The organism is Erwinia tracheiphila, assembly GCF_021365465.1.
GTDB lineage: Bacteria > Pseudomonadota > Gammaproteobacteria > Enterobacterales > Enterobacteriaceae > Erwinia > Erwinia tracheiphila.
This window is the reverse complement of record NZ_CP089932.1, coordinates 3397303-3512645: the sequence shown is the minus strand read 5'-3', so window position 1 is coordinate 3512645 and position 115343 is coordinate 3397303. Positions and strand designations below refer to the sequence as shown.

Annotated in this window: 89 protein-coding genes, 7 tRNA genes and 30 pseudogenes (1 of these 126 running past the window's edge); 68 read left to right on the top strand and 58 right to left on the bottom strand. The window is 49.3% G+C overall.

Features of this window, described 5'->3' with window-relative positions:
* The 4 genes from eno to queE form a co-directional block, all read left to right on the top strand.
* Positions 1 to 4, top strand: the end of a protein-coding gene (gene eno / locus LU633_RS18355; protein ID WP_016190168.1) for a phosphopyruvate hydratase. The gene continues 1292 nt to the left of window position 1, outside the view; the window shows 4 of its 1296 coding nt (coding positions 1293-1296); its start codon lies off the left edge, out of view; its stop codon occupies positions 2 to 4.
* A 233-nt stretch (positions 5 to 237) separates the two neighbouring features.
* Entirely contained in the window at positions 238 to 1350 is a 1113-nt protein-coding gene (locus tag LU633_RS18350; RefSeq protein ID WP_232426813.1) for an acyltransferase family protein, read from the top strand.
* 50 nt (positions 1351 to 1400) lie between these two features.
* Positions 1401 to 2078: an SGNH hydrolase domain-containing protein gene (locus LU633_RS18345; RefSeq protein WP_232426812.1), complete on the top strand. Its 678-nt coding sequence runs from the start codon at positions 1401 to 1403 to the stop codon at positions 2076 to 2078.
* A gap of 115 nt (positions 2079 to 2193) precedes the next feature.
* Positions 2194 to 2865: a 7-carboxy-7-deazaguanine synthase QueE gene (queE, locus tag LU633_RS18340; protein WP_016190167.1), complete on the top strand. Its 672-nt coding sequence runs from the start codon at positions 2194 to 2196 to the stop codon at positions 2863 to 2865.
* A gap of 16 nt (positions 2866 to 2881) precedes the next feature.
* Here queE and queD read toward each other — a convergent pair whose 3' ends face one another.
* Positions 2882 to 3244, bottom strand: coding sequence for a 6-carboxytetrahydropterin synthase QueD (gene queD / locus LU633_RS18335; protein ID WP_016190166.1), 363 nt, complete (start codon positions 3242 to 3244; stop codon positions 2882 to 2884).
* Positions 3245 to 3549: 305 nt separating this feature from the next.
* On the opposite strand from queD, the gene cysJ reads away from it, so the two are divergent.
* Genes cysJ through LU633_RS18320 form a run of 3 tightly spaced genes read left to right on the top strand, consistent with a single transcriptional unit; the run spans position 3550 to position 7802 of the window.
* Positions 3550 to 5343: an NADPH-dependent assimilatory sulfite reductase flavoprotein subunit gene (gene cysJ, locus LU633_RS18330; RefSeq protein ID WP_016190165.1), complete on the top strand. Its 1794-nt coding sequence runs from the start codon at positions 3550 to 3552 to the stop codon at positions 5341 to 5343.
* Positions 5343 to 7058, top strand: a complete 1716-nt coding sequence (cysI, locus tag LU633_RS18325) for an assimilatory sulfite reductase (NADPH) hemoprotein subunit (RefSeq protein WP_016190164.1) — start codon at positions 5343 to 5345, stop codon at positions 7056 to 7058. Before cysJ ends, cysI begins: the two co-directional genes overlap by 1 nt.
* A 12-nt stretch (positions 7059 to 7070) precedes the next feature.
* Positions 7071 to 7802 (top strand): phosphoadenylyl-sulfate reductase, encoded by a 732-nt coding sequence (locus tag LU633_RS18320; RefSeq protein ID WP_016190163.1) that lies wholly within the window; start codon positions 7071 to 7073, stop codon positions 7800 to 7802.
* 435 nt (positions 7803 to 8237) lie between these two features.
* Here the strand turns inward: LU633_RS18320 and LU633_RS18315 are convergent, their stop codons facing one another.
* Positions 8238 to 8480, bottom strand: a complete 243-nt coding sequence (locus tag LU633_RS18315; protein ID WP_016190161.1) for a YciI family protein — start codon at positions 8478 to 8480, stop codon at positions 8238 to 8240.
* 325 nt (positions 8481 to 8805) lie between these two features.
* Between LU633_RS18315 and cysG the strand changes: the two genes are divergently transcribed.
* From cysG to rpoS, 13 genes are all read left to right on the top strand, one after another.
* A complete protein-coding gene (gene cysG / locus LU633_RS18310) occupies positions 8806 to 10221 on the top strand; it encodes a siroheme synthase CysG (RefSeq protein ID WP_016190160.1) in 1416 nt (471 codons plus the stop codon).
* Positions 10222 to 10230: 9 nt separating this feature from the next.
* Positions 10231 to 11139, top strand: coding sequence for a sulfate adenylyltransferase subunit CysD (gene cysD, locus LU633_RS18305; protein ID WP_016190159.1), 909 nt, complete (start codon positions 10231 to 10233; stop codon positions 11137 to 11139).
* A gap of 9 nt (positions 11140 to 11148) precedes the next feature.
* Positions 11149 to 12576 carry a sulfate adenylyltransferase subunit CysN gene (gene cysN, locus LU633_RS18300; RefSeq protein WP_016190158.1) on the top strand — a complete coding sequence of 476 codons (1428 nt, stop codon included), beginning with the start codon at positions 11149 to 11151 and terminating at the stop codon, positions 12574 to 12576.
* Positions 12576 to 13181, top strand: coding sequence for an adenylyl-sulfate kinase (gene cysC / locus LU633_RS18295; RefSeq protein WP_016190157.1), 606 nt, complete (start codon positions 12576 to 12578; stop codon positions 13179 to 13181). The genes cysN and cysC overlap by 1 nt, the downstream gene beginning before the upstream one ends.
* Positions 13182 to 13236: 55 nt before the next feature.
* Positions 13237 to 13557 carry a DUF3561 family protein gene (locus LU633_RS18290; protein ID WP_016190156.1) on the top strand — a complete coding sequence of 107 codons (321 nt, stop codon included), beginning with the start codon at positions 13237 to 13239 and terminating at the stop codon, positions 13555 to 13557.
* 188 nt (positions 13558 to 13745) lie between these two features.
* Positions 13746 to 14066 (top strand): cell division protein FtsB, encoded by a 321-nt coding sequence (gene ftsB / locus LU633_RS18285; RefSeq protein WP_016190155.1) that lies wholly within the window; start codon positions 13746 to 13748, stop codon positions 14064 to 14066.
* A 3-nt stretch (positions 14067 to 14069) separates the two neighbouring features.
* The gene (gene ispD, locus LU633_RS18280) at positions 14070 to 14786 is read left to right on the top strand and encodes a 2-C-methyl-D-erythritol 4-phosphate cytidylyltransferase (protein WP_016190154.1); all 717 of its coding nucleotides are present in this window, start codon (positions 14070 to 14072) and stop codon (positions 14784 to 14786) included.
* Positions 14786 to 15265, top strand: a complete 480-nt coding sequence (ispF, locus tag LU633_RS18275) for a 2-C-methyl-D-erythritol 2,4-cyclodiphosphate synthase (RefSeq protein WP_016190153.1) — start codon at positions 14786 to 14788, stop codon at positions 15263 to 15265. Before ispD ends, ispF begins: the two co-directional genes overlap by 1 nt.
* The gene (truD, locus tag LU633_RS18270) at positions 15265 to 16314 is read left to right on the top strand and encodes a tRNA pseudouridine(13) synthase TruD (RefSeq protein WP_016190152.1); all 1050 of its coding nucleotides are present in this window, start codon (positions 15265 to 15267) and stop codon (positions 16312 to 16314) included. The genes ispF and truD overlap by 1 nt, the downstream gene beginning before the upstream one ends.
* A 684-nt stretch (positions 16315 to 16998) precedes the next feature.
* A complete protein-coding gene (gene surE / locus LU633_RS18265; protein WP_016190151.1) occupies positions 16999 to 17760 on the top strand; it encodes a 5'/3'-nucleotidase SurE in 762 nt (253 codons plus the stop codon).
* Positions 17754 to 18380, top strand: a complete 627-nt coding sequence (locus LU633_RS18260) for a protein-L-isoaspartate(D-aspartate) O-methyltransferase (protein ID WP_016190150.1) — start codon at positions 17754 to 17756, stop codon at positions 18378 to 18380. The genes surE and LU633_RS18260 overlap by 7 nt, the downstream gene beginning before the upstream one ends.
* A 143-nt stretch (positions 18381 to 18523) precedes the next feature.
* A complete protein-coding gene (gene nlpD / locus LU633_RS18255) occupies positions 18524 to 19639 on the top strand; it encodes a murein hydrolase activator NlpD (protein ID WP_016190149.1) in 1116 nt (371 codons plus the stop codon).
* A 50-nt stretch (positions 19640 to 19689) separates the two neighbouring features.
* The gene (rpoS, locus tag LU633_RS18250; RefSeq protein ID WP_016190148.1) at positions 19690 to 20685 is read left to right on the top strand and encodes an RNA polymerase sigma factor RpoS; all 996 of its coding nucleotides are present in this window, start codon (positions 19690 to 19692) and stop codon (positions 20683 to 20685) included.
* 168 nt (positions 20686 to 20853) lie between these two features.
* On the opposite strand, the gene LU633_RS18245 is transcribed toward rpoS, so the two are convergent.
* The 3 genes from LU633_RS18245 to mutS form a co-directional block, all read right to left on the bottom strand.
* Complete coding sequence (locus LU633_RS18245; protein ID WP_046371879.1) at positions 20854 to 22068, bottom strand: IS91 family transposase; 1215 nt, start codon at positions 22066 to 22068, stop codon at positions 20854 to 20856.
* Positions 22069 to 22076: 8 nt separating this feature from the next.
* Positions 22077 to 22217, bottom strand: coding sequence for a hypothetical protein (locus tag LU633_RS18240; RefSeq protein ID WP_161796965.1), 141 nt, complete (start codon positions 22215 to 22217; stop codon positions 22077 to 22079).
* A gap of 1248 nt (positions 22218 to 23465) precedes the next feature.
* Positions 23466 to 26027 (bottom strand): DNA mismatch repair protein MutS, encoded by a 2562-nt coding sequence (gene mutS / locus LU633_RS18235; RefSeq protein WP_016190147.1) that lies wholly within the window; start codon positions 26025 to 26027, stop codon positions 23466 to 23468.
* Positions 26028 to 26260: 233 nt separating this feature from the next.
* Between mutS and LU633_RS18230 the strand changes: the two genes are divergently transcribed.
* The 3 genes from LU633_RS18230 (at position 26261) to LU633_RS18220 (ending at position 28634) form a co-directional block, all read left to right on the top strand.
* Positions 26261 to 27541 (top strand): tyrosine-type recombinase/integrase, encoded by a 1281-nt coding sequence (locus LU633_RS18230; RefSeq protein ID WP_016190146.1) that lies wholly within the window; start codon positions 26261 to 26263, stop codon positions 27539 to 27541.
* A gap of 298 nt (positions 27542 to 27839) precedes the next feature.
* Positions 27840 to 28214: a hypothetical protein gene (locus LU633_RS18225; protein ID WP_016190145.1), complete on the top strand. Its 375-nt coding sequence runs from the start codon at positions 27840 to 27842 to the stop codon at positions 28212 to 28214.
* Between the two features lie 9 nt (positions 28215 to 28223).
* A complete protein-coding gene (locus tag LU633_RS18220) occupies positions 28224 to 28634 on the top strand; it encodes a putative T6SS immunity periplasmic lipoprotein (RefSeq protein ID WP_040465314.1) in 411 nt (136 codons plus the stop codon).
* A gap of 123 nt (positions 28635 to 28757) precedes the next feature.
* Here LU633_RS18220 and LU633_RS18215 read toward each other — a convergent pair.
* Positions 28758 to 29066, bottom strand: a pseudogene (locus LU633_RS18215) (IS1 family transposase); the annotation flags it as partial.
* A 73-nt stretch (positions 29067 to 29139) separates the two neighbouring features.
* Between LU633_RS18215 and LU633_RS18210 the strand changes: the two are divergent.
* From LU633_RS18210 to LU633_RS18200, 3 genes and pseudogenes are all read left to right on the top strand, one after another.
* A protein-coding gene (locus LU633_RS18210; protein ID WP_152664158.1) for an IS3 family transposase occupies positions 29140 to 30260 on the top strand; the annotation gives its coding sequence in 2 pieces (ribosomal slippage) (positions 29140 to 29398 and positions 29398 to 30260; 1122 coding nt in all).
* Positions 30261 to 30354: 94 nt separating this feature from the next.
* A pseudogene (locus LU633_RS18205) lies at positions 30355 to 31342 on the top strand (aldo/keto reductase).
* A gap of 155 nt (positions 31343 to 31497) precedes the next feature.
* Positions 31498 to 31644, top strand: coding sequence for a hypothetical protein (locus tag LU633_RS18200; RefSeq protein ID WP_016190142.1), 147 nt, complete (start codon positions 31498 to 31500; stop codon positions 31642 to 31644).
* On the opposite strand, the gene LU633_RS18195 is transcribed toward LU633_RS18200, so the two are convergent.
* From LU633_RS18195 to LU633_RS18185, 3 genes are all read right to left on the bottom strand, one after another.
* On the bottom strand, positions 31613 to 31855 hold the full coding sequence (locus LU633_RS18195; RefSeq protein ID WP_232426811.1) for a hypothetical protein: 243 nt from the start codon (positions 31853 to 31855) through the stop codon (positions 31613 to 31615). The two genes, LU633_RS18200 and LU633_RS18195, sit on opposite strands and share 32 nt — an antisense overlap.
* Before the next feature lie 37 nt (positions 31856 to 31892).
* Entirely contained in the window at positions 31893 to 33125 is a 1233-nt protein-coding gene (locus tag LU633_RS18190; RefSeq protein ID WP_016190141.1) for an Nramp family divalent metal transporter, read from the bottom strand.
* Between the two features lie 296 nt (positions 33126 to 33421).
* Positions 33422 to 34744, bottom strand: a complete 1323-nt coding sequence (locus tag LU633_RS18185) for an IS4 family transposase (RefSeq protein WP_046371795.1) — start codon at positions 34742 to 34744, stop codon at positions 33422 to 33424.
* A gap of 164 nt (positions 34745 to 34908) precedes the next feature.
* On the opposite strand from LU633_RS18185, the gene LU633_RS18180 reads away from it, so the two are divergent.
* Entirely contained in the window at positions 34909 to 36093 is a 1185-nt protein-coding gene (locus LU633_RS18180; RefSeq protein WP_016190140.1) for a NupC/NupG family nucleoside CNT transporter, read from the top strand.
* A 133-nt stretch (positions 36094 to 36226) separates the two neighbouring features.
* On the opposite strand, the gene LU633_RS18175 is transcribed toward LU633_RS18180, so the two are convergent.
* A tRNA-Ala gene (locus LU633_RS18175) sits at positions 36227 to 36302 on the bottom strand.
* Positions 36303 to 36346: 44 nt separating this feature from the next.
* Positions 36347 to 36422 (bottom strand) — tRNA-Ala (locus LU633_RS18170).
* A 420-nt stretch (positions 36423 to 36842) separates the two neighbouring features.
* On the opposite strand from LU633_RS18170, the gene LU633_RS18165 reads away from it, so the two are divergent.
* The 3 genes and pseudogenes from LU633_RS18165 to LU633_RS18155 all read left to right on the top strand — a co-directional run bounded on the left by LU633_RS18165 (position 36843) and on the right by LU633_RS18155 (position 40066).
* The gene (locus tag LU633_RS18165; RefSeq protein ID WP_016190139.1) at positions 36843 to 37631 is read left to right on the top strand and encodes a formate/nitrite transporter family protein; all 789 of its coding nucleotides are present in this window, start codon (positions 36843 to 36845) and stop codon (positions 37629 to 37631) included.
* A 139-nt stretch (positions 37632 to 37770) separates the two neighbouring features.
* On the top strand, positions 37771 to 38130 hold the full coding sequence (locus LU633_RS18160) for a YfeC-like transcriptional regulator (RefSeq protein WP_016190138.1): 360 nt from the start codon (positions 37771 to 37773) through the stop codon (positions 38128 to 38130).
* A gap of 934 nt (positions 38131 to 39064) precedes the next feature.
* Positions 39065 to 40066: pseudogene (locus tag LU633_RS18155) on the top strand (IS110 family RNA-guided transposase).
* 290 nt (positions 40067 to 40356) lie between these two features.
* Here LU633_RS18155 and gltX read toward each other — a convergent pair.
* Positions 40357 to 41769, bottom strand: coding sequence for a glutamate--tRNA ligase (gene gltX / locus LU633_RS18150; RefSeq protein WP_016190137.1), 1413 nt, complete (start codon positions 41767 to 41769; stop codon positions 40357 to 40359).
* Between the two features lie 272 nt (positions 41770 to 42041).
* Between gltX and LU633_RS18145 the strand changes: the two genes are divergently transcribed.
* The 5 genes from LU633_RS18145 (at position 42042) to LU633_RS18120 (ending at position 43067) form a co-directional block, all read left to right on the top strand.
* Positions 42042 to 42117: transfer RNA gene (locus LU633_RS18145), tRNA-Val, on the top strand.
* A gap of 49 nt (positions 42118 to 42166) precedes the next feature.
* A tRNA-Val gene (locus tag LU633_RS18140) sits at positions 42167 to 42242 on the top strand.
* Between the two features lie 40 nt (positions 42243 to 42282).
* Positions 42283 to 42358, top strand: a tRNA-Val gene (locus tag LU633_RS18135).
* Positions 42359 to 42362: 4 nt separating this feature from the next.
* Positions 42363 to 42438 (top strand) — tRNA-Lys (locus LU633_RS18130).
* Positions 42439 to 42836: 398 nt separating this feature from the next.
* Complete coding sequence (locus tag LU633_RS18120; RefSeq protein WP_325175740.1) at positions 42837 to 43067, top strand: FlxA-like family protein; 231 nt, start codon at positions 42837 to 42839, stop codon at positions 43065 to 43067.
* A gap of 40 nt (positions 43068 to 43107) precedes the next feature.
* On the opposite strand, the pseudogene LU633_RS18115 reads toward LU633_RS18120, so the two are convergent.
* Positions 43108 to 43917 (bottom strand): annotated as a pseudogene (locus tag LU633_RS18115) (LysR family transcriptional regulator); the annotation flags it as partial.
* 75 nt (positions 43918 to 43992) lie between these two features.
* On the opposite strand from LU633_RS18115, the pseudogene LU633_RS18110 reads away from it, so the two are divergent.
* From LU633_RS18110 to LU633_RS18100, 3 pseudogenes are all read left to right on the top strand, one after another.
* Positions 43993 to 44703, top strand: a pseudogene (locus LU633_RS18110) (helix-turn-helix domain-containing protein); the annotation flags it as partial.
* A gap of 148 nt (positions 44704 to 44851) precedes the next feature.
* Positions 44852 to 45858, top strand: a pseudogene (locus LU633_RS18105) (IS110 family RNA-guided transposase).
* A gap of 273 nt (positions 45859 to 46131) precedes the next feature.
* A pseudogene (locus tag LU633_RS18100) lies at positions 46132 to 46440 on the top strand (IS481 family transposase); the annotation flags it as partial.
* A 69-nt stretch (positions 46441 to 46509) separates the two neighbouring features.
* Here LU633_RS18100 and LU633_RS18095 read toward each other — a convergent pair.
* The 6 genes from LU633_RS18095 to cysZ all read right to left on the bottom strand — a co-directional run bounded on the left by LU633_RS18095 (position 46510) and on the right by cysZ (position 52831).
* Positions 46510 to 47718, bottom strand: coding sequence for an IS256 family transposase (locus LU633_RS18095; RefSeq protein WP_046371917.1), 1209 nt, complete (start codon positions 47716 to 47718; stop codon positions 46510 to 46512).
* A gap of 110 nt (positions 47719 to 47828) precedes the next feature.
* On the bottom strand, positions 47829 to 48332 hold the full coding sequence (gene crr, locus LU633_RS18090; protein ID WP_016190134.1) for a PTS glucose transporter subunit IIA: 504 nt from the start codon (positions 48330 to 48332) through the stop codon (positions 47829 to 47831).
* Positions 48333 to 48375: 43 nt separating this feature from the next.
* Complete coding sequence (ptsI, locus tag LU633_RS18085) at positions 48376 to 50103, bottom strand: phosphoenolpyruvate-protein phosphotransferase PtsI (RefSeq protein WP_016190133.1); 1728 nt, start codon at positions 50101 to 50103, stop codon at positions 48376 to 48378.
* 217 nt (positions 50104 to 50320) lie between these two features.
* Positions 50321 to 50578: a phosphocarrier protein Hpr gene (gene ptsH, locus LU633_RS18080; RefSeq protein ID WP_016190132.1), complete on the bottom strand. Its 258-nt coding sequence runs from the start codon at positions 50576 to 50578 to the stop codon at positions 50321 to 50323.
* Between the two features lie 391 nt (positions 50579 to 50969).
* On the bottom strand, positions 50970 to 51941 hold the full coding sequence (cysK, locus tag LU633_RS18075) for a cysteine synthase A (protein ID WP_016190131.1): 972 nt from the start codon (positions 51939 to 51941) through the stop codon (positions 50970 to 50972).
* A 128-nt stretch (positions 51942 to 52069) separates the two neighbouring features.
* On the bottom strand, positions 52070 to 52831 hold the full coding sequence (cysZ, locus tag LU633_RS18070) for a sulfate transporter CysZ (protein ID WP_016190130.1): 762 nt from the start codon (positions 52829 to 52831) through the stop codon (positions 52070 to 52072).
* A gap of 216 nt (positions 52832 to 53047) precedes the next feature.
* Here cysZ and zipA point away from each other — a divergent pair, with 216 nt between their 5' ends.
* The 4 genes and pseudogenes from zipA to LU633_RS18050 all read left to right on the top strand — a co-directional run bounded on the left by zipA (position 53048) and on the right by LU633_RS18050 (position 57461).
* Positions 53048 to 53968, top strand: a complete 921-nt coding sequence (gene zipA / locus LU633_RS18065; protein ID WP_016190129.1) for a cell division protein ZipA — start codon at positions 53048 to 53050, stop codon at positions 53966 to 53968.
* A gap of 77 nt (positions 53969 to 54045) precedes the next feature.
* Entirely contained in the window at positions 54046 to 56064 is a 2019-nt protein-coding gene (gene ligA, locus LU633_RS18060; RefSeq protein WP_016190128.1) for an NAD-dependent DNA ligase LigA, read from the top strand.
* A gap of 1 nt (position 56065) precedes the next feature.
* Positions 56066 to 56286: pseudogene (locus tag LU633_RS18055) on the top strand (DUF3820 family protein).
* A gap of 136 nt (positions 56287 to 56422) precedes the next feature.
* Positions 56423 to 57461 (top strand): annotated as a pseudogene (locus LU633_RS18050) (IS481 family transposase).
* A gap of 132 nt (positions 57462 to 57593) precedes the next feature.
* On the opposite strand, the gene LU633_RS18045 reads toward LU633_RS18050, so the two are convergent.
* Entirely contained in the window at positions 57594 to 58589 is a 996-nt protein-coding gene (locus LU633_RS18045; RefSeq protein WP_016190124.1) for a bile acid:sodium symporter family protein, read from the bottom strand.
* Positions 58590 to 58784: 195 nt separating this feature from the next.
* On the opposite strand from LU633_RS18045, the pseudogene LU633_RS18040 reads away from it, so the two are divergent.
* A pseudogene (locus LU633_RS18040) lies at positions 58785 to 59835 on the top strand (IS256 family transposase); the annotation flags it as partial.
* A gap of 65 nt (positions 59836 to 59900) precedes the next feature.
* Here LU633_RS18040 and LU633_RS18035 read toward each other — a convergent pair.
* The 11 genes and pseudogenes from LU633_RS18035 to LU633_RS17990 all read right to left on the bottom strand — a co-directional run.
* A pseudogene (locus tag LU633_RS18035) lies at positions 59901 to 60313 on the bottom strand (IS481 family transposase); the annotation flags it as partial.
* A 170-nt stretch (positions 60314 to 60483) separates the two neighbouring features.
* A complete protein-coding gene (locus LU633_RS18030) occupies positions 60484 to 61173 on the bottom strand; it encodes a GntR family transcriptional regulator (RefSeq protein ID WP_040465312.1) in 690 nt (229 codons plus the stop codon).
* A gap of 61 nt (positions 61174 to 61234) precedes the next feature.
* A pseudogene (locus LU633_RS25985) lies at positions 61235 to 61534 on the bottom strand (ATP-binding protein); the annotation flags it as partial.
* Positions 61535 to 61728: 194 nt separating this feature from the next.
* The gene (gene cysM, locus LU633_RS18025; RefSeq protein ID WP_016190118.1) at positions 61729 to 62607 is read right to left on the bottom strand and encodes a cysteine synthase CysM; all 879 of its coding nucleotides are present in this window, start codon (positions 62605 to 62607) and stop codon (positions 61729 to 61731) included.
* 309 nt (positions 62608 to 62916) lie between these two features.
* The gene (cysA, locus tag LU633_RS18020) at positions 62917 to 64005 is read right to left on the bottom strand and encodes a sulfate/thiosulfate ABC transporter ATP-binding protein CysA (protein WP_016190117.1); all 1089 of its coding nucleotides are present in this window, start codon (positions 64003 to 64005) and stop codon (positions 62917 to 62919) included.
* Positions 63995 to 64868, bottom strand: a pseudogene (gene cysW, locus LU633_RS18015) (sulfate/thiosulfate ABC transporter permease CysW). Before cysW ends, cysA begins: the two are co-directional and overlap by 11 nt.
* Complete coding sequence (gene cysT / locus LU633_RS18010) at positions 64868 to 65701, bottom strand: sulfate/thiosulfate ABC transporter permease CysT (protein WP_016190115.1); 834 nt, start codon at positions 65699 to 65701, stop codon at positions 64868 to 64870. Before cysT ends, cysW begins: the two are co-directional and overlap by 1 nt.
* Positions 65701 to 66717, bottom strand: a complete 1017-nt coding sequence (gene cysP / locus LU633_RS18005; RefSeq protein ID WP_016190114.1) for a thiosulfate ABC transporter substrate-binding protein CysP — start codon at positions 66715 to 66717, stop codon at positions 65701 to 65703. Before cysP ends, cysT begins: the two co-directional genes overlap by 1 nt.
* Before the next feature lie 198 nt (positions 66718 to 66915).
* Positions 66916 to 67533, bottom strand: a complete 618-nt coding sequence (locus LU633_RS18000; protein ID WP_040465311.1) for an RpoE-regulated lipoprotein — start codon at positions 67531 to 67533, stop codon at positions 66916 to 66918.
* Between the two features lie 65 nt (positions 67534 to 67598).
* A pseudogene (locus LU633_RS17995) lies at positions 67599 to 68046 on the bottom strand (DUF2919 domain-containing protein).
* Positions 68047 to 68108: 62 nt separating this feature from the next.
* Complete coding sequence (locus tag LU633_RS17990; protein ID WP_016190111.1) at positions 68109 to 68534, bottom strand: GNAT family acetyltransferase; 426 nt, start codon at positions 68532 to 68534, stop codon at positions 68109 to 68111.
* Between the two features lie 254 nt (positions 68535 to 68788).
* On the opposite strand from LU633_RS17990, the pseudogene amiA reads away from it, so the two are divergent.
* The 4 genes and pseudogenes from amiA to tkt all read left to right on the top strand — a co-directional run bounded on the left by amiA (position 68789) and on the right by tkt (position 74019).
* Positions 68789 to 69587: pseudogene (gene amiA, locus LU633_RS17985) on the top strand (N-acetylmuramoyl-L-alanine amidase AmiA).
* Positions 69588 to 69636: 49 nt separating this feature from the next.
* On the top strand, positions 69637 to 70545 hold the full coding sequence (hemF, locus tag LU633_RS17980; protein ID WP_016190109.1) for an oxygen-dependent coproporphyrinogen oxidase: 909 nt from the start codon (positions 69637 to 69639) through the stop codon (positions 70543 to 70545).
* 462 nt (positions 70546 to 71007) lie between these two features.
* Entirely contained in the window at positions 71008 to 71958 is a 951-nt protein-coding gene (gene tal / locus LU633_RS17975; protein ID WP_016190108.1) for a transaldolase, read from the top strand.
* Between the two features lie 60 nt (positions 71959 to 72018).
* On the top strand, positions 72019 to 74019 hold the full coding sequence (tkt, locus tag LU633_RS17970; protein ID WP_016190107.1) for a transketolase: 2001 nt from the start codon (positions 72019 to 72021) through the stop codon (positions 74017 to 74019).
* 224 nt (positions 74020 to 74243) lie between these two features.
* Here the strand turns inward: tkt and LU633_RS17965 are convergent, their stop codons facing one another.
* Positions 74244 to 75356 carry a DUF1176 domain-containing protein gene (locus LU633_RS17965; protein WP_016190106.1) on the bottom strand — a complete coding sequence of 371 codons (1113 nt, stop codon included), beginning with the start codon at positions 75354 to 75356 and terminating at the stop codon, positions 74244 to 74246.
* Positions 75357 to 76448: 1092 nt separating this feature from the next.
* On the opposite strand from LU633_RS17965, the pseudogene LU633_RS17960 reads away from it, so the two are divergent.
* Together LU633_RS17960 and LU633_RS17955 are read left to right on the top strand one after the other, a co-directional pair.
* A pseudogene (locus LU633_RS17960) lies at positions 76449 to 77138 on the top strand (IS5 family transposase); the annotation flags it as partial.
* Positions 77139 to 77261: 123 nt separating this feature from the next.
* Positions 77262 to 77459: pseudogene (locus tag LU633_RS17955) on the top strand (integrase core domain-containing protein); the annotation flags it as partial.
* Positions 77460 to 77648: 189 nt separating this feature from the next.
* Here the strand turns inward: LU633_RS17955 and LU633_RS17945 are convergent.
* From LU633_RS17945 to LU633_RS17920, 6 genes are all read right to left on the bottom strand, one after another.
* Complete coding sequence (locus LU633_RS17945) at positions 77649 to 78899, bottom strand: mechanosensitive ion channel family protein (protein WP_016190101.1); 1251 nt, start codon at positions 78897 to 78899, stop codon at positions 77649 to 77651.
* Positions 78900 to 79018: 119 nt separating this feature from the next.
* A complete protein-coding gene (locus LU633_RS17940; protein ID WP_157275214.1) occupies positions 79019 to 79165 on the bottom strand; it encodes a hypothetical protein in 147 nt (48 codons plus the stop codon).
* Between the two features lie 89 nt (positions 79166 to 79254).
* Positions 79255 to 79464, bottom strand: coding sequence for a hypothetical protein (locus LU633_RS17935; protein ID WP_016190100.1), 210 nt, complete (start codon positions 79462 to 79464; stop codon positions 79255 to 79257).
* A gap of 108 nt (positions 79465 to 79572) precedes the next feature.
* The gene (locus tag LU633_RS17930) at positions 79573 to 79809 is read right to left on the bottom strand and encodes a hypothetical protein (protein ID WP_233481935.1); all 237 of its coding nucleotides are present in this window, start codon (positions 79807 to 79809) and stop codon (positions 79573 to 79575) included.
* Between the two features lie 130 nt (positions 79810 to 79939).
* The gene (locus LU633_RS17925; RefSeq protein ID WP_046371879.1) at positions 79940 to 81154 is read right to left on the bottom strand and encodes an IS91 family transposase; all 1215 of its coding nucleotides are present in this window, start codon (positions 81152 to 81154) and stop codon (positions 79940 to 79942) included.
* Between the two features lie 8 nt (positions 81155 to 81162).
* Positions 81163 to 81498 carry a hypothetical protein gene (locus tag LU633_RS17920; protein ID WP_052734695.1) on the bottom strand — a complete coding sequence of 112 codons (336 nt, stop codon included), beginning with the start codon at positions 81496 to 81498 and terminating at the stop codon, positions 81163 to 81165.
* 428 nt (positions 81499 to 81926) lie between these two features.
* Here LU633_RS17920 and LU633_RS17915 point away from each other — a divergent pair, with 428 nt between their 5' ends.
* The gene (locus LU633_RS17915) at positions 81927 to 82169 is read left to right on the top strand and encodes a putative hemolysin (RefSeq protein ID WP_016190098.1); all 243 of its coding nucleotides are present in this window, start codon (positions 81927 to 81929) and stop codon (positions 82167 to 82169) included.
* Positions 82170 to 82712: 543 nt separating this feature from the next.
* On the opposite strand, the pseudogene LU633_RS17910 reads toward LU633_RS17915, so the two are convergent.
* Positions 82713 to 83710 (bottom strand): annotated as a pseudogene (locus tag LU633_RS17910) (IS110 family RNA-guided transposase).
* Positions 83711 to 84094: 384 nt separating this feature from the next.
* On the opposite strand from LU633_RS17910, the pseudogene LU633_RS17905 reads away from it, so the two are divergent.
* A pseudogene (locus tag LU633_RS17905) lies at positions 84095 to 85019 on the top strand (IS630 family transposase); the annotation flags it as partial.
* 55 nt (positions 85020 to 85074) lie between these two features.
* Here the strand turns inward: LU633_RS17905 and LU633_RS17900 are convergent.
* A pseudogene (locus LU633_RS17900) lies at positions 85075 to 86113 on the bottom strand (helix-turn-helix domain-containing protein).
* Between the two features lie 194 nt (positions 86114 to 86307).
* Positions 86308 to 87267, bottom strand: a complete 960-nt coding sequence (locus LU633_RS17895; RefSeq protein WP_016190090.1) for a glycosyltransferase domain-containing protein — start codon at positions 87265 to 87267, stop codon at positions 86308 to 86310.
* 300 nt (positions 87268 to 87567) lie between these two features.
* Between LU633_RS17895 and LU633_RS17890 the strand changes: the two are divergent.
* The 3 genes and pseudogenes from LU633_RS17890 to LU633_RS17880 all read left to right on the top strand — a co-directional run bounded on the left by LU633_RS17890 (position 87568) and on the right by LU633_RS17880 (position 90974).
* A pseudogene (locus LU633_RS17890) lies at positions 87568 to 88589 on the top strand (helix-turn-helix domain-containing protein).
* Positions 88590 to 88770: 181 nt separating this feature from the next.
* A protein-coding gene (locus LU633_RS17885) for an IS1 family transposase (RefSeq protein ID WP_233479704.1) occupies positions 88771 to 89468 on the top strand; the annotation gives its coding sequence in 2 pieces (ribosomal slippage) (positions 88771 to 89032 and positions 89032 to 89468; 699 coding nt in all).
* Between the two features lie 297 nt (positions 89469 to 89765).
* Positions 89766 to 90974, top strand: a complete 1209-nt coding sequence (locus LU633_RS17880; protein ID WP_046371917.1) for an IS256 family transposase — start codon at positions 89766 to 89768, stop codon at positions 90972 to 90974.
* Positions 90975 to 90999: 25 nt separating this feature from the next.
* On the opposite strand, the gene LU633_RS17875 is transcribed toward LU633_RS17880, so the two are convergent.
* From LU633_RS17875 to LU633_RS17865, 3 genes are all read right to left on the bottom strand, one after another.
* Positions 91000 to 91515 carry a PD-(D/E)XK nuclease domain-containing protein gene (locus LU633_RS17875; RefSeq protein ID WP_046371967.1) on the bottom strand — a complete coding sequence of 172 codons (516 nt, stop codon included), beginning with the start codon at positions 91513 to 91515 and terminating at the stop codon, positions 91000 to 91002.
* A gap of 99 nt (positions 91516 to 91614) precedes the next feature.
* Complete coding sequence (locus LU633_RS17870; protein WP_016190087.1) at positions 91615 to 92073, bottom strand: hypothetical protein; 459 nt, start codon at positions 92071 to 92073, stop codon at positions 91615 to 91617.
* A gap of 48 nt (positions 92074 to 92121) precedes the next feature.
* Entirely contained in the window at positions 92122 to 92604 is a 483-nt protein-coding gene (locus LU633_RS17865; RefSeq protein WP_016190086.1) for an Hcp family type VI secretion system effector, read from the bottom strand.
* A 346-nt stretch (positions 92605 to 92950) separates the two neighbouring features.
* On the opposite strand from LU633_RS17865, the gene LU633_RS17860 reads away from it, so the two are divergent.
* The gene (locus tag LU633_RS17860) at positions 92951 to 93478 is read left to right on the top strand and encodes a DUF4225 domain-containing protein (protein ID WP_016190085.1); all 528 of its coding nucleotides are present in this window, start codon (positions 92951 to 92953) and stop codon (positions 93476 to 93478) included.
* A gap of 268 nt (positions 93479 to 93746) precedes the next feature.
* On the opposite strand, the gene LU633_RS17855 is transcribed toward LU633_RS17860, so the two are convergent.
* On the bottom strand, positions 93747 to 94955 hold the full coding sequence (locus LU633_RS17855; protein ID WP_046371917.1) for an IS256 family transposase: 1209 nt from the start codon (positions 94953 to 94955) through the stop codon (positions 93747 to 93749).
* 577 nt (positions 94956 to 95532) lie between these two features.
* Between LU633_RS17855 and LU633_RS17850 the strand changes: the two genes are divergently transcribed.
* Positions 95533 to 96653 (top strand): IS3 family transposase gene (locus LU633_RS17850; RefSeq protein ID WP_152664158.1). Its coding sequence is split into 2 segments (ribosomal slippage): positions 95533 to 95791 and positions 95791 to 96653, totalling 1122 coding nucleotides; the frame shifts between segments, so codons are not numbered across the junction.
* 30 nt (positions 96654 to 96683) lie between these two features.
* On the opposite strand, the pseudogene LU633_RS17845 reads toward LU633_RS17850, so the two are convergent.
* From LU633_RS17845 to LU633_RS17835, 3 genes and pseudogenes are all read right to left on the bottom strand, one after another.
* A pseudogene (locus tag LU633_RS17845) lies at positions 96684 to 96914 on the bottom strand (phage integrase central domain-containing protein); the annotation flags it as partial.
* Between the two features lie 59 nt (positions 96915 to 96973).
* A complete protein-coding gene (locus tag LU633_RS17840; RefSeq protein WP_046371966.1) occupies positions 96974 to 98014 on the bottom strand; it encodes an IS481 family transposase in 1041 nt (346 codons plus the stop codon).
* Between the two features lie 105 nt (positions 98015 to 98119).
* Positions 98120 to 98500: pseudogene (locus tag LU633_RS17835) on the bottom strand (tyrosine-type recombinase/integrase); the annotation flags it as partial.
* On the opposite strand from LU633_RS17835, the gene LU633_RS26295 reads away from it, so the two are divergent.
* Positions 98481 to 98576 carry a hypothetical protein gene (locus LU633_RS26295; protein ID WP_407646938.1) on the top strand — a complete coding sequence of 32 codons (96 nt, stop codon included), beginning with the start codon at positions 98481 to 98483 and terminating at the stop codon, positions 98574 to 98576. The pseudogene LU633_RS17835 and the gene LU633_RS26295 sit on opposite strands and share 20 nt — an antisense overlap.
* An 856-nt stretch (positions 98577 to 99432) precedes the next feature.
* Here the strand turns inward: LU633_RS26295 and LU633_RS17830 are convergent.
* The 6 genes and pseudogenes from LU633_RS17830 to LU633_RS17805 form a co-directional block, all read right to left on the bottom strand.
* Entirely contained in the window at positions 99433 to 99681 is a 249-nt protein-coding gene (locus LU633_RS17830; RefSeq protein ID WP_040465308.1) for a hypothetical protein, read from the bottom strand.
* A gap of 143 nt (positions 99682 to 99824) precedes the next feature.
* Positions 99825 to 100055: a hypothetical protein gene (locus LU633_RS26290; protein ID WP_407647044.1), complete on the bottom strand. Its 231-nt coding sequence runs from the start codon at positions 100053 to 100055 to the stop codon at positions 99825 to 99827.
* A gap of 725 nt (positions 100056 to 100780) precedes the next feature.
* Positions 100781 to 101484 (bottom strand): annotated as a pseudogene (locus LU633_RS17820) (IS6 family transposase).
* Positions 101485 to 101495: 11 nt separating this feature from the next.
* On the bottom strand, positions 101496 to 102071 hold the full coding sequence (locus LU633_RS17815) for a hypothetical protein (protein ID WP_046371963.1): 576 nt from the start codon (positions 102069 to 102071) through the stop codon (positions 101496 to 101498).
* Between the two features lie 179 nt (positions 102072 to 102250).
* Positions 102251 to 102718: a DUF943 family protein gene (locus LU633_RS17810; RefSeq protein ID WP_016190078.1), complete on the bottom strand. Its 468-nt coding sequence runs from the start codon at positions 102716 to 102718 to the stop codon at positions 102251 to 102253.
* Positions 102715 to 103554, bottom strand: a complete 840-nt coding sequence (locus LU633_RS17805) for a YPO3983 family protein (protein ID WP_016190077.1) — start codon at positions 103552 to 103554, stop codon at positions 102715 to 102717. Before LU633_RS17805 ends, LU633_RS17810 begins: the two co-directional genes overlap by 4 nt.
* A 553-nt stretch (positions 103555 to 104107) precedes the next feature.
* Here LU633_RS17805 and LU633_RS17800 point away from each other — a divergent pair.
* From LU633_RS17800 to tnpA, 3 genes and pseudogenes are all read left to right on the top strand, one after another.
* Positions 104108 to 104401 (top strand): antiterminator Q family protein, encoded by a 294-nt coding sequence (locus LU633_RS17800; RefSeq protein ID WP_016190076.1) that lies wholly within the window; start codon positions 104108 to 104110, stop codon positions 104399 to 104401.
* The gene (locus LU633_RS17795; protein ID WP_016190075.1) at positions 104394 to 104630 is read left to right on the top strand and encodes a hypothetical protein; all 237 of its coding nucleotides are present in this window, start codon (positions 104394 to 104396) and stop codon (positions 104628 to 104630) included. Before LU633_RS17800 ends, LU633_RS17795 begins: the two co-directional genes overlap by 8 nt.
* Before the next feature lie 121 nt (positions 104631 to 104751).
* A pseudogene (gene tnpA / locus LU633_RS17790) lies at positions 104752 to 105186 on the top strand (IS200/IS605 family transposase).
* 353 nt (positions 105187 to 105539) lie between these two features.
* On the opposite strand, the pseudogene LU633_RS17785 reads toward tnpA, so the two are convergent.
* Positions 105540 to 106838, bottom strand: a pseudogene (locus LU633_RS17785) (tyrosine-type recombinase/integrase).
* A 164-nt stretch (positions 106839 to 107002) separates the two neighbouring features.
* A tRNA-Arg gene (locus tag LU633_RS17780) sits at positions 107003 to 107077 on the bottom strand.
* A 195-nt stretch (positions 107078 to 107272) separates the two neighbouring features.
* Between LU633_RS17780 and LU633_RS17775 the strand changes: the two are divergent.
* The 5 genes and pseudogenes from LU633_RS17775 to LU633_RS17755 form a co-directional block, all read left to right on the top strand.
* Positions 107273 to 108422: pseudogene (locus tag LU633_RS17775) on the top strand (tyrosine-type recombinase/integrase); the annotation flags it as partial.
* A 151-nt stretch (positions 108423 to 108573) separates the two neighbouring features.
* A pseudogene (locus LU633_RS17770) lies at positions 108574 to 109282 on the top strand (IS256 family transposase); the annotation flags it as partial.
* A gap of 97 nt (positions 109283 to 109379) precedes the next feature.
* Positions 109380 to 110588 carry an IS256 family transposase gene (locus tag LU633_RS17765; RefSeq protein ID WP_016190071.1) on the top strand — a complete coding sequence of 403 codons (1209 nt, stop codon included), beginning with the start codon at positions 109380 to 109382 and terminating at the stop codon, positions 110586 to 110588.
* Positions 110589 to 110888: 300 nt separating this feature from the next.
* On the top strand, positions 110889 to 111110 hold the full coding sequence (locus LU633_RS17760) for a toxin-antitoxin system TumE family protein (RefSeq protein ID WP_071598865.1): 222 nt from the start codon (positions 110889 to 110891) through the stop codon (positions 111108 to 111110).
* A 4-nt stretch (positions 111111 to 111114) separates the two neighbouring features.
* A complete protein-coding gene (locus LU633_RS17755; protein WP_016190069.1) occupies positions 111115 to 111474 on the top strand; it encodes an HVO_A0114 family putative DNA-binding protein in 360 nt (119 codons plus the stop codon).
* 232 nt (positions 111475 to 111706) lie between these two features.
* On the opposite strand, the gene LU633_RS17750 is transcribed toward LU633_RS17755, so the two are convergent.
* Positions 111707 to 112162 carry an antiterminator Q family protein gene (locus LU633_RS17750; protein ID WP_016190068.1) on the bottom strand — a complete coding sequence of 152 codons (456 nt, stop codon included), beginning with the start codon at positions 112160 to 112162 and terminating at the stop codon, positions 111707 to 111709.
* Between the two features lie 76 nt (positions 112163 to 112238).
* Positions 112239 to 112466, bottom strand: a complete 228-nt coding sequence (locus tag LU633_RS17745) for a hypothetical protein (protein ID WP_016190067.1) — start codon at positions 112464 to 112466, stop codon at positions 112239 to 112241.
* A gap of 129 nt (positions 112467 to 112595) precedes the next feature.
* On the opposite strand from LU633_RS17745, the pseudogene LU633_RS17740 reads away from it, so the two are divergent.
* The 3 genes and pseudogenes from LU633_RS17740 to LU633_RS17730 all read left to right on the top strand — a co-directional run bounded on the left by LU633_RS17740 (position 112596) and on the right by LU633_RS17730 (position 115245).
* A pseudogene (locus LU633_RS17740) lies at positions 112596 to 113444 on the top strand (YPO3983 family protein).
* Complete coding sequence (locus LU633_RS17735; protein WP_016190066.1) at positions 113428 to 113898, top strand: DUF943 family protein; 471 nt, start codon at positions 113428 to 113430, stop codon at positions 113896 to 113898. Before LU633_RS17740 ends, LU633_RS17735 begins: the two are co-directional and overlap by 17 nt.
* A gap of 329 nt (positions 113899 to 114227) precedes the next feature.
* Positions 114228 to 115245 (top strand): annotated as a pseudogene (locus LU633_RS17730) (helix-turn-helix domain-containing protein).
* The last annotated feature ends 98 nt before the right edge of the window (positions 115246 to 115343 follow it).

Below are 115343 nucleotides of genomic sequence, written 5' to 3'. Positions count from 1 at the left end.
GTAAGACTTAACATTATTCTCACCCTTAGGGTGAGAATATTCTGAGAAGTTACGCCACTTTTTTTGTATTTTTTATTTTAAAACAATGATTTATTCTTGGTTTGGCGATTGCAGAAAGGTCTGTTTCATCTCGTGGTAGCAGAAATTCACATTAAATTTATGCGACTAAATGTAATCAGGACTGTTTTTAAATGAAATACAGGGCGGACGTAGATGGTTTAAGGGCGGTTGGCTGTAATGCCAGTCATAGCCTATCACATGGGGTTTTCAGGCATACCTGGCGGATTTACCGGTGTGGATATATTTTTCGTCATATCGGGGTATCTGATATGCGGCATTATTTACGCTGGTGCTGTTCGGAACACGTTTTCATACCTCGAATTCTATAAGCGGCGTTGCCTGCGGATCCTTCCACCGTTATTTGTGGTTTTGTTCGCCACGCTGGCCTTTGGTTACTACCACTTACTTCCCGTGCGGTTCAAGGATCTCAGTAATAGCGCTCTGGCCGCGCTGCTATTCTCCACCAATATATTTTTCTGGAAAACCACAGGTTACTTTGCCGGACCTGCCGAGCTGAAGCCGTTGTTGCATATCTGGTCGCTGGCGGTTGAAGAACAGTCCTATATTGTATTTCCGGTTATCCTGCTTTTTGTTGTGCGTTTTTTTCGCACGCGTGCAATGCAGGTGATGCTGCTGATTATCCTGATATCACTATTTTTCAGCATCTGGGCCGCTACCCGAAAACCAACCTTCACCTTTTATATGTTGCCCACGCGTGCATGGGAACTGTCGCTCGGTGGGCTGGTTGCCGTGGGCGGTCTTGAAGCGAAAATGGTCAGGGTTTCGCAGGGCGTAAAACATGTGATGAGTCTCAGCGGACTGGCGTTTATTGTGCTGGGCTTTCTGTGGCTGGACACCACAAAACCTTTCCCGGCCTGGAATGCAATCTGGCCCTGTCTGGGCAGTTTCCTGATTATCCTGGCCGGTCAACAGGCGGTAGTTTCACGCGTATTGGCGCTAAAGCCGGTAGTCTATACCGGTTTGATTTCATACTGCCTTTATTTATGGCACTGGCCGATAATTGTTTACAGCCGGATGTTTTTTAACTTTGCACCGGGCATCCGTGAAGGCGTGATTATTGGCCTGACGTTCAGTCTTGCCGTGGCGTCCCGTTATCTGATTGAGAGCCCATTCCGCTACCGGCTGGCAGTATTATTCCCTACCAGCATTTTTACTGCGTCGGTGGCTGGCTTGGTACTGATGGCGGCAGGTACGCTTTACAAAGGCCATGCGAGCAATAACGCCGGGAATTTTTCCGCAGAGGCACTGGCCCTGGCGAAATATTCGTAGTACAAAGACATGCCCGAATTTAGTTACAGTATCGCCCTGGACGATGTTTTGTGGATGGTAAGAGTCAGGAGGATAAGCCATTCGATCATGAGTACTGTTTAAAAACCTCGACCATCGCAAAAAATTACGTATTAATCGGCGACAGTCATGCTGCTCATATCTGGCGGGCACTGAGCCTCGCGGCCGGAAAAGGGGTCAATGTCATTCAGGCCACCTCGGCTGGCTGTAAGCCGCTTTATCATCAGATGTTTAGAAACCCCTGTACCGAACTGGTGGATAATCTGTATGAAAGCTGGATACCAGGTCACAAAATTGATGGGATAATTATTTCTGCCCGCTGGCTGCCGGAAGATGTCACGCCGCTGAAAGCGACTCTCAGGCACCTCAAAACTATCTCAGATAACATTATCTTGATGGGTCCGACTATTGAATATTCTGAAGCACTGCCAGAACTGTTGGCTTACCAGACGGACGGGCGAAAGGATTTAGTCGCCTCTTCTATCGATCGCAGTATCAAGACGACCGATCAAACCATGAAGCAGGCAATGCAGGATTTACGGATACCCTATATCTCCGTCTATTCAATTATTTGCCCCGGCGATGTTTGTCGCGGACTAGCATCAGATGGACATCCCATTTCCAATGACTATGGTCACCTGACGCTGAGTGGCGCCAAAGATGTTGTTGGACAGACGATAAAAGAGATGCGACAGAACAATTTTATGTAGAAAGCAGGCGGGCTGGTCGGCCCGCTAATTTGCGCTGCTGCCGTTAAAGCAGATTGGTTAATCTGTGTCGATCTGTCATACTCTGCGCCCTGTTTTCTTCCGGCGGTTAAAAACGATGCAGTACCCGATTAATGAGATGTTCCAGACATTGCAGGGCGAGGGCTTTTATACCGGCGTCCCGGCAATTTTTATCCGCCTGCAGGGGTGTCCGGTGGGCTGCAGCTGGTGTGATACCAAACACACTTGGGATAAACTGGCCAGTCGGGAAACCAGCATGGGCGATATTCTGATAAAAACCGTCGAGTCGGATGCATGGGGGGCGGCAGATGCGCAGACTCTGCATGCTATGATGGTGCAACAGGGTTGGGCGGCCCGGCATGTGGTCATCACCGGAGGTGAACCCTGCATTTACGACCTGACACCTCTGACAGAATATCTTGAGCAGCTCGGTTTCAGTTGCCAGATTGAAACCAGCGGTACCCATACTGTGCAGTGCAGCGCTGGAACCTGGGTTACGGTATCACCCAAAGTTAATATGCGCGGAGGCTATGACGTGCTCGTTCAGGCGTTGGTTCGTGCGGATGAAGTAAAGCATCCGGTCGCGCGTCAACGCGATGTGGAGGCGCTGGACAAGTTGCTGGCAAGGTTGCGGGATGAGAAAAGTCGCATTGTGGCGTTGCAGCCCATCAGCCAGAAAGATGAGGCAACCCGGCTTTGTATTGAAACCTGTATTGCGCGTAACTGGCGGCTATCAATGCAAACGCATAAATATCTTAATATTGCCTGACAACCCCATCAGAACGTTATCCGCCCCGATAAACGCAGCCAGCGGTGCAGGTTTCTTTAATCATCACCGCGCTTAACAGCGGCAGGCAGGGTTTCATCTGCTCCCAAATCCATTTTGCCAACACTTCACTGGTGGGATTAGACAGCCCCGGAATATCGTTCAAATAGTAGTGATCGAGGCGATCGTATATGGGCCTGAACGCTGCTTTCAGTTCGGCAAAGTCCATCACCCAGCCGGTATGCGCGTCCACCTCACCGGTAATCTCAATACGCACCATAAAGGAGTGTCCGTGAAGGCGACCGCATTTATGGCCGGCCGGAACATCAGGCAGGTGATGAGCCGCCTCAAAATGAAAATCTTTAAATAGGGTGGTAGCCATAGAACAATCTCGGTTATTTCCTGGAAAAGCCGGCGAAGTCTAACGGAAAAACACTTTTTTCGCACCCGTTTCGCATTCTTTTCGACTCAAAAGGCGATGAATGTGATACCATTACAGATAAGACACTAATAATCAGTGAGTTAGATAACCTGTTTTGCTATTAAGCGTTAGCGGAAAAACCGTTTAGTCGTTTTGGTTATTTATTATTACCAATCCTTATTTAAGGGTTATTATGCCAGTCGTTACCCTTACGCAATCTCACTGATTTTGTGGCCTCAGCGCTGCTCACTGGAACACGTTACACAATGACGACTCAGGTACCTCCAGGTTCACTGCTTCCGCTCAGTTCGGAACAACTCGCCCGCCTGCAGGTGGCGACTGGTGATTTTTCGACGACACAACTGGCATGGCTTTCAGGTTATTTCTGGGGCATGGTCAATCAGGTGCCCGCCAGTGCCCCTGCCCCGAGCGAGATTCCCGGCATCACCTTACTTTCGGCGTCGCAAACGGGGAATGCCCGCCGTCTGGCGGAACAGCTGCGTGATGATTTACTGGCGGTTAAACTTAATGTCAATCTGGTTAATTCGGGTGACTTTAAATTCAAGCAGATTGCTCAGGAAAAGCTGTTGGTGGTCGTGACCTCCACGCAGGGGGAAGGGGAGCCGCCGGAAGAGGCTGTCGCGCTGCATAAATTTCTGATGTCGAAAAAGGCACCAAAGCTGGATAACACCGCGTTTGCCGTGTTTGGTCTGGGGGACTCGTCATATGCGTTTTTCTGTCAGGCAGGAAAGGATTTCGACAACAGACTGGCTGAATTAGGCGGTGAACGTCTGCTGGCGCGCGCTGACGCCGATGTCGAATATGCTGCGGAGGCGGAGCGCTGGCGCAGTCAAATCGTTGAGATTCTGAAATCACGCGTGCCAACGGCGGCGTCAGTTCAGGCTGCGGCAAATGCAGCGGGTTCGGTCAATCATGTTTCCTCAAGCCCGTGGAATAAAGAGACGCCGCTGACGGCAAGCCTCTCGGTGAACCAGAAAATCACCGGACGTAACTCTGATAAAGACGTGCGCCATATTGAGATTGATCTGGGCGACTCCGGGCTACGCTATCAACCTGGTGATGCCCTGGGCGTGTGGTATGAGAATGATCCGGCACTGGTGAAGGAACTGTTGGCTCTGCTCGAACTCAAGGGCGATGAATCGGTAGCGCTGAACGGTGAGACGCTACCGCTGGCTGAGGCGCTGCAAAAACACCTCGAGCTGACGGTCAACACGCCACAGATTGTTGAACAGTACGGCCAGCTGTCACAGCATGAACCTCTGCTGTCACTGGCATCCGACAAGAGTCAGCTGCAGCATTACGCTCAGTCTGTGCCGATCATTGATATGGTGCGCCGGGCACCCATAGTGTTAAAGGCCGAACAGCTGCTTGCGATGCTGCGTCCACTGACGCCGCGACTCTACTCTATTGCTTCTTCGCAGGCTGAAAATGAAACCGAAGTGCATATTACCGTTGGTGCGGTGCGTTATGAAATCGATGGCCGCCCGCGCGCAGGCGGTGCGTCAAGTTTTCTCGCTGACCGTCTGGAAGAAGACGGCGAATTGCGTATTTTTATTGAGCATAACGATAATTTTCGTCTGCCCGCCGATCCACGCGCGCCAGTCATCATGATTGGTCCGGGTACGGGTATTGCGCCGTTTCGCGCTTTCCTGCAGCAGCGCGATAACGATGGCGCGGAAGGTAAAAACTGGCTGTTCTTTGGCAATCCGCACTTCACCGAAGATTTTCTCTACCAGGTGGAATGGCAGCGCTACGTTAAAGATGGCCTGCTGACGCATATCGATCTGGCATGGTCGCGCGACCAACAACATAAAGTTTATGTGCAGGATAAAATCCGTGCACGAGGCGCTGAAGTCTGGCGCTGGATTGAGCAGGGTGCACATATTTACGTCTGTGGCGACGCGAACCGCATGGCGAAAGATGTGGAACAGGCATTGCTGGAGGTGGTGGCTGAACACGGTGGGATGGACCTGGACACCGCCGATGAATTTTTAAGTGAGCTGCGCATTGAGCGCCGCTATCAGCGAGACGTTTACTAATGAACAATGAAAAACATCCGGGGCCGCTGGTGGTTGAAGGCAAACTGACCGATGCCGAGCGCCTGAAAAAACAGAGCAATTACCTGCGTGGTACCCTGACCGATGATTTGCAGGATGGTCTGACCGGGGGCTTTAGCGGTGACAATTTTCTGCTCATCCGTTTTCACGGTATGTATCAGCAGGATGACCGCGACATTCGTGCTGAACGTGCTGAACAGAAGCTGGAGCCGCGCCATGCGATGATGCTGCGTTGCCGCCTGCCAGGTGGCATCATCACACCAACCCAATGGCTGACCATTGATAAATTTGCTGAGGAAAACACCCTTTACGGCAGCATTCGCCTGACTAACCGTCAGACCTTTCAGTTTCACGGCATTCTTAAAGGCAACGTTAAACCCGCACATCAGATGCTGAACGAAGTTGGACTGGATGCACTGGCGACGGCAAATGACGTAAACCGTAACGTCCTGTGCACCTCAAATCCGCTGGAGTCTGAACTGCATCAGGAAGCTTACGAGTGGGCAAAGAAGATCTCTGAGCACCTGCTGCCGCAAACCCGCGCCTATGCTGAGATCTGGCTGGATCGTGAAAAAGTGGCCACCACTGATAACGAACCGATCCTCGGCGAAACCTATCTGCCACGTAAATTTAAAACGACCGTGGTGGTGCCCCCACACAATGATGTGGATCTGCACGCCAACGACCTGAATTTTATTGCTATTGCCGAAGAAGGCAAGCTGATCGGCTTTAATCTGCTGGTCGGTGGTGGTTTATCGATCGATCATGGTAATAAGGCGACCTATGCCCGTACCGCCAGCGAGTTTGGCTATCTGCCGCTGGACAAAACGCTGGCGGTGGCCGAAGCGGTAGTGACCACCCAGCGCGACTGGGGCAATCGTACCGACCGTAAAAATGCTAAAACAAAGTACACGCTGGAACGCGTGGGCGTTGAAACCTTTAAAGCAGAAGTGGAGCGCCGTGCGGGACTCACCTTTGAACCTGTTCGTCCTTACGAATTCACCACACGTGGCGATCATTTTGGCTGGGTCAAGGGGATTGATAATCAGTGGCATCTGACGCTGTTTATTGAAAATGGCCGCCTGCTCGACTATCCGGGGCGTCCGTTAAAAAGCGGCGTGGCGGAAATTGCCCGGGTGCATACCGGCGATTTCCGTCTGACGGCGAATCAGAATTTGATTGTGGCTGGCGTGAGTGCGGCTAATAAAGCACAAATTGAGCAGCTGGCACGCGATCATGGTCTGATGGAAGCGGTCAGTACGCAGCGTGAAAACTCAATGGCCTGCGTCTCTTTTCCCACCTGTCCACTGGCGATGGCGGAAGCCGAGCGTTTCCTGCCGGAATTTGTGACCAGGGTGGAAAGCATCATGAGCGCTCATGGCGTTGGCGATGAGCATATTGTGCTGCGCGTGACCGGATGTCCGAATGGGTGTGGCCGTGCGCTGCTGGCCGAAATTGGTCTGGTGGGCAAGGCACCGGGGCGCTATAACCTGCATCTTGGCGGCAACCGTATCGGCACCCGTATTCCGCGTATGTACCGCGAAAACATTAGCGAAGAGGAAATTTTGTCTACCCTTGATCAACTGGTGGGGCGCTGGTCAGCAGAACGCGAGGTCGGGGAAGGTTTTGGCGACTTCGCCGTGCGCGTGGGTATTGTCAAAGCGGTTGTCGATCCTGCCCGTGATTTCTGGCAATAACGGAGGCGTGATATGGCTGTACTCGATCTCTCTGAACTGAACGCGCTGCCCAAAGTTGAACGCGTAATGGCGCTGGCGGAAATAAACAACCATCTGGATACGCTATCGGCGACCGGGCGGGTTATCTGGGCGCTGGAAAATTTGCCCGGAGAAGCGGTGCTTTCTTCCAGCTTTGGGGTTCAGGCTGCGGTCAGTCTGCATCTGGTCAGCCGGGTAACGCCCGGTATTCCGGTGATCCTCACTGATACCGGCTACCTTTTCCCGGAAACTTATCAGTTTATTGACCGGCTGGCTGAACAGCTGAAGCTCAACCTGCGGGTATTTCGCGCCGAGCAGAGTGCAGCCTGGCAGGAGGCACGTTACGGGAAACTGTGGGAGCAGGGCGTGGAAGGGATCGAGCGCTATAACCAGATCAATAAAGTTGAACCCATGAACCGCGCGATGAAAACGCTGAACGCGCAGACTTGGTTTGCCGGTCTGCGCCGCGAGCAGTCCGACAGTCGGGCAAATCTTTCGGTGCTGGCTATCCAGCGCGAAGTGTTCAAGGTACTGCCGATTATCGACTGGGATAATAAGCAAGTTTACCAGTATCTTAAGGATAATGGTCTGGATTACCATCCGCTGTGGGACCAGGGGTATCTGTCGGTGGGAGATAAGCACACCACGCGCAAATGGGAACCCGGTATGGCGGAGGAGGAAACGCGCTTTTTTGGTTTAAAACGTGAATGCGGGCTACATGAGTAAAGGCCGTACTGCATAAAGTTGCCGATTTTGCTGCATACCGGCCGTTCTGGTATCGGTTGTAAGGGATCGCTTACTATTTGGCGGACTGCTATGATCACTGCACTCGTCGTGGCACAAAAAGCAGATGCTGAACCCTGCTTCTTTCCGGTTATGCCTTCTAAAAAATGACGTTAAACGTTTGCAAAGAGAGCGTTAGTCCAGTCACTTCAGGGAAATAAGTAAACGTATTTATTTCTGTCAATGCCCACTCGTTGCCCTCTGAAGATGTCAGCCCGCAAAAATGCGGGCTGACTATTATGCTGACAAGGGTATTTAGATTATCCGCTGCAACGTTATTTCCACGGATTTGATGCGAGCGTGCGGCCTGGTAAAACAGCAGCATTATACCGTATGCAGATGGCCTTCAACGCCCTATCAGTCCGGCAAATTCTTCGCTCACGCGGGTTTAGTCACTTCATAGCTTGCCACCGCCGTAAAAGCATTTTCAGTGAGGATGGCATCGAGCCGATCGCGGTCAATATCGCAGGTAATAATCACCCCGCCGGTATGCGGATCTTTCCGGCCTGCCGCGAGGAATATTCCGTTAGAAAAATAGTGGTCCAGCCAGTTGTGATGCGCATCCAGCAAGGCTTCAACTTCTGCCATGGGACGGGTATAGCTCAGGCTAACAATGTACATGTGGGTGGCTCCGAAACAGTGATGAGAGAAAATGACTGACGTATTAAAAGATGGTAACAGCAAACGACCGGCTTATCCGACACTCCCAACCGCTTTAAGCGAATGTCTGGACATATTTTTCTCCGGTCTGTAAAGCACAACGACGGCTGAAAAATTTCATTAAATCCATAATGGCTTGAATACCCTGCGTTAAGCACTTTTTTTTCTTAGCTTAGACAAATTGTTATTCCATTCGGTAACTACTCATTCCAATTAGTAATTTCATAAGCCTTCTGCCAGAGCCGTATAGTCTCGTGAACTTTTTGTTATAAAAGACAGGGCTGACGTGGATTATCTCCCGATTTTTGCCGACATCCGTGATAAACCGGTGCTGATTGTGGGCGGTGGCGAAGTAGCTGCGCGCAAAATTGAATTGTTGCGTCGTGCGGGCGCTAGAGCGCAAATCGTCGCGCGTGAGTTGGGTGCCGAGCTGACCGCACTGCACGATTGTGGGGCCGTTGAATGGCTGGCTAAAGAGTATCACAGCAGCCAGCTGGACCAGGTTTGGATGGTGATTGCTGCCACAGACAATAATGTGCTAAACAGCCGCGTTTATCACGATGCTGGTGAACGACGCCTGTTAGCCAACGTGGTGGACGATCAGCCTAAATGTTCTTTTATCTTCCCTTCTATTGTCGACCGGTCCCCGCTGGTGGTGGCGATCTCTTCCAGCGGTACGGCACCGGTGCTGGCACGTTTACTACGCGAAAAGCTGGAGGCACTGCTGCCCGGCAATCTTGGCCAGATGGCAGAAATCGCCGGGCAGTGGCGCGACAAGGTCAAGCAGCGCTTTAGCAAGATGCCCCAGCGTCGTCGCTTTTGGGAAAGCGCGTTTAATGGGCTGTTTGCCAGCCAGATTGCCTCTGGCAATCTGGCTGGCGCAAAACAGACGCTGGATCGACAGCTGGATAATCCCGATGCCACTGAGGGCGAGATCATTCTGGTGGGGGCTGGCCCCGGTAATGCCGGATTATTGACGCTGCGTGGCCTGCAGGTTATGCAGCTGGCAGACGTAGTGCTTTACGATCATCTGGTTAGCGATGAGGTACTGGATTTGGTTCGTCGCGACGCCGATCGCATTTGCGTGGGTAAACGCGCCAATACCCACAGTGTGCCACAGGAAGAAACCAATCGATTGCTGGTGGATCTGGCGAAGAAAGGCAAACGGGTAGTGCGCCTGAAAGGGGGCGACCCCTTTATCTTCGGGCGTGGCGGTGAAGAGCTACAGGTCGCTGTTGAGGCAGGTATCCCCTTTCAGGTGGTGCCTGGCGTAACGGCGGCGGCGGGCGTGACGGCGTATGCGGGTATCCCCTTAACCCACCGCGATCATGCACAAAGCGTGCTGTTTATCACCGGACATTGTCGCGCGGATGGTGAAGAAGTGGACTGGCCATCACTGGCGAGAGCGCGACAAACGCTGGCTATTTATATGGGCACGGTGAAAGCCGCAGAAATCTCTGCCAGGCTGATTGCACATGGCCGTGATGCCCAAACGCCGGTCGCTGTTATCGGACGGGGAACGCTCCAGGACCAGCAGGTGCTGACCGGTATCCTTGCCGACCTTGATGAACTGGCCCGGGGTGCCCCAACGCCAGCACTTATTGTTATTGGCGAAGTGGTTAATCTGCACCCGCATCTTGCGTGGTTTCAACATTCAGTACAGCAGGCGGGTCGTGACTCCGCCGTTGTCAATCTGGCTTGAGGAAAGAGTATGGATCAAAAACGGCTTACCCATCTGCGTCAACTGGAAGCGGAAAGTATCCATATCATCCGTGAAGTGGCAGCAGAATTCAGTAACCCGGTGATGATGTATTCCATCGGGAAGGATTCTTCAGTGATGCTGCATCTGGCGCGTAAGGCATTCTATCCGGGCACGCTGCCGTTTCCGCTATTACATGTTGATACCGGCTGGAAATTCAAAGAAATGTACGCATTTCGTGACCGCACGGTTAAGCAGATCGGTGCGGAACTGCTGGTGCATCGCAATCCTGAAGGTGTGGCGATGGGAATCAATCCCTTTGTTCACGGCAGCGCCAAACACACGGATATTATGAAGACCGAAGGGCTGAAGCAGGCGTTGAGCAAATACGGTTTTGATGCCGCTTTTGGCGGCGCGCGACGCGATGAAGAAAAATCCCGTGCCAAAGAGCGAATCTATTCCTTCCGCGACTGTTTTCATCGCTGGGACCCGAAAAACCAGCGCCCTGAACTGTGGCATAACTATAACGGGCAGATTAATAAAGGTGAGAGCATTCGCGTGTTCCCACTTTCCAACTGGACTGAACTGGATATCTGGCAGTACATCTTCCTGGAAAATATTGAGATTGTCCCGCTCTACCTGGCAGCCAGCCGCCCGGTTCTGGAGCGCGATGACATGTTGATGATGATCGACGATGATCGGATTGATTTGCAGCCCGGTGAAGCAATTCAACAGCGCATGGTTCGTTTTCGTACTCTGGGCTGCTGGCCGCTGACTGGGGCTGTTGAATCTCAGGCGCAGACGCTGCCTGAAATCATTGAAGAAATGCTGGTTTCCACCACCAGCGAACGTCAGGGTCGGGTGATTGACCGCGATCAGTCCGGTTCGATGGAGCTGAAAAAACGCCAGGGCTATTTCTGAGGAGCCAACATGAATAATGTTATTGCACAACAAATTGCCGATCAGGGTGGTGTGGAAGCCTGGCTTCATGCGCAGCAGCACAAAAGTCTGTTGCGATTTCTCACCTGCGGCAGCGTCGACGACGGTAAAAGTACCCTGATAGGGCGGCTTTTACACGATACGCGGCAAATTTATGAGGATCAGCTTTCCTCGCTGCACAGTGACAGTAAGCGCCACGGTACCCAGGGGGAAAAGTTGGATCTGGCGCTGCTGGTGGATGGTCTGCAGGCGGAACGCGAGCAGGGTATTACCATTGACGTCGCCTACCGCTATTTCTCTACAGAAAAGCGTAAGTTTATCATTGCTGACACGCCCGGGCATGAGCAGTATACCCGCAATATGGCAACAGGCGCATCCACTTGCGATCTCGCTATTCTGCTGATTGATGCGCGTAAAGGCGTGCTGGATCAAACCCGTCGCCACAGCTTTATCTCCACCTTGTTAGGCATTAAACATCTGATCGTGGCGGTTAACAAAATGGATCTGGTCGATTACAGCGAAGCGCGCTTTGAGCAGATCAGGCAGGACTATCTGGATTTTGCCAGCCAGCTGCCAGAGGATCTTGATATTCGTTTTGTGCCGCTTTCGGCGCTTGAAGGGGAAAACGTTGCCAGCGAGAGTGAGGCGATGGGCTGGTATAACGGCCCGACACTTCTTGACGTGCTGGAAACGGTGGAGATTAGACGCGCGGTGGAGCAACAGCCAATGCGTTTCCCGGTGCAATATGTCAATCGTCCCGATCTGGATTTTCGCGGCTATGCCGGTACGCTGGCGTCCGGCGTGGCTCAGGTTGGACAACGGGTAAAAGTGTTACCCTCCGGCGTGGAATCCACCATTGCCCGTATTGTGACTTTCGACGGTGATTTGCAGCAAGCGCAGGCGGAGGAAGCCATTACCCTGGTACTGAACGATGAAATTGATATCAGCCGTGGCGATCTGCTGGTGGAAAGTGATGCCGAACTGAAACCGGTGCAGGCTGCCAGTGTGGATGTCGTATGGATGTCCGAGCAGCCGCTGCTACCCGGACAGAGCCTTGATATTAAAATTGCCGGTAAGAAAACCCGTGGCAGAGTGGAAAAAATTCAGTATCAGGTAGAGATCAATAGCCTGACGCAGCACAGCGCGGAAAATCTGCCGCTGAATGGTATCGGCCTGTTGGATGTCATTTTTGATGAACCCATGGTGTTGGATCGTTACCAGCAAAATCCGGTGACAGGCGGCCTGATCTTTATTGATCGTCTGACCAATGTGACAGTCGGTGCCGGGATGATCCGTGAGCCGCAGCATGACGCAGTTCAAACGTCTGGCGATTACAGCGAGTTTGAGCTTGAATTTAATGCGCTGGTTCGTCGCCACTTTCCGCACTGGGGCACCCGTGATATTTCAGGGGGGCGGTAATGGCGGTGCGTGACGAAAATGTTGTCTGGCACAGCCATGCGGTTACGCAGGGGAAACGTGAAGAATTACACGGGCATCGGGGTGTGCTGCTTTGGTTTACCGGGCTTTCCGGTTCCGGGAAATCTACTCTGGCAGGCGCGTTGGAACAGTCATTGTATCAGCTTGGCGTCAGCACCTATTTGTTAGACGGTGACAACGTGCGTCACGGCCTGTGCCGGGATTTAGGCTTTAGCGATGACGATCGTAAAGAGAATATTCGCCGGGTTGGCGAAGTGGCAGCGTTGATGGTTGATGCCGGGTTAGTGGTTCTGAGTGCCTTTATTTCCCCTCACCAGGCGGAGCGCCGGATGGTGCGGGGTATGCTGGGAGAAGGGCGCTTTATTGAAGTCTTTGTGGATACGCCGCTGGCTATCTGTGAATCACGCGATCCCAAAGGGCTTTATAAAAAAGCGCGGGCTGGAGAACTGCGCAATTTTACCGGAATTGACGCAGTTTATGAGGCACCGAATGCAGCTGAACTACACCTCGATGGTGAACAATTGGTAACAAAATTGCTCCTTCAAGTGTTAGATCTGCTGCGTGAGCGCGATATTATCAGATCCTGAGATAGCCATAACGAAACGCCAGCGGGTGCGCCGTTTTCGCCTCAACAGGATAATTATGCATAACATCACGCCCATGCTGGCCCGCAAAGAAGAACGTGACCAGGAGGAAGCCTCCCGGCCATTTCCCGGTGGAGTGGTTGGCTTCGCTTCTTACTGGTTTGCTCTTGCCATACCGTTTTTACTTTATGGCTCTAATACCCTGCTTTTCTTCCTTTATACCTGGCCTTTTTTCCTCGCGCTGCTCCCTGCTTCCGTGCTGATTGGCATTGCTACCAGCGCGTTGCTTCGAGGTCACATTATCTGGCCATTGCTGGTGACGGTGTTGCTGGTCATTGCGCTTTTTTGGTTTCTGTTTACATTATTAAGCGGCTGGTAGGTTAAGTATGGTTTTTCCTCTCCCGAATTGATGCCTGATTGCCTGGTCAGGTTACAAAATTTTGCCATACAGCGACGGTCATATTGATGTGTGTTCAGTGATTCACCAATCTACGGCTATTTCATCGGCACAGTGGAGTAGGATGGAAAGTTATGGGATGATTAGGCCGTTTTTCGGGGGGGGGCGGGATGGGAAAACTGACGCTACTGTTGCTTGCTTTACTCTGCTGGCTGCAATATTCGTTCTGGCTGGGCAAGAACGGTATACATGACTTTACACGCGTTAATGAAGATGTTGCGGTGCAACAAGGCAGTAACGCTAAACTAAAAGCGCGAAACGATCGGCTTTTTGCCGAAATCGATGACCTTAACGGCGGTTCTGAAGCCATTGAGGAGCGTGCACGCAATGAACTGGGCATGATTAAACCCGGTGAGACCTTTTATCGCCTGGTGCCGGATCAGAATAAACGAAACGTGCAGCAGGGGAATCTGAATAATCCACAACGGTAATTGATGAATATCGCAGGTTCAATTTCGGACGTCATTGCCGTCGTCCCCGCAGCCGGGATTGGCAGCCGCATGCTGTCAGAACACCCCAAGCAGTATATGACCATAAGGGGTAAAACCCTCCTTGAATATGCCATTGACAGCCTGCTGGTTCACCCGGCAATCAGCCGCGTCATTGTTGCGATAAATCCTGTTGATCCCCACTTTTCTGACCTGCCGATTGCAGCAGATCCGCGTATTAGCGTGGTAACGGGCGGTAAAGAACGCGCCGACTCTGTGCTGGCGGGTTTGCATGTTGCCGCTGCTGAACGCTGGGTTTTGGTGCATGATGCGGCACGACCCTGCCTGCATCCTGATGACCTGATGCGTCTGCTGGCCCTCACCGTGACCAACGATATAGGGGGCATTCTTGCCGCGCCAGTGCGCGATACCATGAAGCGCGCCGCCCAGGATAAATTGGCTGTTGCCCATACGGTGGATCGGGAAGGACTGTGGCACTCGCTGACGCCGCAGCTTTTTCCACTGGCGCTGCTGCGAGACTGTCTGCAAAAAGCACTGCGCGACGGGGTGAACATCACTGATGAGGCTTCTGCGCTCGAGTATTGTGGCTATCAGCCACAGCTGGTTGTCGGGCGTAGTGACAATATTAAGGTCACCCGGCCTGAAGATCTGGCTCTGGCGGCGTTTTATCTGACCCAATTAAATAATAAGGAGCATGTATAATGCGTATCGGCCATGGATTTGATGTTCATGCTTTTGGTGGTGAAGGTCCGTTGATTATCGGCGGCGTAAGAATTCCCTGGGCGCAGGGACTGCTGGCTCACTCAGACGGTGATGTTGCCCTGCATGCGCTAACCGATGCCTTACTGGGCGCTGCGGCCCTTGGCGATATTGGCAAACTTTTTCCGGATACGGATGCTGCTTATAAAGGTGCAGACAGCCGGGTTTTGCTGCGTGAAGCAATGCAGCAGATTGGAAAAAAAGGTTATCGGGTGGGCAATGTTGACGTCACCATTATTGCCCAGGCCCCTAAAATGCTGCCGTATGTTCCGCAGATGCGCATCAATATTGCCGAAGATCTGGCGGTTCACATGGATGAGGTGAACGTTAAAGCCACGACTACAGAGAAACTCGGCTTTGCCGGGCGTGGCGAGGGTATTGCCTGTGAGGCGGTAGCGCTGTTATTCAAGGTGGAAACGTAATGGATGTTATTCCTCTGCGCTGGCTGCACGGGCAGCCAGCGGCAACGGGCGTGGTAAAGGAGCATCCTGAAGATTTTATCGTTATTGAGGACCTTGGCTATGGTGCGGATGGCGATGGTGAGCAGGTGCTGGTGTGCATGCGCAAGGTTGGTTGCAACACACGTTTTGTGGCCTATGCGCTGGCAAAGTTTGCAGGTATTCATCCCCGGGATGTCAGCTTTGCCGGGATGAAAGATCGTCATGCGGTTACGGAGCAGTGGTTTTGCCTGCGTATTCCAGGTAAAGAAACGCCTGATTTTACCCTTTTTCAGCTCGACGGCTGTGAGGTGCTGGAAACGGCACGCCACCGCCGTAAACTGCGCATCGGGGCGCTTCAGGGAAACACTTTTCGGATTTTGTTACGTCAGATTTCTGACAGGAAAGCGGTCGAACAACGACTGCTAACGATTCAGGCAGACGGTGTCCCTAATTATTTCGGGATGCAACGCTTCGGTTATAATGGCAATAACCTGTCTATGGCACAGCGCTGGGCCAATAACAGCATCGTGGTGCGCGAGCGTAACAAGCGCAGTTTTTTGCTCTCTGCCGCCCGGAGTGCTTTATTTAACCAGGTTGTCAGTGAGCGATTGGTTTTGCAAGATTCTCTGCTCAGTGTGATGGCTGGTGATGCGTTACAGCTGGTTGGTCGTGGTAGCTGGTTTGTTGCACAGCAGGGCGAACTGGATGCGCTGCAAACCCGCGTGAATAACAATGAGCTGCGGATAACGGCGGTCATGCCCGGCAGGGGCGAATGGGGAAGCGAGGGCGCGGCACTTGCGTGTGAGCAGCGCATTCTTGGCGGTGAGAATGAGTTGAAAGCACTGCTGGAGCATGAAGGTGTTGAGGCGGCGCGGCGCGCCATGTTGTTAATTCCCCGCGATCTTTGCTGGCGCTGGCAGGGTGATGCAATCGTTGAACTGAACTTTTGGCTACCTGCGGGCAGCTTTGCTACCAGCGTATTGCGTGAAGTGATACAACAAAAAGACGGTGATACCGCGGTGGACGAATAGCCGGGAGCTTATTGCGGTCAGCTCGACGATTCTTTCATCTCCCATGGCTGGCGTTGATTTATCTTATCCTCGCGCATTTTCTTCTTTACCTGACTGATCTGATGCCGTTTTTTTATGTACTGATGTACTGATGTACTGATGTACTGATGTACTGATGTACTGATGTACTGATGTACTGATGTACTGATGTACTGATGTACTGATGTACTGATGTACTGATGTACTGATGTACTGATGTACTGATGTACTGATGTACTGATGTACTGATGTACTGATGTACTGATGTACTGATGTACTGATGTACTGATGTACTGATGTACTGATGTACTGATGTACTGATGTACTGATGTACTGATGTACTGATGTACTGATGTACTGATGTACTGATGTACTGATGTACTGATGTACTGATGTACTGATGTACTGAGTCTTACAGTATTCTTTCTTGTTTGCCTGACGGACAATCAACGTTGTGCTCTGGTCCGTTTTTCACCTTAAAAATGAGCAGCGAGCATTGTTGCACCTTCCGCTGCTACCACTGAATGATGTCAGGCGATAGAATGTTGTAGCCTGATAACCGGAATAGCGCTGCAAGCGACTGAAGTCAGCGTTGTGGCTGCCCGGCAGACATATGCCAGAGAGTGTCGGGATAAAAAAGATTGATATAAAAGGGGTTGAGTTTTAATGCGAATATTGCTCAGTAATGACGATGGTATTCATGCGCCAGGCATTCAGATTTTGGCTGAGGCACTTCGTGAATTTGCTGAAGTTCAGGTTGTGGCTCCTGACCGTAATCGCAGTGGCGCATCTAATTCATTGACGCTGGAAACGCCGCTTCGCACTTTTGAGTATCCAAATGGCGATATTGCTGTTCAGATGGGGACGCCGACTGACTGCGTCTGGCTCGGAGTGAATACGCTGATGAGTCCGAAACCTGATGTGGTTGTGTCCGGGATTAATGCCGGTCCAAATTTGGGTGATGATGTCATCTATTCCGGCACGGTTGCCGCTGCGATGGAAGGGCGTCATCTTGGCTTACCTGCACTCGCCGTATCCCTCAATGGACATCAACACTATGAAACCGCGGCAGCAGTAACCTGTTCCATTTTACGCGCACTGCAGCGTGAACCACTGCGGACCGGGCGCATATTGAATATTAATGTTCCCGACCTCCCTCTTGCCGGGCTGAAAGGTATTCGGGTGACACGCTGTGGTAGCCGCCATCCGAGCGATCAAGCCATTCCTCAGCTTGACCCGCGCGGTAATACGTTGTACTGGATTGGGCCACCTGGAGATAAACTTGATGCTGGCCCGGATACTGATTTTGCTGCCATCGATGAAGGCTACGTTTCGGTTACCGCCTTGCATGTTGATTTAACGGCGCACAGTGCACAGCAGGTGTTGGCTGGATGGTTAGCGCGGGTGGAGGTCAGTGGCGAATGGTAAGTCGGCGCATTGAAACGCTGTTGTCACAGTTGCGCCAGCTGGGCATCGATGACGAGCGGTTGTTGAAGGCGATTGAAGATGTGCCGCGTGAGCGCTTTATCGATGAAGCGTTCGAACATAAAGCCTGGGAGAATACTGCGCTGCCAATTGGTTCCGGCCAGACGATCTCACAGCCTTATATGGTCGCCAGGATGACCTCACTGCTGGCATTAACACCGACCTCACGCGTGTTGGAGATTGGTACCGGTTCTGGATACCAGACCGCTATTCTTGCGCACCTTGTGGAGCACGTTTATTCAGTTGAACGGATTAAAGGCCTGCAATGGCAAGCCAGACGCCGCTTAAAACAACTTGATTTGCATAATGTTTCTACCCGCCACGGCGATGGTTGGTTGGGCTGGGCTGCTCGCGGGCCTTATGATGCGATTATTGTCACTGCCGCACCTCCTGAAATCCCATTAGACCTTATGTCACAGTTAAAAGTGGGGGGATTAATGGTGTTGCCGGTAGGCGAAGAACAGCAACAGCTTAAGCGTGTCATTCGCAAAGCCGAAGAGTTTGTTGTGGAAATAATCGAGCCAGTCAGATTTGTCCCTCTGGTCAAGGGTGAGCTTGCCTGAAAGGCATTAGCAATTGTACACATCTGCAAATTGGCACCCTGCATGTGATGTTGTTAATATCCCATAAGTTAAGGTTTTTATCACTGATGGCGCGGGATAGCGCGTCCTGACAGTTTACTGTATTGCTGTATTGGGGGATGTAGATGAGCACGGGAAGCCCGGACGTTAAATTACGTCATATTGTAGTCATTTCACTGATTAGTTTTGGGTTGGCTGGTTGTTACAGTAATAACACGCAGGCTCCTATCAGCTCCGTAGGTGGTAGCAGTGATGGCATGAGTCGTAGTACCGATATGGGCAGTCAACCAGAGAATATCAGCGGCGGCGGACTGATATCTCCACCCCCTTCAATTTCAGTCAATCAACCTAAAATAGTGAATGCTCCGTCAGCCGTCAGTCGTGGTGAAAGTGAAAATGTTGTTACCAAAAATGGGCGCATTGTCTATAACCGTGCCTATGGAAATATTCCCAAAGGAAGTTACAGTGGACAGAGTTATACCGTTAAACATGGTGATACGCTGTTTTATATTGCCTGGATTACCGGGAATGACTTTCGTGATTTAGCACAGCGAAATAACATTTCTGCACCTTACAGCCTCAATGTTGGTCAGCAATTACAGGTTAGTAATGGCTCCGGGGGAACGCTTACCGGGGGTAATGCTGTTACTGCCGCAGATGATAAAGCCAGTGGAATCGTGCCGAAACCATCTCCAGGACAAATCGGAGGTGTAACGGTTGCACAAAAGCCTGTTATTACGTATTCTGAGGATTCAGGTAAACCAAGTGAAGGGAAAATGTTACCTTCATCCGGCACAAATACTGTTGCAATGACAACAGCGTCGGTTACTGCATCGACCGTCAGCAGCACAACGAACAGCACCACTCCTGTAGGAAGCTGGCGTTGGCCAACAGATGGTAAGATTATCGATAACTTTTCTGCTTCCGAAGGTGGCAACAAAGGTATCGATATCGCGGGATCGCCAGGACAACCAGTTCTGTCAACCGCATCCGGGCGTGTTGTTTACGCCGGGAATGCGCTACGCGGTTACGGTAATTTGATTATCATCAAGCATAATGATGACTACCTGAGCGCCTATGCCCATAATGATACAATGTTGGTTCGCGAACAGCAGGAAGTAAAATCGGGCCAAAAGATTGCGACTATGGGCAGTACTGGCACCAGTTCTGTTAGATTACACTTTGAAATACGTTACAAGGGGAAATCCGTAAACCCGTTGCGTTATTTACCGCAGCGATAATCCGGCAGAACCTAGGTGTTCTGCCCTGACATCACGGGTAGGAGCCGCTTATGAGCCAGAATACGCTAAAAGTACATGATTTAAATGAAGACGCGGAATTCGACGAAAACGGAGCTGAAGTTTTTGATGAGAAGGCTTTTGTCGGAAATGATCCTGCTGACAACGACATAGCAGAGGATGAACTGTTACAACAAGGCGCGACGCAACGCGTACTGGATGCGACGCAGCTCTACTTGGGGGAGATTGGTTATTCTCCGCTGTTAACAGCTGAAGAGGAGGTTTTCTTTGCCCGTCGTGCCTTACGTGGTGATATTCCGTCACGTCGTCGGATGATTGAAAGTAATCTACGACTTGTTGTAAAAATCGCGCGTCGTTACAGTAATCGCGGCCTTGCTTTGCTGGATCTGATTGAAGAGGGCAACCTTGGACTGATCCGTGCGGTTGAGAAATTTGACCCTGAAAAAGGGTTCCGTTTCTCAACCTATGCGACCTGGTGGATCCGTCAGACTATTGAGCGAGCTATCATGAACCAGACCCGCACAATTCGCCTGCCGATTCATATTGTTAAAGAGTTGAATGTTTATTTACGCACTGCACGTGAACTGGCTCACAAGCTAGACCATGAACCCAGTGCAGAAGAAATCGCTGAACAGCTCGATAAGCCTGTTGACGATGTCAGCCGAATGTTGCGCCTTAATGAACGCATCACTTCAGTTGACACGACACTACTGGGCGGAGATTCTGATAAAGCGCTGCTGGATATCCTGGCCGATGAAAAGGACAACGGACCGGAAGACTGCACTCAAGACGATGATATGAAGCAAAGTATCGTCAAGTGGTTGTTTGAACTGAACGCCAAGCAGCGCGAAGTGCTGGCACGTCGTTTTGGTCTGTTAGGTTATGAAGCGGCCACACTAGAAGATGTGGGCAGCGAAATCGGCCTTACACGCGAGCGTGTTCGCCAGATTCAGGTTGAAGGTCTTCGTCGTCTGCGCGAAATTTTGCAGGCGCAGGGGCTAAATATCGAAGCTCTTTTTTGTGAATAAACTTACAGTCTGAGTTCATGGTTAGGAAACTGAATCATCGTTTTAAAAATTTCCTGACCATGAGCAGCAGTGTCTGTAATGCAGTAATGATGTGCCATCGGGAACGTTATGGTCATAAAATGGCATTTGCGGCGCGTTTTTAACCTGAAAGCTGTTTTTCAGACGCACTTATCCCGCAGTCTGTGCCAGAAGCCATCGTTTCCGGTCGATGTTATGCAGTCTTTCTGCCACCAACTCCGACGCGTGCCTCCCGGCCTGCGCACTGCTGAAGCGCAGTCGGTTGCCGCACAGAATGCATTTGTACGGATCCGTGCGCAGAAATTCTTTCATCAGCGCGGCGAAGCCGGGCTTCTCCGGTTTTTTCCGCGCTTCCATCTCCAGGGCTTCATACACCTTCGGCAGCAGGCTACCCCGTTTACGGTTTGATAAAAAACCGTAATAACGCACCATCTTAAAATGCTTCGCCGGGATATGGCTGATATAACGTCCGATCATATCTTCCTGCGTCAGCGTCTGCTGCCGGTACTGCTGCGTACGGTGGTCGTAATAGTGGTGCACCACCGCGCCGCCGCTGTAGTGCCTCAGCTTCGCCGCCGACACGGGGGGCCGTTTCAGGTACCGGCCCAGATATTTGACGCTCCGCCAGGCCCCCCGGGTCTTCTTCGCGAAGTGGACCTTCCAGCGGCGCCCGTACTGCGCCTGCAGATAGCGCAGCCACTGTTTTTTGTCGTGGATATGCCCCAGCCCCGGCAGCCTGCCGGGGTTAATCAGGTCATAGCTGTGGCGCAGCAGCCGGATGACGGCTCCGCGCCAGATTTCCTCCACGGCATGCTTTTTAAAGAAGAGGTCGCGCCATACGCCGTGTTTAATATCAAGCCCGCCGCGGGTGACGGAGAGATGAATGTGGGGATGCTGGTTGAGCTGGCGACCGTAGGTATGCAGGGCGCAGAAGATACCGACTTCCACACCCTGTTTTCTGGCCCAGCGGAGCATGGCGCGGGTGGCTGCGCGGAACAGGGCATTGAGCAGAGGCCAGTTATTGTTGAAAAAGGGCCACAGCAGATGGGGCATGGTGAAGGTGATATGCTGCCAGTCGCAGTCGGGCAGAATTTGCTGTTGTTCTGTAATCCACTGCTCCGTGGCCTTATGTCCGCAGGAGCTGCAGCCTTTTGATTTACAGGTCTGGCAGAAGAAGCGGGTGTGGGTGCAGTCCGGGGAGGCGCAGCAGTATCGCTTCACCCCCATGGCAGCAGTGCCGCAGGCGAGCATGCGCTCGACGCAGAGTACGGTCCAGGGGCTGAGGGTGTCCCCGTGTTTATCCATATACCGGTTCCAGGCGTCATCAGTGGTGAACAGCAGTTTTGCCGGGCGCGGGATATACATGCGGCGGATTATCGCTCTGCAGTGGCGCCGGTATTATAGTGCCAGTCGTCACAGTCATCGGCCCAGTTGTCGGTGTGTTTATCCCAGGGAGCGAAGGTCACCGGCAGCATGCCGGATTCTGTGGCGATAATAAACACATCGGCTGGCATGGACTCAAGGACGACATCGCCGTCGGGTGAGTCAGGCGGCTCAAAGCCGCGGATGATGCAGACGAGAGGCGGGTCGAAGTGTGTATCGAGGAAAAACTGTGGCCCCAGGTGGACACAGTGACGAATGGCATCCTGCGGAGTGTCGTAAAAAACTCGTCGGGGTCGTCATAATCGCTCCGGGGCGGAATGGACACCAGAAAACGCTTAGGATATCCGGGTATAGCGCGTCGGGACGAGGGCGTGGGTTTACGCTTTCTGGGGGCTTTGCTACGGGCCATGTGAATGATTTCCTGAGAAATTAACATACCGCAGAGTATAAAGCTGTGAGCCGGTCATGAACACCCTCGGAACGGCAGAGCCGTGACGCTCGCCCTGTAAGGGCGCTATGTTCGCCATTAAAAAGCGGTGGTCTGAGAGCCGCTTTTTTTCTTGTCAGTTTTAAACTGCCACCTCAGTCAGGGGATTGTCCATGTAAGGCTTATAGCCTTGAGAAGGTCCATGTTGGAAAATTTTACTTTACTTACCGCAAGTTCGAGGAAAATGACAATACGGTGTTCATCGTATGTACTTTTGTATTGCAAATATCGTCTGTACTAACAAGCGAGGTATCGATTTAACATCTCCAGTGGCAAGCCAACCGGTGAGCTACAACGCAGTATTCCATGCTCTGCCACATAAAATACGCTGAACACCCCGAGGCAACTATTCGCCAGACCCTGAGCATTTGGTCGTGATGGCCCAGCCCGGGTGCTTCATATCAATAATGTTAATGGAAGTGTTGAAATAACAAAACACGTTGAGTCTTTACGCTTGTTTTCAGCACGTATGCAAAATCCGATGGGGAAATTACTTACATAAAAGTCGCTACTTCGTGAAAACGGTGGTTGTGAACGAAGAGATAATTAAACGATATATAAGGTGCCAGAAACGGCTGGCATTACTCAGTGAGAGTGAACTTGATTGCGATGAACGCTGAAATGTACGCACGGCGTGATGATAACGCCAGCTAAGAAAGACCAGAAAATTGACTAATAGGATAGCATTGTAGCAGGACTCATACAGTAACGGTCCTTTACCGGGACCGTTACTGTTGACATAACTGCGGCAGAGCCTGTTTGCTAATTTATGACTGGCTGAAAATCAAAGCAAAACAGTGAAAGTTTCTGGTTTTGAATACAGATCATTGCGCTGTAATAAAAACCACCTTCCAGAAAGATGACTTCAGACTGAAAAAACGTGTCACTGATTTCAAACTAATGACTTGAGGCGATAAATCCATTCCAGCGCCTGCCGGGGTGAAAGAGAATCCGGGTCCAGGGCTTCCAGGGCTTCGACAGCAGGAGAGGTTTCCTCTACCAATAATGGTAACTGCGAACCATCGATTTTAGAGGTTGCACTGTTAATGGAAAGTGTTTCCAGTTCTCTAAGCTTTTGCTTGGCGCGCTTGATTACCTCTTTTGGTACACCAGCCAGAGCAGCAACGGATAAACCATAGCTTTTACTGGCGGCCCCCTCCCGCACACTGTGTATAAAAGCAATAGTATCGCCATGCTCAACCGCATCCAGATGAATATTAACCACGCCTTCCATTTTTTCCGGCAGTGTGGTGAGTTCAAAGTAATGGGTGGCAAAAAGAGTCATTGCTTTATTTCGGTTAGCCAGACTTTCTGCACAGGCCCAGGCCAACGACAGGCCATCATAGGTAGATGTACCACGGCCAATCTCATCCATTAATACCAGACTGTGCTCGGTGGCATTGTGCAGAATGTTCGCAGTTTCGGTCATTTCGACCATAAAGGTGGAACGCCCCGATGCCAGATCGTCAGCCGCGCCCACGCGAGTAAAAATGCGATCGACAGGACCAATTTCGGCTTCATCTGCAGGAACATAGCTGCCAATACTTGCCATCAGTGTAATCAGTGCTGCCTGGCGCATATAGGTACTTTTACCACCCATGTTTGGTCCGGTAATCACCAGCATTCTTCGTTGCACAGACAGCGACAGCGGATTGGCTATAAATGGTTCTTTCAGTACCTGCTCGACAACCGGATGACGACCGCCGGTGATTTTTATACCGGGCTTTTCGCTAAGAAGGGGACAGCTGTAGTTTAATGTCCAGGCACGCTCTGCCAGATTCGAAAGCACGTCCAGTTCAGCAAGCGAAGCAGCACTTAGCTGCAGTGCTTCCAGATGTGGCAGTAGCAGGTCAAACAATTCTTCATAGAGGGATTTTTCCAGCGATAATGCCTTTCCTTTAGAGGTAAGCACCTTGTCCTCATACTCTTTTAACTCGGGTATGATATAGCGCTCGGCATTTTTCAGCGTTTGTCGACGGACATAATGGATTGGCACCAGATGGCTCTGTCCGCGGCTGACCTGAATGTAATAGCCATGGATAGCATTAAAACCGACTTTGAGCGTATCCAGTCCGAGCTTTTCCCTTTCGCGAATTTCCAGACGATCCAGATAGTCTGTAGCCCCGTCAGCCAGTGCTCGCCACTCATCCAGTTCGGCATTATATCCTGGTGCAATTACGCCACCGTCCCTTATCAATATGGGGGGAGATTCAATAATTGCGTTTTCGAGGAGCTGGCGGAGTTCGGTAAATTGCCCGATTTGCTGACGTAGTCTCTGGAGATGAGGTGTGGCAATGTTTATCAGTATTGCATCCAGCTGTGGCAATTGTTGAAAAGCATGACGCATTCTTGCCAGATCGCGAGGGCGAGCCGTTCTCAATGCCAGTCTTGCCAGAATCCGTTCCAAATCACCTATCTGCCGAAGAAGAGGGGACAATTCATCATTGATATCCTGAAGCGATCCGATACTCTGCTGACGATTAACGAGGGTGGGGATGTCCCTTACGGGTGTATGAAGCCAGCGTTTCAGCATGCGGCTTCCCATCGGCGTAGCGGTTTTGTCCAGCACCGCAGCGAGGGTATTTTCAATACCGCCGGAAAGGTTTTGGGTAATTTCAAGGTTCCGGCGGGTCGCAGCATCCATAATAATACTGTCCTGCTGGCGCTCCATGGTCACCGAGCGAATGTGTGGCAGAGAAGTGCGCTGGGTATCCTTAACATACTGCAACAGGCAACCCGCTGCGCGTAACGCAAGGTGTGCCTGTTCAATGCCAAACCCGATTAGATCGCGAGTACCGAATTGCAGATTGAGTTGTTGACGGGCGGTATCGATCTCGAATTCCCATAGTGGCCTGCGCCGCAATCCCCGTCTGTTTTCAATCAACGCCATAGCGGCGAGTTCTTCCGGGTAGAGTAATTCTGCAGGGTTAGTACGTTGTAGCTCCGTCGCCATGGTTTCTGCATCTGACGGTTCAGCAAGACGGAAACGACCGGAACTGATATCCAGAGTGGCATAACCAAACCCTCGTGCATCCTGCCATATTGCGGCCAGGATATTATCCTGCCGCTCCTGCAGCAATGCTTCATCGCTGATCGTGCCAGGTGTAACGATGCGTACCACTTTGCGCTCAACCGGCCCTTTACTAAGAGCGGGATCACCAATTTGCTCGCAGATTGCTACGGATTCACCTAACTGGACCAGTTTGGCAAGATAGTTCTCAACCGCGTGATAAGGGACGCCTGCCATTGGAATGGGCTGGCCTGCGGAAGCTCCGCGCCTGGTTAACGAAATGTCCAGTAGCTGAGAGGCGCGCTTGGCGTCATCATAGAACAGCTCGTAAAAATCGCCCATGCGATAGAATAACAGAATTTCCGGATGCTCAGACTTCAGTCGAAGATACTGCTGTATCATTGGGGTGTGCGAATCTAAGTTTACGTTGTCATTCAGCGACATAATTTATATATTCCATTGAATTTAAAGTAAATTGTTATTTTTGTTGTTCTCATTAGATATCACGTTGTCTTATAAAAAATCACCAAAACCCACATATAAGTGTAGGTCGAAATGTAGGTTGTTATGTAGGTTATGGTATAATTGTACTAAATAAACTCACAACCTACACTTGGAAAGAAAAGCTGTGTTACAGCCTAGATAAATCAATTGGTTAGCCATAAAATGGATCTTGTATGACGGATAAACCAGCAGGCAAACCTTTGTCATCCAAAGCGGTCGAAATGATGAAGCCCGGCGACAAAAACAAATCCGATACGGGCGAAAACCGGGGCTTGCGTGTGACTTGCGGAGCTTCTGGTATCAAGACCTTTTTCTACCGCTATACTAGCCCAGTGACCAATAAGCTGTCACAGGTAAAAATTGGAAGCTTTCCGCAAACCTCTCTCGCAATGGCCCGCATGAAGTTGCAAGAACTCAAACTAATCAGAAGTGAAGGGCGCTGTCCGGCGTCTGAGCTAAAAGATGAGAAGCAACGCCTACTAGAAGAGAGCCAAAAACCGAAAGCGGCAGTGCTGACAGTTGAAGGGTTGGTTGAGTTGTATCTTACCGGGCGTATTGAGGATCGTAAAACGAAGGATGGGAGGATCATTTCCGGTGCCAGAAAGCCGAAAGGGCAGGTCGAGGTTCGTCGTACTCTCTATGGTGATGCCGTTAAAAGCTTAGGAACACGAAATGCTGCTGAGATTACGCGGCAGGATGTCATCAATTTAATTAATGGTATTGTAGCCCGAGGCGCGCCTGTACAGGCTGGTAATGTTCTGAGGGAACTTTCACTTTCTTATGAGTTTGCTATTGGCCTTGGTCGTTTTGACGACAGTTTTGCGAATCCGGCGTTGTTAGCAAAATTCAGCTTGCGACAGACTAGGATCAAGCTCACAAATGGTCGTGGAACACGGGTACTTAGCGAGGTCGAGCTTGGAAAATTTCTTAAATGGCTTCCGGGTTCTGCTTATACGCCAACGATTAAAAACGTGCTACGGCTGACACTCTGGACAGGATGCCGAACAGGTGAAGTCTGCAACATGGCTTGGGATGATGTTGATCTTGAAAAAGGCACCATTCATCTTCGGGAAACTAAGACTGGCGTAGAGCGTTACGTTCAGTTATCGGATCAGGCGATTGGCTTTCTCAAAGTACTACGCCTGACCTCTGACAAATATTTGTTCCCTTCGCAGGCGACTAAAAAACCAATCCAGCAGAAGTACCTCACTGAAAACTCATGGCGATTACGTGAAAACGGTCAAATGCTTGATATACCTCATTGGACGCCTCACGACTTGCGGCGTACAGTGCGTACTGGATTATCTCGTTTACAGTGTCCAAATGAGGTTGCCGAGGCCGTATTGGGTCATACGCGCGGTGGTGTTGAAGGGATTTATAATTTGTATAAGTATGATGCTGAGTGCCGGAAGTGGTTGCAGGTGTGGGCGGATTATATGGAGAAGCTCGCATAGTATATTTTTATGAAAATAGCAATGAGCAACCAGAGGTTTTTATGTTTTCGGGCATAATTCCTAAAAATATATTTCCTGTTTAGTTTAGTTTATACAGAATTTATCATTTACTCATTATGATCGTGTTTGTGTTTCTGACAGAGGATTACTTATGTAAACGGAAAATTCTTTACGCCTCTTAACATTAGGGGAAAAAAATTTAGCTCAGACAGTTTTCGGTAGTTCAATTCAATGGAATAAGGTATGGGTTCATTGTGAGAGTTATCTCCCATTTGGTTTGCAAGGGAAGTTTTTTGGGGTGACGCCAAATGGTGAAATGTATTTCAGAAAAGAAACATATCTTAAGGATTTCTCTTTATCTTCAAAATTTAACCAGCATTTTTTTATGCATGAAATGACTCATGTCTGGCAACATCAGCACGGAATGTGGGTTAGAACAAGAGGTATATTTAGCTGGGTATCAACTTATAAATATATAATCGATCCGAATAAAAATTTAAGTAAATACAGCATGGAGCAGCAGGCTCAGATTATTGCAGATTACTTTTTATTAAAAAAATATGGTGTAAATGGTCTGAAAAGCGAAATTGGCCGTCAAGCTGGTTTTCAGGGAAAATTAGATGATAATACTATTTCGCTATATAGAAAAATATTGCCAGCATCAATTTTATAAGAGAACGATATGATGAAAAGCATAAGTGTATTTATTCCTGTTTTATTTATAACATCCTGTCACATAAATGATACTCGCCCAGAAAATCATCGGGCTAATGTAAGTGTTGTAGGTGATGGTATTTGCGTTACACTACCAGATACTGAAAACGAAAGAATATCTTTATTAAGTATAAATGAGCTTGGTAATAGTGAAAATATGTTGGATAAACAATTCACTATTGGAAATACACCTAAATTATATTCAGATAAATGCGTCTCTAGTTTTGGTTTTATCTTTGAGCCAGGTAAATCATATGTGTTTTCTATTAATGCAATACGAATGAAAGAAGATCATACTATGAAAAATGGGAATAGTTATAGTGTGACTTTTTCCGTGTGGGTAGATAAAGGAGAGTTAAAGGTGAAAGATATAAACTAACTATACCCGTGATCATTGAATATGCTTGATTTTTAGCTGAACAGGAGATCATGCTGTCGCCCATGAAAATACTCTCTCAGAGATTTCAGGCTCTACCTGATGATATTGGGTCGTGACGCAGATTTATTGATAATGATGAAGAGTAAGATACCAACCGATGATCTTATCGTGCATTTCCTCTGACTTCGAAAAGCAAATTGTTCTGCGGGTCAGTCGTTTGATATGTGTGCGAAGATTAAGATTATGTCGTTCTGTCCGTTGGGTATATTTCTTGCTCACCACGTGGCCTGTTGCACTTAACCGAACTTTATAAACCGGCCAGGCATCTGTCATATAAAAGGCAATGTTAAATTTGCTTAACAGGGCCAGCAATCGTCGCAGGGTCGGGGCATTTCTCGGGCCGAAGACGTGGGCCAGAGCACGTTTGCGGATACTGACCTGCTCCCCGTTGATTAATACAGCGCGATGTTAGTAATGTCTTCATAAGTCACATGAGGACATCCCCATGAAGAAGCGATTTTCCGACGAACAGATCATCAGTATTCTCCGCGAGGCCGAAGCCGGGGTTTCGGCCCGGGAACTCTGCCGCAAGCATGCTATTTCAGACGCTACCTTCTACACCGGGCGCAAGAAGTTTGGCGGCATGGAAGTCCCCGAAGTGAAGCGGCTCAAGTCACTTGAAGAGGAGAACGCCCGCCTCAAGAAGCTGCTCGCTGAAGCCATGCTGGATAAGGAGGCGCTTAAGGTGGCTCTGGGCCGAAAGTTCTGACGACAGACCAGAAGCGGGAAGCCGTGGAAGTCATGTGTGAGATAACGGGTCTGTCGCAACGTCGTGCCTGCAGGCTGGCCGGTCTGTCCCTTTCAACCTGCCGTTATTCGGTTCAGCGTCCGGCTGCTGACGCGCAACTATCTCTGCGTATCACAGAGCTGGCACTTGAACGTCGCCGATTTGGTTACCGGCGCATCTGGCAGTTATTGCGTCGGGAGGGCCTTCACGTCAACCACAAGAGGGTTTACCGCATCTATCACCTTAACGGTCTCGGTGTAAAACGCAGGCGACGCCGTAAGGGTCTGGCGACTGAGCGGCTTCCGCTTCTCCGCCCGGATGCGCCGAACCTGACATGGTCGATGGATTTTGTCATGGATGCACTTTCCAGCGGCCGCCGGATTAAGTGCCTGACCTGCGTGGATGATTTCACGAAGGAGTGTCTGACGATCACCGCCGCTTTCGGTATTTCAGGCGTTCAGGTCGCACGTATTCTGGACGGCCTCGCGCTGTTTCGCGGCTATCCGGCAACGATAAGAACCGATCAGGGCCCGGAATTTACCTGCTGTGCGCTCGAACAGTGGGCTTTTGAGCATGGTGTAGAACTGCGACTTATCCAGCCGGGTAAGCCAACACAGAACGGATTTATTGAGAGTTTTAACGGACGCTTTCGGGATGAATGCCTGAATGAGCACTGGTTCAGCGATATTCTTCATGCCCGGAAAATCATTAATGACTGGCGGCAGGATTATAACGAGTCCAGACCTCATTCATCGCTGAATTACCAGACGCCGCTTGAATTTGCAGCATGCTGGCGAAACGGGAAACATGAAGAAAAACCAACCGACATTACTAACTGAAGGTTGTATCTAATACTGGGGGCAGGTCAGGTGGTGTAAACGCATATACTACTGAATTATCAGCCAACACTTACTGTACCAACAGGACAAATTCATGGTTTATCAGCCTGATATTAAACGCTACCAGACAATGATGTATCAATGCTGTGGCCTGAGCTGACTGAAGCTTCCCGCAATATCTCTGGGGCTGTGGCACAATTTTGGCCATAATGCCATGGCAGATCGCTGTCGTCGCTTCCTGCAGCATGCATTTGATAATTGCATCATTCACTTTGATCTCGCTGATAACTATGGCCCACCGCCCGGTTCCGCAGAGGAAAATTTTGGGCGAATTTTGCAGCAGGATTTTTATGACCTGCAATATGAGCTGATTATCTCAACGAAAGCAGGTCCCACTATGTGGGATGGCCCCTATGGTGACTGGAGCTCTCGTAAATATCTTATCGCCAGTCTTAATCAAAGCCTCAAACGTATGGGGCTGGATTATGTGGATATTTTTTATCATCATCGACCAGACCCGGAAACGCCCCTTGAAGAGACCATGGCCGCGTTGGATCATATCGTGTGTCAGCGCAAAGCACTTTATATCGGACTGTCAAATTACCCTGCCAAACTCGCAGACAAAACAACCACACTGCTGCGAGAGCTTGGTACACCCTGCCTAATTCATCAACCAAAATATTCGATGTTCGAGCGCGCACCAGAAAATAGCCTGCTGGATGTCTTGAGTTCGAAGGGCGTGGGGTGTATCGCTTTTTCGCCCCAGGCTGGCGGCGTACTGACCGACCTCTATTTACAGGGCATCCCGCAAGATTCTCGCGCGGCCAGTAGCAGTCAATTCCTCAATGCCGAACAGCTGACCCCACACAAAATGGAGAAAGTACGCCAGCTTAATACGCTGGTGCAGCAGCGCGGGCAAAAATTCTCGCAAATGGCGCTCGCCTGGGTGTTTCGGGAGGTCGTGTTACCTCGGTACTGATTGGTCCCAGCAAGACCAGCCAGATTGATGATGCTGTCGGTATGCTCTCCCAACGTGAATTCAGCGATGCGAGCTGAAGTATATCGACAGCATTCTGGGATAATCCTGTTCCCGCTGTGAACTGCGGCGGCAACTTGCGGAAAACTCTCAATTTTCCAAGAACAAACCAGATTAAGAGTTTCCAGGGCGTAACCAGAGCACGCTCTTATATAAGCTGCCCTCACAGCGGAGCCATATGCCGTTGGTAAGGAGCGAAGAATGAAACGCCTGTCTATCATTGTAGCACTGCTGGCATGCTTACCTCCATTAGCGGTGAAAACGGCACAAGCCGATGGTGCCGACATTGTGCTGGCCCCTGGCGTACAGCTCCACGTCAGCGATCGTGATCCACATGGTCGCTACTAGGGTGGTGGGCGCTTGCGGGACCAGCAGGACTGGGATAATTATCGTGATGACGAGGAGCGTTGTTGGTGTTATCAGCAATGGCGTCGCCATGAAGCATGGCGACAGCATGAGGAGTGGCGGCGGCATCGCGAATGGGAACGAGAACGCAGATGGCACGATGATAAACGATATCGTGATGAAAACCCTTATCCTTAACGGTGACCCACAACATCAGCATGCGGTTGTAAAAGGCCGCAGGTTGGGCATTTTTATAAAATCATCGAGACGAGCAAATAGAGATTCAGCGCCACCACCACCACTACAATGGCCTTCCCTGTGTTGTGCATCAGACGGGTATTGACCATATCGCCCATCAGTTCACGATTGCCTGTGAAAATAAGCAGGGGAACCAGCGCAAGTGCGATGCCAAAACTCAGCAAAACCTGGCTCAACACCAGAATGCGCGTCGGCTCCCAGCCAGCAATAATAACAATAAAAGAGGGCAGCATGGTTACCAGCCGACGAACCGGCAGCGGGATGCGCACATGAATAAAACCTTGCATGACCACCTGTCCTGCCATTGTGCCCACCACGGTGGAAGACAATCCGGCAGCGAGCAGGCTGAGGCCGAATACCAGCGACGCAGCCCGTCCCAACAATGGATCGAGCGTCAGATAGGCCTGATCCAGCCCAGCAATCCCCGTGTGTCCACTAAAATGAAAGGCAGCCGCAGCGGTGGCCATCATCGCCAGATTTACAAATCCAGCAATGGTCATGGCGATAGCAACATCCAGTCTGGTTGAGACATAACGTTCTGCACGCGAGGCACCATCCGGGCTTTGGGTCAGAGAAGAATGCAAATAAATGACATGTGGCATAATTGTCGCACCCAACACGCCAGCGGCCAGTAAAATAGCGTCTGAGGTGGGCAAAGATGGAATCGCTATCCCCTGCAGTAATGCAATGAATTTTGGCTGCGAGTAAAAAAGTTCTATCACGTAAGCGGCAGCCACAAACAGTAAAAGACCGCCGATGAGCAGTTCAAGTGGCTTTTTACCCTGCTTTTGCAGCATCAGGATTAAGAAAGTCACCACACCGGTTAATAATGCGCCCTGCAACAGGCTGATACCGAAGATCAGTCTGAACCCCATTGCCGCGCCAATAAATTCAGCCAGATCGGTGGCCATCGCGATAATTTCTGCCTGTACCCAGTAGAACCAGACGGCTGGCCTTGGGAAGCGATCGCGAATGTGCTCCGCAAGGTTTTTATTGGTAGCAATTCCAAGTTTCGCCGACATTAGCTGGATGACCATCGCCATAATATTGGCCCAAACGACAACCCAAAGCAGCTGATAACCATAGGCCGCACCGGCCTGAATATTGGTGGCAAAGTTACCGGGATCGATATAGCCAATCGCCACAATGAAGGCCGGTCCCATCAGTGCGAACTTAATTTTACGGGAGCGACGAATTGCCTGCTCCTCCGCACGTCCATTGGACATCGTTGTTTCTCCTGCTTCACATCTGATATGAGATTGCTACCCGGTGAAATAATGCGTATCAAATGAAGTGACGACTGTTATTTTCGCTGATTCATAGCCATCACTAAAAAATATAGCATTAGCTATATTTAACAGCAAAGTAAGCCAAATCAAACATAACAGCAACAATTTTCACTCTAGGACAAAAAACAAGGCCACACAACTCGGGCAGGAAATTTTTAATTATGCGAGGCTGTCAAAAATTACCTGTTCCGGGTCATAGGTAATTATTATATTGTCACTTGGGTTAATGCTGGTCACTTAAGGTGACCAGCAACCTTTTTATCCGGATATTTCCTGCTCTTTACCCTCAACTCTCTCGGGTAACTTCGCTCTCTTCTACCCGGTAACACAAGCCATTTCGCCTGTTCATACAGGGTTCTCAGTTCTCCCGGCATTTTTCCCGGCGAAGCCCAGGGCAGGGTTATCAGCATCCGGATTATTTCGCTTATCGCTCCACTGAAGCTCAGCTGGTAAGGCAGGTAATCTCCTTTCAGATGGAACGCCATCTGCACCATCTGATATCGCACCAGGTTATAAGCCAGCAGTACCCCCCATAGCTCCTGTCTCACCAGCTCCGGCAGGCGACTGCGTAATGTCCACCGGCTGTCCAGCATACCCTGCTTTGCTTCCCGGTAGCCCAGTTCTATTTCCCAGCGGTGGCGATATAGCTCGCTGATATCTTTACCCGGATAGCGATTCGGGTCTGTCAGTGACGTCAGCACCTGCCTCTCTTTACCGTCTACCCTGCGGGTCAGCAGTCTTGCCACCATTTCTTCCGGGACCCCTGGCCATTGCTTCCTGGCTCGTGGACTGGTTTTCAGGCATATCAGTTCATCTCCACGCCCCAAACGGCGAACCACCTGATACTGTACGTGTTTTTTCAACGGCAACAACCAGTGACGGTGTTCTCCTGCTGTCTGCCAGTGATGAAGCAGACCCATCGAATAAAATCCCTTATCGAACAGGGTGATACTGTTATTCGGGGTTTTCTCCGTCAGGTGCTCAGCCAGCCGCATTTCACTGACTTTTTCACTGTCGAATGCACTGGCGGCGATCAGATGGCTGCTCAGCTCCATCAGACAAACCATTCGCACCTGAGGATAGCCGCCTTCGCCGTACTGGCTGCTGTGTTTACTGAAGACGGCTCTGTTTTCCGGCGTATCGGCGGTACGCCAGACCACGCCGTCGACAGCAAACAGATTCAGACCGTGCCATTTTGGATGTGCAGCCTGCTGATTCCAGTGCTGCTGTGTGATATCAAAAAGCTCCCGCACTGCATTTTCACCCAGAGTCTTACGGCGCTGAATGACAGCGCTGCGTGCGGTAAAAGGAGCTCCGGTCCGGTCAGTAATATCCATCAGATTGACGATTTCGGTCATCGGACGATCGCAAAAAATGGACATCCCAACGACAAGCCAAATCATGGATTCGAGGGAAAGTTTACGTTTACGCAAAGTAACGGTATCGGTCAGGGTGAGCGCCTGCTGAATAAGCTCGGGAGGAATAAGGTCGGCGAGACTACGGGCGCGCTCAGGAGTGGCGGCATTGATGATGCCGAGGGCCTGGGAAAGTTCCATTTAAAAAGGGTTCCATGATGAACATAGAACCCTTTTTACCGCATAAACCGGATCGGTCAACCGATCCTTAAATGATCGGCATTAGTCACTTGGGTCTCGTTTTTCTGCAAGCTGTTACATAGAATGTCCAGCGAAATATAACAGCCTTCAAATTTGGAGCAATCATGTCCCGCATTCTACATTTTTCTTTGGCACTGATAGTTGTGGTACTGATGGCTTTACTGGTCAGTAGTGATCGCAAAAATATCCGCGTACGTTTTATCATACAGCTTCTGATGATCGAGGTTATGCTTGCATGGTTCTTTCTGAACTCCGAAGTCGGCCTTGGATTCGTCAAAAGCTTTGCGGGTCTGTTCGACAAGCTGTTGGCTTATGCCGCCCAGGGAACCAATTTTGTTTTTGGCAACATGAACGACAGAGGTCTGGCTTTCTTCTGGCTTAATGTACTTTGTCCTATGGTGTTTATCTCCACACTGATCGGTATTCTGCAACATTTCCGCATTCTGCCAGTGATTATTCGCGCAGTCGGCACTGTACTTTCAAAAATCAATGGTATGGGCAAGCTGGAATCCTTTAATGCCGTAAGTTCACTGATTTTGGGACAGTCAGAAAACTTTATTGCTTATAAAGATATCCTGGGAAAAATATCACAGCGCCGGATCTACACGATGGCGGCAACGGCTATGTCCACCGTCTCAATGTCAATTGTGGGCGCGTACATGATGATAATTCAGCCTAAATATGTGGTGGCGGCACTGATCCTGAATATGTTCAGCACCTTTATTGTGTTGTCTTTAATTAATCCATACCGTGTTGAGCATGAAGACGATCTGAAGCTAAGTAACGCACACCAGGGTCAGAGTTTCTTTGAAATGCTTGGCGAGTATATCCTCGCTGGATTTAAAGTCGCGGTAATTGTCGCAGCAATGCTTATTGGCTTTATTGCATTAATTTCAGCGATTAATGCTTTGTTTGATACGATTTTCGGTATCAGCTTCCAGGGCGTGCTGGGCCATGTATTCTATCCCTTTGCTTGGATGATGGGGGTCCCAGCCAGCGAGTCGCTGCAGGTTGGCAGTATTATGGCGACAAAGCTGGTGTCAAACGAATTTGTGGCCATGATGGATCTGCAGAAGCTGGCGGGTCACTTGTCTCGTCGCGGTGAGGGTATTCTCTCCGTCTTTCTGGTTTCCTTTGCCAATTTTTCTTCCATTGGCATCGTGGCCGGCGCGATCAAAGGTCTCAACGAAGAGCAAGGTAACGTGGTGTCGCGCTTCGGTCTGAAACTGCTTTATGGTTCCACACTGGTTAGCATGTTATCCGCATCTATAGCAGGCTTGGTATTGTAAGCAGGACGTTAAAAAGCGGGAGCATCGTTGGCACCCGTTTTGTTACTGAGTCTTGTAGCTGATGTTCACTGTGTTTGCATTCCCACTTTTTATCAGCGGAAAAAAAACTGCCTGAGCAGTTTTTTTCCGAATCTGGTGGAGATAAGCGGGATCGAACCGCTGACCTCTTGCATGCCATGCAAGCGCTCTCCCAGCTGAGCTATACCCCCACGTAGTAAAACTGTTCTTCGGCACTAAATCTGCTGGTCGGATTTGGTGGAGATAAGCGGGATCGAACCGCTGACCTCTTGCATGCCATGCAAGCGCTCTCCCAGCTGAGCTATACCCCCGTACCGGAAAATCCCGTCGTTTTAACGGCGGGCATAATATGAAACGGTGTGGAAGGTGTCAACGGCAAATTATCAATCTGTGTTCGATCGCTGAAAAAGACGCCAGCACACAAAAACGGCGATGAATTTCATTATTGAGGAAATGCCATCTCCACTCACTGGAAAAGCGGCCAGGCAAGATTAAATCTCGCGCAAAATACAATTTTTATTTTATCTCTCACTAACCTCTGGTAAGAGTAACAGATGTGAACAAAACGCTGCTTTTCCCTGTTAATTTGCTTGTTTTTGTTAAATTCTCGTACCAGATTGTCACTACACTCGGTGTGATAGTACTTTTCTGAATGACCTCAAAAAAACCATCTCCGGTTGTTAATAAATACTTTTTTCTTAATAAACTCCCATTTATTAATCAGAGTCACTATGTCCCTTTATTCTCCGAAAGAGATTGCGTCAGTCGTTGTCAATACTGGCATAGCTAAAAGTCGTTTACCTGTTCCTTCACTATTGATTCTTGGCTTTCTCGCGGGTGTCTTTATAGCAACAGGTTTTTTACTTGATATTCATGTTATTAACCAATTGCCGCAAGGCTGGGGATCATTTAACGTGCTGATTGGCGCCGCTGTTTTTCCGGTTGGGATAATTCTTACCGTGCTGGCAGGGGGCGAACTGTTAACCGGAAATATGATGGTCATGCCGGTAACCTGGTTCGCGCGTAAGATTAAAGTTGCAAATGTGCTGCATAACCTATTCTGGGTCACTCTTGCCAATTTCGCAGGCAGTATTGCGGTAGCCTGGTTCTTCGGTCATCTTCTCGGGATGACCGAAGGTGACTACCTTAAAAAAAGCGTTGCGATCACTAATGCAAAAATCCACGCTGACTTTTTACATGCCTTTATTTCGGCTATTGGCTGTAACTGGCTGGTTTGTCTGGCAACCTGGCCCGCTTTTGGTAGTAAAGATATCGCGGGAAAAATTCTGGGAATGTGGTTTCCTATGATGGCTTTTGTTGCATTGGGTTTTCAGCATGTTGTGGCCAATATGTTCATCATTCCAGCAGCAATTTTCGCCGGGCAAATTGCATGGGCTGATTATTTTCCTAATTTTGTTGCCGTATTTATGGGTAATTTGGTTGAGGGCGCTATTTTTGTAGGTCTGACATATCACCTGGCGTGGCGTCTGCCCAACAGCGCGGCACCTGACATACGTTGATATAACTCCCTGATTGTTAATAAAGAGAGGGGCGTCTTGCCTCTCTGCTCTTCTCATTAGTCCTTTCTGTTAGTTGTTCACACAACAATTTCCTGTAATATGTACACTTTACAAATCAACGCAAAAAGGATATTGCAAAGTGAAAAAGGAATGGTTAACGCCTGAAGAACTGGCACAGGAAACGGGTTTCAGTCGGCAGACAATCAATAAATGGGTCAAGAAAGAGCAATGGACGACGGTGCCGAAGCCCGGTGTTCAGGGCGGAAAAGCCCGAATGATTCATATTGACGAAAACGTCAGAAGCTTTCTTAAATCGACACGGCACGTTGCCGAGCCAACCGCGACTTACCGCGTAACACAAAATTCTCTGCCCGCTTTGTTAATGACGTCAATTCAGCAAATGAACACGGAAGAGCAGGAGCAGCTTTACTCATTGTTGTTACGTGAAGGTATACAAGGCATGCTACTTCGTCTTCATATCGGTCAGGAAGAAAAATAAAAACGGCCTCAAACCGGACGATTCGTCTAACGCTTGTAATAAAAGGATCCGGAAATATAACATTTCCGGGTTTTACATAAGCTGTTGCAATGAGCTACCCTGTCTGGCTTACCGGTTCTCAAAGCAGCGAGTAAGGCTTATTATTAGCCGATAACTTTCCCCCTGCCCTGAAAGCATATCGGTATATTCAGATCGGTTACCCCGATAAACGGCTTAACTCAAGCATAATTTTAACGACTGCGGCAGTTCCATTCATCATAAATAACGTTTAAGGGATCTGATTGCTTTTCTGGCTGAAGAACGACTCTACGCCAACCCTCGGAAGACCACAGACAATAAATTGCCTCAATAATCTGAGGGAATATTTTAGTTATTGATTTCTCTTCGTGTATACGTCTCTGGTTGCGTGCAGCTTCGCCATCAATACCATTCTTAAATAGCACTCCGACCTTTTAAAATTGACAGCGCAAGCGGCAAAAATGGTTTCTTATTTTGCTCATTGTTAATTTTCTTATTGATTGAAAAGAGGAGTGAATTGAAACGTGAGACGGAAAACTTTATGGGCAGAATCCAGGTCGAGCCGCTAAATAATATCAGGGCATTTTCTGCGACCGGAGACGCACGATTCCGCGAGGTGATACAACTTATTGTAATACTTTCTTTCCCTTCATCTCCGAGTTAAATAGGCAAAGAAAATATGATAGAATAAACAGCCGGCTTTATTATTACTGACATATAGCATCATCCGGTGGGCAAGATGACCAACAGGAGCTGTCTCTGTCGGTATGTTGAATCAGGCAGCACAAGCAAGGGCTTCTTCCGTTTGCCGCTGTGGGTGCCTTTAAAACCGCTCTTCGGGGCGGTTAATGAGATGGTCCCCATCCCCTGTGAGCGCTACGCTGACAGGGGGTTTTTCTTTCTGGGGAAGGCCATCATGCAAAACGTTACGTGTATTGGTATCCGTTCTCGGCAAGCATTCCTTCCACATTCACTGCCAGGATAAATCAGGCAAGGCATTACTACGTAAAAAGGTTGCCCGTACCAAACTTATTGAGTTTCTGGCTGGCTGCACATCGGCTAGCGTTGTGATGGAAGCCAGCGCCGGCACCCATTTTATGGCTCGCCGGCTCGCTGATTTAGTCCATGAAGCAAAATTGATTTCTCCGCAGTTCGTCCGCCCTTTTGTTAAGAGCAACAGGAACGATTTTGTCGATGCGAAAGCCATATGCGAAGCAGAACCCCGTCCCTCAATGCGATTTGTGCAACCACGAACTGAAGCCCGGCAGGCCATGCGGGCACTTCACCGCGTCAGGGAATCGCTTCTCAGAGATAAAGTCAAAACAACCAATAAGATGCATGCTTTTTTACTGGAATTTGGCAGCAGTATTCCCAATCGGAGCCGCAGTGATAAAACAGCTTTCAACCGTCCTTGCAGAGAATGAACTTCCACACTATCTGGCACAGTTGCTGATGCGCTTACATGCTCATTATCTTTACCTTGTCGAACAGATCACCGGGCCTGAAACGGCCCTGGAGCAGGAACTGAGTTGTGATGAAACAGGACAACGTCTTCAGGCAATATCCGGTGTTGTGCCAGTAACCGCCAGCGTCCTGCCATCGCAACCGGGCGACGGTAAACAACATGCCTGTAGCCGGGATTTTGCTGCCTCAGCTGGTCTGGTGCCACGGCAGTACAGCACGGCGGAAAAAATACGCTTTTAGGGATAAGTAAACGCGGAGACAAAAACCTGCGCCGGTTACTTGCGCGGTGCGCCAGAGTCTTTATTCAGAGAAGAGCTTATCAGTCAGGCTAGCTGGCCGGGTCAGGGCGCTGCTGGCAAAAAAACACCCCTGCGTAGTGTGTTGTGGACTGGCCGACAAATTAGCCCGGATAGCGTGGGCAATCACGACACGGCAGACCGTGTTCGAAAAGTAATGATGACGCCAGCCTGACTGGCAGGTGAATCGTTAATTTAAGTAGTTCCCAGTCTGGTTTTGCGAAGACGGATTATTGATGACATGAACGGCCTGTCGGCCTGATGAAAAACTGACATAAAAAATGGATCTCTGAAGTCGTGCGGTTTTTAAGGTTAATCCGGTGCGGAACTCATCGGGGCGCGGGACTCCATGCCCATAGTGACCCCGGACAGATTTAGGCAAGCCAGCATTAATCAAAAATCAGTGTTGCAAAAATGATGGGGACCATAGATTTTTACTGGCTGAAAATTATGCCTGCGCCTCGCGTTCTGCAATAAAGCCAAGTGCTTTTTCAATACGGGCAACAGAACGGGACTGACCGATGGCCTCTACCGTGACATCCAACGAGGGAGACTGAGTAGTGCCCGTCACCGCGACTCTTAAGGGCATACCAACTTTACCCATGCCAATTTCCAGTTGCTCGGCCGCAGACTGAATTGCATGATGGATGTTTTCAGCGTTCCACTCGCTAATTGCTGCGAGCTTATCGCGCACCAGTTCCAAAGGCTGGCGGGAGGCGGGACGCAGATGTTTTTTAGCTGCATCTGCATCGAACTCATCGAAATCTTCATAGAAATAGCGACAGGTAGCAGCTATTTCTTTCAGGGTCTTGCAGCGTTCACCTAAGACTTTCACCAATTTCGCGAGTTCAGGTCCAGTGCGTATATCAATTTTTTCCTGCTCAATGTGCCATTGTAAATGAGTGGCAATATATTCGGGCGCAAGATTATTAATATAGTGATGATTCAACCACTGTAATTTCTCAGTGTTAAACGCGCTGGCTGATTTGCTCACCGCGTCAAGATCGAACCATTGCGTCATTTCTTCAATACTAAAAATTTCCTGGTCGCCATGAGACCACCCCAGGCGGACAAGATAATTGAGCAATGCTTCTGGTAGATAGCCGTCATCGCGATATTGCATTACGCCAACGGCACCGTGACGCTTCGAGAGTTTTTTACCGTCGTCGCCCAGTATCATTGAGACATGAGCGTAAACTGGTATTTGTGCGCCAATCGCTTTCAGAATGTTGATCTGACGTGGCGTATTGTTGATATGGTCTTCCCCACGAATGACATGCGTAATCTGCATATCCCAGTCATCAATAACCACGCAGAAATTATACGTCGGTGCGCCGTCTGTCCGCCGGATGATTAAATCATCCAGTTCCTGATTACTGAATTCAATTGGGCCACGAATCTGGTCATTGAAAATAACCGATCCTTCCTGCGGGTTGCGAAAGCGTACGACAAAAGGTTGACCATCAACATGAGGATGCCCGTTGCGGCAGAGACCGTCATAGCGGGGCTTTTCGTTATTTGCCATCTGCGTTTCACGCAGTGTCTCCAGACGTTCTTTCGAGCAGTAGCATTTATATGCTGTACCCGCCTCCAGCATTTCATCAATAACCGAGTTGTAGCGATCAAAACGCTTCGTCTGGTAGTAAGGACCCTCATTCCAGTCGAGATTGAGCCAGTTCATGCCATCCATAATAGCGTCAATAGCCTGTTGCGTGGATCGCTCTAAATCTGTGTCTTCGATACGTAGAACAAACTCACCGCCATGGTTACGGGCAAATAACCAGGAGTAAAGTGCGGTTCGGGCACCACCTACGTGCAAATAGCCAGTGGGGCTTGGCGCAAAGCGGGTTTTAATTTTCATTAGCAGCAGCCTTAATTACGCTATCACAATCGGCACGGGCCGAATGAAATCTGAAACAACAATAAAAACTGGGCAACATTCTATCACGTGAAGACGAATCCTCAACGGCATTCCCCACGGCCTGTGGTGTTTAATGAGAAAACCGCGTAACAAACCACTATTTATGCACAAAAGCACGACAGCCTGTTTAATTTTAAAACGAACGCGCATTTTCGTTTTAAAAAGCGTTGACTCATTTCAAGCGATGCCTATAATGCGACTCCACACAGCGGGGGTGATTAGCTCAGTTGGTAGAGCATCTCCTTTACACGGATGGGGTCGGCGGTTAGAGCCCGTCATCGCCCACCAGACAAATTGTCAGCCCGTAGTGTTGAGTAAAAACAGAATTCTTTGAGATGGGTGATTAGCTCAGTTGGTAGAGCATCTCCTTTACACGGAGGGGGTCGGCGGTTCGAGCCCGTCATCACCCACCATCTTAAATGAATGTAAATGAATGATGTCACCAGTAAAAGTGGGTGATTAGCTCAGTTGGTAGAGCATCTCCTTTACACGGAGGGGGTCGGCGGTTCGAGCCCGTCATCACCCACCACATTGGGTCGTTAGCTCAGTTGGTAGAGCAGTTGACTTTTAATCAATTGGTCGCAGGTTCGAATCCTGCACGACCCACCAATTAATAAGGCACTCTGAAGGTGCATTTTTGCTGTTCTGTGAGTGCACAAAACAGACCAGGCAGCGTTGCAGCAGACTGCCCACCTGACGCTAATGGCTTCATAAAGGCACCACGGATTTTCCCTTGTTACCTTATTGCAATTGCCCGTCACAGTATTGAGCGACCTATTCTGTGCATTGGACACATTCTCTCGCAAAACCAGCATTATAATTTTTTATCATCTTTTTTACGTTCTTCAACATAAAGTATGTTGTGGTCGTCGCCAATAACTGTTTTGGTTTATTACAAAAGAGAAAACGATGAGCACGCTCAGTTCCAGCACCTCAATCGCTTCCGCAAGTTCAGGTGGTAGTGGTTCTGCCTCACAAATTGACAGTCTCAATAAGCAAATTGTTCAATTACAGAACCAACTAAAAGCCTGAGTAGCGATACTACTCTGACCGATGAGCAAAAATCGGAACAGGAACAGGTAATCGACAGTCAGATTCAGATGGTTCAGGCTCAAATTGAACAGCAACAGGCTGAAGTTGCTCAACAAAAGCAAGACAGCAAAAAAGAGGCTGCAACCCACCGTCTGATTATCAGACCGCTGACGGCGTTAATCGTCCTGCCGCGACCAGCTCGGTGAATGTGTATATCTAAAACACTGGCATATCATGGCGTTGTAGCGTCAGCGAGCGATTTTTACGGCGTACCAGCATAATTGTCAGGTTGATTTCCGGCACCATTCTGCCTGTCAGCAGCGCTCTACCCTGTGGTAAAGGCAAGGCCAGCGCCGGTAATATACTGATGCCAATACCACCTCCGCCATCGGATATAGCGTTGCCGGATGGCCAATTTCCTGCACTATTTCCGTCTGGATTTTTTGCGCTTGCAACACCTGGTTTATCAATACCCGGCTACCCGAAGCATAATCCTGCAAAACAAACCGGCGATGATTGAGCAGCTGCCAGTGCACAGGAGAGGAGTGCGCCAAAGGATCGTCCTGCCGACATAACAGCAAAAAAGGTTCATCGAGGATAGCTTCACATTCGAAGGCCTGTGAGGTGAGTGGCCAGATAACAATCCCAAATCAACTTCAACATTATGGACACTTTCCAGTACTCAATGCCGGGGCCTGTCACACAGCATCACAGTGATGTCAGGAAAGTGGATCTGGCTGGCAGCGACACGCACCGTACCACCTCTCTGCTGACCATAACTGCGAATATCCAACAGGGTTGTATTCAGTTCTTCAGGCAGCCTTTCAAGGCGGTGAGACAATTGCCTGTCTCAGTAAGCTGCACCTCGCGGGTTGTTCTGTCGAGCAGGCGTATCCCTAACTCACTTTCCAACTCTTTTATACTATGACTGACCGCTGGCTGGCTAAGACCAATAGCCTGGTCTGCCTGACTAAAGCTTCCCTGTTTTGTTACAGCGACAAAAACACGAAGTTGACGTAATGAATAATTTGTATTAGTCGCGACGTAATCTGACAGCGGACCCTGAAAGATTGAGGGTTACCGGTTCTGATATGGGTGTCGAATCCTTATACAAAACGCGAGGTCACCCTCATGCTCCATACTCACAATCCCATCATCAAACACAAAGCCGGCCTGCTCAATCTCGCCGAATAACCCGGTAACGTATCAACAGCCTGCAAGAGCACGGGCGTGTCACGCGACACCTTCTACTGTTATCAGGAACTGGCTGCTGAAGGCGGCATTGACGCGCTGGTTAACCAGAACCGCCGGGGTCCCAACCTGACGAACCGCGCCGACGAAGCCACTGAACGCGCGGTTGTTGAATACGCCGTTGAGTTCCCGGCCCCCGTGCAGCACCGGACCAGTGATGAGCTGCGTAAAAAAGGCGTGTTTACCTCCGGCAGCGGCGTGCGCGCCATCTGGCAACGACACGACCTGGAGAACTTCCGTAAACGCCTGAAGGCGCCTGAGGAAAAGTTCGCCAGAGAAGGTATCGTGCTTACCGGTGCCCCAATCGCCGCGCTGGAGAAAAAGGCGCATGATGATGAGGCCAGTGGCGAAATCGAGACCGCTCACCCGGGCTATCCCGGGTCGCAGGACACCTTCTGTGCTGGCAATCTGAAAGGGGGGCCGTATCTGCCCACAGACGTTCGTGGATACATACCCGAAAGTGGCGCACTGCAAGCGGTATACGAGTAAAACGCCGAACACTGCCGCCGACTGCCGTTCTGTGAGGCTCAGGGGCTGCCGGTGCTGAGAAGACTGACCGACAGGGGAACGGAGTACTGTGGTAAGGAGGAATAAGATGAACGCATCCCCAATCGTAAAATGTGGAGCACGAAAATGGATTTAAGGAAAGGTCAGGAAAGTGTGGAGCCTCGCCGATTTCCGGCGTCATAGTACCCAATACGGGGTGCATAAAGCACCCTCAGACGGGAGGCCCCACAGCATGAAATATATACCGGTTGGCGTTGATATCGCAAAGCATCTGATTCAGGTCCACTTCATCAATGAGCACACGGGTGACGTGGTGGATAAGCAGCTACGCAGCAAGGATTTTCTGACGTTCTTCAGTCACCGGGAACCCTGCCTGATTGGTATGGAGGCCTGTGGAGGCTCTCAGTGCTGGGCGCGTGAGCTGGAGAAGCTGGGGTACAACGTCCGGTTATTGCAGGCCCGGTTCGTTAAAGCATTCGTCATGGGCAACAAGAATGACGTGATGGATGCTCGGGCTGTCTGGATGGTGGTTCAACAACCCGGCAAGGGTATCGCGGTGAAAACAGAAGAACAGCAGTCAGTACTGGTTCGGCACCGTTCGTGCAGGCAACTGGTGAAGTGCCGGACCGTGCAGATTAATGCTCTGCATGGCACGCTTCTCGGGTTCGGTGAAACCATCCATAAAGGTCGCGCTGCGATGGGCAGAGAGTTGCTGGCCGCCCTGGAACGAATGAGCGGGAAACTACCACCATATCTCATCGCGTTGCTGGAGGTTCAGTACAACAGACTGAACGAACTGGACTCGCTGATAGATGATATTGAAAAACAGCTTATCAGTGTGGCACGGCAGAGTGAAACCTGTAAGCGGTTGATGGAAATCCTTGGCGTGGGACCCTCATCGCCACGGCTGCAGTCGCCACGATGGGAGAAGCATCTGCATTTAAATCCGGACGAGAGTTCGCTGCGTATGTTGGTCTGTTGCCTAAACAAACCGGTACTGGAGGCAAAGTTAGACTGCCGGGGATAAGCAAGCGTGGTGACACCTGCCTCCGGACATTATTTATCCATGGGCCATGGGCAGCAGCATTGCGGGCTAAAGAGCCAGGTCCGTGGATAACACGACATCCGACCAGCGTAGCCATCGTGGAGATGGCAAACAAGCTGACGCGAACAGTATGGGCGATAGCCGCCCATGATCGTAAGTATGACAATAATCATGTCAGTATCAGACCGTATTAATCGTTGATACCGATAAACATTAACTCTTAAAAAAGGGTGGATGCTGAAAGGTTACTATGGCGGCCAGTGTGATGACCAGGACATGTAAGACCGGGACTCACTAAACCGGAATGCTGCGCTGAACGTAAAGCTTGCCGGAGGAATAAGGAGTGAGTCTGCGCATCTCATAGTGGCCTGCAGCTCTGACTGCAATAAAGCCGGATACAGAGCTGCAACTACTCGTCGATGTCAGAACAACGGAAGCTTTCCAAACGGGGAGGCGTTCATACAATACAGCATGATTATCAGCTTTATCTGGCCATCAACGATATCGGCCATACAAAAACGAAGGCGATGTCCCCGCAGATCAAGGGTATTTGCGGGCGGTTCCATAAAATCATTTTGCAGGAATTTTATCAGGTTGCGTGCCGCAAGACGTTATACGGGGGCCTGGAAAGCCTGCGGTCAGATCCGGATAAGTGGTTGTGGCATGACAATAATGAGCGAACTCATCAGGGAAAAATGTGCTGCGGGCGAACACCGATGGCCAGGTTACCTGATGGAAAACGGGGCCGGGCAGAAAAGAATCTGAACCGGATGTAATCCGACAGACACCTGTATAAATAACCGGTAACTGGACCCTGTAAATAATTCTGTGTATCTGCCACCGTATTAAAGGTGATCGCTCAGGCGGTCACCAAACTCGATAATAAAGCGACTCATTGCCAGCCGCCAGTTCTGGATCGGCATACTCCATTTTTTCGAGGCCGACTGGATTGCCAGATATATCACCTTGCGCACTGAGTCATCTGTCGGGAACACTTTGCGTTTCTTTATCGCTGCCCGGATAACGCTGTTCAGCGACTCGATGGCATTCGTGGTGTAGATAGCCTTACGTATATCTGGTGGATAACCAAAGAACGTATTGAGATTTTCCCAGTGTGCACGCCAGCTTTTGCTGATTTGCGGATATTTGTCGTCCCAGACATCAGCGAACTTATCCAGGGCCATCAGCGCTGCTGCTTCTGTCGGAGCCTGATAAACCGCTTTCAGACCGCCAGTAACGGCTTTATAGTCCTTCCATGACACGTATTTCAGGCTGTTGCGTACCATGTGAATAATGCACAACTGGATATGCGTCTGCGGGTACACGCTGTTTATCGCATCCGGAAAGCCCTTAAGGCCATCCACGCAGGCAATCAGGATATCCTGGAGACCTCGATTCTTCAGCTCAGTCAGCACGCTGAGCCAGAACTTCGCACCTTCATTTTCTGCGAGCCACATGCCCAGTAATTCTTTCTGGCCTTCGGTGTTAATACCCAGAGCAAGGAATACGGCTTTGTTAATTACAGTGCCACTGTGGCGAACTTTTACGACAATACAGTCAAGATAAACAATGGGATACAGAGCATCCAGCGGACGGTTTTGCCACTCAGATACCTGCTCTTTCACCGCATCAGTGACTTTCGATATCAGCGTGGGTGAGACGTCCGCATCGTACATTTCTTTGAAGGTGGCGACAATCTCCCGGGTGGTCATGCCTTTTGCATACAACGACAGGATCTGACTGTCCATCTGCGTAATACGTGTCTGATTTTTCTTAATAAGCTGAGGTTCGAAGGTGCTTTCACGATCACGTGGTGTACTGATTTCAATCTCACCATCGTCGCACAACAACGTTTTTGACGAATAACCATTGCGGGTATTTGAGCCTGTTTTGGGTGCGTTCTTTTCGTGTCCGATGTGGTCAGTCAGCTCAGCATTGAGCGCAGTTTCAACTGTAAGCTTCGTCAGCATGCGGGAAAACTGGTTGAGATCGGCTTCGGTTTTCAGCCCCTTAGCCAGTTCAGCCGCAAGGGCTTTGAGTCTTTTTTCGTCCATAATTACCTGTCTCCGTTATCGAAATGAAGATATCAAAAACAGGCAGATACACAATTTAAATTACAGGCTCGGTAACTGTCAGATCAGGTCTGAGCTAATACATCTTCTGCTTACTTTGTGATACGAATAACTGGCGTTTCGCCGACCACAACGCTACCAGACAGTTTTACCAGTTCTTTGATTTCATCCATATTAGAAATAACCACGGGCGTCAGTGTTGATTTTGCTTTTTCTTCCAGCAGGCTCAGATCAAATTCGATCACAACATCTCCTTTTTTAACCTTCTGGTTTTCTTCCGCAATTCGTTTGAAGCCTTCTCCCTTAAGCTCCACGGTGTCGATACCGAAGTGAACAAACAGTTCAATACCGTTATCCGACTCAATGGAGAAAGCGTGATTGGTTTCGAAAATTTTACCGATAGTGCCGTCAACCGGCGCTACCATTTTGTTTCCGGTAGGCTTGATAGCGATGCCGTCGCCAACGATTTTTTCCGCGAAAACAACATCCGGTACATCTTCAATGTTCACAATTTCACCGGACAGTGGCGCAACAATTTCAACGACGCCAGATGCGCTATCTGATTTATCGCCAAAAAGTTTTGAAAACAAACCCATGATCTTCTCCTAAACAGTAATTTTGGGCCAGCGTCATCTGGTATCAGCAGTGTGTTTTTTCTTCAATGAACTTGTTAACCAGGTTCATCAACTCTTCCGCAGTAGGTTGAGCCATGGCCTGCTCTGCTAACGCTTTTACATCTTTGAAATTCGTATTGCGGATGATTTTCTTGATGCGCGGAATAGAAATGGCACTCATGCTGAACTCGTCAAGTCCCATACCCAGTAGAAGTAGTGTAGCACGTTCATCACCAGCCAGCTCACCACACATTCCAGTCCATTTTCCTTCGGCATGCGATGCATCAATGACTTGTTTGATGAGTGTCAGCACTGAAGGCGTCATGGGGTTATAAAGATGTGAGATAAGATCGTTACCGCGATCGACGGCGAGCGTATATTGCGTCAAATCGTTGGTGCCGATGCTAAAGAAGTCCACTTCTTTAACCAGATGATGAGCAATGGCGGCAGAAGCTGGGGTTTCAACCATAATGCCGACTTCGATAGTTTCATCGAAAGCTTTGCCTTCGTCGCGCAGCTGAGATTTCAGTTTTTCCAGTTCGGCTTTTAGAATACGCACTTCTTCAACTGAAATAACCATTGGAAACATAATTCGCAGCTTGCCAAATGCCGAGGCACGAAGGATTGCGCGCAACTGAGCACGCAGAATTTCTGGGCGATCCATCGCGATACGGATTGCCCGCCAGCCCAGGAAAGGATTGTCTTCTTTTGGCAGATTCATATAGGGGAGATCTTTATCACCACCGATATCCATGGTGCGTACAATAACTGCTTGTTGACCCATGGCTTCAGCAACAGCTTTGTAAGCCTGAAATTGTTCTTCTTCGCTGGGTAATGAATCACGATCCATAAAAAGGAATTCGGTACGATATAAACCGACGCCTTCAGCACCATTTCGTTCTGCCCCGGCTACATCTCGCACGGTGCCGATGTTGGCGCACACTTCGACCTGATGACCATCAAGCGTGATGGCAGGTAGATCTTTCAGTTTCGCAAGTTCCTTTTTCTCGCTTGCGTACTGCGTATGGATGGCTTTTAACTCATCAATCTTTTCCTGAGGCGGATTGATATAAATATTATTATTGACGCCATCAAGAATTAGAAAATCACCATTTTTAACCTGAGCGGTCACATTCCCTGTTCCAACAATGGCCGGTAATTCAAGTGAACGAGCCATAATCGAAGTATGTGACGTTCTACCGCCTAAATCGGTAATGAAACCAAGAACTTTGTCCAGATTTAATTGCGCAGTTTCTGAGGGGGTCAGATCTTTTGCGACCAGTATCACTTCTTCTGCGATAGCGCTGAGTTCGACGATCTGCAGGCCCAGTATGTTCTGCAGTAAACGTTTGCCAATATCCCGAACGTCGGCAGCACGCTCTTTCAGATATTCATCATCAAGTCCTTCCAGGGCTTTTGCCTGGCCTTCGATAACAGAATGAACGGCCATGTCGGCAGAAGCCAAATCGTCTTTGATTAGGGAGATGATTTCCTGCTCAAGTTCCTCATCTTCAAGCAACATAATGTGGCCTTCAAAGATTGCTTCTTTTTCTTCACCGAAAGTTTCGCCAGCTTTGATTTTTATCACTTCCAGCTGTGCTGCTGCTTTATCACGGCCTTCAAGGAAACGCTGGACTTCTTGTCCGGTCTGATCGGCAGAAATTTTTTTCCTGTTGAGAACTATTTCGTCTTCTTTAAGCAGAAGTGCTTTGCCAAAAGTGATACCTGGTGATGCTAAAATGCCTGAAATCATAACCCTACCTTTTTTAATAACGGACAACTGCCATGACTGTCATTCCTGAAACTATTGGCCACATGTTAATTTTGTAAACCCGTTGTCAATGTCACTTAAGCAGAATGAAACTGTTGATTGACAGTGAAAACCATACATAAACGCGCTGTCGCGAATTCAGCATTCGCGACAGCGTCAGTGGCAAAAATTTCTAAGACCCGCCTGAGAGAATAAATGCTTATTCAAGCTCTGCCATTAGCTTAATCAGGTGTTCAACGGCTTTTTGTTCGTCTTCACCTTCAGCAGAAAGCGTGACAACGGTGCCCTGGGTTAAACCAAGCGTTTGCAACTTGAACAAACTCTTGGCGCTGGCAGATTTGCCATTGGAAGTGACCGTGATTTCAGAGGTGAAAGCTTTAGCCTCTTTCACGAACTGAGCAGCAGGGCGGGTATGAAGGCCGTTCGGTGCGGTAATGGTAACTTCTTGCTGGAACATTATATTTCCCCAACTTAATTTGATTTTGTGTTGTCGTTCTAAAGTCTGGCTATATAGCTGAACTTTAGACTGAATAAGTCGCGCTTGACTGCGTGCGGAGACGTGCCACAAAATGCGCAAATAAGGATTACGAGGCCACGGGTCTGTAACTGGTTTTTTTACTCGCATTCCATCAACCATTATGCCGTGTTTTGCGCCGCTCCGCCAAACCAGTAAATTAATTTAGCTTGATCCATTTCATGGAGCGATTAATTTTGTGGTTCGAAATAATTGCGAGCCTTGATACCAGACCCTAAAGGGTAAATGCAATCCAGGTGGGGGCAAAAATTTGATGTACTCCACAAAAAAGCACCCTTTTGGGTGCTTTTTTAGAAAATTCGGAGACCACAGATCACTGCTGTAGCTCTTTCTCAGTGAAAATATCGGCAAAAAGTGCTGTGCTGAGGTAGCGTTCACCGGAAGAAGGAAGGATGACGACGATATTTTTTTCTGCAAATGAGGCCTCCTGCTGGAGTTTCAGCGCCGCCGCCACGGCAGCCCCTGAAGATATCCCTGCAAGGATGCCTTCCTCCTGCATCAGACGGCGCGCGCTGGAGATGGCTTCCTCATTGGTAATTGTCACCACACGATCCACCAGGCTCAGATCCAAATTACTGGGAATAAAGCCCGCCCCGATGCCCTGGATTTTATGTGGACCCGGTTTGATTTCATCACCTGCCAGCGCTTGTGTGATAACTGGCGAGTCGGCTGGCTCCACGGCCACAGTAAGCAACTCTTTTTTACCTTGGGTATTTTTAATAAATCTGCTGACACCTGTTAATGTTCCACCGGTCCCCACTCCAGCGATAAAGACATCAAGATTACCCTCTGTATCTTCCCAAATTTCCGGCCCCGTGGTTTTTTCATGAATTTCTGGGTTGGCAGGATTACTAAATTGTTGTAATAGAACGAATTTATCAGGATCGCTGGCGACAATCTCTTCTGCTTTGCTGATTGCGCCTTTCATACCTTTGGCACCTTCGGTCAAAACGAGGTTTGCGCCCAGTGCTTTAAGCAGCTTGCGACGTTCCACGCTCATCGTTTCGGGCATTGTCAGGGTAAGTTTGTATCCGCGTGCGGCAGCAACGTACGCCAGTGCAATACCTGTATTACCGCTGGTGGGTTCCACCAGTTCTTTGCCGGGAGTGAGAATGCCTCGTTTTTCTGCATCCCAAATCATATTTGATCCAATACGACATTTGATACTGAAGCTCGGATTACGGGATTCAACTTTTGCCAGAATGCGGCCATTGCCCACGCGGTTCAGTCGAACCAGTGGCGTATGACCGATTGTTAACGAGTTATCTTCATAGATCTTACCCATGGCCCATCCTTAACTGTATGAAATTGTGGCATCCTTGAGAGCATACCGCGTTGAATCTTCCTGAGAAGTGAAGAAATCGTATATGCATATGTATTGCGGCAATAAGGGCTAATAAAAAGGTATAAGGGCTAGCGAACTGCGCTTACATTATTCTTATATCGGTCAACCCACATTGCCGTTGCGCCACATACCGCAATCGGCATGATGATCAGGTTGAGCAGGGGGATCATGGTGAACAGGCTGACGAGAGTACCAAATTGCATATTGTCAGTTTTATGCTCTCGCAGGGCATTGCGCATTTGATGAAAGCTGACTTTGTGATTGTCAAAAGGATAATCACAATATTGAATTGACAGTACCCAGGCACTGAAAAAAAACCATAGCAGGGGAACGATAGTCTGGCCTAATCCCGGTATAAAGTATAACAAGAGGAGCATGACTGCGCGGGGTAAGTACCATGCCAGTTTTTGTAACTCGCGCTTCAGAACACGCGGAAGGTCTCTCAGAATGCCAGTCAGTTCCGCATTGGGTGACGGTTTTCCCGTCAATACGGCTTCAAGTTGTTCAGATAACAGCCCACAAAACGGTGCTGCAATCCAGTTTGCTACCGTTGAAAAAAAATAACTGAAAACCAATAAAATGGTTATGACGGTTATCGGCCATAGCAGATAGCTCAACCATCCCAACCAGCCGGGAACATGAGACATCATTGCGGGTAGCCATTGGCCTAACTGCATAAACAACCAAAAAAACGCCATCCCCATGAGTAAAAAATTAACCATTAAAGGAATGATAACGAAACGGCGGATTCCAGGCAGGCGTATCAGTTTCCAACCTTCAAGAAAATAGTGAATTCCATTAGTTTGAGACACTGTAGTGGCATTGGACATCTGCTGCTTTCCTTATTTAAATATCTGATGATGCTATCATATTGCGACTGTAGATATTGACTGAAGTAAAATTGGACAAAAAATAGCAAAAAACTGTGCTGATCCACGGTTATTTGTCAGAAAATACTGCACGGACTTGCACTTGTGAACCAGGGCAAATACATTTAAGAGATAAAGTTTGCCACTGTGGCAAGGTATTGGAATACAGAGAGTGTAATGGTGCAGGATTTGCGTCTGATATTGATCGTAGTTGGCGCGATTGCAATAATAGCGCTTCTACTTCACGGCTTGTGGACAAGCAGCAAAGAGCGCTCGTCGATTTTCCGTGATCGCCCGCATAAGCGTATAAAACCCAACAGAGAAGAATCGTTCCAGGAGGACGATGACAGACATCAAAACTCGCCACTCAGGGTTAAGCGTGCGCTGCTGGAAGATGAGGACGCCGAGGATGACTATTCTGACGTGACTGTGTCTCCAGCTGCTGCCAAACCACAGCAGGTACCGACACGACCGCGGGACACGCAGTCCGAGATCGATCCCTTACTGGATGCCGAAACCGATCAGGAGCCTGAAACTACCCTCATTCATCAGCAGTCATCTCCGCCTGTTCACTCTGTGCCTGAAAACAGCATGCAACCTGCAGAACCACAGATTGAAGTTGTGCGGGAAAAAGCGGGCCCGGCAGCGGAAAGCCCTGTTGCAAAGTCTGAACGTTCGAAAGAAACGGTACTGGTACTTCATGTCGCTGCCCACGTCGGCGGCGTGCTGAATGGCGAGGCCTTGCTGCAGGGTATTTTACAGGCTGGATTTCAATTCGGCGAAATGAACATCTTTCATCGCCATTTGAGTCCGGCAGGCAGCGGTCCGGTGTTGTTCAGCCTTGCTAATATGGTTAAGCCCGGTTCATTTAATCCTGATGAAATGTCTGATTTTTCAACTCCCGGTATATCCATTTTTATGATGGTACCTTCATACGGAGATGCTAATCAGAATTTCAAATTGATGTTGCAGTCTGCGCAGCGTATTGCTGACGATGTCGGCGGCGTGGTTTTGGATGATGAACGCCGTATGATGACGCCGCAGAAACTCGAAGCCTATAAAGCGCGTATTCGGGAGGTGACAGAGGTTAACGGTTAAGGCCGGTTCCCCCTGTTTTATCCTGTATTCTCACTACCCCCGCTCAGACGGGGGTTTTTTATGTTAATGGTATCATTATGGAATCCGTACAAGACAAAATCACCGCCCTGCAAACCACGCTTCGCCATTATGAATATCAATATCACGTTCTGGATGCACCCGCAGTGCCGGATGCAGAATATGATCGGCTGATGGCTGAACTCCGCCAGCTGGAAGAAGCGAATCCGCAGCTGATCGCGCCGGATTCCCCCACTCAGCGCGTTGGCGCTGCACCACTGAGCGTCTTTGAGCAAGTCACTCATGATGTACCAATGTTATCTCTGGATAATGCTTTTGATGAAACGAGCTACCTTGCGTTTAATAGACGGCTACAGGAAAGATTAAAGCGAACTGATGAAATCACCTTCTGCTGTGAACTAAAGCTGGATGGTCTTGCCGTCAGTCTTCTTTATGAAAATGGATTACTTATTCGTGCTGCAACCCGCGGTGATGGCACCACGGGTGAAAATATAACGGCCAACGTTCGGACTATCCGCGCGGTGCCGTTACGGTTGGTGGGTGAAAACGTGCCGACACGAATTGAGGTGCGTGGCGAGGTTTTTATGCCACAGGCGGGTTTTGAAGTGCTTAATGACGAAGCGCGTAAAACGGGTAATAAAGTTTTCGCCAACCCCCGCAATGCCGCTGCCGGTTCACTGCGCCAACTTGACCCCCGCATTACTGCTCGCCGCCCGCTGGCTTTTTTATGTTATGGGGTTGGGCTGGTTGAAGAGGGGGAATTGCCTCACAGCCACTGGGATCGTCTGCAACAGCTTAAGATGTGGGGGCTACCGGTTAGCAATCGCATTCAGCTGTGCAACAGCCCGGCAGAGGTTCTGGCCTATTATCATAACGTCAAACAGGAACGAGCGACCCTGGGTTTTGATATCGATGGCGTGGTAATCAAAGTTGACTCGCAGGATCTGCAAAAGCAGCTTGGATTTGTGGCAAGGGCACCACGTTGGGCTGTTGCCTTCAAATTTCCCGCACAGGAGCAGATAACTACCGTGCGGGATGTTGAGTTCCAGGTGGGGCGTACGGGCGCTATTACCCCGGTTGCTCGCCTTGAGCCTGTGCAGGTTGCTGGAGTGATGGTCAGTAATGCGACTTTGCATAATGCTGATGAAATCAATCGACTTGGACTTCGCATTGGCGATCGCGTGATCGTCCGGCGGGCTGGCGATGTTATCCCTCAGGTGGTCGGCGTAATGGAATCAGAGCGGTCACTGGATGCAAAAGAGGTTGTTTTTCCATCACATTGTCCGGTTTGCGGCTCAGATATTGAGCGGGTCGAAGGCGAGGTGGTTGCACGTTGTACCGGGGGGCTTATCTGCGGTGCGCAGCGAAAGGGTGCGTTAAAACACTTTGTCTCACGCCGGGCAATGGATGTGGATGGCCTTGGCGATAAAATCATCGACCAACTGGTTGAAAAAGAATATGTCAAAACGCCAGCCGATCTCTTTTTTCTCAGTACTGGCAAACTGACCGGTCTTGACCGCATGGGCGTAAAATCGGCACAGAACGTGGTCAATGCGCTGGAAAAGGCGAAAAAAACAACCTTGGCTCGATTCCTTTATGCGCTTGGTATCAGCGAAGTGGGAGAGGCCACGGCCGCAAATCTTGCTGCACATTTTGGCTCTCTGGAAAAAATTATTGATGCGGATATTGACAGCTTAATTGCCGTTCAGGATGTAGGGGCAGTAGTGGCTGCACATGTTCGCAATTTTATGGGTGAAGAAAGTAACCGTGAAGTGATTCGTCAGTTGACTGAGGAAGCCGGGGTATCCTGGCCCGCAGTAACGGTTGTGAACGCAGAAGAAATTGACAGTCCTTTTGCAGGTAAAACGGTGGTGCTAACCGGTTCGCTGTCAGTGTTGTCTCGCGATGAAGCAAAAGACCGTTTGACCGCACTGGGTGCAAAAGTCAGCGGCAGCGTGTCGAAAAAAACCAATCTGGTGATTGCCGGGGAAGCGGCAGGTTCTAAGCTGGCGAAAGCCCAGGAGCTGGGAATTGATGTTATTGACGAAGCAGAAATGATCCGTTTACTGGGTGAGTAGAATGGAAAAAGAGCAGCTGATTGAAATAGCCACTACCGCGATGCCGTTTGGCAAATATCGTGGCAGGGCCTTGATCGATCTTCTTGAGCCATATTTACTGTGGTTTGCCCGCGAGGGTGCGTCTCCTGCCGGACACCCTGGCGAGTTAATGCAGAGCTAACATTGACAATAAAAACAGAAGGACCTGAAGGGTTAATCGAATCGTTCAGAGTCGAAAAGTGAGGGCTTCCATCAAGCATAAGCGCGTGTGTTTATGTGTATTAGTCGCGACTTGATCTGACACTGGACCTTGAAAGGTTGAGAGTTACCGGTTTTGATATGGGTGTCTAATCCTTAAACAAAACGCGAGGTCACTCTCATGCTTCATACTAACAATCCCATCATCAAACACAAAGCCGGCCTGCTCAATCTCGCCGAAGAACTTGGTAACGTATCAAAAGCCTGCAAGATCATGGGCGTGTCGCGCGACACGTTTTACCGTTATCAGGAACTGGCTGCTGAAGGTGGCATCGATGCACTGGTTAACCAGAACCGCCGGGTTCCCAACCTGAAGAACCGCGCCGACGAAGCCACTGAACGCGCGGTTGTTGAATATGCCGTTGAGTTCCCGGCCCACGGGCAGCACCGGACCAGTAATGAGCTGCGTAAAAAAGGCGTGTTTATCTCCGGCAGCGGCGTGCGGTCCATCTGGCAACGGCACGATCTGGAGAACTTCCGTAAACGCCTGAAGGCGCCTGAGGAAAAAGTTGCCAGAGAAGGCATCGTGCTTACCGATGCCCCAATCGCCGCGCTGGAGAAAAAGGCGCATGATGATGAGGCCAGCGGCGAAATCGAGACGGCTCATCCGGGTTATCTCGGGTCGCAGGACACCTTCTGTGCTGGCAATCTGAAAGGGGGGCCGTATCTGCCCGCAGACGTTCGTGGATACGTACCCGAAAGTGGCACACTGCAAGCGGTATACGAGTAAAACACCGATCACTGCCGCCGACCTGCTCAATGATCGCGTACTGCCGTTCTGTGAGGCCCAGGGGCTGCCGGTGCTGAGAATACTGACCGACAGGGGAACGGAGTACTGTGGTAAGGTGGAGCAGCATGATTACCAGTTGTATCTGGCCATCAACGGTATCGCCCATACGAAAACGAAGGCGATGTCTCCGCAGACGAACGGCATCTGCGAGCACTTCCATAAAACGATTTTGCAGGATTTTTATCAGGTTACGTTCCGCAAGAAGTGATATGGGGACCTGGAGAGCCTGCAGGCAGATCTGGACAACTGGTTGTGGCATTACAATAATGAGCGAACTCATCAGGGAAAAATGTGCTGCGGGCGTACGCCAATGGCCACGTTACCTGATGGAAAACGGGTCTGGGCAGAAAAGGATCTGAACCAGATGTAATCTGACAGACACCTGTATAAATAACCGGTAACTGTCAGATCAGGTCTAAGCTAGTACAGTTTATGCTTGATGGATCGCTGGCTGTCTACCTGCTCACCCTTATTTAATCTGAGACCACACCAGACTCAGTTATCAGGACGATTTAGCCCGCGCCGCTTCCACCTGTTTTTCTCCGGATTTTTTATAACGCTGTGCCAGCACAGAACAGGTCATTAACTGAACCTGATGGAAAATCATTAATGGCAACACGATGATCCCTACTGCCGCCGAAGGAAACAGAATGTTTGCCATAGGGACGCCATTTGCCAGACTTTTCTTCGATCCACAAAACAGAATCGTGATTTCATCCGGGCGGTTGAACCCGAAAATGCGCGCTGTCAGCAGGTTGATGGAGAGTACCACCAGCAATAAACCCAGGCTTCCAACGAGGATATAAAGTAGCGTGCTTACACCAACGCGGTGCCAGATGCCATTGACAACCGCCTCACTGAAGGCGGAATACACCACCAGCAGAATTGATGCCTGATCTGTTTTGCCAATCAGTCCACGATTTTTTTCGACCCAGTCAGCAATCCAGCGGCGAGAAATATGACCCAGTACGAAGGGTAATAACAGTTGCAGCATGATTTTGCCTATCTGTTCCAGATTCCCCCCGGCTGCGTCATTGTGTACGTTCATCACCAACCCAACCAACATGGGCGAAATAAATACGCCAAGCAGGCTGGAGGCTGAGGCACTACAAACTGCGGCAGCGACGTTGCCACCCGCAAGTGAAGTCAGTGCAATAGCAGACTGTACCGTGGCAGGCAAAATGCAAAGATAAAGAAAACCCGTATAAATTTCTTTGCCGACCGGCAGAGGGTGCCACCAGACAAAGAGCAGACCAAGTGCAGGAAAGAGAACAAAAATGCTAAACATCACCCACAGGTGCAATCGCCAGTGGCTTCCGCCCGCAATGATTTTTTCTCGTGACAGCTTGGCACCATGCATAAAAAACAGCAGTGCAATGGCGGCGGTCGTCAGCCATTCAAAAAAATCGACGAAGTGGCCACGAGCAGGAATAAAGGTGGCAAGCAGAACGGTGACGATCAATTTAATCATCAAAGGATCAAGGCGGAACAGGCGCATTAGGAATGTCCATTTAATGAGAGCAAGACGCTATTGTGCGGCGTGTATGTTTAGAAATAAAATTGATTTATTGAATTCGTATATGAAAAAAATAGATGAATTATTTGTACCCGCTCAGACCTGATCTGACAGTTACTGGTGAGCCAGTACATAGATTTGTGTAATTGCCTGATTTTGATATGTTCAATCCAGCATCAAAATCAGCCAGAACCGGCGACCAACGCCCGCAACGTCCACACCCAAAAGACGGTTATCACCGGCGATGGCCCGCCGGAGCTGCGTACACCGCGCGATCGTGATGGCTCCTTTGAACCGCAACGGGTGAAGAAAAACCAGACCCGGAGCACCGGGGTAGATAACCAAATCTTATCGTTGTACGCCAAAGGGATAACCACCCGCGAGATAGCGGCCGCGTTCAAAGAGCTGTATGACGCCGATGTCTCGCCAGCGCTGGTCTCAAAGGTAGCTGATGCCGTCATGGAGCAGGTCACCGGATGGCAAAACCGGCCACTGGATGCCGTTTGTCCCATCGTTTACCCTGACTGTATCGTCCTGAAGGTCCGGCAGGACAGTCGCGTCATCAATAAATCCGTGTTCCTTGCCCCGGGTATCAACATCGAAGGCCAGAAAGAACTGCCGGGTATGTGGCTGGCCGAAAACGAGGGCGCGAAGTTCTGGCTCCATGTGCTGGCCGAATTAAAAAATCGCGGCCTGAACGATATCCTCATCGCCTGTGTTGATGGTCTGAAGGGCTTCCCGGACGCTATCAACGCAGTGTATCCGCAGGCCCGCGTCCAGCTGTGCGTCGTGCATATGGTGCGCAACAGTCTGCGGTTTGTCTCCTGCAAGGGCTACAAAGCCGTCACCCGTAGCCTGAAAGCCATCTGTCAGGTCCCCACGGAAGAAGCAGGCGCGGGAAGCGTTCGCCGGCACCCGGGACAGCCGCTACCCCCAAATAAGCCGGAGCTGGCAGGCAAACCGGGCCAGCCTGTCGACGTTCTTCGCTTACCCGGCAGACATCCGCAAGACGCTCGACACGACCAGCGCCATCGAGCCGCTGAACAGCGTGATCCGGGATGCCATCAAGAAGCGGAAGGTGTTCCCGACTGACGACGCAGTGAAAAAGGAGGTGTGGCTGGCAATCCAGGCCGCATCACAGAAATGGACAATGCCGCTGAGAGACTGGCGCATGGCAATGAGCCGCTTTATTATCGGGTTCGGTGTCCGCCCGGACGGCCACTACTGAGAAAAGGCATTTACACAGAATCATGTACAGGGTATTACTGGTTACTTATACAGTTATCTGTCAGATTACATCTGGTCCAGATTCTTTTCTGCCCGGACCCGTTTTCCATCAGGTAACCTGGCCACTGGTGTTCGCCCGCAGAACATTTTTCCCTGATGAGTTCGCTCATTATTGTCATGCCACAACCACTTATCCGTATCTGACCGCAGGCTTTCCGGGCCCCCGTGTAACGTCTTGCGGAACGCAACCTGATAAAAACCCTGCAAATGGTTTTATGGAACCGCTCGCAGATGCCGTTCGTCTGCGGAGACATCGCCTTCGTTTTCGTATGGTCGATATCGTTGATGGCCGGATAAAGCTGATAATCATGCCGCTCCACCTTACCACAGCACTCCGTTCCTCTGTCGGTAAGTATTCTCAGCATTGGCAGTCCCTGAGCCTCACAGAGCGGCTGTACGCGATCATTGAGCAGGCCTGCTTTGTGTTTGATGATGAAATTGTGAGTATGAAGCATGAGGATTACCTCGTGTTTTGTATAAGGATTCGACACCCATATCAAAACCGGTAACTCTCAACCTTTCAGGGTCCAGTGTCAGATCAAATCGCGACTAATACACCTTACATGCCGGTAAATTATTCCTGCGAATATTAACCGACGAGGGCATCCTTCAGACTTAATGAGTTGGGCGCAATTTCCCGCAGATCCAGCTGCTGTTCGAAATGTTCAAGATGCTCTACCATTGTCTTTTGCGCCAGCTCCTGCTCTCCCTCTCTTAAAGCCGACACTATCTCTGCATGCTCGTCACACAGACAAACGGAGAGATCGTTGCGCTGGTAAAGAGAGACAATTAATGAACTTCTTACCATGAGATTTGCAAGAATTTCTTCCAGCACCTTATTGCCGCCTATTTTAGCCAGCAATAAATGAAACTGGCAGAGTTCACGAACAACTTCACGACGATCAGCACGGGCAACGGCAATCTGTTCGACACGCAGGCGATGATGAAGCTCATCAGCGAAGTCAGTCATTAGTTGAGGGGTGATACAGGAAATGATCGCGCATTCAATAGCCCGCCGCGCAACGAAAACCTCCCGGGCTTCGCTCGCTTCAGGCCTGGAGACCATCGCGCCTTTGTTAGGCTCAATGGTGACAATGTGTTGTAGTGCCATCCTTTGTAGCGCCGTCTGCACATGATTACGATTTGCTTTCAATACATCAACAATTTGCGCCTCAATCAGACGCATGCCTGGCTTCAGTCGATGTTGCGCAATCGCCAGTGACAGCGTCTCAACAATACGTTCAACTTCTTGTTTCTTGGTGGGAACCACTTTACTCAACCCTGGCCTCTCCAACATAACTGCGGGTATTTATCACAGAATTCTACATTTGTTGGCAGATTTAAACCACCCAATGAGACAGACACAGAGTGCGTTCCAGCCCACCCTCTTTACCGTTAATGGCGCTCACTTCACCTTGATGTGCCAGTACCACTTTGCGCACTATCGAGAGCCCCCGGCCAGACCCTTTTCCTGACAAAAGCGAATTAATGCGAACGAAGGGATCAAAAAATACTGGAAAGTTTATCAGCCAGACCCTTGATCGCTAACATTGATCACCAGCCAGGCATCTTCCTGACCTAATATAATCCTGACCTTGCAGAGAAAACCGCAGAGCGTTGCGCGCAACGTTTTCACCTGCCAGGGCAAGTTTCGCAGCATTTTTTACTCAATCCTTACAGTGTAATCATCCGGCTGCAACGTAGATTGCGTACAGGCAATATAAAATAGCGATGAAACACCGTAGCTGAAGTGAAAAAGGGATGAAACAGGGCGGATTTAACTCTGGTCAACCAGAATAGCTGATTGTCTAATCCTGGTTGATTGTTACGAAAATTAATAAACGCCAGTGGAGAGATACCTGTCACCGCGATCGCAAATTATCGCTACAATGATGCTCCCCGGGTATTCTCTGGCAATACGCATCGCTCCTGCCACTGATCCACCTGAGCTGACACCACAAAAGATGCCTTCACGCTGAGCCAGTAAGCGCATCGTCTGCTCTGCTTCATCCTGTGCCATGTCAATAATCCGATCAACCAGCTCCGGCCGGTAAATGGCCGGCAAATAAGCCTGAGGCCAGCGGCGGATTCCGGGAATGCTGCTCCCTTCCATCGGTTGCAGCCCCACGACGCTTACGCAGTCACTTTGCTCTTTAAAATAGCGCCCTACGCCAGTAATGGTGCCCGTCGTCCCCATGCTGGAGACGAAGTGTGTCAGCCGACCAGCTGATTGTGCCCAGATTTCAGGCCCTGTACTGCGATAATGAGCCAAAGGGTTATCAGGATTATTGAACTGATCCAACACCTTACCTTCCCCCCTGGACGCCATCGCCCTGGCAAGATCCCGCGCACCTTCCATCCCTTGAGAACGACTGACCAGGATCAATTCAGCCCCATAAGCCCGCATGGCTGCCTGCCTCTCTACACTCATATTTTCCGGCATCAGCAGCTTCAGTTTGTAGCCCTTCAGCGCGGAAATCATCGCGAGCGCAATACCCGTATTGCCACTGGTCGCCTCAATGAGCACGTCGCCCGGGGAAATTTCTTCACGCTGTTCAGCCATCTGAATCATCGATAATGCCGCTCGATCTTTAACAGAGCCCGCAGGGTTGTTACCTTCCAGCTTCAGCCAGATTTCACTGCCGCCGGGTGGTGTCAGTCGCTGTAGTTTGATGAGCGGCGTATTGCCGATGGTATGTTCCAGAGTCGTCACAATACAAATATCCAGACGTGGGCCAGCGTGCTGGCGGTAAATAATCTGCCTGCATAGCAGGCGGCTTTGACAAGGCCATCATAAAAAGGCCAAAGCGGTAACCTTAAAAACTACGTTGCGTTTACCATTCTATTTCCTCAGAGAATACATCTGAGGAAGGTTCATCTCTGCTCATGCTATTAACCCCCTTGATTTGCTGGCAACAAACTGGGGCCTTATTGCATGGGGTGCCATGCCCTTTCCACAGGAGACGATTTGAAACTGGCAAAAAAAGTCAGGCAAGCCTGACATTGTAGTATGCAAAAAGTATCAGGCGCTTTGCGCAAAGGCAACCTGTCGCAGGGGAGTCCCACCTTTGTAGATACGGGCCTGTTGCAAACCGATAAAAAGCTGTTCACCCCGAATGGGGGCCGTATGTTGCCCTTCCATTACCACCGCTACAGCCTGCCGGCTCCAACCGACAGGTTGAACGAGCAACTGCCAGTAATGACCTCTCGGGCTAATCTCAACGACCTGAACCGGCAGCGGCGTTTCCAGACTGCTCTGGCGGCTGAGATCAATTTCCCAGGGGCGTAAAAATAGCTCAACCTCCCCCTGATGGGCGGAGGTGTAGCCTAATGGCCAGTGGTGTGCGCCGGCGTGAAACTGGGAACCGTGGACATGTCCATCAAATCGATTCACTTCGCCAAGAAACTCAAGCACAAAGCGAGTGGCGGGCTCACGCCAGACCTCATCCGGCGCACCGACTTGTTCAATATTGCCTTGGCTCATCACCACCACGCGGTCAGCAACTTCCATCGCCTCTTCCTGATCGTGGGTGACAAACACACTGGTGAACTTAAGTTCTTCGTGGAGCTGACGCAACCAGCGGCGCAGCTCTTTTCGCACCTGAGAATCAAGCGCACCAAAAGGCTCATCAAGCAGCAGGATTTGCGGCTCAACAGCAAGGGCGCGGGCCAGCGCTACCCGTTGCTTCTGTCCACCGGACAGTTGCGCCGGATAACGTGCGGCAAGATGGTTGAGCTGTACCATTTCCAGCAGTTGCAGGACCTTCTCTTTGATTGCCCCAGTGGAGGGACGCTCACGACGTGGCAGCACCGTCAGCCCGAAAGCAATGTTGTCGAAGACCGTCATATGGCGAAACAGTGCATAGTGCTGAAACACAAAGCCAACCCGGCGATCCCTGGCGTGAACCTGACTGACATCATTACCGTGAAAACTCAGGCGGCCACTGTTTTGACTTTCCAGACCCGCGATAATACGTAATAACGTGGTTTTACCCGAGCCGGACGGCCCAAGTAACGCCACCATCTGACCAGAGGGAATATCCAGTGAGATATCGTTCAGCACCGGAGTCGACCCAAAGGATTTATTAATCTTAGAAATATCAATACTCATGATTTCCCCTCCGGTTACACACGCCCGTTCTGACGCTCAAGCCGCCATTGCAGTGCACTTTTCAGAAACAGTGTAACGATGGCTATCAGCGTCAGCAGGCCTGCCGCAGTAAAAGCGCCTACGGTATTATAATCCTGATGCAAGAGTTCAACCTGTAATGGCAGTGTATAGGTTTCGCCGCGTATCGATCCTGACACCACTGACACCGCGCCGAATTCACCAATAGCCCTGGCGTTAGTCAGCACCAGCCCATACAGCAGCGCCCAGCGAATGTTCGGCAAAGTGACCCGCCAGAACATTTTCCATCCGGATGCCCCCAACAGCACAGCAGCTTCATCTTCACTGCTGCCCTGACTCAGCATCACAGGGACCAGTTCACGCACCACAAATGGACAGGTGACAAAAATGGTTACCATCACCATGCCGGGCCACGAAAACATAAGCTGGATATTGTGTGCATCCAGCCAGCCACCGACCGGACCGTTAACGCCCCAGAACAGCAGGTACATCAGCCCCGCGACGACGGGTGAGACGGCAAAAGGGATATCAAACAGCGTCAGCAGCAGCTGGCGACCACGGAAGTGAAAACGCGTAACCAGCCAGGCCAGTAATGTACCGAACACCAGATTTACGGGAACCGTGATTAAGGCTACCAGTACCGTCAGCCAGATAGCGTGGAGCATATCGCCCTCTTTCAGGTTGCTGAACGCCGCAGCAATCCCCTGTTCGAAAGCGCTGGCAAAAATAGCAATCAGCGGCACCACCTGCAGTCCGACAGAAATGGCCACACCCAGCGCAATAAGTAGCCATTTACCGCCACTGTTGCGACTGCGTATTCCCGTATTGCGTGCTGAAGAAGCCATTAAGCACCTCCCAGGCGGCGGCCAAAGCGGCCTTGCAAAATATTGATAGCAAACAGCAGCAGCAGAGACGCTGCAAGGATGACCGAAGCAATCGCGCTGGCTGCCGGATAATCAAACTCCTGAAGACGAACAAAAATCATCAGCGATGTCACTTCTGTTTTCCAGGCAATATTACCGGCAATAAAGATAACGGCACCGAACTCACCAATACTCCGGGTGAAGGAAAGTGCCGTACCGGCCAGCAGTGCCGGAGCAATCTCCGGCAGCACCACGCGGCGGAAACTTTGAAGCGGGCTGGCCCCTAAAGTTTCCGCCGCCTCTTCATATTCCGGTTCCAACTCTTCCAACACCGGTTGCACCGTGCGTACCACAAACGGGATGCTGGTAAATGCCATTGCCACAGCGATACCGAGCCAGGTGTAGGAAACCTTAATGTCAAACTGCGCCAGCCACTGTCCGTACCAGCCATTGGCTGAGAACAGTCCAGCCAGAGTCAGGCCCGCCACCGCTGTCGGCAGTGCGAAAGGTAAATCCATTAAGCCATCAAGCAGTGCGCGGCCGGGAAAACGGTAACGGGTAAGAATCCATGCCATTAACATGCCAAAAAAAGCGTTGAAGACCGAGGCCACGCCCGCTGACAGCAGCGTCACTTTGTAGGCAGCCACCATCTGAGGATTGGTGATCACCTGGCAGTATTGCGCCAGCGTCATATGCGATAATTGCATCAGCAGCGCGCTTATCGGCAGAAGCAGTATCAGACAGGTGAAAAACAGGCTGCTGCCCAGGCTGATACCAAAACCGGGCAGCACACGCTTACTTTTAGTGGTAAACATCACTGACGTCCTGCTGCTAACAACTTGTCAAGTTCGCCACCGCTGGCAAACTGCGTTTTCATTACCTCTTCCCAACTGCCAAACATCTCCTCGACCTGAAATAACGTCACGTCAGGAAACCGATTTTTCTGTTCGGCCATCAGCGTGGGGTTATTAACCCGATAATAGAAACCAGCAATGATCTGTTGCGCGGGAAGGGTATAAAGATAGTTCAGATAGGCTTTAGCTGCTTTTTCCGTATGGCGGGCAGCCACGTTTTTATCAATCCAGGTAACCGGAAATTCAGCGAGAATATTGTTTTTGGGAACAATAATTTCATAGCCATCATCAGGGTACTGATTGCGGATATTGTTCACTTCAGATTCAAAGCTGATTAGTACGTCGCCCTGCCTCCGCTCAACAAAGGTGGTCGTCGCCCCCCTCCCACCCGTGTCGAAAACCTCGACATTTTTCAAAAGCTGAGTCATAAACTGTGCAGTCTTTATCTGATCGTTACCGTCTGCCAGCTTTGCTGCCCCCATCGCAGCCAGGTAAGTGTAGCGACCATTACCGGATGTTTTAGGATTAGGGAAAACCAGCTTCACATCGTCACGCACCAGATCCTGCCAGTCGTGGATGTGCTTAGGGTTGCCCTTACGCACCAGAAAAGCCATGGTCGAGTAAAATGGAGAGCTGTTATGCGGCAGACGTTTTTGCCAGTCAGCCGGGAGCAGGTTGCCACGCTCGTGCAAGATCTGGACATCCGTTACCTGGTTATACGTCACTACGTCAGCTTTCATGCCTTGTAAAATTGCCAGTGCCTGTTTTGATGAGCCAGCATGAGACTGGCTGATTACCAACCTGTCGCCGTTATTTTCTGCAGTCCATTGTTGTTCGAAAGTTTTATTCAATGCGACAAACAGTTCACGCGATACGTCATAAGAGCTGTTAAGCAGTCCGGTTGCCTGGGCTCCCGAAATGAGTAACAGAGAAAAAGCCGAGCCTGTGAAAAACTTTTTCAAAACGGGTAGCGTCATGTTGTCCTCTGGAAACTGAGTCCGGCTCACGGCCAGACAGACGGTCAGTTTATTTATAACCTCATAAAAAGCAGTAACAGTTTTATATACCGTTTGGTGATTTAGAAGTCTAAAACGCTATAAGCGTCCGGGTTTGCTTATGAGCAGAACCACATTAGAAAGGCGAGGGGGCCGTAGCTTAACGGCCCTGAAGGGGCTTTATTTACGCCAGATAATTTTACTGATGGTCCATTTTTTAAGCGTTTCGTCAGCGGGCAGTAAACCGTCCGGGCCATGCCATTCGCCGCTGAACAGATAACTGATATGTTGGCTATCGGGAGCCTTGCACTCAACGCCGTCACTGTTATTGCCAGTGCCTTTCTGACAGGCACCAAACGCTTTGTTGTAGAGTTCTCTGAATGGTGTACCGATTTTTTTACCCTCGGACATGCACACCGCAGGGTCGGCGATCTCAATGCGGTTAACCGTCGCGTTACCGTTAACTTCAACACGAACATTGCCATCCTCAATGCCCTGAAAGAAGCTCACCACGTTACCCTTTTCACTGCGCATGCCTTTTCGCAATTTATATTTATCTTTCAGCCCGGCACTGATTGCGTCTGCTGTCATCGGCGTGCTGCCGTCCAGTTTGCCAACGCCCTGCTCGGTCACCTGCAAAGAGGAACCAAACCAGTTCCACGGCGCGGCCGCGAACCAGGACCAGCTCAGGGAATTCCACCAGCCTGTCTGGCTCTTCTCCCCCTGGGAAGCACCTGAGCTGGCACAGCCAGCCATCATTAATGCAGCAGCCATTACTATCGGGCGAACACTCTTCATTACAACTCCGGTCATAGTAAGCAAAGATAATTTCACGCTTTGGAGTACGATTCGGTAAAAAAGTTTTATCCGCCAGGCAGGGCAGGATCGAAACAGTCGCGCATGCGACGACTAAAGAGCAGATAAAACAGCCCGGACAGATCCATAAAAGTAAACAGGACCACCAGCGGTGAAAGTGGGCCATCTTCCTGCCACGGCTGCTGAAATATTGTCGCCAGCAATGTCAGACACAGTACCCAGCGCCAATATCGCCAGAGCTGCGCAAAGCGCTGGCGATAGCCCGTGAGCACCAACCCCAGTGCGGCGGGCACCCCCAGTCCAAGGCCAATCCAGAAAGCCTGGTGATCGGGATAAAATAGCTCAAGCAGTGACGCGCCCTGCTGTCGGGAAGCACCCGCCATAACAAACAGCAGCCAGGTCAGCGCCTGAAGCAATAAAATGCGCCAAAAGACAGCGGGCAACTTCAAGTTGCCCACGAGCATCATAGTTATCGGGAGAGTAATCAGGATTCATTTATAATGGAGTAAGGCTGTATAACGGAGTAAGACTGGGCGGCGATAAACCCCGATGGACGGTTAATATTCGCGGTCTTCAATCAGCCGTTTACCCAATAACAGACTGTCCTGCGTTTCATAGTCGAGTTTTTCATAAAAACCCGCTACTGCATCATTCTCTTCACGCACCATCACGTTAATCTTTGGACAACCACGCGCAATCAGCTTTTTTTCCAGCCGGTTGATCAGTGCATTGGCAAAGCCGCGCCCCTGATAATCCGGATGTACCCCCAGATAGTAAGCCGAACCACGATGGCCATCGTAGCCGCCCATCAGCGTCCCCACAATTTCACCACCTACAACGGCAACCAGAAACAAATCGGGATCGTGATTGAGCTTACGCTCAATATCCATCTCCGGGTCGTTCCAGGGGCGTAATAAATCACAACGCTCCCAGAGGGTGATGACTTCTTCAAAATCGTCCTGGTTAAATACGCGAATTTCCATAGCGCTATCCTGGATGTTAAATATAATTTGCTGATTATCGCGCTTTCGTCTGACGGTGCAAGTCGCGGCACGGATTAATCATAAAAAATCCGTTTAATCTGTTAGCACACGGCAATAAAAGTAAGACGTTGAAATAGCTCCTTTCTCGCCGTAGCGGGCAGGTTGGACTATAATAAGAGGCACTTTGTGCGCTCAGGATGCCGTAATGATAAAGTTTGGCCCATTTCCCCCCTCACGTCGTCATCTGCTGCTGTCTGGCCTTATTGGATAATAAATCGGCCCGGGCGAAGGACGCATCGGGGATGCTCTCACCCCGGCAGCAGGCCCACTCTGCTCCCCCACCGGCGAAGAACACCAAAAGAATTGTGATGATTGATCCCGGCCACGGAGGAATTGACTCTGGCGTGGTAGGCAAAGAGGGATCAGAAGAAAAATGTGGTGATGGAAATTGCTAACCATATTCGCTACCTGCTCAGTACACATCCGCATATTGAAGCGTGCCTGACCCGTGAAACCGACCATTTTATCCCTCTGGGAGAACGTGTCGATATCGCGCATCAGCACGGAGCCAGCCTGTTTATGTCAATCCATGCTGATGGATTCACCCGCCCGGATGCCAATGGCACACCGGTATTTACCCTTTCCAATCGCGGGGCCAGCAGCATGGCCCGTTATCTTTCACAGCGAGAAAACGCGGCAGATGAAGTTGGCGGAGTGAAGACCGCGCAAAAAGATCATTATCTGCAGCAGGTTCTCTTCGATCTGGCTCAGACCGACACCATTCAAAATAGTCCGACGCGGGACAGGCATGTGCTTAATCAGATTCGCCCCGTACATCATCTGCACAGCCAACATACCGAACAGGCAGCATTCGCCGTACTCAAATTCCCCTCCATTCCTTCTGTACTGGTGGAAACCTATTTTATCACCAACCCGTCTAAAGAACGCCTGTTAGGCAGCACGGCTTTTCGAAAGAAGATTGCCAGCGCCATTACTGACGGTATTATTAGTTACTTCGATGAATTTGACGCCAATAACCGTCGACCCGGCTAACCCATTTTGACGTATACTGCGCCGGGTATATTTAAACTGAAGGCAGGCCATGAACACTCCCGATATTGCTCAGGTTAAGCATTTTTTGCTTGATTTGCAGGACCTTATTTGTGAACAACTTGCCCAGACCGATGGCAGTGGCACTTTTGCGGAAGATAGCTGGACGCGGGAAGCAGGCGGCGGAGGCCGCAGCCGTGTTTTGCGTAATGGTGCCGTTTTTGAACAGGCAGGCGTTAACTTCTCCCACGTTTATGGCGATAAAATGCCCGCTTCTGCCACTGCGCACCGTCCTGAACTGGCGGGGCGTAATTTTGAAGCGATGGGTGTATCACTGGTGATCCACCCGGAGAATCCCTACGTCCCCACCAGCCATGCCAACGTACGTTTCTTTATTGCGCAAAAAAACGATGCCGAGCCGATGTGGTGGTTCGGTGGCGGCTTCGATATGACTCCCTATTATGGTTTTAGCGAAGATGCCGTCCACTGGCATCAAACCGCCGCAGAACTGTGCCAGCCATTCGGTGATGATGTCTATGCGCGCTATAAAAAGTGGTGCGATGACTACTTTTTTCTCAAACACCGAAATGAACAACGTGGCATTGGTGGGCTGTTTTTTGATGATTTGAATTCGCCCAGTTTCGATTACGGCTTCCGGTTTATACAGGCGGTAGGAAAGGGTTTCCTGGCGGCTTATTTGCCCATTGTTGCCCGACGTCAATCCCTGCCCTGGGGTGAGCGTGAGCGGCAATTTCAGCTTTACCGTCGCGGACGCTATGTTGAATTTAATCTGGTGTGGGATCGCGGCACGCTGTTCGGTTTGCAGACCGGCGGTCGCACCGAATCAATATTGATGTCCCTCCCGCCTTTAGTACGTTGGGAATACGATTACCAGGTTGAGCCTGGCAGCCCGGAAGCCTTGCTCTATACGGACTTTCTCACCGTTAAAGAGTGGATATAGACGTAAAAACAGGTTGTAGGGGTTACCTGGCTCAGGGCTTATGTCTGATGGTTTGGTGTTAAATCAGCCTCAGGCATTCTCTTCATCCCGCTTACCGTTTCTCCCCGAACGCTGTCGGGCCGTCCGGGGACGGGTCGATTCCTGCCTACAGGATTGACCTGCAACAGATCAGCGCCTGTTCTGTGCTAACCTGCAAAACATACTGGATCGTCCGTACCAACGCGTAACTTTACAGAGCTGCTATAGTTAAGATTACTGTCTCTTATCTGACATTCCGTACAACCCATTGAGCCAGCCCATTACAACAATCAGAGAAAACGCATTTCCATTGAGGCAGGCATGTTGCAATGTCTGGTCTGAAAAAATCGACCATGTCAGGGAGATCCCATGCCGCTACGGTGAATATTTTCTATTCCGCGCGGCCTCGTTTGTTTTGCAGATTGCCCATCAAGGAGTTTTAAGATGAACCAGCTAGACGCACTGAAACAATACACCACGGTGGTGGCTGACAGTGGCGATATCGAATCAATACGTAACTACCATCCGCAAGATGCCACCACAAATCCTTCATTAATCCTGAAAGCTTCCGGGCTCGATGCCTACAAACATCTGATTACCGATGCAATTGACTACGCTAAAAAACAGGGCGGCAGCAAAGAAACGCAAATCATCAACGCCAGCGATAAAGTCGCCGTCAACCTCGGCCTGGAAATTCTTAAAAGCGTACCGGGCCGCGTTTCCACCGAGGTCGATGCACGTCTCTCATTCGATCGTGGAATGTGCGTGACAAAAGCAGAGAAGCTGGTTCGGATGTATGAAGATAATGGCATCGATCGGTCGCGTATTCTGATCAAGCTGGCCTCGACCTGGGAAGGCATTCGCGCCGCTGAAGAACTGGAAAAAAATGGCATTAATTGCAATCTGACCCTGTTGTTTTCATTCGCTCAGGCGCGGGCCTGTGCTGAAGCAGGGGTGTTTTTGATTTCGCCATTTGTTGGCCGCATTTATGACTGGTACAACAGCCGTAAACCGTTACAACCCTACGTGGTTGATGAAGATCCCGGCGTGGTATCAGTGCGTAAAATCTATGAATACTATAAGCAGCATCGCTATAACACCGCTATCATGGGTGCCAGCTTCCGTAAAACGGAGCAGATCCTTGCCCTGGCTGGCTGCGATCGCCTGACGATTTCCCCCGACCTGCTGAAAGAATTGCAGGCCAGTGATGCTCCGGTTGAACGTAAATTGACCCCTTCCACCGAAGCATTCAACCAGCCCACACCACTTTCTGAAGCGGCATTCCGCTGGAAGCATAATCAGGATGCGATGGCGGTAGAAAAACTGGCAGAAGGTATTCGCCAGTTCTCGGTCGATCAGCAAAAACTGGAAGATGTTCTTTCCGCCCGTCTGTAACCTCATCTCAAAATGAGCAGGCTCTTGCCTGCTCTCCGCCACAATAGCAGGGAGAAAAACATGTCTTCACGTAGAGAACTGGCTAATGCAATCCGTGCGCTGAGTATGGATGCTGTGCAAAAAGCTAATTCTGGCCATCCCGGTGCACCTATGGGTATGGCAGATATTGCCGAAGTGCTGTGGCGCGATTTTATGCACCATAACCCGACTAACCCAGTGTGGGCTGACCGCGACCGCTTTATCCTTTCTAACGGCCACGGTTCAATGCTGTTGTATAGCCTTCTCCATCTTACCGGCTATGATTTGCCGATGTCCGAACTGGAAAACTTCCGCCAGCTGCATTCCAAAACGCCAGGTCACCCGGAATATGGCTACACACCTGGCGTGGAAACCACTACCGGCCCGCTTGGTCAGGGGCTGGCCAACGCGGTAGGCATGGCTATTGCTGAACGCACGCTGGCAGCACAGTTCAACCGTCCTGACCATGAAATTGTCAATCACTATACCTGGGTATTTATGGGTGACGGCTGTCTGATGGAAGGGATTTCCCATGAGGTTTGCTCGCTGGCTGGTACGCTGGGCCTCGGCAAACTAATCAGTTTTTATGACCATAACGGGATTTCCATTGATGGTGAGGTTGAAGGCTGGTTTACCGATGATACCGCTAAACGTTTTGAAGCTTATCACTGGCATGTGATTCGTGATATCGAGGGGCATGACGCTGCGGCTATCAGTCAGGCGATTAAAGAAGCGCAAAGCGTAACGGATAAGCCGTCGCTGCTAATTTGCAAGACCACCATCGGTTTCGGTTCCCCGAATAAAGCAGGAAAAGAAGAAGCACACGGTGCCGCATTGGGGGTCGAAGAGGTGGCGCTAACGCGCAAGCAGCTCGGCTGGAACTACCCGGCTTTCGAGATCCCGAAAGACATCTATGCGCAATGGGATGCAAAAGAAGCAGGTGCGCAGTATGAAAAAACGTGGAATGATAAGTTTGCTGCATATCAGTCAGCCTATCCCGAGCTGGCAAAAGAGTTTACCCGCAGAATGGCTGGCGATATGCCTGAGGTCTGGCAGCAAGAAACGCAAAAATTCATTGAAGACTTGCAGTCAAATCCACAGAAAATTGCCAGCCGTAAAGCATCACAAAACGCCCTTGAAGCCTTTGGCAAAACGCTGCCGGAATTGCTGGGGGGGTCAGCCGACCTGGCACCGAGCAATCTGACAATGTGGTCAGGCTCAGAGTCTGTCAATGAGAATTTGGCCGGAAACTATATCCATTATGGCGTACGCGAATTTGGTATGACAGCGATTGGCAACGGTATCGCACTGCATGGCGGATTTGTCCCCTATACCGCAACGTTCCTGATGTTTGTGGAATACGCGCGTAACGCAGTACGAATGGCTGCGTTGATGAAAGTGCGTCAAATCCTTGTTTATACCCACGATTCTATTGGGTTGGGAGAAGATGGTCCCACTCACCAACCCGTTGAGCAACTTGCCAGCCTGCGCGTAACACCAAATATGAGCGTCTGGCGTCCGTGCGATCAGGTCGAAACGGCGGTTGCCTGGCAGCAAGCCATTGAGCGTCATCATGGCCCTACCGCCCTGATCCTTTCCCGTCAGAATCTGGTACAGCCCTCCCGTGACAGTGAACAATTGCGCAATATTGCCCGGGGTGCCTATGTGCTGAAAGATTCAGAGGGAACGCCTGATTTGATCCTGATCGCTACCGGCTCTGAAGTGGAAATCACCCTGCTGGCTGCGGAAAAACTCCGTGTCAGCGGCCACAAGGTGCGGGTGGTCTCCATGCCGTCAACCGATCTGTTCGATAAGCAAGATATCGCTTACCGTGAGTCTGTTCTCCCGTCTACGGTGACTGCACGCGTGGCGGTGGAAGCGGGCATTGCCGACTATTGGTTCAAGTATGTTGGGTTGAACGGCGCAATCGTCGGTATGACAGGGTTTGGCGAGTCAGCGCCAGCGGATAAACTGTTCACGGAGTTTGGCTTTACGGTAGAGAACATCGTGAGCCATGCACAAGCACAGCTCAAACCACGCTGATTGACAACCTGTAAGACATTTACACCTGAAAAGAGCATGTCTCTTTTCAGGTGTTTTTTGCCTCCTGATTCTGTACAAGATTTAAAAAATTCGTATGACATCCTGCTACTTCTGCAATTTTAGCGGCTACAGGGGCGAGAACGAATAGGTTTCCTCAGGTGTACGCTCAGTCTTCATGGTTAATTTTTCAGAAACTAAACGATTAAACCCTGCCGAATCCGTTGTCAGTTTGTCAGCGATTGCACTGTCAGGGGGACATCTCCACTTCTGGAACTACTGGCCTCGGCTGAGTGACCACTGGTCCATAATGTCGGCCAGTCGTCGCTACCATGCCATGCGTCACAGATCTGCTCCTGTGCATATTGCACCAGTACAAAAGCACCGCCAGTAAATTGCCACCGGGAAGCCACGCCACAATCACCTAATCCTCTGCCCTTACTGAAAGTGGACAGCTGACTTGTTTCAGGATCAAATTCAGCATTGACCAGCTCCATTTGTTTCATCCCGCTGCCGTTCGGTAAAAACGGCAGCGTTAAGACAATTCGTTTAGCAATATAGGGTTCCGTGCGGGTCACTTCATAGGCCAGATCGATGACGTTATAGGCACCCATTTCACAGCTTACCAGCAACAGTGCTTTTTTATCATTCAAGGGGGAAACACTCACTTCCCGCCGCTGAGGGTCAAGGGAGCACTCATCGGTATTCACCCGCCAGGTGCCAAAATCAATCAAACCGGTACTCTCCTCTCTTGTCAGCGACAAAGGAGGGTGAAAAGGAGGGACAATCACCGGCTCAGGTGGCTCGGGTGGGACGTCGCTAGCTGGGCGATTTCCTGTTTTAACCCAGGCACTAAGGGTATTAAGACGCCCTTGTATCTCATCCATTAACAGCAAGGCCGTTTTCATGCCATGTAGTGAAATCGTTGCAGCAGGACGGTAGAGAAGCTGGATGTTATCTGCATCCATGGTCTGCGCCAAAAACTCAGCAATAGAAATCGCATGTGCTGTGGACAAATGACGAGGCTGAACATCCCAGTGTTTCAGATCGGGTTTTAACCGACGCCCATCCAACAACAGATTATCTTTTAATGCAGCACCGTTTGACTCGCTGGTATCGTTGTTACCATAATCAATTCTTAACAACGCACTGTCATTACTACTCGCATGGCGACTGATTGTCATTACCAGACCATTATCTCCGGGAAAACTACGTGCCACACAATAATTAAGGTTATTACAGGTTATTTGCCAGTCCGAGAATTTTTTTTGCAATGGCTGTGCCTGCAATGAAGCAGTAAAAAAAAATAACGTCAGAAAGCAATTTATCCAGTAACGCATTGATAACGTGAATCCCTGATTAATATGGAAGAATAAATATAGCGTAACAGGCGAACATCTACAGAACGTTATCATAAAAATCAGCATAATCGCACATCAATATATTAACCTGAGCGCTATTGACAGCATTAATATGCGATTATGAACTACACGCATCATGTCAGGGGGGTGGAACTGACACAATCAGATTAATCGGACAAACATTGCGTCCCACACGCGAAGAGATTGATAATTTTGTCCACAAGCCCGACATTATTTTTATTACGCAAAAGTTCAGATGAATAAATCTCACATAATCGGGACATTATTGTGACAATGCTCACCAAATAATCTCTTTCAGAAATGTAAGCATATCCGGAAAGATATCTGATAAGAGAAAAGGTACTGTACTCCTGCCCTGTACCGGCCCTTCTCGTGCATTTATTTACCCGTAATAATCTGATTAACTTTTTTGATGAAAAACGTTAGCTCTTTTTTTCTACCTGAAATAATGTCGTTTAAAATTACACCGGACTTAATCGATCATATTGATACTTTATCCAAAACAATCAATACGTACAAATTAATTTACGCAAGGGAACACACAGGATACCACCCGCACGTCTGTTACTGTGCCCGGCTAAATCCGCGTACCACTTTATTATTCAGATAAAAAAGCTGCACTCACTTAAATATGAGCGGTTTTATAAATGTAATGAAACAATCCGTTGAGGAAATCTGTTTTGTAACCGCGTGGCATCACTATAAGGCGACATTTTCATCGGTGCTGGCAAAAACCAACAGCATGCGGAATAACAGCAATCCGAAGAGGGGTACAAGATATATTTCAGTCGGCAATACTAACCTGCAAAAAAGCACCAGGATAATAATAGTGCCTTCTGATTTTCAGTACCCTGACCGATTAAATCTGAATACCTGTCTGACCTGCTACATTGCACAATAGCGGCAGCTTTGTTAGCGAACTGAGATACGGATATTTAAAATGCATGGCAGCACTGCATTTTTTACCAATAAAGCGGCTGGGTAATACTTAGACGCTGTCCCAAAAGGCGTCATCGTATAATGCATCCCGGTCATATCTGAGGGCAAAGTATGACAGACAGTAAAGGGCAGATTAGCGATGAACTCCGGGACAAAATCGCTCCGCTTACCCCGGAACACAAAACCCGCCATCCTCCGGGTGCACGCCGAAAACGTGTTGATAATCGGGCCGCAATGAACGCCATTTTCTTCGTCCCCAGCACAGCCTGTCAGTGGAATGCACTCAATGCCACAAGGATAGGTTCATCAACTTCTGCGCCCTGGCGCTTCAAGGAACGGAGAGGCGCAGGTGTCTTCGGGCGTTTCTGGCAGAACGGATCACTGGCCTGTGAGCACCCGGACGGCACGGACTGCTCATGGATGACGGTATGACAACATCACCGCTGCCCGGGACAAAAAAACAGGACGCAACCCCACGGGCAGAGGGAAACAGGGCGTAAAGCGCACTGATGACAGATGCCGGGGGTCTTCCTCTGCCACGGGTCGTCGCAGCAGCAGACAGGCATGACATCAAACTGGTGGCGGACACACCCGGTGCTCTTCAGACGGGGCGCCCGGGGCAAAAAACCGTACTCTGCCCGGACAAAGGCGACGAAGCACCCGGGCAAAACAGACCAGCTGGGCCGTCGTGACGAGCCTTATATCCCGCCCCGTAAAGAGGAATGAGATGCCAGTAAAACCACGAACTTCATGGCCCGTCGCCGGGCAGTCGGGAGGACGCACAGCCGGATGTGTAAGTATCCCCTCAAAACGGCCCATTCACTTTTAGAGATCTTCCGACATACTGATTATCTCCTCTGAGGAGATCGCCATGCGTAAAGCCCGATTCACTGAGCACCAGCGCATCGCCGTTCTGAAATCTGTAAGCCAACACAGAACGGCTTTATCGAACGGTTTAACCGAACGTACCGGACAGAAATACTGGATTTTTACCTGTTCAGAACGCTGAAGGAAGCATGGGAAATCCCGGAGCGCTGGCTGACGGAATACAACAGCGAACGGCCTCATGGCTCCCTGAATAACCTTATGCCGAAAGAATATCGGCTGATGGCTGGAAACCCGGACGTCTCAAAAAGTGCGGGAACCAGAGCTGGGATACTTACACGAACCCCTCAGGAGTTGGAAGCCTTTCCGCAGTCCGGCGATGTTTTTGCCGTGCGCGTGGAAGTGGCAGGCATTGCCGAACCCTTGTTCAGTGCAGTTAGTACCTGATATCTGTACAGCGGACGAAGGCGTCCGCTGTGCTCCCTGCTAGAATCCTGGCACAATCCGCATGTTACGCAGATCGTTGCCTGTGGGCGTCTGGTGGACCCTCAGTCCAAACTCAGGCAGGATCGCGTATATATGATCAAAAATATCACACTGAATTCTTTCATACTCCAGCCACACGGTTGTATTGGTGAAAACATAAATCTCAATCGGTAGACCTTCTGCGCTGGGGGCCATCTGGCGAACCATCAGCGTCATTCCTTTATGTGTACCAGGATGTGCTTTCAACCAGACCTCCAGCCAGGCGCGGAAGGTACCGATATTGGTCATCCTTCGACCGTTTAGCGGCGTACTTAAATCACAGTTTAATCCGGCATTCCAGGCTGACACTTCTTCCTGTTTTCCGGCCAGATACGGCGTCAAAAGCTGTGCACGTTGCAGGGCGGTGATGTCTTTTTCATCAAGAAAAGCGATGCTGGTGGTATCAATATTGATACTGCGCTTAATGCGACGGCCACCCGATACGGACATTGGCTGCCAGTTTTTAAATGAATCTGAAATCAATGCCCAGGTAGGAATGGTAGTAATGGTGTTATCCCAGTTACGAACTTTTACCGTGGTCAGGCCGATATCCACCACTGAGCCATCTGCACCGTATTTGGGCATTTCCAGCCAGTCTCCCAGCTTTAGCATGCTGTTAGCCGATAGTTGTATACCGGCCACCAAACCGAGTATCGGGTCTTTGAACACCAGCATCAGCACGGCGGTCATCGCACCCAGCCCGGTCAGTAACACCAGCGGTGACTTGCCGATCAGTACAGAAATTATCATCAATGCGATCAGCAACGCGGCGAGCAGTTTGAGTCCCTGAAAAATGCCGCGCAGCGGTAATTGGCGGGCTATCATGCTACTTTCTGAAAAGTTGATAACCAGATCTGATAGTGAGAAAAACAGCAGCAGCCCGAAAACCATCATCCAGACCTGACTTGCCACCATCAGCACGCTGAAAACGGGTTCGTGCCCGTGTAGAAATACTTCAAGCTGAATTTGTAAAAGTATGCCTTGCATCAGTAGCGCAAAGCGGCAGAAAAGCTTGCTGTCGAAAATAATCTGTGGCCAGTGCCGCGAAGATTTAGCGGCATATTTTCGCAGCAAGGGAAGTGCGGCGCGATGCAATAAACCGTGGACAATCAGCGAAATGCATAAAATGATTGCAAGAAGAGTGAGTAGGGTAATCAGCTGTGCATGGGGCAGTTCAAAAGTGTTGAACCAGCTAAGAGTGTACTGATACATCTGTTTTTTGCTCCCTGTAATTAATGCTGTTCCGGTAAAGAAGCGGCTGTGAGTTGAGGCCGCCGGGCTAGAATAGCTTGGCAGGGAGCGTGAAATCAAACCAGCAGGTTACCGCTGTTTTAATCTTCAAATGGCTGAAGCAGTGATTTAAGAATAGCTTTGCGTTGTGCTGGCGAGAGGTAAACAAGACCAGACAGTCTGTACGGATGTGTTTCCTGTTGGTAAAGAACACAAAGTGCGTTGAGGTAACCGTGGTCTAGTTTCATTGCTGTCTCCTTACTATGATAAAGACAGCCTGAACTTTTCTGGTCGGGATAAACAGTGCCGACTTTTTACAGTCTGTTCCCCATTTACACTATTGAATGTAGCTACGGATGGCATCGGCAATCGCTTTATTTGCTGCGCGGCCATCACGATGTTCAGCATCTTCAGCGACTTTTTGCAGATATTTATTCAGCTTACCGCCAGTTGGTACGTTACCGTAGGCAATGAGCATCTGCACAATGTGCCTCAGTGCAAGAACTTCCACGGTAAGCCTCTCTACCACCGCCTCTTTATCCGGCATAGTGAACCCCACTATCAATTTAATTGAAGTTCACATATTAAGCGTCAGTACAACCATCAATCAGATGAATAAAGCAAGAAAACAGCCTTAAATCATCAGACACTTTTATCAGGACAGGTACAAGACTGCTTCCGGCTTGTTTAAAATATTCAACAGTTGAGCAGCGTTATAGTCTGAAACGTCATGATGCTCAGTGATTGTGCTGTAGACTATCGTCCTGATTCGCCTGAGCTGATGCCACATAAGAATTACCGATACGGCCAGTGAACAATTTTTATCGCTCTGAACACACAGCAGGGTGATCTGCCATTCTTCATCAAGTTCATGGTTAGGAAACTGAATCATCGTTTTAAAAATTTCCTGACCATGAGCAGCAGTGTCTGTAATGCAGTAATGATGTGCCATCGGGAACGTTATGGTCATAAAATGGCATTTGCGGCGCGTTTTTAACCTGAAAGCTGTTTTTCAGACGCACTTATCCCGCAGTCTGTGCCAGAAGCCATCGTTTCCGGTCGATGTTATGCAGTCTTTCTGCCACCAACTCCGACGCGTGCCTCCCGGCCTGCGCACTGCTGAAGCGCAGTCGGTTGCCGCACAGAATGCATTTGTACGGATCCGTGCGCAGAAATTCTTTCATCAGCGCGGCGAAGCCGGGCTTCTCCGGTTTTTTCCGCGCTTCCATCTCCAGGGCTTCATACACCTTCGGCAGCAGGCTACCCCGTTTACGGTTTGATAAAAAACCGTAATAACGCACCATCTTAAAATGCTTCGCCGGGATATGGCTGATATAACGTCCGATCATATCTTCCTGCGTCAGCGTCTGCTGCCGGTACTGCTGCGTACGGTGGTCGTAATAGTGGTGCACCACCGCGCCGCCGCTGTAGTGCCTCAGCTTCGCCGCCGACACGGGGGGCCGTTTCAGGTACCGGCCCAGATATTTGACGCTCCGCCAGGCCCCCCGGGTCTTCTTCGCGAAGTGGACCTTCCAGCGGCGCCCGTACTGCGCCTGCAGATAGCGCAGCCACTGTTTTTTGTCGTGGATATGCCCCAGCCCCGGCAGCCTGCCGGGGTTAATCAGGTCATAGCTGTGGCGCAGCAGCCGGATGACGGCTCCGCGCCAGATTTCCTCCACGGCATGCTTTTTAAAGAAGAGGTCGCGCCATACGCCGTGTTTAATATCAAGCCCGCCGCGGGTGACGGAGAGATGAATGTGGGGATGCTGGTTGAGCTGGCGACCGTAGGTGTGCAGGGCGCAGAAGATACCGACTTCCACACCCTGTTTTCTGGCCCAGCGGAGCATGGCGCGGGTGGCTGCGCGGAACAGGGCATTGAGCAGAGGCCAGTTATTGTTGAAAAAGGGCCACAGCAGATGGGGCATGGTGAAGGTGATATGCTGCCAGTCGCAGTCGGGCAGAATTTGCTGTTGCTCTGTAATCCACTGCTCCGTGGCCTTATGTCCGCAGGAGCTGCAGCCTTTTGATTTACAGGTCTGGCAGAAGAAGCGGGTGTGGGTGCAGTCCGGGGAGGCGCAGCAGTATCGCTTCACCCCCATGGCAGCAGTGCCGCAGGCGAGCATGCGCTCGACGCAGAGTACGGTCCAGGGGCTGAGGGTGTCCCCGTGTTTATCCATATACCGGTTCCAGGCGTCATCAGTGGTGAACAGCAGTTTTGCCGGGCGCGGGATATACATGCGGCGGATTATCGCTCTGCAGTGGCACCGGTATTATAGTGCCAGTCGTCACAGTCATCGGCCCAGTTGTCGGTGTGTTTATCCCAGGGAGCGAAGGTCACCGGCAGCATGCCGGATTCTGTGGCGATAATAAACACATCGGCTGGCATGGACTCAAGGACGACATCGCCGTCGGGTGAGTCAGGCGGCTCAAAGCCGCGGATGATGCAGACGAGAGGCGGGTCGAAGTGTGTATCGAGGAAAAACTGTGGCCCCAGGTGGACACAGTGACGAATGGCATCCTGCGGAGTGTCGTAAAAAAACTCGTCGGGGTCGTCATAATCGCTCCGGGGTGGAATGGACACCAGAAAACGCTTAGGATATCCGGGTATAGCGCGTCGGGACGAGGGCGTGGGTTTACGCTTTCTGGGGGCTTTGCTACGGGCAATGTGAATGATTTCCTGAGAAATTAACATACCGCAGAGTATAAAGCTGTGAGCCGGTCATGAACACCCTCGGAACGGCAGAGCCGTGACGCTCGCCCTGTAAGGGCGCTATGTTCATTTGTGAAGAACTGCACAGATTCTGCAGGTAGCAGTGCACGTATATCCGCCAGCAAATAGTGGTTCACGGACTGTGTTAGTCTTAGGGTAAAGGTTTTCAGCATCCGCACAAATTCCTGTTGGAGTGATTGAAAATGTATCTTAATAAACCAGATTTTAAGTTCAACGATTAATACTTAAAGTAAACCGGGATATTGAGTTTAAGCTGATGTAAGTAAAGGGAGTGACTAATGAAAAAAATAATTCTGCTGGCGTGTACGATCGTACTTGTTGGCTGTGGTGTTCAGGCCGAAAAGCCCGCAAAGACTTTGATAATTGGCATGCCAAACCCGGCTTCTGTTTGGTGCATAAAACGGAATGGCAAAACTGATACGGTCAACACTGAACGTGGTGATATCGGGTACTGTACATTGCCGGGCGGTGAGAGAATCGAACAATGGACGCTGTATCGCCGCGATCACCAGACAATGTGATCCTCACTTGCTGGCGGTATTTTTATCTGAGCTGGCAGTCCATGATTTTTAATGATACCGTATTGGTCGGGAGTACAGGTCCTCGATGTTCAGGTCTTGCTCAGGGTGTAACTCTTCACTTTATCGTTATCCAACTGTACCGTCAGCGTCTTACCATCCGTGGTACTAATGGTGTTAGCTTTACTATAGGACCACATCATCAGTGTGTGATTCTCAGGATAAGGGGTTTCGGAGTTCGGAGGTGGGGTGGACAAATAAAGAAATTATATATGAGCGCCTCCCGTTTGCCAAACTTTGTACTTCATGACGGACAGGACGATTGCGGCTATATATCCGGTCTTTATGCAGCCGTGGAAGCGGCTGCTGACCCTAATTAAATCCGCTGACTCACGCCTCAATTACCTCTGCGAACCCGTGGTTCAATATTTCTTTCAGGCTTGGTGAGTCCCGGTCTGACCTGTTTTGTCATTACATACACTGCCTGTGCAACCTGTTGATATTCGCTTCTACGCTTAAGCCCTGAGGCTGCTTGTTGCAGACGCTTCAGGAGGGAGCGATGCCTCTCAGGTAAGGTCTGCCATGTGCCAGTACCGCCCATATCGTTCTGGCCATTTTGTTGGCCAGTGCCACGGAGACCACATTAATGGGACGCCGCGTCAGCAACGCAGGGACCCAGGGACCGGGTTCATTCGCGTTCTGTATGACGCTGTGGGCACCATTGACCAGCAGTTTTCGCAAATACTTGTTACCCCGTTTGCTGATCCCCAGTAGCTGGAGCTTTCCTCCAGCACCTTTCTGTCGCGGAACCAGACCGATCCACGCGGCAAATTCGCGACCTGATCGAAAGGCTTTTGCGTCGCCCATCGAGGCCACCGCGGCTGTTGCTGTCAGTAGACCCACGCCGGGAATGTCGCTGATGGCCTTTACGCCAGGCTCGTCTTTACTCAGTTCGCGTATCCGACGTTCTCAGTGTCGGTGATGCGTTTGTCTATCCGTTGTATCTCGTTCAGTTGTTCACGCAGGCTGTCGATCAGCACAGCAGGTAAGGCGTGTAAGAATGTCCGGTACAGACCGTAGCAGGCTGGCATACCCTTTTGCCATCACCTCACCGTACTCTGCCAGTAATCCGTGTAGTGCGTTGGTTTGCATCAGCCTGAACTTCATCAGTTGAGAACGTATCCGGTGCAGGGCCAGCATGGCCTGCTGCTCGGTTTTAACGGCCACCGCTTTGCCTGGCTGTTGTACGGCCGCCAGATGGCCTGTGCATCGGCAATATCGTTTTTGTTGCGGATATTGAAGGCCTTGACGAATTCGCCCGGCATCAGTTTGACCTGGTGGCCCAGTCGGGCCAGTTGCCTCGCCCGGTGATGAGCACCACCACATGCTTCCATGCCGATACAGCAGGGAGCCTGGTTGGTAAAGAACTCAAGAAACTTGGCACGCCGGATGGCCTTACTGAATATCTCCCCTGTTTCAGTATCCACGTAGTGGATCTGCATAACGTTCTTCGCAATGTCGACACCAACTGGCATAGGTTTCATCTCTCACTCCCTCCTGATTAATCGGGAAAGCATCAATGCATGCTTTTCAGATTGAGCACTGAGTCTTCGCGGGTCAGTGCTTTGGATCTCGGTATTGACCGAGGGAGGGAGGCGCTCATTTCATTAACTGTTGGTGGGTTGTCGTGCCATACTGGATTTTAGCGAGACTGGCATCGTCGAAATTCACTCCTGATGAAGATGAACATCGCGTAATGATCAGTAAAATAACGAAGGCCCAGATAGGTTTTTGCATTTTCACATTACCTTGAGTTGAATCCGGCTAAATAACTGTGCGGAATAGTAGATAACTTAAAGGGAACTCAGCCCGGATTATGCGATCTGATCAATTGCCAAAAAGAAACAAACCACCAACCGGACTGAGTAATGCCGATCATAGCACCAATCTCCCGCGACGAACGACGCCTGATGCAGAAAGCGATCCATAAAACGCACGACAAAAATTATGCATGCAGGCTCACTGGCATGCTGATGTTACATCGGGGCGACAGTGTCAGCGATGTCGCCAGAACGATCTGCTACGCCTGTTCATCTGTCGGACGATGGATTAACTGGTTTACACTGTCGGGCATTGAAGGTTTCGTCTCTTTACCTGCGGGGCGCGGACGTCAGTGGCCGTATGAACATATCTGAGTGTTGTTACGCAAACGGGTAAAACATTCTCCTGGCTATCAGCGTTCACGCTGGAGTACAGCGCTGCTGGCAATAAAAATCAATGAGATAACCGGGTGTCAGTTACATGCGGGAACCGTCCGTCGCTGGTTGCCCTCTGCGGGTCTGGTATGGCGCAGGGCAGCGCGCACGCTGCGTATCCGTGCCCCGTATAAAGACGAAAAGATGGCGGTAATCCACAACGCGCTGAACGAATGCAATGCAGAGCATCCGGTCTTTTATGAAGATGAAGTGGATATCCATCTTCATCCCAAAATCGGTGCGGACTGGCAACTACGCGGTCAGCAAAAACGCGTGGTCATACCCGCTCAGAACGAAAAAAAGTATCTGGCAGGAGCGCGACACAGCGGAGCGGACAAAGTCAACAACATGGGCAGCAATAGCAAAAGCTCAGTCTTATTTATCAGTCTGTTAACGCATCTGAAAGCGACTTACCGCCGGCTAAAAACGCTCATGTTCATCGTGGATAACGACATAATCCATAAAAGCCGGGAAACGCAGCGCTGGTTGAAACAGAATCCGAAATGCAGGGTAATTTACCAGCCGATTTACTCGCAGTGGGTTAACCATGTTGAGCGACCATGGCAGGCACGACACAATCACATGCAACCATCAGTGTACCCGCTCAGACCTGTTCTGACAGTTACCGGTTATTTATACAGGTGTCTGTCGGATTACATCCGGTTCAGATTCTTTTCTGCACAGACACGTTTTCCATCAGGTAACGTGGTCACTGGCGTTCGCCCGCCGCACATTTTCCCCTGATGAGCCCGCTCATTATTGTCATGCCACAACCCGTTGTCCGGATCCGTTTGCAGGCTCTCCCGCTCCCCATATGACTTCTTGCGGAACGTGACCTGATAAAAATCCTGCAAAATCGTTTTATGGAAGCGCTCGCAGATGCCGTTGGTCTGTGGGGACACCGCCTTCGTTTTCGTATGGGCGATATCGTTGATGGCCAGATAAAGCTGGTAATCATGCTGCTCCACCTTACCACAGTACTCCGTTCCCCTGTCGGTCAGTCTTCTCAGCACCGGCAGCCCCTGAGCCTCACAGAACGGCAGTACGCGATCATTTAGCAGGCCGGCGGCGGTGTTCGGCGTTTTACTCGTATACCGCTTGCAGTGCGCCACTTTCGGGTACGTATCCACGAACGTCTGCGGGCAGATACGGCCCCCCTTTCAGATTGCCAGCACAGAAGGTGTCCTGCGGCCCGGGATAGCCCGGGTGAGCGATCTCGATTTCGCCGCTGGCCTCATCATCATACGCCTTTTTCTCCAGCGCGGCGATTGGGGCACCGGTAAGCACGATACCTTCTCTGGCGAGCTTTTCCTCAGGCGCCTTCAGGCGTTTACGGAAGTTCTCCAGGTCGTGTCGTTGCCAGATGGCGCGCACGCCGCTGCCGGAGGTAAACACGCCCTTTTTACGCAGCTCATCACTGGTCCGGTGCTGCCCGGGGGCCGGGAACTCAACGGCATATTCAACAACCGCGCGTTCAGTGGCTTCGTCGGCGCGGTTCGTCAGGTTGGGAACCCGGCGGTTCTGGTTAACCAGCCCGTCAATGCCGCCTTCAGCAGCCAGTTCCTGATAACGGTAGAAGGTGTCGCGTGACACGCCCGTGCTCTTGCAGGCTGTTGAGACGTTACCGGGTTATTCGGCGAGATTGAGCAGGCCGGCTTTGTGTTTGATGATGGGATTGTGAGTATCAAGCATGGGGGTGACCTCGTGTTTTGTATAAGGATTCGACACCCATATCAGAACCGGCAACCCTCAATCTTTCAGAGTCCGGTGTCAGATCACGTCGCGACTAATACACTAAAAAAGTGCATGGAACTAAAACAGGTATGCTTACATTATGACCGGGATGCATTTAATGCCTTTTGGAACAGGCTCTAATACAGCTTATATTACCTCCACCGTCTCCCTTCACTCCACCCGTGAGATAAATAATGTTCTTTAGGATCAACTCCTGCCTCAGCTACATCAGTATTTATCGCAAGATATAGCTGAGGATCAAAACCGTCAGGCACCCTTGTCGGTTTATACTTCTCTGAGATATCTTTATTCATTAAATTAAGATCAGATAACTTTCCATCGATTACACTTTCTATGGATTTCATTTTTTTTATTTTTTCAAAAACTGGCATTGCACCAGAAAGCGATGGTGACCACAATCTCTTCGCAGAGTCTCGTTTATTAACGACAGGCCATCTGTGGAAATCAGAAAATAAATTATCAATAACTATCTTATTAATGCCAACTCCTGTTGTTATCTCGCTGTATACAAGAGAAAGCTGATCTCTTCGGCTGTAACGCAATATATTTCTGTACCATTCCTCCATCAAAGAAATTACATCTTTATTCATATGATTTCTTATGATTATTCCTGCCCAATATGGCTTTCTATCCAGAGAGTCAGCATCAATAAGTTGATAATGGTTTAGTTGCTCAAAGATTCTTGCAGAGTCATCTAAACCGTTATCAGCCACCTCAAAAAACTCCTGATAAACACTGTCACGATATGAATGAACAGGAATAGAAATGTTATTAACCTTACAAAATCCATCTACCAAGACAAGAGGGTCTATTGTCAACATTACTGTATTGTCGATATAGATAGAGCTTCTGAATTCTGGAAGAAATTTGTGCGCGTTGACTTTGACCATTCTCTGGCTTCTTACAGAATCCAGGGGAAACGCTGGCTTAATTAATCGAATTTCCCAAGTTTCACTTGTAAGAGTTTCATCATCAGTAAAACATATTTTTTTAATTTTTGATTTTTTAACTGGCCCTTCCAGCTCATTAAGCTTTTCATAGCCACCAAATATTCCAGTATAAAGGCAAGTAGATTCGGATATGTTGAGCATTTTTTATCCTTTTTTAGCGTTGTTATTGGATCTTATCATTTTTATGTAATGATGTAATTAGAGGTGTTACCTTTTTAAATCATGTGGATTAATGTTGCCTAAATGTAAGTAGAAGTGTCAAATAGAAACGAGATGTAATCGAGCCATTACTACCACCGGAGAGAGGTTAGAGAATGTTTTTGAAAGGTGGACTAAAAGTGTATTAGTCGCGACGTGATCTGACACCGGACTCTGAAAGATTGAGGGTTGCCGGTTCTGATATGGGTGTCGAATCCTTATACAAAACACGAGGTCACCCCCATGCTTGATACTCACAATCCCATCATCAAACACAAAGCCGGCCTGCTCAATCTCGCCGAATAACCCGGTAACGTCTCAACAGCCTGCAAGAGCACGGGCGTGTCACGCGACACCTTCTACCGTTATCAGGAACTGGCTGCTGAAGGCGGCATTGACGCGCTGGTTAACCAGAACCGCCGGGGTCCCAACCTGAAGAACCGCGCCGACGAAGCCACTGAACGCGCGGTTGTTGAATATGCCGTTGAGTTCCCGGCCCACGGGCAGTACCGGACCAGTGATGAGCTGCGTAAAAAAGGTGTGTTTATCTCCGGCAGCGGCGTGCGCGCCATCTGGCAGCGACACGACCTGGAGAACTTCCGTAACCGCCTGAAGGTGCCTGAGGAAAAGCTCGCCAGAGAAGGTATCGTGCTTACCGGTGCCCCAATCGCCGCGCTGGAGAAAAAGGCGTATGATGATGAGGCCAGCGGCGAAATCGAGACCGCTCACCCGGGCTATCCCGGGTCGCAGGACACCTTCTGTGCTGGCGATCTAAACGGTGTGGGCCGTATCTGCCCGCAGACGTTCGTGGATACGTACCCGAAAGTGGCGCACTGCAAGCGGTATACGAGTAAAACGCCGAACACCGCCGCCGCCGGCCGTTCTGTGAGGCTCAGGGCCTGCCGGTGCTGAGAAGACTGACCGACAGGGGAACGGAGTACTGTGGTAAGGTGGAGCCGCATGATTACCAGCTTTATCTGGCCATCAACGATATCGCCCATACAAAAACGAAGGCGATGTCCCCACAGACCAACGGCATCGGTGAGCGCTTCCATAAAACGATTTTGCAGGATTTTTATCAGGTCACGTTCCGCAAGAAGTCATATGGGGAGCGGGAGAGCCTGCAAACGGATCCGGACAACGGGTTGTGGCATGACAATAATGAGCGGGCTCATCAGGGGAAAATGTGCGGCGGGCTAACGCCAGTGGCCACGTTACCTGATGGAAAACGTGTCCGGGCAGAAAAGGATCTGAACCGGATGTAATCCGACAGACACCTGTATAAATAACCGGTAACTTCATGGGGATATATTCAGTATGTCGGAAGATCTCTAAAAGTGAATGGTTCGGTTTACCGGGATACTTACACTGACATTTAGTTCTTCCAAAAGTCGGTCGTGACGCAGACTTGCTGATCACGTATGCTTTGCGCTTTGGATGTAACATATGGCTAAAGTTGATGTCGTCTGCCCTCAGTGCAATGAAACTCATGCTGTACGATGTAACGGACATTCAGCATCCGGTGCCCAACGTTACATCTGCAAGCATTGTTCAAAGACCTTTCAGCTCAACTTTAGCTACTCCGGTGCCAAACCAGACACACACCAGACCATTGTTAATATGGCCATGAATGGTTACGGATGTCGCGATACCGCACGGGTTCTCGGTATCAGCCTCAATACGGTTCTGCGGCACTTAAAAAAATTTCCCCAAAGCAGGTAGCTGAGAATATCGACCCCGAAACGGAGGTTGTTATCTGCTGTGAAGCCGGTGAACAATGGTCTTACGTGCGGTGTAAAAGCAATCCCCGGTGGTTGTTCTATGCTTATGACCGTATCCGCAAACGTGCTCTGGCCCACGTCTTCGGCCCGAGAAATGCCCCGACCCTGCGACGATTGCTGGCCTTGTTAAGCAAATTTAACCTTGCCTTTTATATGACAGATGCCTGGCCGGTTTATAAAGTTCTGTTAAGTGCAACAGGCCACGTGGTGAGCAAGAAATATACCCAACGGACAGAACGACATAATCTTAATCTTCGCACACATATCAAACGACTGACCCGCAGAACAATTTGCTTTTCGAAGTCAGAGGAAATGCACGATAAGATCATCGGTTGGTATCTTACTCTTCATCATTATCAATAAATCTGCGTCACGACCGACAAACTAGGGAATGAGCATGAAATCACTTTTTTCTTTCGCTTCTTAATCCACTATGTGATAGAAAACGAAGAAGAAGCAGAGGGCGTATATCGTGAGGAACGGGTTAAATATGAGAAAGCAATACTCTTGGGGCAGGTCTACGTCACTAAAAAAAAGAGAAAGAGTAAAAGTATATAATATTAATTGAATTATCACCTTGGTGGTGTGAAGAGCCTGTAATTTAAATTGTGTATCTGCCTGTTTTTGATATCTTCATTTCGATAACGGAGACAGGTAATTATGGACGAAAAAAGACTCAAAGCCCTTGCGGCTGAACTGGCTAAGGGGCTGAAAACCGAAGCCGATCTCAACCAGTTTTCCCGCATGCTGACGAAGCTTACAGTTGAAACTGCGCTCAATGCTGAGCTGACTGACCACATCGGACACGAAAAGAACGCACCCAAAACAGGCTCAAATACCCGCAATGGTTATTCGTCAAAAACGTTGTTGTGCGACGATGGTGAGATTGAAATCAGTACACCACGTGATCGTGAAAGCACCTTCGAACCTCAGCTTATTAAGAAAAATCAGACACGTATTACGCAGATGGACAGTCAGATCCTGTCGTTGTATGCAAAAGGCATGACCACCCGGGAGATTGTCGCCACCTTCAAAGAAATGTACGATGCGGACGTCTCACCCACGCTGATATCGAAAGTCACTGATGCGGTGAAAGAGCAGGTATCTGAGTGGCAAAACCGTCCGCTGGATGCTCTGTATCCCATTGTTTATCTTGACTGTATTGTCGTAAAAGTTCGCCACAGTGGCACTGTAATTAACAAAGCCGTATTCCTTGCTCTGGGTATTAACACCGAAGGCCAGAAAGAATTACTGGGCATGTGGCTCGCAGAAAATGAAGGTGCGAAGTTCTGGCTCAGTGTGCTGACTGAGCTGAAGAATCGAGGTCTCCAGGATATCCTGATTGCCTGCGTGGATGGCCTTAAGGGCTTTCCGGATGCGATAAACAGCGTGTACCCGCAGACGCATATCCAGTTGTGCATTATTCACATGGTACGCAACAGCCTGAAATACGTGTCATGGAAGGACTATAAAGCCGTTACTGGCGGTCTGAAAGCGGTTTATCAGGCTCCGACAGAAGCAGCAGCGCTGATGGCCCTGGATAAGTTCGCTGATGTCTGGGACGACAAATATCCGCAAATCAGCAAAAGCTGGCGTGCACACTGGGAAAATCTCAATACGTTCTTTGGTTATCCACCAGATATACGTAAGGCTATCTACACCACGAATGCCATCGAGTCGCTGAACAGCGTTATCCGGGCAGCGATAAAGAAACGCAAAGTGTTCCCGACAGATGACTCAGTGCGCAAGGTGATATATCTGGCAATCCAGTCGGCCTCGAAAAAATGGAGTATGCCGATCCAGAACTGGCGGCTGGCAATGAGTCGCTTTATTATCGAGTTTGGTGACCGCCTGAGCGATCACCTTTAATACGGTGGCAGATACACAGAATTATTTACAGGGTCGGTGTGAATATGATCATAACTTCTGTTTTTGCATTCTCAATCAACTCAGAAGTTTCTTTCCTGTAATTTAGAATTACTTTTTCTGGGTCATATATGAAAAATATTATCTTTCGAACATTGTTATTTTTCTGATACCGATTAATATCGATTAGGATCTGTTCAGTTAAATCCCCAGATTTAGCATTTTTCTTGGCAGTTACATGTTTTAATTCTAAAGCGGTATTTATCTCTTGAATAAAAAAATCAATTCTGGAGTTTGAACCTAAAGTCTCATTAGAAAAATATTCTCTTTTTGTATCTGGGAAAAAAACCAATAAAAATGAATAAAGTATATCCTGAAAGTCGGCTTCGTCCTTTACAATTAGACCAGGGCGGTTATTATATTTCCTCTCCATTTGAATTAGAAATATGTGAAAGTTAGTGAGTAGCATTGTTAAGCTTTTTTTTCTCATGCCAATTTCTAAATCTTCAGGTTTTTCGTGCTTGTCTTCAAGGGAGTTATACATTACGGAATGATAAGCTCTTAAAATATCCTCCTCATACGAGTATGTATATCTATTTTTTCTGAAATGAAACATTAAAGAAAAAAGTCCAATAAGAATTATTTAACAGAAAATGAATAATATTAAAATGCCTATATCTAATCTTAATTCATAGTAAGGCTCGTATTTGAATCTTTTTACTTCCTGTAAGTGGGGAGTGCTTTCATCGTATTTATAATATTCTAATAACTTATAATAAACATGTAACATTAACGCCCTATTAACATATAACGTTGTATAGGTATCCCCCTTGGGTTCGCTCACACTTTCTCCAGCATTATACTCTTGGACTGGTTCAAAAACCTTCTTGGCTAAATTAATATAATCTTCTCTGGCTAAAACCTTCATAATAGAAGGATTTGTAAAATCATTTGGTAAAAAAACATCTTTGATAAGGATAAGATAACCAAGGGAAAATGAGAGTATTGCTAAAGTTAAGCTGCACAAGCCGAATTTAATAAACCTCCGAGTTTGCAAAATCACTTTAGCAACATCGTAAATCGTGCTATTCATTATCGCCATTACGTAGCTACCTTACCTCGTGAGCCTTATCTTTTTATAAAATATTTATCACATTTCTTTGTTTGCTTTAATGTCCCAACCTGACTGTGTTTCAGCACCTTTACCACCACTTGCAGATTGTTCCCAGTATTGTGTTTTAACTTTTGATGCCTGGAATTGATAAGAGACCCCTATCAAATCACGGCTTGTAGTGCCATTAAAAATGACATTGGTGATAAGAACGTCTTCAAGCGTAATGCGGCAATACTCGATTTGACTCCCTACGGCCTTACATATCGAAAGCTCTACCTTACCAATATGCTTGCCATTAGAGACATAGCGCATGATTGCTGGAGTTGCTTTGTCTATGAGGGCCTGAACTGAGAGATCGCGGTACTGAACTTTTCCTGCACCACCTCCGGCTCCAACTGCCATGTTGCCTGGCTGGTTCGCGCCCCATGTGAAAGATTCAATAGCAATCCAGCCTTTATGGTTACTGTCCTGTGATTCGCTTGTAATGCCATCGATTTTTAAGAAGAGATCTGTACTCATAGCTTGTCCTTATGCTTTCCCTGAGAGGGGGAATCTGATTAAATAAACTTAACGATATGTATAATGATATAAAGGCACAGTCATGGACTACTTGAAACCAGACCGATTCAAGGATTACTTTCTGACTATGGCTCATGCTGAGGCAAACCAACTCCTTAGCAATGCTAATCACCTTTCTCACCTCTACCTTAAATACGGATTCAATCGGTTACAGTTCTAGGATAACGTTAAAGCTTTCGTTAATGCTCAGATCAACGTCATCCGTTCTGACTCAACTGATGCTCAATGCCAGGAGTGCATCCAAAATCTAAAAAAGGAAAATGAGTATCTTACAATTCAGGACAGAATGCTCAGAGCAGGAACAGCTGCGGTTCATGCTTCGGTACAGTTGGTCAAGAATGGAGATTTTTGGGGCTATGTGATCAATGGGGTTGGGGTAGTGCTAAGCGGTATGCAGGTAATAGCCGGTGTATCAGTGATTGGTGCTTCCCTTGCGACAGGGACAATCATAGGTTCAGCCTTTGGGGGAATGTTGGTTCTGCACGGACTTAACGGTTTTCAGGAGTCTGTTGAGAACCTGGTGTATGGCAAAACTGATAGTGTGGGGTTACTCAAACAGGGTTATGTAGCAACTGCTGAGTTTTTAGGGTTCGATCAGAGGGTTGGGCAGTTAGCATATAGCTCAATGGACTTGGCTCTGTCTGTCTATGGCATCGTGCGTCTGGTACAAAAACCTGAGGCATGGCGTCTCTACTATTTTCTTAATACCGACTACGTTCGCGGTATTAAGAAAATGAGCAGAAAAGAGCTATTCATTGAAGTTTATAATGACGCTTCAGCCATTAAGTCAATCTCTGATACTTACAAAGAATGACCATGCTTTTTCATGAATCTGTAAGCTTTAAATGCAGGTTTCAAAGGTACGAATATATATAAAATAACGAAACCTGCTACAAGTGTGATCGAATACGAAACAAGGTTTTCTTGTGTACCACTGCGTATGGTATAAATGAGCCCTATGAGAAGGATTACTATTAATACCATTGCAACTATGAATCTTTTCTTTAACTGTGAAAGAAGCCAAGGATAAGGATAACCGTCTTTCTCGACCCTGTAAATAATTCTGTGTATCTGCCACCGTATTAAAGGTGATCGCTCAGGCGGTCACCAAACTCGATAATAAAGCGACTCATTGCCAGCCGCCAGTTCTGGATCGGCATACTCCATTTTTTCGAGGCCGACTGGATTGCCAGATATATCACCTTGCGCACTGAGTCATCTGTCGGGAACACTTTGCGTTTCTTTATCGCTGCCCGGATAACGCTGTTCAGCGACTCGATGGCATTCGTGGTGTAGATAGCCTTACGTATATCTGGTGGATAACCAAAGAACGTATTGAGATTTTCCCAGTGTGCACGCCAGCTTTTGCTGATTTGCGGATATTTGTCGTCCCAGACATCAGCGAACTTATCCAGGGCCATCAGCGCTGCTGCTTCTGTCGGAGCCTGATAAACCGCTTTCAGACCGCCAGTAACGGCTTTATAGTCCTTCCATGACACGTATTTCAGGCTGTTGCGTACCATGTGAATAATGCACAACTGGATATGCGTCTGCGGGTACACGCTGTTTATCGCATCCGGAAAGCCCTTAAGGCCATCCACGCAGGCAATCAGGATATCCTGGAGACCTCGATTCTTCAGCTCAGTCAGCACGCTGAGCCAGAACTTCGCACCTTCATTTTCTGCGAGCCACATGCCCAGTAATTCTTTCTGGCCTTCGGTGTTAATACCCAGAGCAAGGAATACGGCTTTGTTAATTACAGTGCCACTGTGGCGAACTTTTACGACAATACAGTCAAGATAAACAATGGGATACAGAGCATCCAGCGGACGGTTTTGCCACTCAGATACCTGCTCTTTCACCGCATCAGTGACTTTCGATATCAGCGTGGGTGAGACGTCCGCATCGTACATTTCTTTGAAGGTGGCGACAATCTCCCGGGTGGTCATGCCTTTTGCATACAACGACAGGATCTGACTGTCCATCTGCGTAATACGTGTCTGATTTTTCTTAATAAGCTGAGGTTCGAAGGTGCTTTCACGATCACGTGGTGTACTGATTTCAATCTCACCATCGTCGCACAACAACGTTTTTGACGAATAACCATTGCGGGTATTTGAGCCTGTTTTGGGTGCGTTCTTTTCGTGTCCGATGTGGTCAGTCAGCTCAGCATTGAGCGCAGTTTCAACTGTAAGCTTCGTCAGCATGCGGGAAAACTGGTTGAGATCGGCTTCGGTTTTCAGCCCCTTAGCCAGTTCAGCCGCAAGGGCTTTGAGTCTTTTTTCGTCCATAATTACCTGTCTCCGTTATCGAAATGAAGATATCAAAAACAGGCAGATACACAATTTAAATTACAGGCTCTCTTTCTCAGCATGCTGACGTATCACAGATATCTCCTTGGGTGTAAATCCTTCTTTTACAATAAGTTCTTCGATTTGCATTTTATTCATAATGAGCTTCATTCAATTTACCCGCGATAAGTTGATTATAACTCATTACCTAAGCCTCTTACAAATCTAACAAATTTCTGAAAGGGTTATAGTATTTAATTTTTATTTAGTGCTTCCCTGGTGGTGTTATTTAGTCAAAAAATATATTCTGAAACTTCTTCTGAATTTTATTATATTCAATATTTTCTTCTGTTACGGCGATACTTCCCACCCAAGGTCTGTCTTCATAAATTTGAATTCAGCTACAGTCTGTTTTTCGCCCATAAAAGGTAGAGTAATATCTGTATCTACTTTGCAGAGGTATGTCCCTTTTACCTCTGTATTTTTGCACGAGACCTTCTGAGCTTTGACCTGCTCCCCGTTGATTAATACAGCGCGATGTTAGTAATGTCTTCATAAGTCACATGAGGACATCCCCATGAAGAAGCGATTTTCCGACGAACAGATCATCAGTATTCTCCGCGAGGCCGAAGCCGGGGTTTCGGCCCGGGAACTCTGCCGCAAGCATGCTATTTCAGACGCTACCTTCTACACCGGGCGCAAGAAGTTTGGCGGCATGGAAGTCCCCGAAGTGAAGCGGCTCAAGTCACTTGAAGAGGAGAACGCCCGCCTCAAGAAGCTGCTCGCTGAAGCCATGCTGGATAAGGAGGCGCTTAAGGTGGCTCTGGGCCGAAAGTTCTGACGACAGACCAGAAGCGGGAAGCCGTGGAAGTCATGTGTGAGATAACGGGTCTGTCGCAACGTCGTGCCTGCAGGCTGGCCGGTCTGTCCCTTTCAACCTGCCGTTATTCGGTTCAGCGTCCGGCTGCTGACGCGCAACTATCTCTGCGTATCACAGAGCTGGCACTTGAACGTCGCCGATTTGGTTACCGGCGCATCTGGCAGTTATTGCGTCGGGAGGGCCTTCACGTCAACCACAAGAGGGTTTACCGCATCTATCACCTTAACGGTCTCGGTGTAAAACGCAGGCGACGCCGTAAGGGTCTGGCGACTGAGCGGCTTCCGCTTCTCCGCCCGGATGCGCCGAACCTGACATGGTCGATGGATTTTGTCATGGATGCACTTTCCAGCGGCCGCCGGATTAAGTGCCTGACCTGCGTGGATGATTTCACGAAGGAGTGTCTGACGATCACCGCCGCTTTCGGTATTTCAGGCGTTCAGGTCGCACGTATTCTGGACGGCCTCGCGCTGTTTCGCGGCTATCCGGCAACGATAAGAACCGATCAGGGCCCGGAATTTACCTGCTGTGCGCTCGAACAGTGGGCTTTTGAGCATGGTGTAGAACTGCGACTTATCCAGCCGGGTAAGCCAACACAGAACGGATTTATTGAGAGTTTTAACGGACGCTTTCGGGATGAATGCCTGAATGAGCACTGGTTCAGCGATATTCTTCATGCCCGGAAAATCATTAATGACTGGCGGCAGGATTATAACGAGTCCAGACCTCATTCATCGCTGAATTACCAGACGCCGCTTGAATTTGCAGCATGCTGGCGAAACGGGAAACATGAAGAAAAACCAACCGACATTACTAACTGAAGGTTGTATCTAATACTGGGGGCAGGTCACTTTGCCTTTATAGGCTTCAATGCGCTGCATTAGTTCTGCTAGCCGCTCTAAAGGAAGGGCAGGGCGGTGAATACTTTTTGTAGAAATCACTGCGCCAGCAAGGTCATAGGCAGGATTTTGATCAATCAATGCATTGTGGACAGCATATCTCATGATCGCAGTTATGCGTTGTTGAAGACGTGAAGCTAGTTCGAGGTGACCTGTTGCTTCAGCCCTTTTTAATGGAATCAGTTGTACTAGCTCAGACCTGATCTGACAGTTACCGGTTATTTATACAGGTGTCTGTCAGATTAAATCTGGTTCAGATTTTTTTCTGCCCAGACCCGTTTACCATCAAGTAAAGTTGCCATTGGCGTACGCCCGCAGCACATTTTACCCTGATGAGTTCGCTCATTATTGTAATGCCACAACCAGTTGTCCAGATCTGCCTGCAGGCTTTCCAGGTCTCCATATAACTTCTTGCGGAACGTGGCCTGATAAAAATCCTGCAAAATGGTTTTATGGAAGCGCTCGCAGATACCGTTCGTCTGTGGAGACATCGCCTTCGTTTTCGTATGGTCGATATCGTTGATGGCCAGATAAAGCTGATAATCATGCTGCTCCACTTTACCACAGTACTCCGTACCCCTGTCGGTCAGTATTCTCAGCATCGGCAGTCCCTGAGCCTCGTAGAACGGCAATACGCGATCATTGAGCAGGTCGGCGGCGGTGATCGGCGTTTTACTTGTATACAGCTTGCAGTGTGCCACTTTCGAGTACGTATCCACGAACGTCTGCTGGTAGATACGACCCACACCTTTCAGATTGCCCACGTAGAAGGTGTCCTGCGACCCGAGATAACCCGGATGTGCCGTCTCGATTTCGCCGCTGGCCTCATCATCATGCGCCTTTTTCTCCAGCGCTGCGATTTGGGCATCGGTAAGCACAATGCCTTCTTTAGCGACTTTCTCCTCAAGCGCCTTCAGGCGTTTACGGAAGTTCTCCAGGTCGTGTCGTTGCCAGATGGAGCGCACGCCGCTGCCGGAGATAAACATGCCTTTTTTACGAAGTTCATTGCTAGTCCGATGCTGACCATGAGCCGGGAACTCAACGGCGTACTCAACAACCGCACGTTCCGTGGCCTCATCGGCGCGGTTCTTCAGGTTGGGTACCCTACGACTTTGATTAACCAGCGCATCAATACCGCCTTCTTCAGCCAGTTCCTGATAACGGTAAAACGTGTCTCGCGACACGCCCATGATCTTACAGGCTTTTGATACGTTACCGAGCTCTTCGGCCAGATTGAGTAAACCGGCTTTGTGTTTGATGATGGGATTGTTAGTATGAAGCATGAGAGTTACCTCGCGTTTTGTATAAGGATTCGACACCCATATCAAAACCGGTAACTCTCAACCTTTCAAGGCCCATTGTCAGATCAAGTCGCGACTAATACAAATCAGTAAGTCACGGGTTTTGAGTTCGGTGATATTACGATTGCCAATGATGGGGAATAAATGACTTACAAGACTATTTAACACTGTAGTTCGGTGGCTTTCCGACCAGGTTCTGTTGCTGGCATGCCAGTCTCGTGCAACCTTTTCAAATGTCAGCAGACCTTTGATTTCTACTTTTTCAGCTTTACGTTTTTCGCTTGGATCAACACCGTTTGCAACGAGTTGCATTGCTTCGTCTCTTCTACGCCTGGCTTCTGATAACGTAACCTCAGGATAAACACCTAGTGCGAGAATCTTTTGTTTGCCACCAAAGCGATACTGAAAACGCCAATATTTCGAACCGTGCGGGGTGATCAAAAGATGCATGCCGTTACCGTCAGTCATTTTGACGGGCTTTGCAGCAGCCTTCGCATTTCTTACCTTTAACTCAGTGAGCGACATAGCAAAAATCCTCGGCTGATGGTATCTGCGTTATCGAACCAAACATACCAACAATTGTACCAACATGACACAGTGGATTTTGCGAGCCTTCTAGAGACGCAGGGATACTGCAGAGAGGAACTAACCTATTGAAATAAATAGTGCTAGTAGACTTTGAGATACTTTGGGAGGTTAACATGTGGTGTCCCTGCAGGAATCGTTATTTTAATTAACTTATTGATATTGTTGTTTTAATTTATTAATGTCTATTTTTGTACCCGCCATTGTACCCGTTTGTTCGTCGGTCGGATAAAACATCGAATTTAGAACTACCTTAGCCATCAACCCACGATATGAATAGTGAAAATAGCCCCTTCAGAAGGCCCTTGACGTCCTCAATAAACAGTAGACTCCACATCCCTGTTACGCTCTCGTTAACCCCGTGACGCGCGTTAGCGGCTGTCTTGTTCTGGCAGACGGAATCGTGCGCGTGACGGAAACGGCGCTACGCCCCCCGCGTCTGCGGTATTTGGGATCGGTTTTTATTGCAATTTGAAATTCCCGCAAATCACCCCGCAGGCCGCGCCGGACGGCTTTAACGGATTTGGCAAACTTTGCAAACTTTTGCCAGACTTTGCCATTCAGGAGCAAAACTGGCGCGCCGACAGAATTTATAATTTATTGTTTTAAAATGAAATTTGTGTAATTACGTCAGGGCAAAGTTAAAATTCGTGGCGTGCGGCGCGGCTCTCAGAAAACTGGCGCAGGCCAGATGCGGCGCGGGCTGCGTGGCATTCTGTATGTCGGTGAGTTATGGCAAAGTATTGCACAGCGGGAGTGGCTGAGTTGCTGAAGGGAGCTGTTAAAAAAGCGCCGCAGAAAACGGCGTTGAGCGGTCAGGACTGGCGTTTTTTGTTGAGCCGGTGCCGCATGAGTAAAACACCCATGAGAGCACCCAGTGCCGCAAATGACGGAAAAGAGATTAACAACAAGATAGCATTCTGATCCATCTGATCGTTGCTGACTACTGGTCCATTTATAAACAATGCCATATGCGGGAAAAGGATAAATATCAAAATTAAACCCGTTGCCACCCCGGCAATGCCTGCAAGAAAAATCTTTAATCTTCTCATTTGATTTTCCAAAACCAGATTTCTTTAGAGTCAAACAGTCTGCTCAATACACCCTCCCATTGTAATCCCCAGTGTATCCTGAAATAGCTAATATGGGTGGTCAGTCGCTTGCCGTTCCACTGGTCAATATGATCGCCGGAACGGTTGGCAAAGGTTTAATTTCCCCGCCTCCAAAAATCTTTAAAGAAAATAATACCTCTCTCATTTCTGAGCACCGTCTCAAAATTCGCAACCGTCACTTTGACCATTGGATGCATGCCGTTGAATGGGGCAGTTCGCAGGGCATTAGCAAGCTCCTCGGCCCGAAGGATGTGACCATCCTTTTTTGGGTGGTGCCAGCAAAATGCCGCTTTCAGTCTGGTAACATCACAGCCGCAACGGGCCATTGCCGTGCCCAGCCTTATCGCGCACTGGTCATCAAATGCTTTGAGGCCATTGGGCAGGCAGCAGGGGTTTGCATCGCCTTTGATTTCAGGATGGGCATTCCAGAGGGATTGAAACGATAAAGCCATAACGCAACTCCTGTAACGTTAATTTCAGAGTGGTATTAATAACATGGCGCGGAGTGAAATGAAAAGCCTCCTGATGCGGAGGCCGGACTTTAAAGAGGAAGAATAAAGTAACTCTGACAGCGGTTGATTTAATCCGTTAATTACGCTTGGTTAGACTCATGATTATTCTTCTGAAAGTTATTCAGTGCATCAATAATGCCCAAGTGCTCACTTGCCGGGATATGTTTAATTAAGTCATGTAGTAATCTGCTACTGGCTATAGCGCCGGGAACCTGTGTCATTATAAAGTTGAATGATGCAGCAAATCTCTGCTGGCAATCCATGTCAGTGCAGGAACAATAAAGCGTGTAAATATGCGGGTGTATCCGATCTGTTCTATTGATAAAAGCGCGTTGTCCGCAATTCTGGCAGCACAGGGCAAATTTATTTGTTCTTCCGTGCGTCGTGCCAACATTGCGGCAGGTGGCATTAACTGTTTTAAGAGGGGCTTTAAGGATGTGGCTGAATTCACATTCCCAGACGGCAACATGACCGCATGTACAATTATTGGCACTGTTGCAAATTTCTTGATGCTGTACCTTTTGTATTACAGAAATGCCTTAAATTTCAAAAACCCTGCTCACCAGACGCATCTCGCCCAGAGGATGGCCGTAGTAAAAGTTTTCCGCCTGTCCTTTACGCAATGCCCGCATGACTTCAATCCCCCTGATGGTGGCATATGCCGTTTTCATGGATTTAAATCCCAGCGTGGCACCGATTATCCGTTTCAGTTTGCCGTGATCGCATTCAATGACGTTATTCCGGTATTTAATCTGCCGGTGTTCAACATCAGGCGGACACCGGCCTTCCCGCTTCAGTAACGCCAGGGCGCGACTATAGGTGGGGGTTTTATCGGTGTTGATGAGGCGGGGGATCTGCCAGCCTTTCACGTTGTTCAGAATCTTTCCCAGAAACCGGTATGCCGCTTTGCTGTTACGGCGCGGGGAAAGATAAAAATCGATGGTGCGGCCTTTGCTGTCAACAGCACGGTACAGTATGCCCATCGGCCGTTAACTCTGATATACGTTTCATCAAGATGCCAGGAGCAGAACCCTGAAGGGTTACGCCAGTACCAGCGCAGCCGCTTTTCCATTTCAGGCGCATAACGCTGAACCCAGCGGTAAATCGTGGAGTGATCAACGTTGACACCGCGCTCGGCCAGCATTTCCTGCAGCTCACGATAGCTGATGCCGTATTTACAGTACCAGCGCACTGCCCACAGGATGATGTCACGCTGAAAATGCCGGCCTTTGAATGGATTCATGTGCTGCTCCGTCAGCAAAAGGTGACGATGAGTTTATCACCTCCAGATTTTTGCAACAGTGCCTTTTTATCTTCCGTTACGCTTTCAGTTAGGTTAAGGCCGTGGATCATTGCGTAAATCTTCTGTGCCTCGTAGCGAGGTAGTACCGGTTCTGGCATTGGAAAATCGAAAGACGTGAAGTCAGCGGGGCTTGTCCCTTTATCGGTGCTACGAGCAGTGGAGAGATTTTCTTCGCAATTTTCAAGGTAGAGCGCTTCAGCGGTATCAATGCAAAAAACACCATAAGTTGGTGCCTCACCTGCTTCTGCACGGCTCCACTCCATATCAGTTCGACAATTTGCAATCAGCTTACAGTTTTTGACCTTTCCAAATAGCATATCGAACACCGCTCCGATCTCTTCACGATTCCATAGTTCCCGTAGGTCGTCCATCAGCATATAACGGGCTATAGTGCCCTCCTTAAACCAGGCGTCAAGATGGCGAGGTTCTACCTTGAAAGGTGGTTCTGTGGCATTGATCGCTGCGAGGCCAACAGTCATTGAAGGGTTTTCAAAGGGATAAATCAGGGGCTTTGGTTCGGGTTTCATCTGCTACGTTCGCCTTACACGCAATCGCCTTACTGAAAGGGATTGAGGCAGGCGGTAAGGCGTTGCCGCTTTTCTCTCCGTCGAGATAGCCTCCTGAGCATTTTGCTACTTCAACACGACTGGTGCAAGCCGGATAGCGGGGATGATTTTGTTGCAGTCTCTACGCGAGGGCGGCAAGTCTAATTGGATACGTCTTTTACGATCTGCCCGTTTTCTTTCATACGATATATTGCATCATCTACAGTAAAAAACACATTATCGCTTCGACCTGTTTCTACAGAAAATACTCTGTTTTTTTCTATGCAATTAACAGGCGGCTGCATGTCTTTAAAGCATAATCTGTCATATTTTCCTTCTTCTTTGTAACCATCGCCAAACAACCAAAAAGTGAGATAGAAAGAGCCACCTGAATCAGGTTTTGGAATACCATATTTATTTTTTAACATATTCTTATTTTTTAACCACCAGTTGATTTTTCCTTTATCAGTCGGCGGGAAACTAGTGACCAGAATATCACTGAAACCACTACTTCCGTGGTGAATAGCGATAATCTCTACTGGACGCAGAGACAACCAAAGCCAGTAGCCAGGCAACACGCAACCAGCCAGGAAGAGCAAAGCCATAGTTTTCTTATTTTTTACTCTCACTTTCGGTCTCCAGTAATTTCTATGGTGGCTTCCATGTTGGTCATAAATGGCCTGAAACCAAACTGATTATAACGCTGGAGTACAAACCAGATACGAAAGAAGCGGAACTGGTTGAACTTGAATTTTGAAATATCGTCAACATCAAGGCCAAAGTGATCTTGGACTTTGTAATGCACCACCGCCCGGTAACGGTCATTATCAACCTGTAGCGATTTTATAGTGATGTGTGTTGCCCAAGTGTCGTGGACAGTTATACCCATGCCGTTAAAGTTATCCTGGAATCTGTCGAATTTTGGCAACCTTCCGCGAGATATAGCTTCATTTAGTTTTCCCTTTTCTATTTCGGGATAATATTTATTATTCCAGTCTATATTTTTGCTCAAAGCCTTTTCCAATAGCAGACGGGTACTATTTCCCTCAGAGTTATCCCTGAGAATATGTTCTCTCAGCGCCCTGTCCAGGTGCATACTGCTGAAGGGCGAACCGTTGCCGTTCTGCATATGGGTGATCATCTGTTCGATAAGGTGTTTGTACGGGCCATAAACCGAGAACAAACGCGATAAATTGCGGAATTCATCAAACAGGATAGCCGCGCACTGCTGACGGGTAATTTTCTCACCTTCTCCACGGGAGCCATAAAACATAGACTGTGGCTGAGTAAACGGGGTGATTTTCGTCAGGGTGTAAGGGTTGGCCCTGGTGGAAACATCCACCAGCCGGTACTGTGATTTTAACTGTGCTTTGGTCAGATCGCCGCAGCGCATATCACTCGCGCCGTAGTCGTCCATCCATTTTTGGGTTTTAAATATGATGCACGGGAGCTGTAGTGCGGTCATATTAATACAATCCTTGTGTTATCGTCCGTTGTGGTCTTCACAGTGCATAATACGTGCTGGTGGGCCGGAGTGTAAACGCTGCGCCCTCTCTGCACGTAATTTTTTGCAGATTCCTGGGCTGTGGGGATAACAATTTTAAATCGTTGCCTCTGTCACTCCGCTGACCGTATTTCCGGTGCGTACCAGAGTGCGTACTTCGTGTTTGCGTACCGGGGATTAAGGTAAAGGTTAGCAAATGCCTGTTTTTCTGCTGCGCGATTTTGAGGATGTTTCTGGTGCGAACCCCAGTGCGAACTTTTAATATGCGAACCGGGTTCAGGATGTGAGCTGGTGAACACGGTGAAATACCGCATTTAAGCAAATTCAATCGATTAGTGTTTAATGCAGGGGGCGGGTTGAAACGTTTTGATGAGAAATGATGAGGGCTGAACAATGCGCGAAATAACTGGCAGGGGGGCAGACTGAGTATGGGTGTGGGCTGGTGATTCCGACGATTAGACGGAATTAATCAAAATCAGTAAGTTATGAACGTTTACAGGGTGAGGGCTGAATAATGCGCGATATACGGGCAGTACTGAAACGCTGGGGAGAATGGGCGGCGCATGAAGAAAACCGTTCTGCATGGCCTGCGGTCTGCACCACCTTCCGGGGAGTGCTGGCGGGTAAATCATCTTTGCGTCCATCCTGTACCGACGAGGACGGCCTGATAATCGACGCCTGCGTATCGAGGCTGCACGTTGCTGGCCGTGATGCAGAACGCGAGGTGCTCTTTGCTTATTACGTCCTGCGCCTGTCTCTGCGCGATGTGGCTGATTTATTTGAAACCAACCGTATGGCAGGTGCGTAATCTGCTGTCCGGGGCTGAGAACTTCGTTAACGGCGGTCTGGTAGCGCTGGGCGTCAGGCTGGATATGGATCTGGTACTGAAAGCTACCGTGCAGATGAAAACGCCTGCATTTCTGCTGTGCGGTTTTGAGGACATTTCTGGTCGTGCGCTGAGGCGGGTTGATGGTACAAATTTGTACGTTGATGAAAATCAGTGGGTTTATTCAACTTCCCCCAATGGGGGAAATTAATTGTCATCCCTAAACCACCTCCTAGGGAGGTGGTGATTGATCCTGTAAGGCTATAGCCTGAAGAATGCCCATGCCGGAATATCTCTGCTTACTCACCACAAGTAAAAGGAGACAGACCGACATGGGGCTTTACAGGAGTTCATCACATGTATATTGGCGTTGCAAATACCACATAGTCTGAACGCCAAAGTATCGATTCAGGATCCTGAAAGATAAGCTGGGCAAGGAACTTTACAGGACAATCTATATTCTCTGCGGAATAAAAGATTGTGAGGTACTGGAGTTAAATGTTCAGCCAGATCATGTACATCTGGTAGTGATTGTCCCGCCCAAAATCTCTATATCGACCTTGATGGGTCACCTGAAAGGGCGTAGCGCCATCAGACTCTACAATCGTTTCCCTCACATAAGAAAGAAGTTATGGGGAAACCATTTTTGGTCACGTGGATACTTTGTCGATACGGTAGGGGTAAACGAAGAGATCATCAGACGATATGTTGGGCATCAGGAGAAAAGGGAACAAACGCATGAACAGCAGATGGAATTGCTAGAGTAGAAACAGGAAGGTAACAATAGCCCCCCTTACAGGGGGCATTCTCGAAAGCCACCTTCTAAGAAGGGGGTCTTTTACTTTAATCAGGTGGTTAGCCAGTTTGCGAATCTGTGCAGACTTGCATAGTTTTCATTCCGGCCACCAGCCAGAATGGAAATTCCCCCTATATTATTGAATATAAAGAAAAGAACGTAATTCGTTCTTTTGATGCCGGGTAGGGGGTGAAACAGATTATCAAAAACCTGTTTCAATACCTATTTCACTTAATATTATGATTTATTTATAAATATTAGTCACTGAAACAGTGAAACATATGAAACAGGTAAAATAAAGCTCACGTATGCGCGCGTAGAATTTCATTTCCTTTTTGCTATTGAAACCACATTATGCCCCTGCCCGGTATCGTGAGCGAAGTCATACGGCGTAACGTGTGCAGACCTGTTGGCGTCCAGATAATCAGCCCACCATTGCATCATTAAGCGCCTTTCCTCCAGGTATTCAGCGGTATGTACATATGGCGCTCTCACATCATTTCTTTCCTGGTGGCTCATCTGCATTTCTACAGCCTCGCGTGACCACAGTCCCGATTCTGCCATAGCGCCGCACGCCATCGTTCGGAATCCATGCCCGCAGGCTTCTGTTTTAGTGTCATACCCCATAGTTCTCAGCGCCTTATTGACTGTATTTTCACTCATAACCTGTTGCGGGTTGTGGTCGCCGGGAAACAGTCTGCTGTTATCCCCGCTGAACTCTTTTAGCTCTTCCAGTAATGCCAGCGCCTGCTTACTTAAAGGGACAACATGCGGGGTTCCCATTTTCATCCCGCGCCAGGAATAGCGCACACCTTCGATTTCTGGCCGTTTAGCGGGCACATTCCAGACAGCCCGATCAAAGTCGAATTCATCCCACCAGGCAAAACGCAGTTCACTGGAACGAAGAAACGTGAGCAGGGTTAACTCCACCGCCAGGCGGGTTACAGGCCTGCCGCTGTAATTGCTTATCCGGGAAAGAAGTTCGCCAAAACGGGCATGGGGAAGGGTGGGGCGGTGTTTTGTTTTTGCTGATTCCACAGCACCGGCCATATCCAGCGCAGGGTTACTATCAATAAGGCCGTTCTGCACGGCATAGCGCATAACAGAAGTAATGCGTTGTCTCAGACGCTTTGCAACATCATGCTTATTCGCAGAATCAGCACTGTTGACGGCGGCTAAAAGCTGGCGCGTTTTAAGCTGTCGTATGTCAGCACCGCCAATATGTGGGAAAACATAATGCTCCAGCGATCTTAATACGGCTCGTGCATGTGTCGGGTTCCACCTTTTCAGGCACCCGCCATACCACTGGCGGGTGATGGTTTCAAAAGTATATGCCCCCTCTGCTTCAGCCTATGCCCCCTTCTGTTCTGCTTTGGGATCAAACCCCTTCGCCAGTAGTCGTTTGGCGTCATCGCGTTTAGCTCTGGCATCAGCCAGGGAAACAGCAGGCCAGACACCAAAGGCCAATCTGTCTTCCTTTTTGTCAGAGGGGCGACGGTACTTCATGCGCCAGTATTTGGACCCTCGCGGGGTAACTTCCAGATACAGCCCCATGCCATCAGCGAGTTTATAGGCTTTGTCTTTGGGCTTTGCAGTTTCTACCTGTCGTGCTGTAAGTTTCATATCAGGGGGCATTTTTAATATCGAACCGAAGTGCCCCTGATTATGCCCCTTCGTGTATGCGGATTGCAATGGACGTCAAAACATTTACAGAGACTGCGAAGCCGCTATATCAAAGGGATTTAAAGAATTTTGTGGACTTTGCTGGAGGTGGAAATACCCGCGGATGGTGTCCCCTGCAGGAATCGAACCTGCAACTAGCCCTTAGGAGGGGCTCGTTATATCCATTTAACTAAGGAGACATTGCGCGGCTACGTTTCAAATCGTTCGATTGTGTCTCTATCCTATCGTAATTTCTCATTTTTTTTCAAGTGTTACGTTCCTTTTTGATTTCTCTTTGTTTCTGTGTGTCCCCGCTTGCCATCGTTTCGTTCACTTGCCAAAGCGTACATATTGAGCACAGAATGCAAAACACCGATGTGTACAGGATATATAACGTGGCTCTCAGCGATACCAAGCTTCGCAGCATCAGCGGCAAACCATACAGTGGCCCGTCAGAAGTAACCGATGGGGACGGCCTTAGTGTTCGCATAACTCCAGCAGGGACAATCACTTTTCAGTATCGTTTCCGCTGGAAAGCCGCACCTACGAGGATAACCGTATCCTTCAACAACATTAAAAGACGCGCGGATCGCCGCTGGTGAGATGCGGGCATTGTACATGAAGGGGGTTAACCCAAAAACCTATTTCGCCAGCAGTACCGGAGAGCTGACACTTAGAGAATGTCTGGATGAATGGTGGGGAAAGTACGTTAGTAGATTGAAAGAAAACACTCGTATTCTTTACAAGTCAGTTGTGTACAACGCCATGTACACAGAGTTTCGTGATGTACTGGTCGCCAGTGTTCCTGTTTCGCTTTGGGTGCAGTTCTTCGATAAACAGGAAAGTAATAATAAGAAAAAGGCGAGGGTACTTTTGCTGCAACTGCACTCTGTCATGAACTGGTGTATCAGCAGACAGTTAATCCCATCGTGTGAGGTGCTGAAACTTAGCGTCAAAAATATTGGTAAAAAGCCTGATATGGGTGACCGTGTTCTTACTTAGACAGAACTGGCGAAAATCTGGCTTGCCCTGGAGAACAACAAAGTATTTTCATCCAATAAATTATTGCATAAGATGCTTTTGCTGTGGGTTTTAAGGTTGTCAGAATTACGTCTGGCCACTCCTGAAGAATTCAATATGGAAGACATGATTTGGACAACGCCATCTACCTATTCGAAAATGGGAAATGTCATTCGCAGGCCAATATTTAAACAGACTGAACCGTTTGTTGAACGGCTGTTGGCTATGAAAAATCCGGTTATGTTTCCTGGGCAGGAACTGGATAAGGCAATTAACCGATCATCTTCTAATCTCTACATGAGAAACTTAAGAAAGAAAATTGATATACCTGAATGGCGTACCCATGACTTCAGGCGCTCACTGGTAACGAATTTATCTGGAAAGGGTATTATGCCCCATGTCACCGAAAAGATGCTGGGGCATGAGCCTGGAGGAGTAATGACCGTCTATAACAAGCATGACTGGCTGGAAGACCAGCGCAAAGTTTATGAGCTGTACGCTGATAAAGTCTTTTGGCACGTTGAACTAGATCGGTTAACACCACCATCATCAATCCATTTTAGTACTGCCTGGCGGCTGTATCGGGCCGGGTGTGTTAAAACCGGGAGACTGTAATTAAAATTGTGTAATTTCCTGTTTTTGATATGTTCACTCCAACAACGAGGACAGGCAAATTATGGACGAAAAGAAACTTAAAGCCCTTGCGACTGAACGGGCTAAAGGTCTTAAAACCGAAGCTGACCTTAACCAGTTTTCCCGAATGCTGACGAAGCTCACCGTCGAAACGGCGCTCAATGCTGAACTGACCGACCACCTCGGGCATGAGAAAAACGCGCCCAAAAAAGGCTCTGACACCCGCAATGGCTACGCATCAAAAACGCTGCTTTGCGATGATGGCGAGATTGAGCTGAACACGCCGCGTGACCGCGAAAACACCTTCGAACCTCAGCTGATTAAGAAGAGCCAGACGCGTATCACGCAGATGGACAGCCAGATTTTATCCCTGTACGCCAAAGGAATGGCCATGCGTGAAATTGTTGCCACGTTCAAAGAGATGTATGACGCCGATGTCTCACCCACCCTGATATCTAAAGTCACCGATGCCGTAAAAGAACAGGTCGCTGAGTGGCAAAACCGGCAGCTGGATGCACTTTATCCCATTGTTTATATGGACTGTATTGTCGTAAAAGTTCGTCAGAATGGCAGCGTGATAAACAAAGCTGTTTTCCTTGCGCCGGGCATTAATACCGAAGGTCAGAAAGAACTGCCGGGGATGTGGCTGGCTGAACATCCTGACAGAGCTGAAAAATCGCGGCCTTCAGGATATCCTGATTGCCTGCGTGGACGGACTGAAGGGCTTCCCGGATGCGATAAACAGCATTTTTTGTTTTTCTCTTCTTCTGTTATTTTGAGCCTGTACATAGATTTGTGTAATTGCCTGATTTTGATATGTTCAATCCAGCATCAAAAGCAGGTTAATTTATGGACGAAAAACAGTCGCAGTCCCTGGCTAACGAACTGGACAAAAATCTCAAAACCCCTGACGATCTCAGTCAGTTTGATCGACTGCTGAAAAAAATCAGTGTCGGGGCGGCGCTCAACGCCGAAATGACCCGTCACCCCGGCGACGATAAAAATCAGCCAGAACCGGCGACCAACGCCCGCAACGGCCACACCCAAAAGACGGTTATCACCGGCGATGTCCCGCCGGAGCTGTGTACACCGCGCGATCGTGATGGCTCCTTTGAACCACAACGGGTGAAGAAAAACCAGACCCGGAGCACCGGGGTGGATAACCCGATCTTATCGTTGTACGCCAAAGGGATAACCACCCGCGAGATAGCGACCGCATTCAAAGAGCTGTATGACGCCGATGCCTCGCCAGCGCGGGTCTCAAAGGTAGCTGATGCCGTCATGGAGCAGGTCACCGGATGGCAAAACCGGCCACTGGATGCCGTTTGTCCCATCGTTTACCCTGACTGTATCGTCCTGAAGGTCCGGCAGGACAGTCGCGTCATCAATAAATCCGTGTTCCTTGCCCCGGGTATCAACATCGAAGGCCAGAAAGAACTGCCGGGTATGTGGCTGGCCGAAAACGAGGGCGCGAAGTTCTGGCTCCATGTGCTGACCGAACTAAAAAACCGCGGCCTGAACGATATCCTCATCGCCTGTGTTGATGGTCTGAAGGGCTTCCCGGTCGTTATCAACGCGGTGTATCCGCAGGCCCGCGTCCAGCTGTGCGTCGTGCATATGGTGCGCAACAGTCTGCGGTTCGTCTCCTGCAAGGACTACAAAGTCGTCACCCGTGACCTGAAAGCCATCTGTCAGGCCCCGACGGAAGAGGCAGCGCTACAGGCCCTGGATGTGTTCTCCGGGACATGGGACAGTCGCTATCCCCAAATAAGCCGGCGCTGGCAGGCAAACCGGGCCAGCCTGTTGACGTTCTTCGCTTACCCGGCAGACATCCGCAAGACGCTCGACACGACCAGCGCCATCGAGCCGCTGAACAGCGTGATCCGGGATGCCATCAAGAAACGGAAGGTGTTCCCGACTGACGACGCAGTGAAAAAGGAGGTGTGGCTGGCAATCCAGGCCGCATCACAGAAATGGAGGATGCCACTGAGAGACTGGCGCATGGCAATGAGCCGTTTTATTATCGGGTTCGGTGACCGCCCGGACGGCCACTACTGAGAAAAGGCATTTACACAGAATCATGTACAGGGTCTAATTTCTGGATATAAGTATTCACACTGTTCACCAAACATAATAAGCAAATGATTTATAAGTAAAAATACAGGTGAATACTTATAATTTTAGTATTCACCAAGTATTAATACTATTCACCTTAAAAGGGTTTTGATTTTTACCCCTCGCCCGCTAAATTGGTGCGAATTGATGTATTTATTTACATCAACAAGGAGATAAACCCATGCACTCTGTTGAGTTGATGAAGCGCCGAATCCAGATAGCTCTGATAACGCTTTTGCTTCAATCCGCATTCTGGAAGTAGACCCGGCAATCTTAGGACGCACACACCAGTACAAATACAGCCGGGCCTACATTGTGGATGGTGTGTGCGTCATGCGGTACGACAACGAGCGCGGCAAAGGCGATCACAAGTACATTGGCGAACAGGAATACCCGGTGATATTCACCGCCATTGAAAACCTGATCGCCAGTTTTCAGGCAGATATTAACCTGTTGAGGAGGTAACACCATGCGAGTACTGACCGTCAGAGTAATGACCACTGATGATGCTTTCCGGGCGGCAATGTCGGACGCCTCCCGCGCAATGAAAGGGGGTTTTATCGGTTCAGAGCTGGTATTCCCCGCGGTAGAACAACTGGCAAAAACCATGCTTGCCCCTAACCGCTGGCAGATCATCAAAGCAATGGAAGGAAAGCAGGCCGTGTCTATCCGCGAGTTATCGCGCATTGTTAATCGTGATTTTCGCGGCGTATACAACGATGTTCAGTCACTACTGAACGGGGGCGTTCTGGACAAAGACGGCGAGAAGATCGCTTTACCCTATGACCGGATACACATTGAGTTTAATTCAGACGATGCAGCGGCGTAGCTGTGCCAGCTAATGCCACCAGCCGGGATAAACTATCTTTCTGGCTGGTGGCTGGTGGCTGGTGGCTGCGGCGATAAATATGCAAACCTGCACAGATTCACAAAATGGGTAAGTAATTGATTTATTTGAGTCCCTTTGTTGGAGGGAGTCGGATAACTAACTGATTAAAATTAATTTCCTATAGTGCAGGAATTCATCCTTCAGTTTTGAAGGATGGTCAAACTCTCGACCATCAACCCGCCGCCAGCGCACAACCAGAAATATCCTCAAAGCCGGACAGCAGAAATGCAGGCGTTCTCATCTGCCCGGTGGCTTTCAGTACCAGATCCATATCCAGCCTGACGCCAGGCACCACCAGACCACCGTTAACGAAGTTCTCAGTCCCGGACAGCAGATTACGCACCTGCATACGGTTGGTTTCAAATAAATCAGCCACATCGCGCTGAGACAGGCGCAGGACGTAGTAAGCAAAGAGCACCTCGCGTTCTGCATCGCGTCCGGCGATGTGCCGCCCCGATACGCAGGCGTCGATTATCAGGCCGTCATCGTCGGTACAGGACGGACGTAAAGATGATTTGCCAGCCAGTACTCCCCGGAAGGTGGCGCAGACCGTGGGCCATGCAGAGCGGTTTTCTTCATGCGCCGCCCATTCTCCCCAACGTTTCAGCACTGCCCGTATATCGCGCATTATTCAGCCCTCATCATTTCTCATCAAAAACGTTTCAACCTGCATGGTTAAATCCATTATAATAAATTGATTTTAATCAAATTTTAAATTTGACTGGAGCCACCAGCAATCCGATTACTTCCATGACCGGTAACGCTATCAGCAATTCATCCCGGCAGGTTTCGCAGCGTACAGACGTGCGGATCGACAATATTGAGATCCAGACGCAGCCACCGACGCGAAAGGCATAGCACAGGAAATCCCCGGAAGCCTGAAAGATGCCACATGGTATTTTGATGATGGCCTGAGAGCGTAGAGCGTCCAACTATCCCCCCTGCCCGGAATCTGCAAAAAATTACGGGCAGGGGCTGTACAACGTTTACACTCTGACCTTTCACCGTGTATTATTCCCTGTGAAGACCTCCACGGACGATTACACAAGGAATGTTTCACAATGACCGCACTACAGTTCCCCAGTACGATATTTAAAACCCGGAAGTGGATGGACGACTACAGCGCCAGCGATATGCGCGGCGGGGATTTAACCGAAGCACAGTTAAAATCACAGTACCGGCTGGTGGATGTTTCCACCAGGGCCAACCCTTACACCCTGACGAAAATCACCCCGTTTACTCAGCCACAGTCTATGTTTTATGGCTCCCGTGGAGAAGGTGAGAAAATTACCCGTCAGCAGTGCGCGGCTATCCTGTTTGATGAATTCCGCAATTTATCGCGTTTGTTCTCGGTTTATGGCCCGTACAAACACCTTATCGAACAGATGATCACCCATATGCAGAACGGCAACGGTTCGCCCTTTCGTGATATAGCGTTGGATAGGGCGTTGAGAGAACATATTCTCAGGGATAATACAAAAAATAGTACTCGCTTGAGACTGGGGAAACTTTAAATGACAAAATTGACTGGGAAGAAAAATGTTACCCATTAAAAGAAATGCACTGGCTAAAAGAAACAATTCTTGAAGGTAAACTCCCTAAATTTGACCGTTTCCAGGATAATTTCAACGGCATGGGGATCACCGTCCATGATACCTGGGCAACGCATATTACGATTAAATCACTCCAGATTGATAATGATCGTTACCGGGCTGTGGTGCATTACAAAGTCCAGGATCACTTTGGCCTTGATGTTGATGATATTTCAAAGTTTAAGTTTAACCAGTTCCGATTTTTCCGTATCTGGTTTGTACTTCAGCGTTATAATCAGTTTGGTTTCAGGCCATTTATGACCAATATGGAAGCCACCATAGAAATCACCGGAGCCCGCAAATGAGAGTAAAAAATAAGAAAACTATGGCTTTGCTCTTCCTTGCTGGTTGCGTGTTGCCTGGCTACTGGCTTTGGTTGTCGCTGCGTCCTGTAGAGATTATTGCCGTTCATCATAGAGGGAATAATTTTAGTGCTATTTTGGTTGAAAATCCTCCAATTACAGATAAGGGTAAAATAAATTGGTGGATGGAAAACAAAGCTATTTTTAAAGAAAAGTATAACGTTCCTGACCCGGCGGAGGATGGTTCTTTTTCGGTTACCGTCTGGTTGTTTGGGGATGGTTATAAAGAGGAGGGGAAATATGACAGATTCTGTTTCAATGATATGAAAACCAAAAAAAACTGTATTGAAAAAGATGCTGTATTCACTGTGACTAATAGTAAAAATATAGGTACTGTTTTTACTATATATGATGGTGATAATTATCGCTTAGGCCAGAATGGTGACATTATAAAAGTCGCCTCCGATTAGTCGGTGCGTGTCAAGGTAGTTCTGCCGCCCTCGCGTAGTGACAGCAATAAAATCATCCACCCTATCCGGCTTGCACCAGCCGTGTGGAAGTAGCAAAATGCTCAGAAGGTTATCCCGATGGGGAGAAAAGCGGCAACGCCTTACCGCCTGCCTCAACTCCTTTCATTAAGGTGATCGCGTGGGTGGCGAACGTAGCAGATGAGTGATTTTATCGCGCTATTTGATTATGTATTAGTCGCGACGTGATCTGACACCGGACTCTGAAAGATTGAGGGTTGCCGGTTCTGATATGGGTGTCGAATCCTTATACAAAACGCGAGGTCACCCTCATGCTCCATACTCACAATCCCATCATCAAACACAAAGCCGGCCTGCTCAATCTCGCCGAATAACCCGGTAACGTATCAACAGCCTGCAAGAGCACGGGCGTGTCACGCGACACCTTCTACCGTTATCAGGAGCTGACGAAGAAGGCGGCATTGACGCGCTGGTTAACCAGAACCGCCGGGTTCCCAACCTGACGAACCGCGCCGACGAAGCCACTGAACGCGCGGTTGTTGAATATGCCGTTGAGTTCCCGGCCCCCGGGCAGCACCGGACCAGTGATGAGCTGCGTAAAAAAGCGTGTTTACCTCCGGCAGCGGCGTGCGCGCCATCTGGCAACGACACGACCTGGAGAACTTCCGTAAACGCCTGAAGGCGCCTGAGGAAAAGCTCGCCAGAGAAGGTATCGTGCTTACCGGTGCCCCAATCGCCGCGCTGGAGAAAAAGGCGCATGATGATGAGGCCAGTGGCGAAATCGAGACCGCTCACCCGGGCTATCCCGGGTCGCAGGACACCTTCTGTGCTGGCAATCTGAAAGGGGGGCCGTATCTGCCCGCAGACGTTCGTGGATACGTACCCGAAAGTGGCACACTGCAAGCGGTATACGAGTAAAACGCCGAACACTGCCGCCGACTGCCGTTCTGTGAGGCTCAGGGGCTGCCGGTGCTGAGAAGACTGACCGACAGGGGAACGGAGTACTGTGGTAAGGTGGAGCAGCATGATTACCAGCTTTATCTGGCCATCAACGATATCGACCATACGAAAACGAAGGCGATGTCCCCACAGACCAACGGCATCGGTGAGCGCTTCCATAAAACGATTTTGCAGGATTTTTATCAGGCCACGTTCCGCAAGAAGTCATATGGGGAGCTGGAGAGCCTGCAAACGGATCCGGACAACGGGTTGTGGCATGACAATAATGAGCGGGCTCATCAGGGGAAAATGTGCGGCGGGCGAACGCCAGCGGCCACGTTACCTGATGGAAAACGGGTCCGGGCAGAAAAGAATCTGAACCGGATGTAATCCGACAGGCACCTGTATAAATAACCGGTAACTGTCAGAATAGGTCTGAGCGGGTACAGATAAAGTCATTGGCAGGATCTGATTTTTGATAAGGAACC

Excerpts from the sequence above, each read along its gene's own strand:
- LU633_RS17965 (WP_016190106.1), bottom strand. The coding sequence starts at position 75,356 with ATGCGTTACTGGATAAATTGCTTTCTGACGTTATTTTTTTTTACTGCT.
- LU633_RS26295 (WP_407646938.1), top strand. The coding sequence starts at position 98,481 with ATGCCGTTACCGTCAGTCATTTTGACGGGCTTTGCAGCAGCCTTCGCA.
- ptsI (WP_016190133.1), bottom strand. The coding sequence starts at position 50,103 with ATGATTTCAGGCATTTTAGCATCACCAGGTATCACTTTTGGCAAAGCA.
- ispF (WP_016190153.1), top strand. The coding sequence starts at position 14,786 with ATGCGTATCGGCCATGGATTTGATGTTCATGCTTTTGGTGGTGAAGGT.
- cysD (WP_016190159.1), top strand. The coding sequence starts at position 10,231 with ATGGATCAAAAACGGCTTACCCATCTGCGTCAACTGGAAGCGGAAAGT.
- LU633_RS26290 (WP_407647044.1), bottom strand. The coding sequence starts at position 100,055 with ATGGCCCGTTGCGGCTGTGATGTTACCAGACTGAAAGCGGCATTTTGC.
- LU633_RS17755 (WP_016190069.1), top strand. The coding sequence starts at position 111,115 with ATGCGAGTACTGACCGTCAGAGTAATGACCACTGATGATGCTTTCCGG.
- LU633_RS17875 (WP_046371967.1), bottom strand. The coding sequence starts at position 91,515 with ATGTATAACTCCCTTGAAGACAAGCACGAAAAACCTGAAGATTTAGAA.
- tkt (WP_016190107.1), top strand. The coding sequence starts at position 72,019 with ATGTCTTCACGTAGAGAACTGGCTAATGCAATCCGTGCGCTGAGTATG.
- LU633_RS17805 (WP_016190077.1), bottom strand. The coding sequence starts at position 103,554 with ATGACCGCACTACAGCTCCCGTGCATCATATTTAAAACCCAAAAATGG.
- LU633_RS18240 (WP_161796965.1), bottom strand. The coding sequence starts at position 22,217 with ATGCCAGCCGATGTGTTTATTATCGCCACAGAATCCGGCATGCTGCCG.
- LU633_RS17800 (WP_016190076.1), top strand. The coding sequence starts at position 104,108 with ATGCGCGATATACGGGCAGTACTGAAACGCTGGGGAGAATGGGCGGCG.
- LU633_RS18190 (WP_016190141.1), bottom strand. The coding sequence starts at position 33,125 with ATGTCCAATGGACGTGCGGAGGAGCAGGCAATTCGTCGCTCCCGTAAA.
- tal (WP_016190108.1), top strand. The coding sequence starts at position 71,008 with ATGAACCAGCTAGACGCACTGAAACAATACACCACGGTGGTGGCTGAC.
- LU633_RS17765 (WP_016190071.1), top strand. The coding sequence starts at position 109,380 with ATGGACGAAAAACAGTCGCAGTCCCTGGCTAACGAACTGGACAAAAAT.
- LU633_RS17815 (WP_046371963.1), bottom strand. The coding sequence starts at position 102,071 with ATGAAACCCGAACCAAAGCCCCTGATTTATCCCTTTGAAAACCCTTCA.
- crr (WP_016190134.1), bottom strand. The coding sequence starts at position 48,332 with ATGGGTTTGTTTTCAAAACTTTTTGGCGATAAATCAGATAGCGCATCT.
- LU633_RS18000 (WP_040465311.1), bottom strand. The coding sequence starts at position 67,533 with ATGAAGAGTGTTCGCCCGATAGTAATGGCTGCTGCATTAATGATGGCT.
- LU633_RS18185 (WP_046371795.1), bottom strand. The coding sequence starts at position 34,744 with ATGGAACTTTCCCAGGCCCTCGGCATCATCAATGCCGCCACTCCTGAG.
- cysN (WP_016190158.1), top strand. The coding sequence starts at position 11,149 with ATGAATAATGTTATTGCACAACAAATTGCCGATCAGGGTGGTGTGGAA.
- LU633_RS18165 (WP_016190139.1), top strand. The coding sequence starts at position 36,843 with ATGTCCCTTTATTCTCCGAAAGAGATTGCGTCAGTCGTTGTCAATACT.
- LU633_RS17915 (WP_016190098.1), top strand. The coding sequence starts at position 81,927 with ATGAAAAAAATAATTCTGCTGGCGTGTACGATCGTACTTGTTGGCTGT.
- ptsH (WP_016190132.1), bottom strand. The coding sequence starts at position 50,578 with ATGTTCCAGCAAGAAGTTACCATTACCGCACCGAACGGCCTTCATACC.
- LU633_RS18230 (WP_016190146.1), top strand. The coding sequence starts at position 26,261 with ATGACGGATAAACCAGCAGGCAAACCTTTGTCATCCAAAGCGGTCGAA.
- LU633_RS17940 (WP_157275214.1), bottom strand. The coding sequence starts at position 79,165 with ATGAAACTAGACCACGGTTACCTCAACGCACTTTGTGTTCTTTACCAA.
- LU633_RS18350 (WP_232426813.1), top strand. The coding sequence starts at position 238 with ATGCCAGTCATAGCCTATCACATGGGGTTTTCAGGCATACCTGGCGGA.
- cysP (WP_016190114.1), bottom strand. The coding sequence starts at position 66,717 with ATGACGCTACCCGTTTTGAAAAAGTTTTTCACAGGCTCGGCTTTTTCT.
- queE (WP_016190167.1), top strand. The coding sequence starts at position 2,194 with ATGCAGTACCCGATTAATGAGATGTTCCAGACATTGCAGGGCGAGGGC.
- LU633_RS18260 (WP_016190150.1), top strand. The coding sequence starts at position 17,754 with ATGGTAAGTCGGCGCATTGAAACGCTGTTGTCACAGTTGCGCCAGCTG.
- hemF (WP_016190109.1), top strand. The coding sequence starts at position 69,637 with ATGAACACTCCCGATATTGCTCAGGTTAAGCATTTTTTGCTTGATTTG.
- LU633_RS18315 (WP_016190161.1), bottom strand. The coding sequence starts at position 8,480 with ATGTACATTGTTAGCCTGAGCTATACCCGTCCCATGGCAGAAGTTGAA.
- truD (WP_016190152.1), top strand. The coding sequence starts at position 15,265 with ATGGATGTTATTCCTCTGCGCTGGCTGCACGGGCAGCCAGCGGCAACG.
- surE (WP_016190151.1), top strand. The coding sequence starts at position 16,999 with ATGCGAATATTGCTCAGTAATGACGATGGTATTCATGCGCCAGGCATT.
- LU633_RS17860 (WP_016190085.1), top strand. The coding sequence starts at position 92,951 with ATGCTCAGAGCAGGAACAGCTGCGGTTCATGCTTCGGTACAGTTGGTC.
- LU633_RS18095 (WP_046371917.1), bottom strand. The coding sequence starts at position 47,718 with ATGGACGAAAAAAGACTCAAAGCCCTTGCGGCTGAACTGGCTAAGGGG.
- LU633_RS17935 (WP_016190100.1), bottom strand. The coding sequence starts at position 79,464 with ATGCCGGATAAAGAGGCGGTGGTAGAGAGGCTTACCGTGGAAGTTCTT.
- ligA (WP_016190128.1), top strand. The coding sequence starts at position 54,046 with ATGGAATCCGTACAAGACAAAATCACCGCCCTGCAAACCACGCTTCGC.
- LU633_RS17945 (WP_016190101.1), bottom strand. The coding sequence starts at position 78,899 with ATGTATCAGTACACTCTTAGCTGGTTCAACACTTTTGAACTGCCCCAT.
- LU633_RS17870 (WP_016190087.1), bottom strand. The coding sequence starts at position 92,073 with ATGGCGATAATGAATAGCACGATTTACGATGTTGCTAAAGTGATTTTG.
- zipA (WP_016190129.1), top strand. The coding sequence starts at position 53,048 with ATGGTGCAGGATTTGCGTCTGATATTGATCGTAGTTGGCGCGATTGCA.
- LU633_RS18180 (WP_016190140.1), top strand. The coding sequence starts at position 34,909 with ATGTCCCGCATTCTACATTTTTCTTTGGCACTGATAGTTGTGGTACTG.
- ispD (WP_016190154.1), top strand. The coding sequence starts at position 14,070 with ATGAATATCGCAGGTTCAATTTCGGACGTCATTGCCGTCGTCCCCGCA.
- LU633_RS17840 (WP_046371966.1), bottom strand. The coding sequence starts at position 98,014 with ATGCTTCATACTAACAATCCCATCATCAAACACAAAGCCGGTTTACTC.
- ftsB (WP_016190155.1), top strand. The coding sequence starts at position 13,746 with ATGGGAAAACTGACGCTACTGTTGCTTGCTTTACTCTGCTGGCTGCAA.
- LU633_RS18320 (WP_016190163.1), top strand. The coding sequence starts at position 7,071 with ATGGCTGTACTCGATCTCTCTGAACTGAACGCGCTGCCCAAAGTTGAA.
- rpoS (WP_016190148.1), top strand. The coding sequence starts at position 19,690 with ATGAGCCAGAATACGCTAAAAGTACATGATTTAAATGAAGACGCGGAA.
- cysJ (WP_016190165.1), top strand. The coding sequence starts at position 3,550 with ATGACGACTCAGGTACCTCCAGGTTCACTGCTTCCGCTCAGTTCGGAA.
- cysC (WP_016190157.1), top strand. The coding sequence starts at position 12,576 with ATGGCGGTGCGTGACGAAAATGTTGTCTGGCACAGCCATGCGGTTACG.
- cysA (WP_016190117.1), bottom strand. The coding sequence starts at position 64,005 with ATGAGTATTGATATTTCTAAGATTAATAAATCCTTTGGGTCGACTCCG.
- LU633_RS17880 (WP_046371917.1), top strand. The coding sequence starts at position 89,766 with ATGGACGAAAAAAGACTCAAAGCCCTTGCGGCTGAACTGGCTAAGGGG.
- LU633_RS18290 (WP_016190156.1), top strand. The coding sequence starts at position 13,237 with ATGCATAACATCACGCCCATGCTGGCCCGCAAAGAAGAACGTGACCAG.
- LU633_RS17895 (WP_016190090.1), bottom strand. The coding sequence starts at position 87,267 with ATGCTCAACATATCCGAATCTACTTGCCTTTATACTGGAATATTTGGT.
- nlpD (WP_016190149.1), top strand. The coding sequence starts at position 18,524 with ATGAGCACGGGAAGCCCGGACGTTAAATTACGTCATATTGTAGTCATT.
- LU633_RS17930 (WP_233481935.1), bottom strand. The coding sequence starts at position 79,809 with ATGATTCAGTTTCCTAACCATGAACTTGATGAAGAATGGCAGATCACC.
- mutS (WP_016190147.1), bottom strand. The coding sequence starts at position 26,027 with ATGTCGCTGAATGACAACGTAAACTTAGATTCGCACACCCCAATGATA.
- LU633_RS17855 (WP_046371917.1), bottom strand. The coding sequence starts at position 94,955 with ATGGACGAAAAAAGACTCAAAGCCCTTGCGGCTGAACTGGCTAAGGGG.
- LU633_RS18245 (WP_046371879.1), bottom strand. The coding sequence starts at position 22,068 with ATGTATATCCCGCGCCCGGCAAAACTGCTGTTCACCACTGATGACGCC.
- LU633_RS17865 (WP_016190086.1), bottom strand. The coding sequence starts at position 92,604 with ATGAGTACAGATCTCTTCTTAAAAATCGATGGCATTACAAGCGAATCA.
- cysZ (WP_016190130.1), bottom strand. The coding sequence starts at position 52,831 with ATGTCCAATGCCACTACAGTGTCTCAAACTAATGGAATTCACTATTTT.
- LU633_RS18045 (WP_016190124.1), bottom strand. The coding sequence starts at position 58,589 with ATGCGCCTGTTCCGCCTTGATCCTTTGATGATTAAATTGATCGTCACC.
- LU633_RS17925 (WP_046371879.1), bottom strand. The coding sequence starts at position 81,154 with ATGTATATCCCGCGCCCGGCAAAACTGCTGTTCACCACTGATGACGCC.
- gltX (WP_016190137.1), bottom strand. The coding sequence starts at position 41,769 with ATGAAAATTAAAACCCGCTTTGCGCCAAGCCCCACTGGCTATTTGCAC.
- LU633_RS17990 (WP_016190111.1), bottom strand. The coding sequence starts at position 68,534 with ATGGAAATTCGCGTATTTAACCAGGACGATTTTGAAGAAGTCATCACC.
- LU633_RS18220 (WP_040465314.1), top strand. The coding sequence starts at position 28,224 with ATGATGAAAAGCATAAGTGTATTTATTCCTGTTTTATTTATAACATCC.
- cysT (WP_016190115.1), bottom strand. The coding sequence starts at position 65,701 with ATGTTTACCACTAAAAGTAAGCGTGTGCTGCCCGGTTTTGGTATCAGC.
- LU633_RS17750 (WP_016190068.1), bottom strand. The coding sequence starts at position 112,162 with ATGCGCGATATACGGGCAGTGCTGAAACGTTGGGGAGAATGGGCGGCG.
- cysK (WP_016190131.1), bottom strand. The coding sequence starts at position 51,941 with ATGGGTAAGATCTATGAAGATAACTCGTTAACAATCGGTCATACGCCA.
- LU633_RS18200 (WP_016190142.1), top strand. The coding sequence starts at position 31,498 with ATGAAACGCCTGTCTATCATTGTAGCACTGCTGGCATGCTTACCTCCA.
- LU633_RS17735 (WP_016190066.1), top strand. The coding sequence starts at position 113,428 with ATGAGAGTAAAAAATAAGAAAACTATGGCTTTGCTCTTCCTTGCTGGT.
- LU633_RS18195 (WP_232426811.1), bottom strand. The coding sequence starts at position 31,855 with ATGTTGTGGGTCACCGTTAAGGATAAGGGTTTTCATCACGATATCGTT.
- cysI (WP_016190164.1), top strand. The coding sequence starts at position 5,343 with ATGAACAATGAAAAACATCCGGGGCCGCTGGTGGTTGAAGGCAAACTG.
- queD (WP_016190166.1), bottom strand. The coding sequence starts at position 3,244 with ATGGCTACCACCCTATTTAAAGATTTTCATTTTGAGGCGGCTCATCAC.